The organism is Ruegeria sp. ANG-R (assembly GCF_000813985.1).
In the GTDB taxonomy this organism is placed as follows: domain Bacteria; phylum Pseudomonadota; class Alphaproteobacteria; order Rhodobacterales; family Rhodobacteraceae; genus Ruegeria.
Genome location: NZ_JWLJ01000014.1, coordinates 1 through 82221 on the forward strand (window position 1 = coordinate 1; position 82221 = coordinate 82221).

Consider the following 82221-nt stretch of genomic DNA (forward strand, 5'->3'; position numbering starts at 1 on the left):
GTTGTTGACGAGACACCTGACGAGCCGGTTGTTGATGAGACACCTGACGATCCAGTTGTTGACGAGACACCGGCAGGACCGGTCAACGTTCCTGATGCGATTTATGCGCAAGGTGGACTTACCTTCAGCACCAAGAGCGACGACGTTGTCTATGGCAGTGCAGACGCAGACATCATCGTGACCAAAGCTGGCAATGATTATGTTTCTGGCGGTGAAGGTCGCGATACGCTTAAGGGCGGCAGAGGTAACGACTGGCTTCTCAGCGGGCAGCATGGAGACAAGATCTATGGTGGGGCTGGACGCGACCAGATTGATGGTGGCACTGGTGACGATCGCCTGAAAGGTGGTGCCGACGGTGATGTTTTCACGTTCTCGGGCAACGGTTCCGATGGTGCCGATACGATCGTCGATTTCGAAATTGGCCTTGATAAACTGGTAATCAGCAATGGCGCAGATGGCTTCAAGGATATCGATGATATCGAACTGAGAAATGATGGCGGCACGGCTGTTATCTCTGATGGCGGCACAACGATCCGGCTGGAAGGCATTAGTAGTGACGATGTGATCGCCCACGCAGAATCGATCTTTGGAGATGGTGCTGATCTGATTTATCGGGATGGCGATGCTTGGAATATCGCTGATGTATCAGATGGTGCCGGTCAAACCCCCGCTGATCCGATTGTTGACGAGACACCCGACGAGCCGGTTGTTGACGAGACACCCGACGAGCCGGTTGTTGATGAAACACCTGACGAGCCAGTTGTTGATGAGACACCTGACGAACCGGTTGTTGACGAGGCACCGGCAGGACCGGTCAACGTTCCTGATGCGATTTATGCGCAAGGTGGACTTACCTTCAGCACTTTGAACGATGATATCGTCTATGGCAGTGCCAATGCCGACATCATCGTGACCAAGAATGGTCATGACTATGCTGCTGGCGGTGAAGGTCGTGACACGCTTAAAGGTGACAGTGGTAACGACTGGCTGCTCGGCGGGCAGCATGGAGACAAGATCTATGGTGGGACTGGACGCGACCAAATTGATGGTGGCACCGGTGACGATCGCCTGAAAGGTGGTGCCGATGGGGATGTTTTCACGTTCTCGGGTAACGGTTCCGATGGCGCCGATACGATCGTCGATTTCGAAATTGGCCTTGATAAACTGGTAATCAGCAGTGGTTCTGGTGATTTCAAGGATATTGATGATCTCATCCTGCAGAGTGATGGCGGCACGGCTGTTATCTTCGATGGTGACACATCCATCCGGTTGGAGGGGATCAGTCGAGATGACGTGATTGCCCAAGCGGACTCGATATTCGGGGATGAGACAGACCTGATCTATCAGGACCTTGACGCCTGGAGTATCTAACAGTTTGCATCAGCCACGCGCGGTCTTTGCAGATCACGCGTGGCTGCGTTGCCAACATTGGAGTGACCAGAGTCGGTTCTAATGAGCGCAACCTATGCATTGAATGCAAAGACTGCGGTAGTGTCGAGTACTCCTGAGCCTGTGCCAAGGTTGAGCTGATAGATCAGCGTTTTTTGAATGGGTAGAGCATAGATACGTTAAGGATTTTAAGGGCCATCCTAGCACGGCGATACTCGATTCCACGCCGGTAGCTGAAAGAACTTATCAGGGGAGTTCGGTGCGGCTTTCGATATCGTGACTCTAACAGCAAGATTGACAAATCTGGGTGTTTGGTGGCTGAGAATCCTCGTGTCTAAAAAACTTGTGGTCGGCCCTGACGGATTGGGACAAGCCGTGTTAAGGTCCGCATTTCAGGCCGCTGCGTGAATGGCTGCCGTTATAATTTTTGATCGAATCTCCTATCAATAACAACGCGGTTTTGGCGTCGGGCAGCGGGTTGACGCGGGCGCAATCGTATTTGAGTGCTTTCACGAATGCGGTTGGATAGTTTTTTGGCCGGCGTGAAGCAAGATTTCAGCCCGGGTTGTTTTGCTAAGATGCGTGTGTAATTCCTCGTGTGTTTGTGTCTCGAATCCGCTGCGTTGGTACTGCCCTTGCCGCGGCTACCGGCGTGTATCTCGAATCCCGCCTGTTGAGCCTCGTGTTTCCAGCTCGCATCACGCGTTCAGCTATGATCTGTATTAAATCGGGTTAGGGCACCATCATCTACTTAAGTTAAGGTTAAACAGCGTGCAGGACCACTTTCTACAGGAGGTGCGCTTCTTATAACGAAATCATATAGAGGCCTGCTCGTTCTTCTTCTGCGAGCTATTAAGTACTGAACAGGAAATTTCATTAACTTGAGGTCTGAGATTGCGGCACATCCCTATTCATTGCTACTGCTACCAATGATGGCCGCAACAAGTCTGCAGGCGTTGCACAGGTTCTGGGTGGCCGCCTCGAATGCGCAATGCCGCGGAAACGCACTCCGCTATGCGCGGAAATGAAAAAGGGACACCATGGCTGACACCACGGAAGGTAAGATCGGCACGTTTTCGGCTCTGTCGATCGGTATCGGGGGGATGGTTGGTGGCGGGATTTTTGCTGTCACGGGCCTGACGATTCACTTGACCAAAGGTGGTGCGCCAATGGCGTTTGTCATCGCCGGGATTGTTGCCCTTCTGACAAGCTATTCCTACCTGCGAATGACTCTGCGTTATCCCAGCGAAGGCGGTACCGTCGAATTCCTGATCCAGGGATATGGCGTCGGAGTGTTTTCCGGTGCATTGAATATTCTTCTGTCCATGAGCTACATGGTTTTGCTTGCCGTTTACGCCTATGCGTTTGGCAGCTACGCAAGTTCCATTTTCATCGAATTCGACACGGGCTTTTATACAAGGCTGCTGGCCAGTGGCCTGCTAGTTGCGCTTGTTGTCGTCAATATTTTCGGTGCTGCGTTGGTGATCCGGTCCGAGAATGCATTTAACGCCAGCAAAATGGTTCTTTTGCTTATCTTCATCGCCATCGGTCTTGCGATGCCGATGGATTGGAGCAGGATGAGCGCTTCGGAATATGTACCACCTTTCGAGCTGGTCGCCGGAGCTATGGTAATTTTCCTGAACTACGAAGGTTTCGAGTTAATCGCGAACGCCAGCAAAGATATCAAGAACCCGAAACGGGCGCTCCCAATTGCCTATATTGGCGGCGTGCTGATCGCCATCGTTCTGTATGTGTTGATCACGTTTGTGGTTCTTGGGCATCTTTCCTTTCCGCGGATTGAATCCCATTCTGACTATTCTCTTTCTTATGCCGCGCGCAGTTTCATGGGCCCTTGGGGGCATATCGTTACCGTTGCTGCCCTGTTGGCTACATCCTCTGCAATCAACGCGACTTTCTATGGCGCGGGGCGCCTGACATACACGATCGCAAAATCCGGTGAATTGCCGCGCGAGTTGGAACGGGATCTGCGCGGCCAACCGTTGGAGGGGATGTTCCTGTTCGCCGCCATTGCATTGGTGATCGTCAATTTTCTGCCCCTGAACGCCATTGCGACAATGGGCAGCGCGGGCTTTTTGCTGATCTTTCTGGCCGTGAACTACGCGAATGTGCGGCTGGCCAAGGAAACCGAAAGCCGTGCCTGGATTTCGATGGCGGGCGTAATCGCCTGCGCTATCGCATTCTTTGCCCTCTGCTGGCAGGTTGGTCAAAACGAGGCAACCCGTCCGCATCTGTGGATTCTCGCGGGTATGATTGTGTCAGCTTTTGTGATTGAAATTGCTTATAGAAACATCGCGAAAAGAGAAGTTCGCCTTCGAAACAATTAGGATGGTGCCAAACACTTCTCGCCGCGCTATCCATCTCGTTCGTGATCGCCGCGGGCAGAAGCGGAGGCCAGTCGGCGCCTCTGACGAAATCAGGGAGAATTATGAATGTGTCGTTGGGCTGCTTACATCGGAGAACCGGTTCATTTGAGTGAGGTTATCTCGCACCCGGAGCATTCACTCATAGACCAGAGTCTGCACGCGACCCAAAGTGTGACGCCCACAAATGCAGATGGTGTCGGTTTGGCGTGGTACGGTGCTCGCCCAACCCCGGGTGTGTTTCGTGACATCCTGCCCGCCTGGTCAGACCGCAATCTGAAATCGGTCGCGGAACATGTCTCTTCAGGGCTGTTTCTGGGCCATATACGCGCGTCAAGCGGCGCGCCGACCAGCCGTGAGAACTGCCATCCGTTCACCGCTGACAATTGGAGTTTCGTTCATAACGGCGAAGTTGGCGGATTTTCCGATTTTCGCCGCCACGCGAATGCGCTGATCCCCGATGACCTGTACCACCATCGCGAAGGGACAACAGATAGCGAGGCGATGTTCTTGATTGCCCTGCACGAAGGCCTTGCCGACGATCCCAAAACCGCGCTTGAACGAGCGGCCGGGCAATTAGAGGCGATGAGTCGAGCCCATGGGTCCGCGCCGCATCTGCATATGAGTGTTGCGTTCTCTTGCGGGCACCGACTGTATGTGGCCCGGTATTCCTCGGACGATGTGGTGCCCACCGTGTATCATCGCTGGTCTGAGGATACGAAGGGCAGGTCCGTTGTGTCCGAACCATTGAACCTCAAATCCGGATGGGAAGAGATCCCGGCCAACAGTTTCTGCACCTTCGATGGGCAAAACATGGAAGTTGAGGCGTTTCGCCCATCACAAGAATCCCGGCATTCTTGAGGACCGACCTGCACAGCCAGATACGTAGCGTGCGGCGGATCGCGACAGGATGCGAACTCCTATTTTGTCGCATCCATGCCGAGATGCGTAGTTTCGCCTGCTTGAGTGGAGAAGCTAAAAACAGTCCGTCGGGCCGAAACACTCAGAGGAGGGTGTTAGCTCTTCCCTTCACGAACGGAATCGACAGTAACCGGTTACCCTACATCACGGCGCCGATCTGCCAGGGGACGAACTCTACCCCGCCAAAGCCTAAGCTTTCGCTTTTGGTCGGGGTGCCCGAGGCGACATGGATCATCAGGTCCAGAAGTTCTTCGCCCTTTTCCTGAATCGAAACACCGTCGGTGATGATGTCACCGCAATTCAGGTCCATATCCTCGGACAGACGAACGTACATTTCGGAGTTGGTCGCGATTTTTATGCAAGGGGTTGGCTGGTAACCCGATACCGATCCACGTCCAGTGGTGAAAACGATAAGGTTCGCGCCCGAAGCGACCTGCCCGGTGACCGAGCATGGATCATAGCCCGGACTGTCCATAAACACGAAACCGGCCTTGGAAATCTTCTCGCCATACAAGTAAACTTCCCGCAACGGGGCGGTTCCGCTTTTTGCAACCGCGCCCAGTGATTTCTCGAGGATCGTGGTCAACCCGCCCCTTTTGTTGCCTGGGCTGGGGTTGTTGTCCATCTCGCCACCATTTCGGGCGGTGTAGTCCTCCCACCATCTGATCCGGTCGATAAGGCGCTTGCCGATCTCGGCGGTTTCTGCGCGATGGGTCAGCAAGTGCTCGGCCCCATAGATTTCCGAGGTCTCTGACAGAATGGTCGTGCCGCCCTGGCGTACCAGCAGATCCGAGGCATGCCCGAGAGCCGGATTCGCGGTGATGCCTGAATACCCGTCCGAGCCACCGCATTGCATCCCAACCGTCAGGGCGCTGACGGGCGCGATTTGGCGTGTCGCCTGATTGGCCAACGCGGCGATGCCTTCAAGCTCGGTCAGACCTTTTTCTATGGTCTTGCGCGTGCCTCCCTCGTGCTGGATGGTCATATAGCGTAGAGCACCATCCGCCCGGATCGGGCGGCCACCAACCAGATCTGCTAGCTGCATAACTTCACATCCCAGCCCGACCAGAAGAATGCCCCCGAAATTCGGGTGTTGGGCATAGCCAGACAAGGTACGGTGGAGGGCGGCGTAACCCTCGTCCTTACTGGACATGCCGCAACCGGTGCCATGTACGACAGGGACGACCCCGTCGATATTGGGGTAGGCATCGAGCAATCCCGATTTGTTTGCAGCCTCGGCAATGAAACGAGCCACTGAGCCCGAGCAATTCACCGACGTCAGTATGCCGATGTAGTTACGCGTCCCAACGCGGCCATCCATCCGGTGGTACCCCTGAAAGGTCTTGCCCTCGTCGATTGGGGGCAGAGGATGGGACTTGCTGGCGAATCCATAATCCTGCTGATGCGCGCCCATGCCCAGATTATGTGAATGCACGTGATCACCGGGCGCGATATCGCGGGTCGCCTGTCCGATAATCTGTCCATATCGCAATACGTTGTCGCCCTTGGCAATGGCGCGGCTGGCAATCTTGTGGCCGCGCGCAACTGCTGTGGTCAGAGTTACTCCGGTATCGTCCGGGCTTACACCGCTTTCCAGATCAGTTAACGCGACTACCACATTGTCGCTGTCGTTCAGTCTGATGGTCTGAGGAGTTTGGGCCATATCAGTCTCGCAGCTTGTAGGCGCGGGCCGCGTTGCCCCCGAGGACCGCCGCTCGTTGTCGGCTATTCAGCTCTGCCAGTAGTTCCTCAGTTACGTCGACCCAACGCTGATAGCTACTGGCCAAGGTACATACCGGCCAATCGCTGCCCCAAAGCAAACGGTTTGGTCCAAAGGTCTCCAGCAAATGGTCGACATAAGGGCGCAGAGTCTCTGCCGACCAGTCCGGGTTGGCTTCGGTCACCAGACCGGAGAGCTTGCAAAATGCCGTCGTGGTGCGCGCCAACGCCGCCATGTCGGTAGCCCATTCATCGATCGAACCGTCACGGATCGCCGGTTTCGAGCCGTGATCAATGACCACTCGCATCTCAGGATAACGCGACAGCAAGCTGTGCAGATTCTTCAGATGCTGTGGCAGGGTCAGGGCGTCGAATGTCAGGTCGCGTGTGATCAGCGCTTCAAACACCGGCCTCAGGTTGGCGCCCAGCATCCAATCGGGATCGGCAATGTCCTGAATCAGCGGACGCAGCCCAACAAAGGCAGGATGTTTCCTATAGCGATCAATGTCCGCCACTGCCTCTGGGTGTTCAAAGTCGACCCAACCGACCACACCTTTAATGAAACCGTGCTGATTGGCTAGCGTCAGCATGAACTCGGTCTCTGCCACGCTGGGCGCGGCCTGTACCAATACGGTGCCGTCGATATCGGTTTGATGCAATAACGGGATCAGGTCTTCGGGCAGGAAATCCCGGTATATTTCAGTTAATTCAGGCGTTAGCCAGCTATAGTCGCCTCGGGCGAGAGCCCAGAAATGCTGATGAGCGTCAATACGCATGGTTCAAACCTTCTGATACGGGTTGATGTCCGGCAACGGGGCCTGTGGATGCATCAGACCCTCAGCCTGCAGCGCCTGCCAAAATTCCTTGGGGATATCCGTCGCGGCCCATTCAAGGGTCTGTAGCAGCTCGGATCGGTTGCGCAGCCCCGGAATAACGGAAATCACCTGTGGGTGGGCCAGAGGGAACTGCAGCGCGGCGGCGGGCAGGGGGACGTCGTGTTTTGCGGCGCAGTCGGACAGGGCGCGGACGCGCGCGACGATATCTGCCGGGGCAGTGTCATAATTCCAAGTGTCGCCGCCGACCAGAATTCCCGAATTGTAGGGGCCGCCGATGATGATCGAAGTCCCGGCAGCCGCGCATTCCGGAAACAGATCGTCCAGCGGCGCCTGCTCCAACAGCGTATAGCGACCTGCCAACAGGAACAGATCCCAGTCGCCGATTTTCAGTGCCTCACGGCAGATTTCGACTTCGTTCACACCGAGGCCGATCGCCTTCACATCACCTGTCCTGCGCAGTTCTTCCAGCGCCCGATAGCCACTTGCGCTCAGAGCGTTGAAGTGAAGGCTGTTTTTAACACCATGCGTCATTTCCCCGATGTCATGAACCAGAAGAATGTCGATACGGTCGAGGCCCAGTCGATGCCGACTGTCCTCGTACGAGCGCATGATACCGTCATATGAGTAGTCGTAGACCGGATGAAACGGCAACGGATCGGGCCATCCCATTGCTGCCGGATCGTCGGGCAGGCCCGGGCGCAACAGACGCCCGACCTTGGTTGAAAGAATATAGTCCTGCCCGCGCAGCAGATTTCCGGTCATGCGTTCCGAACGGCCAAAGCCATAGAATGGGGCAGTGTCGTAGAAACGGTACCCGACCTCGAGCGTCTGCTGCAGCATGGCCTCGGTCTCTGAGGCATCGTTTGCCTGTAGCAGACCCCCCAAAGGCGCGCCGCCGAAACCAAGAATGGGCAGCGATAGGGCGCCACTCGCCAGGGGCCGTGCTGGAAAGCTACCGACGGTCATGGGCGATGTCCTCATCGTCAAGAGACCCACCGCGGAAATAGGCCGTCAGGTCGTCGGCGAGTTGGCGATAGGCCTGCTCGGTCTCTTCCAGATTTGCGGTGCGCATGGCGTCCACGCGTTCAAGAAATGGGCAGCTGAGCACAGCGACAATTTCACCGGAGGGATGGAAGATAGGAAAACTCAGGTTGGTGACGCCAAGTGTGGTTTCCGACTTCGCCTTATAATACCCAAGTTCCCGAATTTTCTGAAGTTCTGCGCGAAACACTGGCTCGTCAAATTCGGGTTCGCCGACGGCTGGCGTATGAGTGGTGATCAGCTGTTGCAGTTCTTCTTCGCTGCGAAAGGCCGCAAGTACACGGCCCGTGCCAGTGTTGCACAGCCCGATAACCGAGCCCGTGCGGATGGCCAGCCCCCAATTCCCGGGGCTTTCCACGGACGAGACAATAACAATCGAGCCCCCGGCCTCCATTCCCAAATGGCACGACTGCCAGACCTTGCGTGAGGCCCGCCGCATCTTGGGAGTTGCAACTTCCAACAGGCGGTTGATCGGTGAGTAACGTTGCGCGGTCGAAAACAGCTTGAGGCTCAGCGAGTACCGATCACCGCTGGTGCGCGATACATAGCCGCGCCGCACAAGCGTCGACAGCATCCGGTAGATTTCGCTTTGTGAGCGGTCGAGCGCTCGCGCGATTTCACTCTGTGACATCTCATCATGGCTGTCAGACAAAAGTTCAATGATATCGAGCCCCTTTTCCAACGCTGGCGCGCGATACTTGGTTTCGGGGTCAGTGGGCATGGCGGTGTCCTGTCCATTCGGCTGATCCGAGTTTTATCGGCCCCCGGCAGGGCCAGTCAAGGATTGATTTAAACTCGAATAAATGATTTACAAATAAATACGCGAGGAGCGTCGGGCGTCGAAAAAATGACCCCGTCAAGGGAGGAGAAGTTATGAAATACAGTATTTTCAGGGCGTTGGTTGCGTGTACCGCGCTTGTTTCTTCGGTCGAATCGGTGTCGGCGGCGGATTACGGCAGCTTTCCCGGGGTCACGATCGACGCCAAGTTGATTGGCGGTCAGCAATACGAGGGTCTTTATGGGCGCATCGCTGACTGGGAAGCTGCGACCGGCGGCAAGGTTAATATCATATCGAAGAAAAGCCACTTTGAGATCGATAAGGAAATCAAATCTGATATGGCGGCAGGAACCACGTCTTGGTGTGTTGGTTCAAACCACTCGTCCTTTGCGCCGCAGTATGAAGGGCTTTACGTCGATCTCAACGAACTCGTGCCAGCGGATGAGATTGCCGAGTTCGTCCCCGGCAATATCAAGGCGTCGACCGTTAACGGCGAGTTGTTGATGTTGCCTCGGGCGCAGTTTGACGTGTCGGTTCTTTATTACCTCAAGTCAAACTACGAAGACGAAGAAAAGGCGAAAGCCTTTGAAGCTGAGTATGGCTATCCGCTGGCCGTACCCGAGACATGGGATCAGGTGAAGGATCAGGCGATCTTCTTTGCGGATCCACCAAATTTCTATGGCACGCAATATGCTGGCAAGGATGAGGCGATTGTCGGTCGGTTTTATGAGTTGTTGGTCGCCGAGGGCGGGCAATATCTGGCTGATGATCTGCGCCCTGCTTTTAATTCGGACGCCGGCCAACGAGCTCTCCAATGGTTCGTTGATCTATACGAAGCGCAGGCCGTTCCGGCAGGTACGACCAGCTACGTCTGGGATGATCTTGGTCAGGGGTTCGCTTCCGGAACGGTTGCGCTGAATCTGGACTGGCCGGGTTGGGCAGGCTTTTTCAATGATCCTGAATCATCCAAGGCAGCAGGCAACGTGGGTGTTGCCGTTCAGCCGATGGGCAGTGTCACACGCACGGGTTGGTCAGGGCACCATGGCTTTTCCGTCACCTCCGATTGCGAAAACAAAGAGGCTGCTGCGTCGCTTGTGCGTTTTCTGACCAGTGAAGAAAGTCAGTTGGCCGAAAGCGCCGGCGGGTCGCTGCCAACACGCAGCGCGGTATGGGAGGCAAATCTGGCCGCAGCAAATTCAGGTGACGATGCGTTTCGTGCCGAAGCTTTGGCCGCCTTTGCTGAAGGGGCAAAATACGCGTTTGCCGTGCCGCCGATTGCGGAATGGGTGGAAAGCACAAATATCGTATTTCCCGAGCTTCAGGCTGCCATTGTCGGTGACAAAAGCGTCGAGGATGCCTTGAACGATGCCGCTGCCGAGGTCGACGAGATGATGCAGGACGCCGGGCATTATTAACACTACCACTCCCCGTCCCGGGTGGGTTTGACCGACCTGCCCGGGGCAAAATTTCAGACCAGTATCGCACGAGGAAATTCTATGCGCCGCCGTCTGCCCGAGTGGTTTCTGTTGCTGTTGCCTGCAATAATCATAATTGCGGCTGTGGTTCTGATACCGCTGATCTTTTCGCTCTATTCCAGCTTCACGCCCTATAAGCTGACCCGGCCCTCAACGTTATGGAAGTGGATCGGGTTCCGGAACTATGAGCGCATTCTCGAAGACTGGAAGTTCTGGGCGGCATTCGGACGTACCGTACTGGTTTTGACCATAGCGCTGAATCTAGAGATGCTTCTGGGTTTGGGCATTGCGTTGCTGGTCAACAAAGTCACCTGGGGTCAGCGTACATTGCGCACGATCCTGATGTTCCCGATGATGTTTTCACCCATTCTGGTCGGGTTCCAGTTCAAGTTCATCTTCAACGACAATGTCGGGCTGGTGAACAATGTTTTGCAATCAACAGGTCTTTCCGACGCGGCCTTACCATGGCTCGTTGACGGCAAACTGGCGTTGTTTTCGATCCTGTTTGCCGAAATCTGGATGAGCACTTCGGTTTTTGCCATTCTCATTCTCGCCGGGTTGTTTGCGATGCCACGCGACCCGCTCGAGGCTGCAAAGGTCGATGGCTGCACCCCTTGGCAGAGTTTTCGCCACATCACGTTGCCGTTCCTGATGCCGTTCATATTTATCGCCATGACCATCCGTTCACTGGATGTGGCCAGAGCCTATGACATCGTTCAAATCATGACCGGAGGCGGGCCAGCGCGCCGAACCGAGTTGATTTGGACCTTGATGGCGCGCACTGGATATGTGGATGCCAAGATGGGCCTCGCCAATGCGATGGGATACGTCTCGATCCTGCTGTCGATCGCATTCACCGTGTATTTTTTCAAAAAGCTAAGTGCTGCGCGAGCGCAGCTTGGCATGACAGGATAGTACGATGGACCGTAACAAGACCCACCGTAACCGTCGTCGCCTGCTGAAGGTACTGCATTTCCTGGGGCTATTTCTTGTGATGGCTGTGATCTGCATTCCGGGTTTGTGGATTGTCCTGAATTCGTTCCGGCCAACCGTGGAAATCATGGCAAAGCCACCTGTGTGGAACCCAAGTTTTACGCTGGATCACTATCGCGCAATGTTTGGCGGCGCAGGCGAAGGGGGCGTTCCGGTCTTTTCCTATCTCTGGAATTCGATCGTTGTATCGGTCGTCTCAACCTTTGTTGCTATCCTCATTGGAATGTCAGGCGGTTATGCGTTTGCGCGATATCGCTTCAAAGGGAAATCCGGTTACTTCGTCGGTTTGATGCTGTTTCGGGCCGTACCTGGGGTGGCGCTATCACTGCCGTTGTTTATCGTCTTTGCCCGGTTGGGCATCATAGACACTCATTTCGGATTGATCCTTGCCTATGTCGCGATGAATGTGCCCTTTACCATCTGGCTGACAGATGGTTTCTTCCGGCAAATTCCAAAAGAGCTGCACGAGGCGGCGGAAATTGATGGCTGTACCCGCTGGCAGGCATTCTGGCGTGTCGAATTCCCGGTGGCACGATCCGGTATCGCGTCGGCGGCGATTTTTGCATTTTTGACCTCGTGGAACGAATTTGCGCTGGCATCCCAGCTGACGCGTTCTGTCGGCTCCAAAACCATGCCTGTGGGGCTGCTCGATTTTACGGCAGAGTTCACGATCAATTGGGGCGGAATGTGCGCGTTAGCGGTTCTGATGATCCTGCCAGCGTTGATCCTGACTTTCATCGTACAGAAACACCTGATTGCCGGCCTGACCTTCGGCGGCGTCAAAGGATAGATCATGACCGAAGTTACTCTGAACAACGTGGTAAAACGCTATGGCGCGCAGCAGGCGGTGCATGGCATCAGCCTGGATATCGCCGATGGTGAATTTGTGGTGCTTGTCGGGCCCTCGGGCTGCGGCAAGTCCACGACATTGCGCATGATTGCCGGGCTCGAAGATATCACCGACGGCGAGGTGGCCATCGGCGGTCGGGTGGTGAACGACCTGCCACCGCGTGAACGCAATATCTCGATGGTGTTCCAGAACTATGCGTTATACCCGCATATGGACGTACGCGAAAATCTGGGGTTCTCCCTGAAGATCGCCAAGCGTCCGCAGGCCGAGATCGACCAGGCGGTGCGCGAGGCCGCCGTCATTCTGGGGCTTGAAGATCTGATGGATCGGAAACCGGCGGCGCTGTCAGGAGGACAGCGCCAACGCGTGGCGATGGGCCGTGCCATCGTCCGCCACCCGGATGTCTTCCTGTTTGACGAACCTTTGTCCAACCTAGATGCCAAGCTGCGTACCCAGATGCGGGTCGAGATCAAGAAGCTGCACCAGAAGGTTGGAAATACGATCATCTACGTCACCCATGATCAGGTCGAGGCTATGACACTCGCCGACCGTATCGTTCTGATGCGCGACGGACACATCGTTCAGGTCGGCACGCCGTTGGAGCTGTTTAACGCGCCGGTCAATACCTTTGTCGCGACCTTCATCGGCTCACCGCCGATGAATCTGGTAGATGGTGAAGTGACCAATGCGGGCATGATCCGCTTGACGGATGGTCAAGAAATCCCTGTCCCGTCAGCCGCCCGAGCGGGTGTCAGCGTCGGCCAGAAAGTGCAGCTGGGGTTCCGTGCCGACAATCTCAGCCCGGTTGGGCATGGGGTCTTTGAGGACGGGGAGGCGGCTGAGTTAGATCTGGCGGTCAGCCTGTCCGAGCCGCTGGGAACAGAGACGTTGCTGTTCGCCGAACTGGCCGGAATCGAGGTGCAGGGTAAGATGCTGAACCCCCGCCCGGTTTCTCCCGGTGAACGGATGACGTTTCGCCTGACGCTGGGCAAGGCGCATGTTTTTGACGCCGACTCCACCAACGCAATCCGGAGTAATTGATATGGCGACAATCACCCGCGTGGAAATAAAGATGATCGATTTGGTTCCCAAGATCACTCGCACTGATGCCATCCAGAGTTTTGTCAGTCAGGAAACGCCCATAGTCATTGTGCACGACAGCGACGGCGCGGTGGGCACCGGCTATACCTACACGATCGGCACTGGCGGTCCGGCGGTTGTGTCGCTGCTGGAAAGGACGCTGGCCCCGGCCCTGATCGGCAAAGATCCGTCACGCTATGAACAGATTTGGCGCGATCTGCTTTTTCTGACCCATGCAACAGCTGTGGGCGCAATCACCTCTCTGGCGCTGGCGGCGATTGATACCGCGCTCTGGGATTTGAATTGCCGCAAGAACAACCAGCCACTTTGGAAGGCTGCGGGCGGTGTGCGCGATAGCATTCGCCTCTACACGACCGAGGGCGGCTGGATGTATTTCTCGGAGGAGCAACTGGTTGAGAACGCGCTTGAGGCCAAAGAGCAGGGTTTCAAAGGGTCCAAGATCAAGATCGGGTCTGAACACATCGCTCTGGACCGGCGGCGGCTTGCCGCAGTGCGTGACGCCGTGGGTGATGAGTACGAGATCATGACCGACGCCAATCAGAGCTATGACCTGTCGCAGGCGATCCGTGCTGCCGGGATGTTGGACGAGTTGGATATCGCATGGTTTGAAGAGCCGATGCCGGCCGACGATATCGGGGCGCATGTGGAGCTGTCCCACCATTCCGGGGTGCCGATCGCGGTCGGTGAAAGCATGTACTCGCCTAGCCAGTTCAAAGATTACCTGCAACTGGGCGCCGCTTCGATCGTTCAGGTGGATGTGGCGCGTGTGGGTGGGATCACACCATGGCTCAAGGTCGCCCATATGGCCGAGTGTTTCAACGTTGCCGTTTGCCCGCATTTCCTGATGGAGCTTCACCTGCCGCTGATCTGCGCAGTGCCGAATGCGAAATGGCTGGAATATATCCCACAGCTGGAAAGCGTAACGCGCAGCGGTATGCAGGTTGTGGATGGCAAGGGCGTGCCGTCGAATGACCCGGGCCTCGGCATCGACTGGGACCTGGATGCGATTGCAAGAATGGTAGTTGTCCAGCATGATATTCGGGAGGCCGCATGATGCAGCGTATGGGTATGATAATCGGTATTCGCCCAGAAAAAATACAGGAATACAAATGCTTACACGCGGACGCCTGGCCGGATGTTCTGGCGCAGATCAGACGCAGCAATATCCGCAACTACTCGATTTTCCTTCGCGAACCGGAAAACATTCTGTTTGGGTACTGGGAATATCACGGCACGGATTTCAAGCGTGATATGGCTGAAATGGCGAAAGATCCGAAAACGCAGGAGTGGTGGGCACTGACCGATCCTTGTCAGGAGCCGCTGGCAACCCGGAGCACGGGTGAACAGTGGTCGATGATGGAGCAGGTCTTTCTAATGGAATAACGCAGGCGCTATGGTTGTCCTTTGCGAGCCAATTGAAGCGATAAACCCTTTTCATCGCATTCCGCCATTCGGTCTCGGCGCATGTGGTCAGCGGGCCCTGTGTTGACGAGAGGTTTTCCGCTGCCCTGAGTGATCGGGCCAGCGGCTATCAGTACCTTGGCGCACGCCAGCGCATCGGCCCCGGCTGTCGCGATCATATTACAACTCATGTCTTGTCGGCGGTCTCTACAAGAATGATCCTCAGGTCACGGACATTGGTGTAGGTCGGGCAGGTCCATATCAAATCGCTCAATGATGGCGAGGGTCTGTGCGGCGCTGGAGGGGTCGGTCAAAAATGGCGTCGGGTGTACTATCGGCTGGATCATCGCCGTCCCGTCCGAGATCACCAGTGACAGACCCTGCACAGGGGTTGCGGCGCGTGCTAGTTTTTATCCTGAAACCAGACGCATGTTTGCGCGCGGTGTTTATTTCATAGATCTCCGACTCTGCTGGCCGGAAGCGCCTGGTTGAGTGCCTGCTTGTTGGCGAGTGTCAGGTTCGGGGCGGGAACCGATAACTGCGTTGAACCCCTTCTGATGTCGAGCAGAGAAAAATCGCCTCCATCCACCGACGAGACTATTGAGGGGATATGGGGCGCCGCTTGTGCTCCAACAGAGTCCGGCCCAGGATGAATGCGTTCACAGTGCGTTGCTGGCCACGGGGAACGATCATGATACCTTCGCAAGGGCTCCATTCGGTCTCGACAGCGTGGGCCGCGCGGGCTGATGCCTTGCCCACGCCGGCGACGATGAACTGCCCGTCCGGTCACGGAGGTAAATTCTGTGAGACAGCCTGCATCGGGTCCGCAGAGGCATGGATGGCATCGAACATGTTGAGAAGCGGATTCCTATACCTCACCGTTCGCCTCCCCTGCATGATGCAATACTGGCGCAGCCGTGCGTCCGGATCGTTTGGTGATCAGCCCTGAACTACGGTTTGAACCTGCTTACCCAATCCATCAATTCCAAGTTGCATCTTGTCACCGGCCCGGAGGTATACCGGCTCGGGTTTCATACCCATACCGACGCCAGGAGGGGTTCCGGTCGAGATCACGTCGCCTGGCTGCAGCGACATGAATTTGGACAGGTAGGCCACGATATGTGCCACTCCGTAGACCATGGTATCGGTGTTTCCGTCCTGCATGCGTTGGCCGTTGACATCCAGATACATGCCCAGCGACTGCGGGTTGGGCACCTCGTCCCGTGTAACCAGCCACGGTCCGATCGGGCCGAACGTGTCGGCGGATTTGCCTTTAGTCCACTGGCCTTCATGCCGGATCTGGAAATCCCGTTCCGAAATGTCGTTGATCACGCAATATCCGGCCACGTAATCAAATGCGTCTGCTTCGTCGATATATTTGGCCTCTTTGCCGATGACGACGCCCAGTTCGACTTCCCAATCGGTGGCGGTTGATCCGCGCGGAATCTCGATATCGTCATTTGGCCCGCAAATCGCGCTGGTGGCCTTGGCGAAGATCACGGGCTCGGACGGTACAGCCAGCCCGCTCTCGGCAGCGTGGTCGGAGTAGTTCAACCCAATACAGATGAACTTGCCCACACCGCTGACGCAGGGGCCATAGCGGTCAACCGTAACTTCGGGCAGGGTCGAAAGATCCAGAGCGGCGATCTTTGCGAGACCCGCATCGCCCAGCGTTTCACCGCCGATGTCATTTACATGCGCCGAGAGGTCGCGGACCTTGCCTTCATTATCGATGATGCCCGGTTTTTCCTGACCTTTCGGGCCGTACCGCAATAGTTTCATGGTGTTCTCCTGTTCAGTTGGCCCAGCCGCCATCAATGATATGAGTTTGCCCGGTCGTGAATCCGCTGGCATCAGAGGCAAGGTAAAGCGCAAGCGCCGCGATTTCGTCAGCGTCGCCTACACGTCCCATTGGTTGCCGGGCGATGAAATCCTTCATTGCCTGTTCATAGTCTCCGGTGGCGCGCAGCCGATCATGCAGACTTGGGCTGTCGACAGTACCTGGGCAGATCGCGTTGCAACGGATGCCTTGCGCCACAAAATCGGCAGCGATGGATTTGGTCAGGCCAATGACTGCCGCCTTGGATGCGCAATAGGCAAACCGGTTGGGGACGCCTTTGATCGAAGAGGCAACCGACGACATGTTTATGATTGACCCGCCGCCGTTTGCCAGCATCGCCGGGAGCGCCGCTTTGCAGAGCCGGTATTGTGCCTTTGCATTCAGTGAAAAAGCGAAATCCCAATCTTCTTCGGGACAGTCAAGAATACTGCCCGCATGTACAAACCCGGCACAGTTGAAAAGTACGTCCAGCGGACCGGTCTCATTCAGGACTGCGGCAATGTTTGCAGCATCTGTGGCATCTAGTTTGACCGCTGTTATGCCGCTGATCTGGTCCAATTCCTTCAATGCGGCGTCATTAATATCACTGGCAAACACTCTTGCACCTGCGCGTGCGAATGCTTCGGCACTGGCGCGACCTATGCCCTGGCCAGCAGCGGTTATCAAAGCGGTCTTACCGGAGAGCGACAGTTCGTAACTCATATCGTTCCTTTCGTGATCTTCCGTCTGTTGAATGAGGCGTAGCGGTTGCGTCAGCCGGCGCATCGGTCGAGTGAGTGGCCGTTCAGGGTTGTCGAATTTTATAACTAGTATATCTTGCATACCAGATAATCAAGTTGAGAGATCATGGCCGGATCACCAGAGACCGGGTTTCAGGGCAAGAGGTCACTAAAGGCAATCATGTCACCTTCGGACGAAAACCCCAGGCGCAAGCGTGCGGCGAATACCGGGCCAAAAGGTCTGGGGCATTTCGATCCGAGCGGTAGGCAGACATTGGCTGATCAGATTTATGAACAGCTGCATCACGAAATAACACAATTGGTCCTTAAGCCCGGCACTCCGATACTGGAGCGCGAGATTGCGACACGCTTTGACGCCTCGCGCACGCCAGTCCGTGAGGCGGTGTTACGATTGGCCAGGGAAATGCTGGTTGAGGTCCTTCCGAAATCAGGAACATTTGTGGCCCGAATTCCGTTGTCGGCTCTGCCCGAGGCGTTGGTCGCACGCCGCGCGATCGAGTGCGATCTGGTCGCTCGGGCTGCTAAACTGGCGAGTCCGGCGAAAATCCTGCGTCTGAGGGCAATAATCGAAGAAGGTCGCGAGGCAGCGGCTTCAGGCTCTCAAGCAGAATTCGACAAAACCGACAGCGCCTTTCACGCCGAGATTGCGGCGATCAGCGGTTATCCGGGGCTTTGGAAGCTTGTTCTGCAGGTCAAAACCCCGACGGACCGCTTCCGTCATATGGTCTTACCTGTTGCTGACCGTATGCAGCAGGTTGTGAGCGAGCATGAAGGGATTGCAGATGCCATTGAGCGGGGCGATGCCGTTGAGGCGGCCGAATGTATGGAATCTCATCTCAATCAACTCAAGACTGATACTTTGCACACTATTGAGCGTCACCCGGAATACTTTGTCTACGATATTGATCTGGATTCTCTGAAATGCGAATGACGGCCTACCCGCAGAATTCACTTCCCTGATTCCGTAACTCAATTCACGTTAGGAACTGGGTGTGGGCGGACGTGGTCTCAACCTCGCCAACCGCGCGTCTAGTCGCCAAACAAGTTGCGCCTTGCGCAGCATGTGAAACAGCCTGGGCGGGGAATTCAGCCATGTCAACGATGCCTGAGCCTAGCAAACCTTAAGTAGCCGCATCTCAGCTGCCCGCGCATGACCTTCCATGCCTTCCATCCGGCTGATCCTTGCGGTGCGTTCAGCAAGCTCGTGCGAGGCTTGTGACGTGCAGCGCTGCCAGGTCACCGTTTTGGTGAACTTGTGCACAGATAGCCCACCGGTGTATCGCGCGGCGCCACTGGTGGGCAGAACATGGTTTGGCCCGGACGTCTTGTCGCCGAAGGGCACCGTTGTCTCGGCGCCCAGAAACAGTGATCCATAGGCCGACAGCCGGTCCAGCCACCAATCCAGATCCGCAGCCAATACCTGCAAATGTTCGGGCGCGTAGCCATCCGCAACCTTTGCGGCCTCTTCACGGCTGTCGCAGAGAATGATTTCAGCCCGGTCGCGCCATGCGGTGCGTGCTGTGCTGGCGTTCGGCTCAGGAAGGCTGTCGATCAAGGCATCGGCACGCGCGATAACCCCCTGTGCAAGCGCCTTGTCGGTGCTGACCAGCCAGACCGGGCTGTCGGTTCCGTGCTCGGCCTGACTGACCAGATCCCAGGCGACGGTCTCGATCGATGCGGTATGATCCGCGATGACAAGGGAATCCGTTGGCCCTGCAAACATGTCGATGCCGACCTTGCCAAACAGCATACGCTTCGCTTCGGCCACATAGGAATTGCCGGGTCCGACCAGAATGTCCGCCGGGGGCGCTCCGAACAGGCCATGGGCCATCGCAGCAATCCCCTGAACACCGCCCAGATTCAGGATCAGGTCCGCACCGCTGAGATCCATCGCATACACGATGGCATCGGGAATGCCGGAGCCAGGACGCGGCGGAGAGACTGCGGTTATATGGGCAACGCCAGCCACTTTGGCCGTTGTTATCGTCATCAATGCGCTGGCGATGTGGCTGTATCGTCCACCGGGAACGTAGCATCCTGCACTTGAGACCGGGATTTGCTTCTGGCCCGCGATCAGGCCCGGCATCACCTCGACCTCGCAGTCGCGCACCGTTGACATCTGCGCCTCGGCAAATCGGCGGATATTGGCATGTGCGAAACGGATGTCGTCCTTGACTTGCTCGGGGACACGATCACAAGCGGCTTTGCGCTCTTCATCGGACAACACGAAATCTCCGCTCCAGCGGTCGAGTTGCTCGGCATAGCGCCGAACAGCGTCTTCGCCCTCGCGTTCGATGTTGGAGAGCATGATCGCCACGATGTCGCGGATATCCGAGTTTTCAGCCTCGGGGCGGGGGTGGGCAGTTTTCAGATAGGTGACGGCCATGGGAAACCTCAACGCGTCAGAGAGTGGGTGTGGATGGCGTCAGCCAGAACATCAACCGTATCGATGATTGGGACGGTTTGGGGCAGATCGCGGGTGAGTAGGGAGAATTCGGAACAGGCTACAAACAAAAGCTCCGCACCCCGGTTCGAGAGTTCCTCGGCTGCGGAAGACAAGACCTCGAGCGTTTCGTCGGTTGGTCCATCCGCCTTGATCCGCCGGATAGCGCCGAGCATCTTGTCTTCATTCTTTGGCCACAGCGCGGCAAATCCGACCCGCTTCAGCGGAGCGTCGAACACGCCGACCTTGCGCAGCGCTGGCGAAGAGAGGATACCCACGCGACTGCTGGAAGGCAGGTCATTGGCTGCTTTCTCGACAGACAGATTCACCATGTTCAGGAAGGGGATAGCCACTGCCTGCTCAATCTGCACGGCGTAGTGATGGGCGGTGTTGCACGGCATCGCCAATGCGCTTGCCCCCGATTGTTCAAGCTTGCGGGCCATGTCGGCTAGGACCGGCCCCGGATCGGCCCCGGTTCCATCAATCAGATGTGCGATGCGCGAAGGCACCTGAGGGTTCATGTCGATCAACAGCGGCAGGTGATCGGCGTCATCCGTCGCTTGTACCGTAGCCAGCACGCGCTGCTGCAACAGGATTGTTGCCTCGGGGCCCATTCCGCCCAGTATGCCTGTAACACGCGGTTTCATTCAAAGACCCGATTGCTGGTAATCACCACCGACCTTTACAGGCTGACCCAGCGATCCGCGTGATCGAAGGCAAAATCATAGCCGAACAGGCCGACTGAGCCCCCGGTATGGAGGAATACCACGCGTTCATCCTTGAACGTGCCCTTGCGTGCCAGATCGATCAGACCTGCGGCACCTTTTGCGGAATAGACCGGGTCGAGCAGGATGCCTTCAAGCTCGGCAAACATACGGATTGCCTCAATCCCACTCTCGGTGGGCAGGCCATAGCCTTCGCCCACATAGTCGGTGTTGGCCATCACATTTTCACGCTGCACCACGTCCGGGCAGCCGAGTTTTTCGGCGGTTCTGCAGGCCAGATCATAAACCATCTGCTCTTGCTTGGGTTGCGGGGCGCGGGTGCCGATGCCAAGCACCGGAATGCCGGTGTTCATGGCGCATAGCCCTGTGACCAGACCAGCCTGCGTGCCCGAAGATCCGGTGGCATGAACCACACGATCGATCTTGAGGTCGGCGTTGTTGGCCTGGGTGACAAGCTCCAACGCGCAGTTTACGTACCCCAATGCACCGGTCGGGTTGGAACCGCCGCCGGGGATAACATAGACTTTGTAACCTTCTTCCCGCTTCTTTTCCGCTGCGCGCTCCATCTCGGCCGGCATGTCGTGGCCGCCGGGAAATTTTTCGGTCGTCGCGCCGTGCAGGTGGTCCAGCAGGACGTTGCCGTTAGTGTTGTAATTTGCGTTGTTGTAGCTGGTGCGGTCTTCCAGCAGGATGTGGCATTTCAAACCCAATCGAGCGGCGAAAGCAGCCGTTTGACGCGCATGGTTCGACTGGGTTGCACCTTGTGTCATCACCATGTCCGCGCCCTGTTCCAATGCCTCGCCGAACAGAAACTCCAGTTTGCGGGTCTTGTTACCGCCCGTCGACATGCCGGTGCAGTCGTCCCGCTTGATCCACAGATCGACGCCCAGTGCGTCAGACAGGCGGTCCATCCGTTCAAGCGGTGTCGGCAGATGGGCGAGAAAAACGCGGGGAAAACGAGAAAGATGCATCAAGCTGTCCTGAACTGGACCCGGCATAAGGTTCTGAACCGGCGTGCTATGCCAGCCAAGGCACGACGCGGGCTGCTGGGTGGGTTTCGGGTTTTTGTGTGCCACCTGAGATCAAGCCGCACGGTCAAGCCTAATCACCGCGTTCGGACCCTCTCGGTCAAGCGCCCTGCCATCGGTTTCGAAAAAGCCGGAAGATAACTTCGATATTGCGCGCGGCGAGGGTGGCGGCTCATTCAGGCGGTGCCGGAATGGTTCGGAAGTCGTCATTCAGCCAGGGAAAGCGCGATATCATTGGCTCGGTTACATGCTGACGGATCAGATTTTGCAACGTGTTATGGATCAGTCGTGTGGTGGTCGACGGATAGACGTTGGTCGTGAACAGGGACACCGTGCGTGCAAAGCTTTTGCCGGGAAATGGCAGGGCGCGGGTGTTTTCATGAAAGCGACGCGCGCGATAATAGCTGGCGGCCGTCGTGATCGTCCAGCCGCTGCCACCGGCGACAAGCCCGATAATGGATTGGTTGCATTCAAGTTCGAACCGGTTGGGCAGGTTGATCTTGCTGCGGGTCAACTGAATCTCGATGAGTTTGCCGATGGTGTGATCCCGCGAGTAGCGCAATAGCGGCAACGTGTTATCCGATCTGGTCAAATCCTCGACCGGCCCCTCATACGAGGGCGGCAAAATGATGATGAAGGGATCACGAAGCAGGGGAGACTCCATTAATCCCTCAAAATGGTCCGGGGGTCGGGTTGCAACGCCCGCATCCAGCTTTTGGGATTGAAGTTTATCGAGAATCTCGTGGCTGGGGCGGGTGAAGTGACGAAAGCTGCAACGTGGCAGGCTTGCCGAGAGGTGTCGAAACAACTCGGGAGCGACCCGGCTGTCGAAATCGTCGATCAGGCCCAATCGCAGATCCGTTGCGTGTTGCCAACTGCCCGAGCGTAGCTCGGCCTCGCCGCGTTTGAGGGCCATCAGGCCCTCGTGCACATGCCGGGCAAACACCGTGCCCGCAGGTGTCAACCCCATCGGTCGGCGGCTATGATCCACGAGGTCCACATCCAGCGCCTTTTCGAGGCTGCGCAGATGATTGGATACCGTGCTGATTGACAAACCGGTTTCGGCAGACACTTTCTGGATTGACCCCAGTTTGGAAATCAGTTGGAAGACCTCCAGCCACCTTAGGCTGAGCGATTTTTTTGTCACTGAATGCTCCCAATACCCTCTAGACCATAAGTCAAAAGCGAAACAAAGTTTCGCTTTTTCCGCAACAAGTATTTTGATTTACCAATTCAACGTTCAGGGACTATGGTTTTTTTTACTGTTCCAGAGTTCGCACGTTAACAAAAATCGGACAAACGGAACCAGCAGGGAGAAAATAGTCAAAATGATCAAAAAATATCTGCTCACGACGGCCTATGCCGGGATTGCAGCCATCACCGCCACACAAGCCGCAGCGCTTGATGAAATAACGGTTGCGTATTTCTTGGAGTGGCCGATGCCGTTCCAATATGCGAAGGCGAACGGAACCTACGAAGAAGAGCTTGGCGTCAAGATCAACTGGGTGTCCTTCGATACCGGGACTGCGATGTCTGCAGCGATGGCCTCGGGCGACGTTCAGATCGCGGTCAGCCAGGGTGTTCCGCCTTTCGTGGTGACCACCTCGGCCGGTCAGGATATCCAGATCGTCGATGTGGCTGTCAGCTACTCCGATAACGATAACTGCGTTGTCGCGGAAGCTCTTGAGATCGACAAGACCAATGCGGGAGAGCTGAACGGCAAGAAAGTCGGTGTCCCGATCGGCACTGCCGCGCATTACGGATTCCTGTCGCAGATGAGCCATTTCGGCGTCGACATCGGCTCGATGGAGATCGTGGACATGGCGCCAGCAGATGGCGCAGCAGCTTTCGCGCAGGGCAACCTCGATATGGTCTGTGGTTGGGGCGGCGCACTTCGCCGTATGACCGAACATGGCAACATCCTTCTGACCGGTGCAGAAAAGGAAGAAATTGGCATTCTGGTATTTGATGTCACCAGCGCCCCTGCAAGCTTCATCGAAGAAGAGCCGGAGCTTCTGTCCAAGTTCCTGAAAGTAACCGCGGATGCCAACGCGAAGTGGAACGCGGGCGACAGCAAAGACGAAATGCTGCCGGTGATCGCGAAAGATGCCGGTATGGACCCGGCTGATGCCGAAGCCACAATCGCCACCTTCACCTTCCCGTCGGTCGACGATCAGCTGTCCGAGAAATGGCTGGGCGGTGGCGCGCAAGACTTCATGAAAGGTGTCGCCAACGTGTTCGTGTCGGCAGGCAGCATCGAATCCGCACTGGATTCATATGATGGTGCCGTCAATGCCGAGCCACTGACCGCTGCGCAGAACTAAATCACGCAGGACATTTCATGCGACCGGCCCCGGTTCGGGCCGGTCGTCAGCTATGAAAGCAGGAAGGAGGCAGGATGCCTGAACTGGACATTGTAGATTTGTCCATGCGCTTTGACTTACCCAACGGCTCGTCGGTACAGGCTCTACAGGATGTTTCGCTCAGCCTTAAAGAAGGTGAGTTGATGTCCGTCCTTGGCCCATCGGGTTGCGGTAAGACGACGTTGCTGAACATCGTTGCAGGATTTCTGGCACCGACATCTGGCAAGATCGAACTGAACGGCCATCTGGTCGAAGGTCCGGACGCTGAACGCGGGATGGTGTTCCAGAAGGGCGCCTTGTTCGAATGGATGAACGTGCGCGAAAATGTCGAGTTCGGCCCGCGCATGAAAGGTATGCCAAAGGCTGAACGGGACCAGATTTCCGACCATCTGCTCGAGGTCGTGGGACTGCAGGATTTCAAGGACAAGGCGGTTTATGAGCTGTCGGGCGGGATGCAACAGCGTGTTGCGCTGGCCCGGTGTCTGGCCAACGAGCCGGACGTTATCCTGATGGATGAACCGCTGGGCGCGCTGGACGCGCTGACCCGCGAAAAGATGCAGGGTCTTGTCCTTAAGCTCTGGAAGGAAACGGGCAAGACAATCATTCTGATCACCCACTCGGTCGAAGAGGCCCTACTGCTGGGCGAGCGGCTGATCGTCATGGCACCCAGACCGGGGCGTATTCACCGCGAATACAATTTGCCTTTTGCCGAGCGTGGCGTGAATGCCGACCTGCGCGATGTCAAGAAATCCGAAGGATTTGCGGAAAAACGTGATGAGATCCTCTCGATGATCTGGGAGATGGAAGAAGAAATTATGGGTCGGACGGAGCAGGCGTCATGATTGTACTTCTCTTTTATATCGGCCTGTTCGCTGGTGCGTTCTTCATTGTCTACGCGATGCGCCGCGGTCTGCAGTCGCGTCAGGATTTCACCAGCCTGAAAACGGTGACCTTCGGTGATGAAAGCGCCGTGCGCTCCGACAGGGCGGCATCAATCATCTCGGTTCTCGTCATCTTCGTGATTTGGGCGGCATTCACAGGTTCCAAACTGTTCCCTATCCACGTTCCCGGTCCTTTCGTCGGCGACACAAAATTCACCTACACGCTTGAGAATGCGGATGGCAGTACGGATGATGCGACGGTCTTCGTGCGCGTTCCGGCCTTTGGTGAAGAGGCAGAGAAGTTCGAGGTGGAACCCGGCAGCGGGTTTGCCAAGGATGATGCCTTTGCCGCGCCAGCAGGTCGGTCTTCGACCATCCTGTTCGACAAGAATGATGAAGCCAAGCGCAAGGAAGGTGCAAAGATCGTCGCGATCAACGGCACGCCCATTGGCGAAGGGGATAAGGTTGATACAGGTGATGGCACAGTATCGCTGACCGGAAAGGGGGCCATCAGTTTCACCCCCAAGCAAGGCCTGCAGATGAACCCCATCTGGCTTCCGGCGCCGGAAACCGTTGTTTCCCGGTTCTTTGAAATCGCCAATGAAGGTTATCAGAACTTCTCGCTCTGGGAGCATCTGGGCTGGTCGCTGGCACGCGTCATTGCCGGATTTATAGCGGGTGCGCTTGTGGGTATTCCCTTGGGGTACGCGATGGGTCTGTCCGGCTGGTTCCGCGGTTGGTTCGATCCGATTGTCGAGTTCATGCGCCCGGTGCCTCCATTGGCGTTGATCCCGCTTGTGATCATCTGGTTCGGCATCTGGGAGACCGGCAAGATCGTTCTGTTGTTCCTCGCCGCGCTTTGGATCATGACCATTGCCGCAAGGGCCGGTGTGTCCGGTGTGAATATTTCGAAAATCCATGCGGCATATTCGCTGGGGGCATCGAAATGGCAGATCATGCGGTATGTGATCGTGCCCAATTCATTGCCCGAAATCTTTACCGGCGCGCGGGTGGCGATGGGTGTCTGCTGGGGTACTGTTGTTGCGGCGGAACTGGTCGCAGCCCAGAAAGGTGCCGGGATGATGATCATCGCAGCGTCCAAGTTCCAGCTGACCGATATCGTCATAATGGGGATCGTCCTGATCGGGGTGATCGGCTATGGCATCGATATCCTGATGCGCAAGGCAGAGAACTGGCTGGTGCCCTGGAAGGGCCAAAGCTGACGCCCGTCCTTCCCGTGGCGATTGCAAAATCAGGCTGCCCCCGGCCAAAGTCGGGGGCAGTTCTTTTGTACGCACATGGCGGAAGTTGGTTTTGTCCTGCATTTGACTGAAGGAAAAACTGTCCTGTTTCCATTCTTACGGCCAACTCCGGAAACAGGCCGATTCAAAAGCACTTCAGATGTTAGAGCTCGTGCGCCCAAGGCGGGTTTGCCCCTGCGCGCGAGACAGTAACGGCAGCGACCTGCGCCCCCAACTGCAGCGCGGCGCGCAGGTCGTCGGCTGACAAGCTACGCAAGGCAGATTTGCTGAGATGACCAGCCCGGTCGAGCGCGGCCAGTACACCTGCGTTGAAGGTGTCTCCGGCACCCACGGTATCTACCACCACCTCAACTTTTTGGACAGGCACTGAAACCTCTGTCCCATCAGCGAGATAGCCGGTCGCGCCATCCCCACCTTTGGTCACGATAACGACAGCCGGCCCGGCGCGAAACAACAGCGGGATTTTTTCCGCATGGCCTTCGGGGCCGGGGACGATCCAATCAAGATCTTCGTCGGACACTTTGATCACATCGGTCTGCGCAATCATTCGGTTCAGGCGCGTGCGGTATCGGGTCTGATCCTTGATGAATCCGGGGCGAATATTGGGGTCCAGCATCACAGCGCGATCCGCGCGATGGCGATCAAGCAGGGCGGCATAGGCATCGGCACAGGGTTCGCACGCGAGGCTGATTCCGCCGAGGTATAACGCCGAGATCCCGGGCAGTTGATCCGGCATATCTTCGGGCAGAAGCATTCGACCCGCCGAGTTTTCATCCACAAAACTGTATGTGGCCTGCCCGTCCTTCAGTTCCACGAAGGCAAGTGTTGTCGGGCGGTCTGCACGGATAATGTGGGTGGTCGCGACATGGCTGCTCTGCAAAGCGGCGATTAGCTGTTCTCCGAACATATCGATCGACAGGCCTGTCAGCAGTCCTGTCCCGACACCCAATCGGCCCAATGCGATCGCGGTGTTGAAGATGGCGCCGCCTGAATGTGGAACAAACCCTTTCTCGCCAGAAACCGTTGGTTCGGCGATCATGTCGATCAGAGCTTCCCCGCAGCACAGGATCATTCTGCTATCCTCTTACCCGTCAGAAAGCGCGGTCTACCTACCGTGCCAGCGCATTCTTACAGAAGTTGTTAGCGCCAACAATGCCAAATTCATCCTGTTCCGAAACATAAAGGTTCATGCCCCGCCGCAGTTCGTCGAACCGCCCACCAGCGTTAAAGGCCCGCAAGAAATCCTGCCCAAACAGCCAGCGGTTCTTTTCCGCCACGCCGCCGACCAGAAATACGCCTCCCTCAGGCACGAGCGCGACTGCAAGATCACCCATGATGGCGCCCAGATGCTCGGTAAACATGCGGGCCGCTTTGACCGCGCAGGCATCCGAACCATCTTGCGCAGCCCGAAGGATGTCTTTGGCCGAACGGGTTGCGGCATCGGTCCGGCCTTCGGTCATCTCAATGGCTTGATAGAGGATCGGCAACCCAGTCCCGCTCAGGAACATCTCGGCTTCAATGACAAGAGTATCGTCAAAAAAGCACTCGGGAGCGATCCGCCGCGCGGCATTGAAGACCTCGACCTCATCGAGGTGGCGCGGCGACAAACCCATATGGCCGCCTTCACCGGAAACGGTATGAAAGTGGCCTTCGGAATAGAGCAGGGCGCCAACGCCCAACCCGGTCCCCGGCCCCACAACCAGTCGCGTTCCAAGAGGAGGGGAGGCCTCGCCCTGCAAGACTTCAACATCATGCTCATCGATTTCGGCCACGGACCATGCGGCGGCCGTAAAATCGTTGATCACGAAGGTGTGGTGGGCGCCGGTGGCTTTGGCAAGTTCGGTCTCGGACAGGTCCAGATTGGCATTGGTCAGGCGAATGGTGCCGTTCTGAACGGGACCGGCCCCGGCAGCAACGACGGCACGTGGCTGGGTGCCGATCTCGTCGCACAAGCTGTGCAACGCCTTCTGCAAATCGGTCACGGTGCCGGTGGGGTGCTTGCGAAGATCGGTCAGTTCCCCCTCGGTCACGACGCCCAGCCTGGTGTTGGTACCGCCGATATCGGCGACAAGGTTCCAATGCGCGTGTAGGCCGCCCGTGGGGCGAACCCACGGGGCGGGCTGCTTTCCGTTGGTAACTAGAGAAAGCAGAGAATCCGATGTGCTTTCATCACCACAGGCAAAGAAAGCCCCCCGCACTGGCAGGCTCTCATTCGCGGCGCCGATCAATGCGTCCAGATGAGCGGCAAATCGTTCTTTGCTGGCTGGGCAAGTTGCTATGTAAAGGGGCACCGTACCGGTGTGGTCACGTACGATACACTTCAACAGGTTGAGCGTATCGCGTCGGGCATCATCTTCAAAAGACAGACCACACCAATCGACCTTCACAGTGATCTCTTCGAAGTCTTTTTGCCACCCTTCGGGAAGATGCGGCCCAAATGTGTTTAGCAGGTCTTCCGGGTAGTGTTTGTTGAAGATAGCGTTCAGAACAGTAACAAATCCTGGGTTAGCAATGCTGCAATCAACGCCCACGTTCTTAAGTCCGTAACTGCGCATCATCGCACAGGCTTGGCCGACTGCCAGTAAATGATGATGAACACTACGTGCCAGAGCACGAAACTCAGGCGGCCGGGTCGCTAGGCGTTGATCTGGTAAAAAACCTGCTTTGGGGGCCATGTTGAACATGTGACCGCCCAATCTGGAGACAACGACTTCAGCAAAGTTTACAAACTTGTCGGCAACAGCCCGGTTACGCCATCCTCCCAGATCGTCCAGCGCATCTGGAAGCACCTCGCTTTCAAGCGTAACACACGGACGCATTCCTAGTTCCAGTATCGTGTCGACCCGTCGCTCGTAGGTGTCGAGCATCCCGATATCCGGCGTGCGCCCGTCTGGCACGATATCAACCCAACGGATCGGAATGCGATACATGTCTAACCCGTTGGCTGTTTCAGCCGAGGCAACCCCACCGAAAAGGAAGCCATCGGGAAAATCTGAACGCGTGTATTTCATTGTCGCAACCTGCTGGAGCCATCACCTGCGTCACGCCCTCTATCAGGTTATGTTAGCGGTATCTAGTTTTACGATTGATCTGGGTTGCGCTTTCGAAACAGCACGTCACAGGCATCAATCGGCAGGCCATTCCAGACCACGGGAAATGCGTTGTAGTTGATCAGCACCTCATGTGCTTGCGTTTCGCGCCGTCGCAGCCCTGCGGGCATGGGGCAGAGGGCAAGACTGGTTTCCAGTGCAGCCATGGCAATGACGCGGTCCCAGAGAGCTTCATCCGGAAACCCCGCCAGATACCAAAGGCCCTCGTCGCCCTGCAACGCCGGGGTGCCATCGGCAAAGGACAGCAGGCTTTGAGCTGAACCAGACAAGCGTTCAACCCAGTGCTCCGCATGGCCGCCCCCATCGACGGCGCGGGCAACGCCGGGCGGCAGGGTTTCGATCAGGTCGACATGGGCGCTGAGACCGTCGAGACCCGGGCGCCCGGCTTCAGGGATCAGAAAATCTTCGGTGATCGCACCGCTACGCGGGCCCAGTATGGCCAGATTACAGCCGCGCGACAGTCGCTGCTCAAGATCGTCCAGCACGGCCAAACCCGGTGCGAGGATCAGGTTATAGTGCGTTTCGCCAACTTTGGTCCGGGAAACGAAATCCACAGACAACCCGGCACGTCGCAGCGCGCGATAGGCCGAAAACACAAGCCGGAAATAATCGAACCCGGCACCTTGAGGCTGGGTTGCCCACGCCCAGTCCGATGCATAGTCGAACACTATCGCAACTTGGGCGCGTGCGGGTTGAACCTCGCCCAACGCGGCCAGATCATCGGCGGTCTGGCGCGCCTCGGCCAATCCGGGCGCGTCGTCGCCATGTGGTGTCAGCAGACCGGCATGCATCTGTTCCTGCCCGAACGGAGCTTGCCGCCAGCGGAAATAGCTGACCATTTCGGCGCCGTGCGCCACCGCCTCAAGCGACCACAGGCGGACCATGCCGGGCAGGGGGGCCGGATTGTAGGGCGCCCAGTTCACGGGGCCGGGTTGTTGCTCCATCACCCACCAACGACCACGACCGACAGCGCGATAGAGGTCGTGATGAAACGCCTGCATGTCCGGATCGCCCTGCTGCAGAAACGCGGTTTTGTGCGCCTCATCCGCTTCCAGACGATCCGACAGGAAGCCAATCGGGTAGCTGTCCCATGTGGCGATGTCCAGATCGTCTCCAACTTCGAAATGATCGAAATCCAGAACGCGCCCCATATAGTTGTGCAACAACGGGGCGTCCGTCAGAGGACGCAACTCATCGACCTGAGCTTTGTTGAATGCGACCACTTGATCCGAGCTGAATCGACGGAACGCAAGGACCTGAGCCGGGTTGGGCTCGGTCACGGTCAGGTTCGGCAGCCCGATCTGGTCGAAGCTGTTGTATTCCATCGACCAGAACACATTGCTCCACGCGGTGTTCATTGCGTCAATCGAGCCGTAGCGCTCGATGAGCCAGCCGCGAAACGCTGTCAGCGCCGCGTCGCTGTAGCTGAGGGTCGTATCATGGCAGCCATATTCGTTATCGATTTGCCATGCCGAGATATGCGGGTTGCGGCCATAGCGGGTGCCCATGATCTGCGCGATCCGTGTGCATTCGGCGACGTATCCGGGATGGCTAAAACAATAGTGCCGACGCGAGCCGAACTTGCGCGGATGGCCTTCGGCATCCACGGCCAGCATGTCTGGAAACCTGTCCAGCATCCAACGCGGAGGCGTTGCCGTAGGGGTGCCCAGCACGACTTTCAGCCCCGCAGAGCCCAGGGTTTCAATCGCGCGATCCAGCCAGTCAAATTGCAGATCGCCCGGAGTGGGCTCCATTCGGCTCCAGGCAAATTCACCGATCCGCACCCATGCCAGGCCGGTTTCGACCATATGCTCTGCGTCTTTGGCCCAGTTCGCCTCGGGCCAGTGTTCGGGGTAATAGCAGACGCCAAGTTCCGGCTTCATAGGATAACTCTGTGCTCCGCTTGACCTTGTCCGACATCGAAGGCGGCAAGGGTCATGCCATTGATCGGGTTTTTCCCGAGCGTGTCGACATCCAGCCCCTGTCGGGCTGTGGTACAGAACAGGGTGGTCAGCCCGTCCCCCCCAAAGCTCGGACACGAGGTGTGTTTGGCGTCGAAATCGACCGCCTTCAGAAACTGCCCATGCTGGTCGTAGGCCGCAACCCGACCCGCACCCCATTGGGCAATCCAGATATTGCCGCTGCTGTCGACAACGGCCCCGTCTGGATTCAGACCGTCGTCCTGCAGGTCAAGGAACAGGGCAGCCTTGCCGACGGGCCAGCCGGTCTGCGCATCCAGTTTCCAGCGCATGACTTGCCTAGTCGCGGTATCGCTGTAGTAGGCGCAGGATCGGTCCGGAGCAAAACATATCGCGTTCGAGATGGTCACGTTCCGCACCAAAGCCCGGAACTCTCCTTTCCAATAGCGGTAGATCGATCCGGCGTTGGCTTCGGCGTTTTTGCCCATGGTGCCAATCCAGAAGCCACCCCACGGATCGGCACGACCGTCATTGGAGCGGGTCACCGGATTGTCGGCTTCCAGCGGGACAACAAGGTCTTTGGTCTGGCGCTCAAGCTCAAATCGCCAAAGGCCGGTTTCCGATGCGACAAGCAATGTATCGCGGGCAACCCAGCCTGCGGAGGAGACGTGCTCGTCAAATTCCCAAACACGCGCCTTGTTGTTCTCGATGGACATCAGGCGTTTACCAATGATGTCGAACCAGAAAATCTGCTGCCGTTCGGGGTGCCATAGCGGGCCCTCACCCAACTCGCAGGGGCGGTCGTCATAGATGTGGCTCATCCAACGGCCCCATCGTATGCGGCGACGATCTGTCGAGCGCGGTCAGAAATTTCAGCAACCGGCATACCCGGTTTATAAAGCGCAGACCCAATTCCGAAGCCATCGGCGCTGGCCTTGATCCACTGGCCAAAATTCTCTGGGCCTGCGCCGCCCACGGCATAGACCTGCGTACCTGGCGGCAGTATCGCACGTATTGCGGCCAACCCTGCAGTTCCGGCCATCGATCCGGGGAAAAGCTTCAACCCGGTCGCTCCGGCCTGCAATGCGGTGAAGGCTTCGGTGGGGGTGAAGACACCCGGCCAGCTTTGCAGCCCAAGCGTAACAGCGCGTTGGATCACCGACACATCGCAATTCGGCGAAACGATCAGCTTGCCGCCGACACCTGCAACAGCCTCAACCTGTTCGGGGGTCAGTACGGTGCCTGCGCCGACAAGCGCCCGATCGCCGAATTCCGAGGCGAGGATGCGGGTGCTCTCCAGCGGGTCGGGAGAGTTCAGGGGCACTTCGATCCGGTCAATACCCGCCTGCAGCAAGGCGTGCCCAACCGGCTTTGCCTCATTGGGCGTCAGTCCGCGCAGGATGGCGATGATGGGACGGCTCATGCGGTTTGCCTCGTTAATGTTCTGGCCTGTGCCAGCCCTGCAAGAGTTGTGGTGGTGGCATCGGCGGTCTCGACGAAAGCGCCTTGCTGCTGCAGAGCGGCCGCGTAGGCTTTGGTCAAGCCTTCCGAGCCGATGACTGCCAGTTGTTGACCCAGCCAATAGGGTCGAGCGGCTGCAAGCTCCGCGCCGATCAAGAACCCTGAAAGACGGGCTCGGGCGACGCTCTTGTTCTGACCATGCAGCAAATCAGCGGCACGTAGCGCAAAGAGCCGCGCTGCAAGCTGTTCGGGTTTCGACAACGTATCGGCTACGGCGTCGGTAAAGCTTGCTTCGTCCCACCCATCATCAATCGAATGCCGCAGAACGGATTGCCCGCGCAGCAGATCGAACAGCTCGCCGGTCATGAAGGTCCGAAAGCTGACGGCCTCGCCAGCGCTGATCTGCGCCCATTTCGTATGGGTGCCGGGCAGACAGATGACGCCGTCCCAATTTTGATGCGTGCTGAGGAACCCTGCGATCTGGGTCTCTTCCCCGCGCATCACGTCGGGAGGGCTGTCTTGTTTCAGCCCCGGAACAACGAAGGCCCGAATGCGCGGATCGGTGTTTGGAACACGAAAGGGGACGACCGGGATTGGCTCGGACGGCACGGCGGAATAGGGCGCCTCGACCCAGCCCTGCCGTGCACCAACCATACCGCAGGCGATCACATCCACCGGGTTCGCAGGTAGCCAGCCTTCGATCAAAGCCATGAGTGCAACCTGGAAATCACCGCCAGCCGTGCGGGACATGCCATCCTGAGACGCGGCCTGGTCCAGAACCCTTTCACCCTGCATGGCCCAGGCACGCAGATGAGATGTTCCCCAATCGACAGCGATCCACTCGATATTCATAGCGTCACCCGGTACCCACAACGCCGCCGTCGACGACCATGCACTGTCCGGTCATCGCGCGACTCGCGCTCGAAGCCAGAAACAGGGTCGGCGCGATCATGTCTTCGGGCGTCAGATGCTCTTTCAGGCATTGGCGATCCATATGCGCGGCCAGATCTTCGGGCGTCGCCCACATGTCCAGCTGTTTCTGCGTCAGTACCCATCCGGGGGCCAGCGCGTTGACGCGGATGTTCTGAGGTCCAAGCTCGCGTGCCAACGAGCGTGTCATACCGGTGATTGCCGCGTTTGAGCTGGTGTAGATCGGATAGCCTGCGTTTCCCATCATGTAGCTGATCGAACTGAAATTGATGATCGACCCGCCATTGTCCTTCATCTGGCGCGCGGCTTCCTGACAGGCGAAGTAATAGGCTTTGAGGTTCACCTCGATCATCCAGTCCCAAAAGTCAGAGGTCGTTTCTTCCAGCGAGTGACGCTTGTCATTGGCCGCGTTGTTGACAAGAACGTTCAACGGGCCGTGGGCTTCGGCGGCTTTGGCCATGGTGGCGTGCAACAATTCGGTGTCTGTCATGTCGCCCTGCAAGAACAAGGGTGCGCGGCCATGCTTGTCACGCATTTCGTCGACAAAAGCACTCGCATCCGACCGTCCGATGAAGGCCACGTGCGCACCTTGGGCCATGAAGCCGTCGGTTAGCGCGGCGCCAACGCCCGATCCGCCGCCGGTAATATAGACGGACGCGCCGCGCAGATCCTGAAATATAGCAGGTTGGGTCATCAGTGGCTCTCTCTCGTCACAAGGCGCGTGTCTTTGCCCACAAGGAAATCGAGGTCCGCGCCGCGATCGGCTTGCAGCACGTGGTCGATATAGAGTTTTGCATACCCACGCGTATAATGCGGATCGTCCGGTTGCCACAGGGCACGGCGGGCGTCCAGTTCCTTTTCGTCAACCAACAGCTCCAATTCACCTTTGCTGGCGGACACTCGGATGCGGTCGCCGGTTTTCACCAAAGCCAGAGTGCCGCCTGCCTGAGCTTCGGGGCTGACATGAAGGATAACTGTCCCGAAGGCGGTGCCAGACATGCGCGCGTCCGAGATGCGGATCATGTCGCGCACGCCCTGTTTCACCAGCTTTGCTGGAATTGGCATGTTCCCGACCTCGGGCATCCCCGGATAGCCCTTGGGGCCGCAGCCCTTTAGGACCAGAATGGTCTCGGGTGTGACAGGCAGGTCGTCGCGGTCGATATTGGCTTTCAGGTCCTCGATGCTGTCGAAAACATATGCTTCTGCCTCAGTTTCCAGCAATGCGTCTGTTGCTGCCGAAGGCTTCACGATGGCCCCGTTCGGGGCAAGGTTGCCGCGCAGAACCCGTAGACCCGCAGCAGGTTTCACCGGATCGTCGAAGGAGTGAATGACATCTGTGTTGAAACACTCAGCCCCTTCATAATGCGCCGAGATATCCTTGTTCAGAACGGTTGTGGCCGGACGCAGGAAGGACTTGAGTTCGTTCAGAACCACCGGCACACCGCCTGCGTAACAGAAATCCTCCATCAGGTATTTGCCAGAGGGCATACAATTGACCAGCAGGGGGATTTCTGACCCGATTTCAAAGTCTTTCAGCGTCAGATCGACGCCTACGCGCCCTGCAAGCGCAAGCAGATGAACCACCGCATTTGTTGATCCTCCGACGGCCGCATTGGCGAGGATGGCGTTTTCAAAAGCTTCCTTGGTCAGAATGTCCGAGGGTTTGAGGTCTTCGTCTACCATCTCAACAATCCGCTTGCCGGTCAGATGCGCCAGCGCCATGCGGCGGGCATCAACGGCGGGCAGGGCGGCGTTGGTGGGCAGAGACATGCCCATCGCTTCGACCAGCGAGGCCATGGTGCTGGCGGTTCCCATGGTCATGCAGACGCCCGCGCTGCGGGACATGCCGGATTCCGCGTTCATGAAATCCTGGAGCGTCATCTCTCCGGCACGAACGGCTTCGGAAAACTTCCAGACATCGGTCCCCGAGCCGATATCCTGACCCCGGTATTTACCGTTCAGCATCGGCCCGGAACTGACCACGATCGACGGCAGATCGACCGAGGCTGCACCCATCAACTGCCCCGGCGTGGTTTTGTCACATCCGCCCAGCAGAACAACGCCGTCAATGCCGTAGGCGCGGATGGATTCTTCGACATCCATGGCCAGAAGGTTGCGGAACAACATGGCGGTGGGTTTCATCTGGGTCTCGCCCAGTGACATGACCGGGAACTCGACTGGAAAGCCCCCGGCCTCCCAAACCCCGCGTTTGACGCCCTCGGCCAGATCACGCAGGCCTGAGTTACAGGGCGTCAGTTCTGACCATGTATTGCAGATGCCGATGATGGGGCGCCCATCGAAAGCATGATCGGGAAAACCCTGGTTTTTCATCCACGACCGGTGGATGAACCCGTCCTTGTCGAGTTTTCCATACCAATGTTCTGAACGGCGTTTCTTGGTCATTTTGGCGGTGCTTTTCTTGGCTGGAGCGTATTTGAGTATTTTTAAAAAGATGAAGATCAGGCGGCGCGCGCCGGTCGGCACCATTCGGGCAGCCAGTCACGGTGGGCGGAAAGCAGATCGGTGACAAGACTGCGGATTTGGCGCAGGTCCAGCTCGGCTGCGGTATGCGGGTCCATCATGGCGGCGTGATAGATATATTCGGGATTTTGTTCTGTCAGGGCTCGGACAGTCAGCTCCTGCACATTGATCTGTGTGCGCATCAGCGCGATCAGTTGGGGCGGGATATCGGTGACAACCGAAGGTTGGATGCCGTTGCTGTCCACAAGGCAAGGGGTTTCCACCGCAGCGCCCAAAGGCAATTGCGGAATCTGGCCTGCATTGGGCAGATTGCCATAGGCTGTGTAGGGTGTGTCGGTGACGATGGCGTTCATCAGATCGGCGGCAAATTCATGGCTGCGGATCACGTCGATGTCACGGCCATCGGTCAGGGTTTTGGCCTGTTCTTTCCAGTTCGCGACCTGCTCGACGCAGCGGGTGGGGTATTCGTCCAGCGGAATTGAGAACTGCTCAATCAGGTCCTGCCGCCCGTCTTTGATGAACCAGGGAACGTATTCTGCCAGATGCTCGGAACTTTCGGTGCAGAAGTAACCGAGATGATCCATCACTTCGTACCGGACTTTATTCGGACAACGAGGCATGAGAAGCGGAGGCTTGGGCAGGTGCCCGGCGTGATAGCCCTGTCGCAGAGCGGGATAGATATCGCGGCCTTCATGTTCGAGCTTAAGGAAGAATGCGACGTGATTGATACCGGCAACTTTGTAGCGAATATCTGCCTTGGGCAGATTCAGATCATGCGCCAGTTCCTCGACCGTGTTCTGGACAGAATGACACAGACCAACGTGCTTTAGTGCGGGGAAACGCTCGGCCAAGGCCCAGGTGTTGATTGCCATCGGGTTCACATATTGCAGCAGCGTCGCATTGGGACAGAGCTGCATCATGTCCTGCGCGACACCCCATAGAACGGGCACAGTACGTAGGCCGCGCATGATACCGCCTACACCCAGCGTATCCGCGATGGTTTGGCGCAGGCCATATTGCTTTGGGATTTCGAAATCCGTCACGGTGCAGGGCTCGTATCCGCCGACCTGAAAGGCGGTGATCACGAAATCTGCGCCGTCCAGCGCCGCGCGACGATCAGTGTGGGTTGAGACGGTCGCACCCGTGCCGACTGATCGGATCATGGCCTTGGCCACAGCTTCGCTTTCGGCCAAGCGCACTGGATCAATATCCATCAATGCAAAATGACTGTCCGCAAGCGCTGGGGTGAGCAGGGCGTCGCCCACGATATTCTGCATGAAGATCGTGGAACCCGCACCTACAAAGGTGATCTTGGTCATGAGGTAACCCTCTGGTTTGACGTTATTTTACAGCACCGAGGGTCAAGCCCGCGATGAAGTGTTTCTGCATCAGGAAGAACATGGCAACCGGTGGCAGGGCCGCGACAATGGAACCAGCACTCATCAACTGATAGGCGGCGCGGAATTGCGCGTTAAAGCTGGTAATCCCGGCGGTCACTGGCTGGCTTTCGGCCCCTTGGGTCAGCACGACCGCCCAGAAATAGTCGTTCCAGATGAAGGTAAAGATCAACACGCTGAGCGCGGCGATGGCGGGTTTCATGAGTGGCAGGACCACATACCAAAATATCCGCCATTCGCTGATACCTTCAACCCGTGCGGCCTCGATCAACTCAAAGGGCAGGGCGCGGATGAAGTTGCGCATGAACAGCGTGCAGAACCCGGTCTGGAAGGCGATGTGGAACAGCACGAGCCCGGTTTTGGTGTTGTAGAGACCCAATTGAAGCGTCAGGTCGCGGACGGGGACCATCAGGATCTGGAACGGCACGAAGTTGCCCGCGACGAACATGAAGAAGATCCAGAGGTTTGATTTGAACTTGTAGATCCCAAGCGCGAACCCGGTCATGCAGCTGAGCGCCACGGCTCCGATCACGGTTGGAACAGTGATCAGGAATGAGTTCAGTAAATAGCGTGGCATGTCCGAATTGAAAAAGACCTGTCCGTAGTTGAAAGCGCCCTCAAAACTGGAGGGCATTCCCCAGTAGTTCGCATTGGTAAAATCGGCCTCGGGCTTGACCGAAAACAGAGCGACGGCCAGCAACGGGCCGAGCCAGAGCAGCAATGCTAGGGGCAACATGGCCTGATAGGTAATCTGCGCCGCGCGAGGTTGCTTTTCGATGGGTTTGGGAAACATCTCAGTGCCCCTTCTCTTCGCGGTACATCGACCACAGGAAATAGGCGATGAAACAGAGCATGATGAGGAACAGGATCACCGCGATCGCGGCGCCGTATCCCATGCGGAAGCCGTATTCGGAGAGCGCAACCTCGAACATATAATAGGCCAGCACGCGGGACGAACCAAAAGGCCCTCCCTGGGTCATGATTGAGATCAGGTCAAAGCTGCGCAGCGCCCCGATGATAGTCACAACAAAGGCGATGAAGGTGGCGGGTCGCAGTTGCGGCAGGATGATGTGCCACAGCATCCGCCAGCCTTTTGCGCCGTCCAGACGTCCAGCCTCGATCTGTTCGGGGTCTACGGCGTTCAGGCCGGTGAGGTACAGGATCATGCAATATGCGGTTTGCGGCCAGAGACCCGCGAAGATGATGCCATAGGTCACAAAGCGCTCGTCGCCCAGCACATTCAAAGGGCCCAAGCCAAAGAAGCCGAGGAATTCATTCAACAAGCCAAAGGTCGGGTCATAGAACCATGTGAAGACAAGACCCACGACCACTTGCGAGATCACGAAAGGGAAGAAGAACAGGGATTTGTACAGGCGGATGCCCCGGACGGTCTGGTTCAGGAACAAAGCTATAAACAGGCCCGCAGGGATAGAGAGGAGATACAACAACAACCAGATCAGGTTGTTTTTGAGGGAAATATAGAACGCATCCCGGTCGACCCATTCCCAATAGAGGTCCTCGTAGTTGCGAAAGCCCACATATTCCGCAGCGCCAAGACCGTCCCATTCGTAGAGGGACAGGTTGAAGGACTGAAAGACCGGGATGATCACGTAGACCATAAAGAACAACAAGCCCGGGGCCAGAAACAACCACGGCGCGATACGCTGTTGGTTTCTGTGGAACCAGCTTTCTTGTTCCTGGATGTCGGCAACTGCGGTCATATCGGCTTCCCGGGTGAAGGTGTGGCGGGCCGAAGCCCGCCCTACATTTTACGGCGAAACAGGCCGGGCCTTAGCCCGGCCCGTGCCTCGTCAATTGTCGTAGATGCGCTGGCGCGCACGTTCCAGCTTGGCCAGAATACGGTCGACATTATCCGGCTTGACCATGAATTCCTGGAAACCTTCCATCGAAACCTTGGCCATCTCCGCAGGCGCATCGCGGTCCCAGAACTGGGCCACGCCACCGGGGCTGTTGGACGACAGCATTGTGAAACCCTGCTGAAGGAACTTGTCGTCATCTACCGAGGACTGCGCGTTCACCGGCAATTGACCGAGATTTGCGCCGTTGTTGATCTCGGTCTGCTCGTTCGCCGAAGCCACGAAGCGCAGGAATTCGCGCGCCGCCTCTTTGTTCGAGGCGTTGGCCGGGATGTGGAACGTGTCCGTCGGTGCATCTTCAGCCAGTTCGACATCGGGGTTGATGGCGACGAACTGATAGAAGTCCAACTGGTCATCGGTCAGACCCGCCTCGCGCAGAGGTGCGACAGCAAAGTTCCCCATCAAATAGGCAGTTGCATCGCCCTTCACCATGAACGGAAGCGCTTCCTGCCAGCTATAGGTCTGGTGGTTATCGATGAATGCGCCCATGTCGATCAGCTGCTTCCAGTTCGCGAAGGTTTGTTTAACTCGATCGTCTTCCCAGCTCACCTCGCCATTGGCCAGTTGCTGATGGAAATCGAACCCGTTGGTGCGCATGTTCAGGTAGTCGAACCAGCCACCGGCGGTCCACAGAAACTTGGTGCCGATGGTATAGCAGGCACGGCCTGAATCGACGATCTTCTGGCAGTTGGCCAGTTCCTCTTCCCAGGTGGTCGGCTCGGTCAGGCCCAGCTCGTCAAAGATGTCTTTGCGATAATAGACGCCCCACTGATAGTAGGTATACGGTACGCCCCACTGCTTTCCATCAATGGTCATGGCGCCCTTGGTCGAGGCCAGGTTTTCCGCAATTTCCGGCTCGGCCCACAGGTCCGACACGTCTTCGAACAGGCCGGCCTCGACGTAAGGTTTCATGCGGTTGGCCGCGTACCATGTCGCTACGTCCGGCGTGTCCGCCGTCAGGAAGTTGCGGATCTGGGTCTTGTATGCCTCACGGTCGATCACGGTGGTTTCGATCTCCAAGCCGGGATGCTCGGCCGCGAACCGCTCGATCATCGCTTCCATCGTCGCGCGCGGTGCCGGGTTGGATGTATCGAGGAAGATTCGCAACTCGCCGGTCAGCTCAGCCGCAACGGGCGCGGCAAGTGCTACACTGGCGGCCAGCGCGGCCGCTGTGCGCTTGAACATGGAATGCATGGTTTCCTCCCTTAAGCTTCCATTTGAGTTCCACATATTGAAACTTTGTTTTATATATTGAAAACTACACATCGACTCGGCTAGTCTTGTCAAGACCCTCGTGCCGGAGGTCGGGGGGAAATGGAGGAGAAATTGCGCCCGTGGCAGGTGATGGAACAATAGGAAAAGCATGTGATGTGCTGGAGCAGGTCGCAGCCTTCGGGCGCCCGGTGCGGTTTGGAGAGTTGCTGGAAAGCAGTGAATACCCCAAGGCGACACTGTACCGATTTCTGCAATCACTGACCAATCAGGGTATGCTGTATTACGAACCGGACCGACAAACCTATTCGCCCGGAATGCGATTGGTGCGGTTGGCGCATTCGGCATGGACCCAAAGCTCGCTGGCACCGATTGCGCGGCCATTTCTGGATGCGCTCAGTGCTGAGACCGGGGAAACTGTGCATCTGGCACAGCTTGATTCCGGGCAGGTACTTTACGTCGACAAACGCAATGCTCAAAGACCGATTGAGATGTATTCTGAGGCTGGCAAGGTCGGCCCGGCCTACTGTACCGGCGTCGGAAAGGCGATGATGGCCTATCTGGATGAAGCGCAACTGCAAAAAACGATCTCACAACAAAGCTTTCACCGGTTTACCGATAAGACGTTGACTTCGGAAAAGGCGCTGCGGGCCGATATCGAACTGATCCGCAGCCGGGGTTACGCGGTCGATGATGAAGAGCATGAGCCCGGCATCATCTGTATCGCATGTCCGATTCTGACCACCGGGGGCCGCATGTTGGGCGCGCTGTCGGTAACTGGATCGACCGGACGGATGGATTTCGAGCAGTTGCAATCCTGGGTGCCTCGCGTTCGGCGCGTCGCTGACCAGATCGGCACAGAAGCACAGGCATGGCGGTTTCCTGAGGGCCAACAGAATAGGATGCAAGCAACATGACAGGTGTAACCCTGAAAGGCGCGATCAAGAGGTATGGCCAGACTCAGGTCATTCACGGGATCGATCTGCAAATCGAAGATGGTGAGTTTTGTGTGTTCGTTGGGCCATCAGGCTGCGGCAAGTCCACACTGCTGCGGATGATTGCGGGACTGGAAGAGACTTCGGACGGAGAAATCCACATCGGCGCGCGAGATGTCACTCATGTTGACCCGGCAAAGCGAGGGGTGGCGATGGTGTTCCAGACCTACGCACTCTACCCGCACATGACTGTGGCGGAGAATATGGGCTTTGGCTTGCGGATGAACGGTGTCGCCAGGGCTGAGATTGATCAGAAGGTTCAGGAAGCATCGAACATTCTGAAACTCGATCAATATCTGAAACGCAAACCTAAAGCGTTGTCCGGCGGCCAGCGTCAGCGCGTCGCGATCGGGCGCGCCATCGTGCGTGGCCCCGAAGTGTTCCTGTTCGACGAGCCGCTCTCGAACCTTGATGCCGAGCTTCGGGTGGAGATGCGGGTCGAGATTGCGCGGCTCCATCAGGAAATCGGTGCCACGATGATCTACGTCACGCATGATCAGGTCGAAGCGATGACCATGGCCGATAAGATCGTGGTGTTGCGCGATGGCCGGATCGAACAGGTGGGCGCGCCAATGGACCTGTATCGTGATCCCGACAACAAATTCGTGGCCGGCTTTATTGGCTCTCCTGCCATGAACTTTCTGGATTGCGAGGTCGTGGACGGTGTGGTGCGCCACCCGGCGCTGACCGACTCCATCCCGGTGACCGAAAGCGTCCCCAAAGGTACGTCGAAAATCACGCTTGGCATTCGCCCCGAGCATATTCAGGTAGATCGCAGCGGAGATGCCTGTACGGTCGATCTGACCGAAGCGCTTGGCGGTGTATCGTATTCGTATCTTCTGACGCCGAATGGCGACAAGCTGATAGTCGAAGAGAGAGAGGATCAGCGCAGCACCACTGGTGAACGCATCGGAATCTCGGTGCGACCCGAGCGGGCGATGCTGTTCGACACGGAAACCGGACTGCGCCTGCGCTGAGACCCCGGGGCGGGGCACCGCGATCGCGTTGTCGGGGTGCCCGCCGGATTTAACCTTCCAGATCGAACATCAGACGCGCGGTGACAGGAACGGTGCGGGTGATGCCCGGCAGTTCGGCCAATTCCATCAGTTTATCCACACCGACCGTTACGCCCGCCTCTTCGGCGCTGATGAAAACCATATCGTTGGTTGAGACCATGACCGACGTGTCCGACAGGCGCAGGACGAACATATCGGTATAAAAATCTACTTCCGTTCCGGCCAATGACAGCTTGGCGTCCACTTCAACCGTAGTATTCGCACCAACATGCAGTTTGGACACCTGCGCCATATCTATGCTTGCGGTCAGGGTTGCGGTTGCTGCCTTGCGAAACACATGCTCGATCATCCGTTCGTTGCGAATGTCGATATTGGTTTCGACCGAGGACAGATCGATATCGATCTCGACGGTGCCGTCATCGCCGACATGCCCCGAGAGATTGGTGAAGGAATTGACCTCGCCCACATCGTCGATCTTGACCGTGCCGTAGGCCAGATGCGAGGTCTCCGGGTTCAATGTCCAACCTGCGGCCAGAACAGGACCTGCAACAAAAGCCGACGCAATCGTGATTGCTTTGAACAGAAGTTTCATTTCTTTCCTCCAGAGTCTATGTCAGTTCAGACCAAGCGGGCATGGTCTTATGTCAAAGCAAACACACACAGGTCGCGTTTTATTCGATGAGTGTTGAGATGAGTTCCGAACAAGCCGTGCGCGGCGCGATCCAGACCCATTCGAAACGGGTCTGGCGGTTTGGGCTGGCCCTGTCGGGGGCGTCGGATATTGCGGATGACCTGTTGCAGGCGACCGCCTTGCGTGCGTTGGAGAAGCACCATCAGGTCACTTCGTACGAGCGGCTGGACAGCTGGCTGATGACAATCTGCCGCTCGATCTGGCTGAACGAGATACGGGCGCGGTCGGTCCGCAAGGCGCAGGCGCTTTCGGTCACGCCCGAAGCGCAATTGGTTGCACCCGGGCCCGATTCGGAAACGAATATTTTCGCTGCTCAGGTGTTTACCCAAGTGATGCAACTGCCGGAGGCGCAGCGTGAAACGGTGATGCTTGTGTTTGTGGAAGGATACAGCTACCGCGAAGCTGCGGTCTTGCTGGATGTTCCCATCGGCACGATCATGAGCCGGCTGTCCAATGCCCGGCAGAAACTGAAAACCGTAATGCAGCACGATGCGGCTGACACCGTTCGACGGAGTGGCAAATGAAGTTTTCCGACGAAACACTTCTGGCCTATCTGGAAGGAAGCCTGGACGAGGCGGAGGCGCGGGCCGTCGAAAACGCGGTCGCAGATGACTCCGCGCTCGAATCCCGCCTGATGGCGCTGGACCCATTTGCCCCGGTAGTGCAGCAGGTTTTTGAAGCCGTCCCGGCTGAGGCCCCTTCGATCGATCTGCCTGCGCCTAACCCGCCGCAATCCGGTGCCGGACTTCTCCGTTTGCTGGCGGTTGCGGCTTCGGTGGCCGTCATCGCCGCTTCTGCAACCTTCTGGGCGACACGGCCCAAGGCTTTGGGGTGGGCTGAACAGGCAGCGATCTATCAGTCGCTTTATTCATCGGACACGATTGCCGAGTTGGACAATCCACCGCAAAGGCTTGATGCGCAGTTTGCACTGGCCGAGGCGCAGCTGGGCCGGTCTCTGAACCGAGAGGTATTGGAAAATCTACCCGGTCTTGATCTGAAGCGGGCACAGGTTCTGTCGTTCAAAGGCAAACCGCTGGTTCAGATCGTCTTTGCTGACGCGCAGGGCGAACCCTTTGCCTTTTGCGTGATCCGACAGGGCCCGGATGCCCCTGCCAAGGATGTTAATCTTGCGGTTCTCAGTGGTCTTGCAACAGCGACATGGGCGCGCGATGGGTACGGCTATATGCTGCTGGGAAGCGATGGCCAGACCGATCTGAGCGGCGAACTGAGTGTTCTGACCGACGCCTTTACCGGCTGATACGCAGGAAATCGGAAAACCTCTTGTGAACTGAGGCAAATGTCCGAAGTATACCCGACATGAAGCCGAAACCTGTCATACCGGACCCGGATGAAGAGGCCGCCGAAGAGGGGCCTCGCAGCATCTATGACGTTGACCCGCCGGAAGAAGAAGATCTGTGGTTTCTCCCACCTGTTGACGATGAAGACCCCGAGGGATTTCTGCCTTCTGTATCACGACCCGACCGGCGCCTGCTGTTCGATCCGAAGGACTGGCGCGCGGCCCAGTCCGAGCTTTCGGCCGAGCTCGCCGATCTTGCCGTGACCTTCGGTGCCCTGGACGAACGCTTGCGCGCGGGTCCTCGGGGGTGGGGGCATCGTCTGGCATTGATGGAGGTATCGGATCTGGGTTGGTGGACAGGTGATCGGATCAGTGTCGACCGCCTCGCACTCTGGACCGGGTTGCGGATCGGGGCGACCAGTGATGACGTGCAAGCGTTGTACCGGGCAGGTTGGGCAGTGCGGCGGCTATCGTCGGGTGCGGGGCCATCAGAGGGCGGCTGGGATGCCGGACTGACAGTGTTTCTCGACCGTCAGGCCCAGGGCATCGAGGATGCCCCCGAGGCCGTGATCGATCTGGCTGAGGTGATGCGCAATGTGGCCGGTTTGCATCCGGTGACTCAGGCCGCAATCGGGTTTCACGCTTGGCGTGCATTGTCTCAGGGCATCGGTCAGGACACCGAGGCAGCCATCATAGCCGCCCGCCATGCCGCTACGATGGGACGGGGCGGGGCATTGTTCATGCCGCTTTCATTGTCGGGCCCTGGTGCGTTGCGGGGGGCGGGTGCCTTGGATGAAAAGCTATCGGCCTGGATCATGGGGGCAGGTCAGGCTTCGCTTGCGGCCCTGTTGCATCTGGATCGGGTCAGCGCGTGGGACCGACGCGCCCGCGAGGCCGTCTCGGACCTGAGCGGTCGAACACCGCCGGTACTGATTGATGCGCTCACCGCGTGGCCAATGGTGTCGGCCCCGCTGGCCGAAGAGTTGACCCAAGCCTCGCGTGCGGCGGTGCAGCGAAATTTGGACAAGTTCAGCGACCGAGGGCTGATCCGAGAGGTGACAGGGCAGGGTCGGTATCGCGTTTGGACGGCGGCCCTGTAACGGCCCGCTACGGGCCACGTCGGCTTGCATTCGGTCGGGTCTTGCTGTTTCTGGAAGAGTAAGCAGGCAAAATAGAACATCGGGGCGCAAACATGAGCAAAACGGCACTGATAACCGGCATAACGGGTCAGGATGGCTCTTACCTCGCCGAGCTGTTGCTTGCCAAAGGCTATGAGGTTCACGGCATCAAACGCCGTGCATCATCTTTCAATACACAGCGGATCGACCATATTTATCAGGACCCGCACGAACCGGACCCTAAACTGCATCTGCACTATGGCGATCTGAGCGATACCTCGAACCTGACCCGTATCGTTCAGGAAGTGCAGCCGGACGAGGTGTATAACCTTGGGGCGCAATCTCATGTCGCGGTGAGTTTCGAAGCCCCCGAATATACCGCGGATGTGGATGGTCTGGGCACGCTGCGCCTGCTCGAAGCGATCCGGTTTCTGGGACTTGAAGACAAGACGCGATTCTATCAGGCCTCCACATCAGAGCTTTACGGTTTGGTGCAGGAAACCCCGCAGCGTGAGACGACGCCGTTTCATCCGCGTTCGCCCTACGGGGTGGCCAAGCTGTATTCCTATTGGATTACAGTGAACTATCGCGAGGCGTATGGGATGTACGCCTGCAATGGTATCCTGTTCAATCACGAAAGTCCCCGGCGCGGCGAGACATTTGTAACCCGTAAGATCACCCGTGGTCTCGCCAATATCGCGCAAGGATTGGATGATTGTTTGCACATGGGCAATATCGACAGCCTGCGTGACTGGGGGCACGCCCGGGACTACGTGAAGATGCAATGGCTGATGTTGCAGCAGGACATGCCGGAAGATTTCGTGATCGCCACCGGCAAACAGTACTCCGTACGCCAGTTCATCGAATGGTCTGCCTCTGAATTGGGCCTCGTGCTGGAGTTTTCAGGCGAGGGCGTCGATGAGGTTGCAATTGTACGAGAGGTGATTGGTGACAAGGCGCCGGCGTTGCAAGCCGGTGACGTCGTGATGCGTATCAATCCCCGTTACTTCCGTCCGGCTGAGGTGGACTCGCTGTTGGGCGACCCGTCAAAGGCCAAGCAAAAGCTTGGATGGGAACCTGAAATATCCGTGCAGGATCTATGTGCTGAAATGATTGCCGAAGATCTGGAAATAGCACGGCGCAACGCGCTGCTCAAAGAGCATGGTCTCGGTGCACCAGTCACCCGGGAAAATGGCTGAAATGACTAAGAAGCGCAAAGTCTATGTGGCGGGTCATGGCGGCATGGTCGGCGGTGCGATCCTGAGGAAATTGCAGCAACGCCAACAGGCGGGCGAGGACATTGAGCTGGTCACTCGTACAAGGGCCGAATTGGACTTGACCGATCAGGCACAGGTTCATGCGTTCATGCGTTCGGAGCGGCCCGATGTCGTGATCCTGGCAGCGGCCCGCGTTGGCGGTATTCATGCGAACAACACCTACCCGGCGGATTTTATCTATGAAAACCTGATGATCGAATGCAACGTGATCCATCAGGCATTCTCAACCGGGGTAAAACGACTGCTGCAACTTGGCAGCTCCTGCATATACCCTCGTGAGACCGATCAACCCATGCGCGAAGACGCGCTACTGACCGGTCCGCTGGAGCCGACGAATGAGCCTTATGCCATCGCCAAGATCGCCGGGATCAAGCTGTGTGAGAGTTATAATCGGCAACACGGAGTCGATTATCGATCCGTGATGCCAACCAACCTTTATGGTCCGGGTGATAACTTCCACCCGGAAAACAGCCACGTGCTGCCGGCCCTGATCCGCCGCTTTCATATTGCGCAGCGCGACGGAATTGATGAGGTCGTGATCTGGGGTACGGGAAAGCCCCGCCGCGAGTTCCTGCATGTTGACGATATGGCCGATGCGTCTCTATTCGTGCTGGACCTGCCGCGCGACGTTTATCAGGCGAATACACTTCCGATGCTAAGCCACATCAACGTGGGAACGGGTGCGGATGTCTCAATCGCTGAGCTCGCAGCGACCGTTGCGCGTATTACCGGGTTTAAAGGCAGGATCACCTGTGATCCCGACAAACCCGATGGCACGATGCAAAAGCTGATGGATGTATCTCGCCTGGCAGAAATGGGCTGGGCTGCCCGGATTGGTCTCGAGGACGGAATTCGCCAGACTTATGAGTGGTTTCTGAACCAGCCGGATGCTGGTCTGCGCCGAAAGTAACCGCCCGGGCGGTGGCCCGGGCGGTCTGATTTGTCAGAACCAACGGCCGATTGCGATAGCTTTTGGCGCAAGTGTTGCTGCGTCAGAAGAGGCAGCCATCACTTGAAAGCTCACCTGAGTTTCCGAGGGGGCGTCAAACCCCATAAACCGGCCAATCCCGCCGCCGTTCCCGCTAAGCACCGGCGTGCTGCCCGACGCAAAAGCGATGGGGAAAGCCCATGCCGCAGTGTCGCTGGCGAACAACGTGCCGGTTGCCGTCGTGCACCCCACTGCCGCCAGAGTTGCCGTGCAAATCTGGGTGCCGTCAGCAAACCGCGTGTAATCGCCATTTGCAGTGCTGCCCCGTTCGATCACTGCTCCGGAAGGTACGCCGCTGTTCTCAGACACCGTGCCCAGCAAATTACCCGGCCCGTATCCATAATCCGCCCGCATCAGGCGACCAGAGGTGGTGTCATCCGCGCTGTTTTGCACAGCTGCGCCGTGGGCGGTGCCGGTGGTGGCATTGAATCGCAGAGCCTCGACCCAGTTTCCGCCATCCGGCGAGACCTTGATTGAGAAATCGGTATTGCCAGACAGGCCCATCTCGGCATGTCCGGTCCAGTTCGACTGGAACAACAGCGATGCGGTGTCTCCGGCACCAGCTTTGTTGATCTTCAACTGGTGGCCGCTGCCTTCGTGGGTCAGCAACGTGGCCGGGCTGCGCACTGAAAGACGGTTGGTGTTGTCTGATCCGGTCGCTATGCCCACCCCCGACAGGTTTTGCATGTTGACCGGAGGATTAATCCAGTTCGACCCATCCCAGACCTTCAACTGGCCTGCGCTTTGATCCCAGGCCCGCCATCCCAGGCCGGGCATCAGGAAATACCAACCATTATCCAGCCATGCCGCCAGTTTACCGGCCTGACCGGCCCAGGCCCCGGTTGGGGTTCCGCCAAGCGCATACGTTTCACCCTGATCAGGCGCGGCAGGCGGGAGTGTCGCGTCGACCGAGGCAACGCGCAGCTGCACTACAAGATCCAGCGCGCGCAACGCGTCGTTGTGGGTTACGTGTTTCTGGGCCTGCGCGGGTTGCAGATAGGGTAGATTCAAACGGGGAGAGTTCTGTGGCACGGGCATCCTCCTGTGGTGTCGGTCCGACGATGATTGGGCGCCACCCTGCCGTGATGCGTATGAATCTCGCCTGACCGGAACGAACGCCCCGGTTTCGAGTTGTTAAGATTTGAACACGACAAAAGAAAGACACCTGCCTTGCAGGTGCCTGTATCCTTGGTCAGTTCGCGAACTCAGATTAAGGTCTGAACGCCGGGTTCAATCACGCGCGTAGATGTCTTCGTAGCGAATGATGTCATCCTCGCCCAAATAGGTCCCGGTCTGTACCTCGATCAGAACCATCGGAACTTTACCGGGGTTTACCATCCGGTGCACTGCGCCCAATGGGACATAAACGGACTGGTTCTCGGATACGAGCTGGACTTTGTCATCAATTGTCACCTCAGCGGTGCCTTCCACAACAATCCAATGCTCGGACCGGTGATGATGCGATTGCAGGCTAAGCGAAGCGCCGGGGTGGACGTGAATACGCTTAACCTGAAACCGATCTCCGATGACGAGACTTTCGAACCAACCCCAGGGACGGTGGTCGACAGGCAGGGCTTCCGCCTGTTTCGCTCCTTTTGCTTTCAAGGCTAAGACCGCCTGCTTGACGTCCTGCGCGCGATCCATGCTGGCTACCAAAACCGCGTCAGGCATTGCCACCGTGATCACGTTCTCCAGCCCCATCGCCACAACTTCTTGCGCGGGCGATTCCGAGCGCACCAGCACATTGCGGCAATCAATGGCGGTCACTTCGCCGGCGGTTGCAACGCCGTCGGCATCGGGGTTGCTCAGTTCCTGCACTGCAGACCAACTGCCCACGTCCGACCATCCCGCAGCATATGGGACCACGCTGAGGTTATTGGCCTTTTCCATAACCGCATAGTCGATCGAGATGTCCTCGACCGATGTCCACGCTTCATGATCAAGCCGCAGAAAACCCAGATCGGACTTTGCCTGCTCAACCGCTGTCTGAACGGGTGCCATCAAATCCGATGCGTATTGCTTAAAGGCCGCGAGGATATCGTTTACCGCAAACAGGAAAATGCCGGAGTTCCAAAGGTAACTGCCTTCGGACACCATTGCCTTGGCGCTGTCCAGATCTGGCTTCTCAACGAACCGGTCGAGCGGCACAGAGGCCCCCGACGCATCCGGAACCTGACGGAGTTTGAGGTAGCCATAACCCGTCTCGGGCCGGTCGGGGGTAATCCCGAACGTTACCAGATCGCTTCGCTCGGTAATGGTGCGCACGCCTTCGGCCACCGCAGCATGAAAGGCTGGAGTATCAGGAATGACGTGATCCGATGCGGCCACCAGCATCATCGCGTCGGGATCGGTGGACGAAAGATGCAGAGCGGCGGCCAGAACGGCGGGAGCGGTATTGCGCCCTTCTGGTTCGATCAGGATTGGGCCGGGATCGACACCGATGGCCATCAATTGCTCCGGGACCACAAAACGAAAAGCTTCGTTGGTCAGAACCAGGGGCTTGGCATAGGGCGCATCAGTCGGCCCTCGCAGCCGGTCGGCGCATTGTTGCAACAGGCTGGTCTCACCAATCAGAGGCACGAACTGCTTGGGGTAGCTTTTGCGCGAAAGGGGCCAAAGCCGCGTGCCCGACCCGCCGCACAGGATTACCGGATGGACCTTGCTCATGATGCCTGCCCCTTCTTAGCCTTTGAACCCGAACTGTCGCAATGAATGCCGAATAGGTGAAGCAATTTTATCTATTGCGCGGCCCGGTCTGACGAAACGATGTCATGCAGGTACTGATTGAGGTCTTCGCGCAGGTCTTCGCGGGCCAGTGCAAAGGATACCGTGGCCTGCAGGAAACCGGCTTTCGAACCGCAATCGAACCGCTGACCGTCGAACTTGTAGCCAAAAACAGGTACGCCGTTTCCGATATCCTCGGCGATTGCATCGGTCAGCTGGATTTCCCCGCCGCTGCCTTTCTTCTTCTGGTTCAGATTGTACAACACCGAAGGACCCAGAATATAGCGACCGATTACGGCGAGATTTGACGGTGCATCCTCGGGCTTGGGTTTTTCCACCATACCCTTGGCCCGGACAACGGTGCCGACGTTCTGACCCGTGTCCAAAATTCCGTAGGAACTTGTCTTTTCGTTGGGGACTTCCATCGCGGCAACCATATTGCCGCCAGTTTCCTCATAGGCTTCGACCATCTGTTGCAGGCAGGGCTTGTCGGCAGAAATCACATCATCGGGCAACATCACTGCAAAGGGTTCATCTCCGATCAGCCGACGCGCGCACCAGACAGCGTGTCCCAGCCCCAAAGCCTTGTGCTGGCGGATATAGGCAATTGCGCCACTTTCCATGTTGGTGGCGTTTAGCACCTCAAGCAGTTCGTCTTTGCCTTTGGATTTGAGGTCTTGTTCCAGCACGAGATTGTGATCGAAATAATCCTCAAGTGCCGATTTTCCGCGCGATGTCACAAAGATGAATTCCGTGATCCCGGCTGCGCGTGCCTCGTCGATCGCATACTGAACCAGCGGGCGGTCGACCAGAGTCATGATCTCTTTTGGCACCGATTTTGTTGCCGGAAGAAACCGCGTACCCATTCCCGCAACGGGGAAAATCGCCTTGGTGACCTTGCGTACCATGTTACCTCATAAATTCCATTTATTGCCGGTGTTTCGGATGATACCGGCGTCCTCACATAAGACTTAAATTCGTATCAATCAATCTCACCCGGCAGGTCTGCTGAGGGCTCTCTGGAATCTGCCATTAACTAACGGGCAGAGTCAAAACGAAACATCGCAGAGCATGTTCCGTATCATGTTATCCCAGCGGTCAGTCGTTTTATGTCGTCTTGTTCGCGCCCCTGAAACCAGTGGGTTCCGGGGCGCGATGATTCAGGTATTGGCCATAATCGCCTCAAGCGGATCGTGTTCGGCGACGAAGTGATCGGGCGCGACCTCATTGAGTTGCGGGATATAGTTGGTTTCTCCCATCGACAACCTGCTGGGCAGGAAGCGCAATGCAGCCTTCGGGTCCATGGGCGAGGGCAATTCTCCCGGTAGTTTAAGCCTTTGGCGGCTACGCTCGACATCGGGATCAGGGATCGGAACTGCCGAGATCAGTGACTTGGTGTATGGGTGTATCGGTTCGGAACAGATCACTTCACCATCTCCCAGTTCGACGATGCGGCCCAGGTACAATACCATGATCCTGTTTGACACCGCACGCACCACCGACAAATCGTGGCTGATGAAGATCATCGACAGGCCGAACTCTTGTTGCAATTCGCGCAACAATCCAACGATCTGAGCTTGAATGGACACGTCGAGCGCTGAAACGGCTTCATCGCAGATGATCAATTTTGGCTTGTTGATCATGGCACGTGCGATTCCCACACGCTGGTTCTGCCCTCCGGACAGTTCGTGCGGATACCGGTTGATCATATTGGCCTTGAGGCCAACCCGCTCCATCATCTCGGCGACCAGCTTCTTGCGCTCCCGGTCGGTCAGGTCCGGACGATAGGTTTTCAGCGGTTCCGCGATTGAGGCCGAGATCGTCATCCGTGGATCAAGGCTAGCCAGCGGGTCCTGAAACACGATCTGCAGATCCTTGCGGTATTTGTTCAACTCGGCTCGCTTTAACCCGACGATCGGATGACCCAGCCAGCTGACATTTCCGTAGCTGGGCTCGATCAATTGCAGAACCGCTCTGGCCAGGGTGGACTTGCCACAGCCGGATTCGCCGACAACACCCAGGGTTTCACCCTTTCGGATGTCGAAACTGACGCCATCAACTGCCTTCAACGGAACCTTGTGACCGAACAGCCCGCCCGAGACATGGATCGGGAAATGAACCTTGACGTCGTCGACCTTCAGCAAGGGCTCTTCTGTCGGCGGCAATGCTTTGGGCGCATCGCCTGCATCAATGCGCGGCATCGCCTCCAGCAATGTACGGGTATAGTCATGCTCCGGCGCGCGGAAGATTTCGCGTGTGTCCCCCGCTTCGACGAACTTGCCCATACGCATGACCTGAATTCTGTCGCACATGCGGGCGACAACCCCCATATCGTGGGTGATCAGAGCAATTGCGGTGCCTTCGTCCTTTTGCAATCTCACCATCAGGTCCAGTATGTCGGCCTGTACCGTGACATCCAGCGCTGTCGTGGGCTCATCCGCGATCAGCAATTTGGGGTTACACAACATCGACATGGCGATCATGACACGCTGGCGCATACCGCCGGACAGCTCGTGCGGATACTGATCCAGACGTCGGGCCGCTTCGGGGATGCGCACACGGTTAAGCCAGTCCAGGCATCGCTGGCGTGCGGCGGACCCTTGCAGACCCTCATGAACCTGCAGCACCTCGCGCATTTGCTGGCCGACCCGCAGATGGGGGGTTAGCGCGGTCAATGGGTCCTGAAAGATCATACCGACATCTGAACCGCGTATTCTGTTCAGTTGTCCTACCGGCAGATTCAGGATTTCCTGACCGTTCAGCATTGCAGATCCGGTCGCGCGGCCTGCCGGGGGCAGCAACCCCATCGCCGCCATGAACGTTTGGCTCTTGCCCGATCCACTTTCGCCAACGATACCAAGGCATTCGCCGGGACTGATGTCGAAGCTGATGCCTTTTACGGCCTCGACCACGCCATCGGGGGTGTCAAACCGGACGCTCAGGTCCTTTACGGAAAACAGGCTCATATCAGCGATCCTTCGGGTCCAGAGCGTCACGCAGCCCGTCACCGATGAAGAACATGGTGATGATGATGGCGACGTAGATTGTAAGTGGGAACATCAGTTGCCAGAGCGTGCCATACGCCATGGTCCCCGCCCCCTCGGCGATCAGGCGGCCCAAAGATGTATAAGGCTCCGATATCCCGAGACCCAGGAATGAAATGAAGCTTTCGGTCAGGATCATTTCAGGCACCAGCAGCGAGGCATATACGATCACAACGCCCAGCAGGTTGGGCAGGATGTGGCGGTACATGATGGTGAACTCGCTGACACCTGCGGCGCGGGCCGCCTCGATGAACTCGCGGTTTTTCAGGGTCAGGGTCTGACCCCGCACAATCCGCGCCATCGTCAGCCACCCGACTGCGCCCAGAGCGATGAACAGCATGAAAAACGACCGCCCGGCCACGACGAGCAGAAGGATGATGATCAGCGTTGCAGGGATTGCCAGCAGGATATCAACAAAGCGCATCATTGCACTGTCGGTCCGCCCGCCGATATAACCCGCCGTGATGCCGTAGCAGGTGCCGACGATCAGCGCAGTCGCGGCCCCGATCAGACCGACCAGCAGCGATGTGGTGGTGGCCTGAATGACCCGGCTGTAGAGATCGCGCCCCAGATCGTCGACGCCGAAATAGTGCCCGGTCTCGATCGAGGGCATCCCCATTCCACGCACGTCGCCCATGACGTTCCAGTCAATCTCTTCATTGTTCCAGACTGCGAAGTATGGACCAATAATCGTGAACAGCACGATCAGGCCCAATATGAAGATACTGGCCATCGCGGCCTTGTTACGAACAAAACGCATCCGCGCGTCCTGCCAGAGTGAGCGCCCCTGAATAACCGTGTAATCTGTGATTTCCTCGGCCAGATGGGCGGCTTTTTGTGATTTTCCAAGCATTGCCTGCCCCTCAATAACGGATTTTCGGATCGAACCAGGCATAAGCCAGGTCGGTCAGAAGGTTCACGACGACGGTCAGCGCGCCATAAAGGATCGTGACGCCCAGCAGCACCGCGTAGTCTCGTGACAGGGCAGACCCCACATAGGCCTGACCCAGACCACCGGTTGAGAAATAGATGTCGACAAAGACCGAACCGGTCAGCACGTAGACGAAGACCGGCCCCAGGTAAGACACCACCGGCAGCAGCGTGGGCTTCAGCGCATGGCGCCAGATCACGGTTCTGGTGGGCAGGCCCTTGGCCCTTGCGGTGCGAATGAAGTTCGAGTTCAGAACTTCCAGCATGGACGAACGTGTGATCCGGGCGATCGAACCCATATAAGAGGTCGCGAGCGCAATCACCGGCATGATCAGGTACTGCCATTGGCCTCCGTTCCAGCCACCGCCCGGCAGCCAACCCAGCCAGAGAGTGAAGGTCAGGATCAGGATCGGGCCCATGATGAAGTTCGGCAATGCTTGCGCTGCGATCCCCAGACCAACGGCGAAATAGTCAATCCAGCTATTGTGTTTGATCGCAGCCGCGATACCGAGGCTTACACCCACAGCGGTCGCAACCAGAAACGACAGCGAACCGTAGGTCAGCGAGATCGGGAAGCCCTGTGCGATGATGTCATTGACGTCCCGGTCCTTGAACTTGAAGGATGGACCGAAATCGAAATGCACGACGATATTGTACAGATAGTCCCAAAGCTGCTTCCACAGCGGTTGGTCCAGCCCGTACCGTGCCTCGATATTGGCCAGAACCTGCGGCGGCAAAGGCCGCTCTGAGGTGAATGGCCCACCGGGCGCAAAGTGCATCAGGAAGAAACAGGCAACGATCAGCAGCAGGATCGTCGGAATGGCGACCAGCAGTCGCCTCAGGCTATAGGCAAGCATTTCATGCCCCCGTGTTTATTGGCCCTGCCCCGGACGGTCCGGGGCAGGGCGTGGTTCAAAGACGATTATTCGGCGAGCTTGTAGAGGTTCTTCGAGTACCAGTTCTGCTCGACGTTATTCACCGGCCAGTTCCCCAGGTCGCTGTCGATCATGAAGACACCGGCATAGTGATAGACCGGGATCACAGGGGCTTCCTGCGCGATGATCCGCTCGACCTCAGTATAGAGAGGGGCTGCATCGTCCGAGGTTTTGGCCTCGGCCAACAGCTCGTCAACACGGGCGTTGTTGTATTTGCCGTCGTTGTAGCCGGAATCCGATTGCAGCAGGTCCAGGAAGGTGGACGCCTCGTTATAGTCGCCACACCATGCGCCGCGCGCCAGATCGAAGTTCTGGTTGCCGCGTTCTTCCAGGAACACTTTCCATTCCATATTGGCCAGCTCGACCTGAACGCCCAGCTTCTGCTTCCACATCTGGCTGACCGCAACGGCAACTTTCTTGTGTGCCTCAGAGGTGTTGTACACCAGCTCAAAGCTCAGCGGGTTGTCCGGGCCATAGCCGGCTTCGGCCAGCAATTCCTTGGCCAGTTCGTCACGCTCCGGCTGGCTCATCGAAGTCATTTCAACCTCGGGCGTGGTGAAACCTGCGGTAGCTTCGGGTGCGAAAGTATAGGCTTCCGGTTGCCCACCGGCCATGACCTTTTCGGTGATGATCGCACGGTCAACAGCCAGCGACAGGGCCTGACGCACGTTGGGGTTCTTGAACGCCTCGGGGCCGCTGTCGGACAGATTGAACGTGTAGTAGTAGTTGCAAAGGCGCGGATAGCTGATGGCTTCGTCCGGGTGCTCTTGCTTCATGCGCGGGTACTGGCCGGCGGGGATGTCGGTGCGGTCCAGTTCGCCCGCCAGATAGCGGGTCAGGGCCACGTTTTCATCATTGATGACCAGCGCCACGACCTTGTCGAGAATGGTGTTGTCATTGTCCCAGTACATCTCGTTGCGTTCACGCACCGAGCGTTCCTGCGGCAAATGTTCGGTCAGAACATATGCGCCGTTCGAGACGATGTTTTCCGGTTTGGTCCACGCATCGCCAAACTCTTCGATCACTTTTTGCGGGGCGGGGAACGTGGTCGAATGAGTGGTCATCTGCGGGAAATAGGGCAGCGGGGCACTCAGGCGGACTTCCAGCGTTTTGTCGTCGATGGCCTTTACACCCAGTTCATCCACCGGTTTTTCACCGGCAATGATGGCAGCTGCATTTTCGATCGACATCAACTCCATGAACCAGGCATAGGGTGACGACAGTTCGGGATTGACGGCTCGTTTCCAGGCGTAAACGAAATCACCTGCGGTTACCGGATCACCGTTCGACCACTTCGCATCATCGCGGAGCGTAAAGGTGTAAACGTCTTTGGCATCGTTGACGGTAAAGCCCGTGGCGACACCGGGAACCAGATTGCCGTTTTCGTCCTGATTCATCAGGCCCTCGAACAGGTCGCGCACAATGTCGGCCCCATCGGTGTCTTCAACAACCTGCGGGTCGACCGAGCTGTGCTCGTCCAGCACGCGATAGGTAAAGGTCTGATCATCTGCCAGAGCTTCTCCGGTTTGCGGATGTGTGCCAGCAGCAATTGCAGCGCCGGTGATAAGGGTCGAGGACAGCAACCCTGCCAGTGAGGTTCGGATTATTTTGTTCATGTGTTTACTCCCATTTGATACGGCTCAGGGCGTCCGGGCCGCATATGCGGCGGGCGCTCTTCTGCCATTGTGTCTCCGGTATTTGCTGTGACTTCACTTTGATCTAGATCGCATGAGGGTCGAAATTTTCGGCCCTCATGAGTCAGGCAATTTCGGAGCTTCAGGTGCGAAAGCCGTCTTTCACTGCCGCAGAACCTGTCAGTTTTCGGGCAAAGGTAAAGCGTTTTGAGGTCTATTGTGCAGACAAAGGTCGAATGAAACCGTAACGGGCAGGCGCGCGGAAATAATATTCTGAAACGCTTCGCGGCGGTGACATTTTTGTGAAGTCACACATATCATAAAGGGTGAATGCGTTTTCACGCGCACCCGTAATCGGCGAATCAGTTTGCGATTTATGGCCTCAGCGCGGTCTTTAGATTTGCATCGGGGAAGCAGGTCGGCTTGCGGCCTGATGCCTCCTGCCAGCGCCCGATCGAGCGCCGGGTTTTATAGCCGGGCAGGCCATCAACACCGCCGACGTCATGGCCCTGCTGGACGAGTGACTGCTGCATCATGGCGATGTCCGAACGATAAAGGTTGCCAATGTCGCCCCAGCGGCCATGAAAATCGCCAACGCCGTATTGAATGCGATCCCCGACATGACCCACGAACAGCGCGTATAGGTCGCTGGTGTTATAGTCTTTGAGGACATAGAAATTGGGCGTGACGATAAACGCGGGGCCGCTGCGTCCGGCAGGCATCATCAGATACCCCTCAGCGGCAAGCTCGTGTGCAGGAAAGGGTCTACCCGAAACACGGTCGATACCCATCGCTACCCAGTCACGGATAGGGCGTCCCTGATCGGGGCCCTCAAGCGCGCAAGAGACCGTTTCGGGCAGGTTCACCTCGAACCCCCAATCGCGGCCTGCGACCCATCCGTACTGTGCCAGATATGTCCCAATCGACGCAATGGTATCCGCAGGCGATCCCCAGATGTCGGCGCGTCCATCGCCATCACCATCGCGTGCGTAGGTCAGGAAGTTTGTGGGCATGAATTGCGGCTGTCCCAAGGCACCGGCCCAACTGCTTTTCAAGCCGCGACCCGGCGCGTGATCGGCCTCGGCGATCTGCAATGCCGCAATCAGTTCGGCAGTGAAATAATCAGCCCGCGTGCTCATGAACCCCTTGGTGCCCAGAACCTGGAACGCATCATGGCGTATCGGAACCTGCCCGTATCCGCTCTCACGCCCCCAGATGGCCAAAACGATCCGCGCCGGCACACCCGTTTCCGCCTCGACACGGGCCAGCGTATCGGCGTGACGTCTAGCCATCTTGCGTCCAACCGACGTGGCGCCCTGCACAGTTCCTGCATTGAAATACCGTCCGGGCGAACCAAACTCAGCCTGGTGTTGTGCTTCCGGCGTTGTCTTGAGGCTTCCGGGCGGAACCAGATCGGGCAGATCCCAGTTCAGTCTAACGCCATCGAAGGCCCGCTGGAACGTGCGCCGTGAGACGCCGTTGGCCCTTGCTTGTGGCCAGATGGTATGTTGCAGCCAGTTTTGGAATTGACGTTCAACCGCCGCGCGATCCTGCGCAAACGAAGGTGCTGTAAGAAAAATCAGACAGAGGGCAGCAAGAACCAGTCGCATATTACCCGTCTCGCTTGCACGAGCCAGTGTGTCAACCGGGGCATGAAGGCACAAGACTACAAATGCGCCCGAGACAATCTCTGACTCTAATAGTCGCCGATCACCCAAGTTTTGTTTGCAGCCAGGGTGTAGGCGGGCGAGCCCATGCCCACTCTTGCCTTGAGTTTCGGGGGCAGGCTTTGTTGAATAAATCCCGCCCGACCAGGCCGTCGGATCAGCGACTGCGGATGGCGCCTGCGACACCCGAAAATGCCACGATGCGATTGCCGCCCACGGCGCTCATGCCGTCATCCCCGACGGAAGAATGCAAAATGATAGAAACCAACGAGTGCCAGGGCCATCTTCCCGAAACGAGGCTGGTATGGCGGTTCGCTGTTACTGACGCTGGTGGTATTTGTCATCGCTTATCAGTTCGGGATTGAAGTCAAAAGGGGTCTATCTGAGCATCTGCTTGCTCGGTTTGGCGCAACTGGTCTATCTCCTGTATACCGGCCGGCGTCGCAGTAGCCGAGAGGATCTGAACCTCGTCCTCTTCTCAATGCGTGTTCTACTGATTATCATCGGCGGACCGTTCTGGATTCCGGGGAAACCCGCCCTGCGGATGCATATGCACATGATGCAAGATCGTTCGTATAGACGTCGAAAGGGAGCTGTTCATGAAGTCATTCAAGGCGATTTCCGTTGCCGGAATGCTCGCCGCCATAGCAGTGGGATTATTCCTGTTCTGGCGACACGAAGAGCGGTACCCCTCAACCAAAGACGCGTATATCGGTGCCAATATCATTTACGTCGCGGCGCAGGTGACAGGGCAGGTGTCTAAGGTTTCGGTAGTGGAAAACCAGGCGGTCAAGGCCGGGGATCTGCTTTTTACCATCGATGCCACCCAATTCAGCGCGTCGGTGGATCAGGCGAAGGCCGATCTGGACAGCGCGATTCAGCAGGCGCAATCCTATTCTACTCAGATCACGGCGGCACAGGCTTCGGTCGAAAGTGCGCAATCTGCCTATGAGACAGCACAGAAAAGCTTTGAGAGGGCCAAGGCGCTGGCGTCGACGGGTGATCTTGCGCAGGCATCACTGGATCAGACGACCTCGGAGTTTGCGCAGGCCTCCGCGCGATTGACGACCAGCCAATCCAGCCTTCTGGCGCTGCAAAGCGGTTTGGCGGCGAAGCAGGATGATATTCTATCCTCGCAGGCGGCACTTGAAATTGCGCAGGCCGATCTGGCCTGGACCGAGGTTTATGCCGCCGCTGACGGTTGGATCGCAAACCTGACCCTGCGACCGGGATCGTCCGTATCAGCCAACGCCCCGCAGTTCTCCATCGTCGAGTCATCCGACTGGTGGGTGGACGCCAATTTCAAGGAAACATCACTGCCGCGCATCCGTCCGGGCCAGCCGGTCAAAGTACAGGTGGACATGCTTCCAGGGGTTGCGATCACTGGCAAAGTCGCGTCGATCGGTCGGGGGTCAGGCGACACGTTTTCATTGCTGCCGTCCGAGAATTCCAGCGGCAACTGGGTAAAGGTCACCCGACGGTTCCCGGTACGGGTTGAGCTTGATCCGACCGATGCCCCGCTTCGCGTGGGAGGCAGCAGCAAAGTCATAGTGGACACGACCGGAATGAACAAATGACACAGCCCGGTCACATCAATCGCGTGATTGTCGTGGCTGTTGTACTGAGTGCCATTCTTGAAGTTCTGGACAGCACCATCGTTAATGTAGCGTTGCCCCATATTCAGGCGGCCTTTGGGGCAACCACCGATCAGGCAACGTGGATTCTGACCAGCTATATCGTTTCGGCGGTGGTGGTGATGCCATTGACGGGGTTCGTTGCACGCCGTGTCGGGCGACGTCGGCTGATACTGACCGCGGTCACCGGTTTCGCCACCATGTCTGTCATGTGTGGTCTGTCCTGGAGCCTTCAGACGATTGTCGCCTTCCGGCTGGCGCAGGGGATGTTCGGGGCGTTTCTGATCCCGTTATCTCAGTCCATCCTGTTTGATGCCTTCCCGCGTGAGAAGCGGGGGCAGGCGATGGCGGTGTTTGGGCTCGGTGTGGTGGTTGCACCGGTTCTGGGTCCGACAGTAGGCGCGATCCTGACCGAGTATTTCTCGTGGAGGATGGTGTTTTTCGTCAACCTGCCCGTCGCGGCGATGGCCCTGCTGTTATTGGCCGGAGAGATGCCGGATGACAAAACCGAAGATGTTCGCATTGACTGGAAAGGGCTGGCTCTGCTCGCCATTGGTATTGGCTGCCTGCAATTTGTACTTGATCAGGGTGAGACCAAAGACTGGCTTTCTTCACGGGTCATCCAGGTGGCGCTGATTGCGTCGGTTCTGGGTGCGCTGGGGTTCATCATCCACGCACTGACCTCCCGGCATTCAGTCGTTGACCTGCGACTGTTTGCGGATCGCAACTTTGCCCTGTGCAATCTGATCATAGCGGGCTTTGCGATTTCTTTGTTTGGCGGGATCGCCATACTGCCGACCTTTGTGCAAAATCTGCTCGACTATCCGGTGATCGAGTCCGGCCATCTATTCATACCGCGTGGGATCGCGGCCGGCGCGTCGATGGTCCTGACCGGGGCTGTGCTTGTTACCCGATTTGATCCGCGCGTTCTGGCGGGATTGGGGATGTTGTTGACAGCGGCGGGGAATTTCATGCTGGGCGTACTCAATCTGAATGCGGGGTTCTGGCAACTGGCCTGGCCGGGCTTTGTCAGCGGTCTGGGGATGGGGCTGGTTTTTGTGCCCATGTCGATCCTGGCCTTCGAGAGTATCAGCAAGACCCGACAGGATGAGGCATCAGGCCTGTTCAACGTCACCAGACAGCTTGGGTCATCAATCGGGATTTCGTTGGTGGGCACTTGGGTTGTGCGGGGCCTGCAAACCAATACGGCAGTGCTGAGCCAGAATGTGACTCCATATAATCCCGCCGCGCAGGCTTATCTCGCCCCGTTGGGTCTGACACCGGACAGTGCGCAGGGTGCTGCCATCCTGGGGCAGGAGATTTCACGGCAAGCCGAAATGATCTCATACCTCACCGTTTTCAACAATCTTGGTCTGCTGGCGTTGGCGACGATTCCGCTGCTGTTTTTCTGCCGTGCACCCAAACCGGCTCAACGGGCTGAAGCACACGTTCATTAGCGCGTCAACACGAGACCCAGCCAAAGCGCGAACCAGCACAGGGCGAGACTGACGAGGATGTTCCCGGCAGCAAACACGATTGTCTTCTCGCGGTGCAGTTGCAGAGACTGATAAGCGAAACTGGAAAACGTTGTGAAGCCGCCGCAAAATCCGAATACTAGGCGCTTTTCGTCTTCGCCCATCTCGACAGAGCCACCTAAGTAACCGATCCACAGACCAAGTATGAGGCTGCCCAGCACATTCACGATAAGCGTGGAGTAGGGCAGATCATGCGTCACCCGGCGTGTCAGCCAGTGCCTCAGAGCTGCACCAAGCCCTCCGCCCAGTGCGAACATAGTATGCAGATACAGATCGGTCATTCAGAGTCGCCTCCAGAATGACGCCGCCGCCCCAGTGCTTCACCCAGAATGGCCGCCGCAAGACCAACCGCGATCTCGGCGCTCGCAGCGACAAGCACCAACCAGTTACCGGTTTCGGCCAGCCGTTCCAACTCGGCTACAAATGAAGAAAATGTGGACAATCCCCCACAAAACCCAACCGCACCCAGGTGGAGGATGTGGGCATGGACCCTGTTTCGAATGGCATATAGCCAGCCCAGTATGAAACAGGCCACGACATTGATCCCGAATGTGGCGGTCAGGAACGGCGCGCCGGGGATTTCCAATGAGAATATCTCACGCAGCAATGATCCTGCAGCTCCACCAACAAAGACGGCTGAATACATCAGGGCACGATGCCCGAATGCAGGCGCTGTTTCTGACACTGCGGTTGATCCTGCTCTGATCGGTGTTTCATTTGGCATACAGATTGATCTGGTGCGAATCAACTGGGCCACTAACCCAACCGCTACCATAGTTCAGGTGTTAAGGGTTTGCGTTTGCAGGTGAATATGTTCCACGCTCTGAAATGGCTGTAGGGTCTTGGGCCTTTCCTCCGATCCAGACCACACTGTTTCAGCGAAACTCATGAAGATAGGAAGCGACGGCGCGCAGTCTGGTTTGCTCCCAAGCCACGGGCTGGTCGATACTCGGGCGTTTGACACCCAATACGACATCAAGACCGTGGGTTATCGCCGCGCCGACCACCCGCACTCATCCGCCGCCCCACCGCGGATGAACGAGAACGATCCTATGCCGAACTCTACGGCTTTCTGGAGGAAGGCGCCCAGTTGGGCAAGACAATCCCGGGAGAGTTTGCTGATGACGGCAGGCCGCCTCGGCTGGACCAGCTCTAGCGCCCTCTAACTTGGGCTTGAGCGCGGGTTGTTCTGCGCGTGCGTGTAGATTTTGCGGATGCTCCATTCGACCGCGTCCCGCATGGTTTTGCCCAAAGCGACATCAAAGGCTTCCACCAGATCGGGAGTCTTGTCGCTGGTCGCTAACACGGCCTCCTGGAAAGAACTGGATGCGATGATCTTGTCCTCGTACTCATCGATGATCTTGATATTGATGCGTACTTCCACACGTACAGTTTTCGAGTTTTCGGTTTCACTGACGACGATGCCCTGAAACTCACGCAGATCGGGCGCGATGACATAGTCGGCACGCAGCCCGACCGTCGAGCGCCCGACGGCAGCGACCTTGCCCGAATTTTCATAGCTTTCGACCATCAATGCCTGAACGATCAACGGTGCGCGATCAACCCAACGTGCCCGGGGCAGATACTGAACCTGCAATAAGGTGGGCTGCACCGCGATCTGATCGGTGTTTACCGCAGCCGTTGCTGTGGGTTCTTCAACCACGATCTGCTTCTGGATACGCGGCAGCGATGATGAGAACGTGCTTTTGGGCGTCAGCAGATACAAATCGTTGGGTTTGGAAGCTTGGCTCAATGTCCCCAAGCCAGCGCATCCTGCTAACGCGCCAAGAACCAGAGCCAGAATTAGAGGGCGGATCATTGACGAAACTCCGATGCTTGGGTGCCTAACAAGAAGCGGGCCGGGTCGCGTTCGACCTTGTCGACCAACCTGTCCAGACTGATAATCAGGCGCTGTGATTCCTCGATAAAGCGGATGAATTGCGGCAAGCCGACACGCAAGAAATCCGAAAGCTGACGGCGGTTGTCCTGAACGATACCGTCGATAGTGCCCAGAAGATCAGAGGCCGATTGTGACGCGCTCAGAACATCATCGGAAATCTTGTCAATCTTTTCTGTGATGTTCGAGACGGTTTCAGCGACCTGATTGGCTGCCTTGCTTACTTCAGCTGCGACCGGTGAGATGTCTTTGTCCATCACGCGGTTCGCCGAGTCAAATGCGCGCTCAGCCGACGCAAGCGCCCCTTTGGCCGTATCCATGGTCGAGGTGACGGATTCAAGGGTGGTGTTTGCATTCACAACGGTTTCTGTGATGACGCCAAGCGTCACGCTGCCTTCATCCGATAGCCTGGTCAGCCTTTCGGCCAGAACCGAGCCACGTTCTATAAAGGGCTGAATATCCTGCTGAATCACGCGGTCAGCATTCGCAATTGTTGTATTTGCGGTCTCTAGTGTGGTTTTGGCGGTTTCTGATGCATCTTTGATACTTTTCAGCGTATCCGTGCCCGTACTCAGTGTTGTTTCTGCAGTGTTTGCCAAAGAGTCGAGCCTCTTGGTGAACGCTCCGATATCTTTTGCCGCACCGCCGAGATCTGAGGAGAGCGACTCGAAATCTGTCAGTGCCTTGTCCAGTTTGCCCGAGGCATTGGCAAGGTTGCTCAGAATATCCGACACCGCTTTGCGGTTTTCGTTGTCGACGACTGAATTGAGGTTCTCCAGCAGTGTGACGGCCTCTTCCAGCACTTTCGGGGCGCCTTCAAGCAAGGATTGGATCGAACTGCGCTTGCTGGTTATTACACTGTTCTGCGCCAGCCTGTCTGCGCTCGGGGACCCGCCCGACAACTCAACATAAGCTACTCCGGTCACACCCAAGGACTGCAATTGCGCGATGGTGTCCTTGGTCACGGGGATGTCTGCGTCAATCTCTAGCCGGACCCGAACCTTTGACGGATCGTCTTTGTCCAGATCCAAAGATATGACCTGGCCGACAGGCAAACCATTGTAGTTCACGCCCCCCGCGGCCGACAGCCCCGCGACATTGTCGAACAGTACATCATAATATGCGTATTGCCGGGTCACTTCGAACTTGGCGAGCCAAAGGAAGAAGCCAAATGCGCCCAGAATGCCTGCCAGGGTGAACGCACCGATCAGGATATAATTCGCTCGGGTCTCCATTGCCTCTACCTGTCCTGCCCTTTCTGTTGCGCCGCGCGGGCGCGAGGGCCTGTGAAATATTCCTGAACCCAAGGATGATCGACCTTGGTCATTTCTTCTATCGGACCTTCAACCAACACACGCTTTTCCGCAAGAACCGCGATGCGGTCACAGATGGCATAGAGGCTGTCCAGATCATGCGTAACCATGAACACAGTCAGTCCCAGCGCGTGCTGAAGCTCTCCGATCAGGTCATCATAGGCGGCTGCTCCGATCGGGTCCAACCCGGCAGTTGGTTCGTCCAGAAACACGATCTCGGGGTCCAGCGACAGGGCGCGGGCCAGCGCTGCTCGCTTGCGCATCCCCCCCGACAGTTCCGAGGGGAACTTGCTGCAACTCAGTTGAGGTAACCCCACTAAGCTGATCTTGAGCCCGCCAAGCGCCGCCATAAGGCTCTCGCTGATGCCAGTATGTTCGCGTAGTGGCGCCATCACGTTTTGCAGAACGGTCAGCGAAGAAAACAATGCGCCGTCCTGAAACGCCACCCCCCAGCTTCTTTCGATCCGCTGGCGGTCTTCTTCCGGGCCATTCAGGACATCTACGCCCAGAACTTCGATGCTGCCGGCTTTTGGTTTGTTCAGGCCCACGATGGTACGCAACAGTACCGACTTACCGGTGCCCGACCCACCGACGACCCCCAGAACCTCGCCCCGCCACACATCAAGGTTGAGATTGTCATGCACCACCTGCTCGCCAAATTGATTGGTCAGGTTGCGCACACGGATAACGGCCTCGCGCTGGGTGCCGCTTTTGGGTTTGTCCTGCAGGGCGGTGCCGTCCATGTCAGATCCCCAGCTCTGAGAAGAAGATCGAAAACAGGGCGTCGATGGCGATCACCATAAATATCGACTGCACGACCGAGGCCGTGGTGCGCTGACCAACACTTTCGGATGAGCCCTTGACCTGCATGGCTTGCCAGCAGGCGATGACCCCGATCACGAGCGCAAAAAACGGTGCTTTAATCATCCCGACGGCCAGCTGGGCGACGCCGGTATTCTCTTTCAGCCGGGTAAGAAACATCCCGGGGCTGACGCCGAGATCGATCCAGCTCATCAATGCGCCGCCAATCAGGCCAGCCATATCTGCGACAAAGCCCAGGATGGGCAACATGATCAGCAAGGCCACAACCCGCGGGATGACCAGCACTTCGATCGGGTCCAGGCCCAGCGTGCGCATCGCGTCGATTTCTTCCTGTACCTTCATCGAACCGATCGAGGCGGTGAAGGCCGAGCCAGAGCGGCCTGCGACGATGATAGCGGTCAGTAAGATACCCAACTCGCGCAAGATCGAGATCGAAATCAACTCGACAACGAAAATTTCGGCGCCGAATTGTTTCAGCTGGGTCGCGCCCTGAAAGGCCAGAACGACGCCGATCAGAAAACCCATCAAGGAAACGATGGGCAGCGCTTTGAAGCCGACCTGCTCCATCTGGGATACCAATGCAGCACGGCGCAGCCGCCAGGGCATGATCAGGGTCCGACCCAACCGATGAAGTGTCAGGCCGAGAAAGCCGATGATCGACAACGTGTCCTGCCACGCACCGAAGGTCTTTTTGCCAACCTGAGCAACCCAGTTAACGAAGCCTCGCGGCGGAAGCGCCTCTCCGGTCACTTCGGGAATGTTGTGCGAAACCGTCTCGATCAGCGAAGAATGGGCAGGGGTCAACCCCTTAAACCGCACCTGTGCGCCCGCGGACCCTAGTCGTTGTACAAGTCCGGCGACCAGCCAGGCCCCCCCGGTATCCAACGACTGCAACTGCGACATGTCCAGCACGACGTCCTGTCCGTTGGGTCGGAGCGCGGCGAAATCCCCTTCGACACAATCCAAAGACTGGGTACGCAAATCCCCCGCAACCCGTATGCAAACGCCGGTTGCGTCGGTCTCGGAAGTGATCGTCGGCCTTGTCATAGCGGTATGTGATGTCAAACGTCGCGTCGCTGCAATGGATTTGTTCAAATAAGCCAAGATTTTGCGCTCGTGCATTGCGGTGGTGCGACAGTGTAGTTCACATGAGTTGCAGACGACCGAAACAGCGTGAAAGCAGGATGCTCACGCTACGCTTGAATGTACACGGTTCCAACAGCCAGCCGTGGCGCACGGGGTCGCGCGGGCATTGATAATCAAAGTTGTTAATATTCAGATAATAATAGACAAATGTTCGTCTTGAGGTATCGTGGGGCCGAAGTTTTCCTGTTGCGGTTGAAATACTCGGACAGGCGGCTTGGTCGGCCAACAAAGGCACCCTTGTTCAGGTGCAGCTTCGCCTTATCGCCGGCTATTGCCCCGGATGCCTGTCGGGTGCGGATTGTGAGGTGGATCATGGTCGATTGGCTGGTAAGTATTCTTCAAAACTACCCCGAGCTGGCGGTGTTTCTGGCCATCGGAGTTGGGTTTCTCGTGGGCCCTTGGAAGGTGATGGGTTTCAGTCTGGGCACGGTTACCGCAACGCTGCTGGCGGCTGTGGTGATCGGGCAGGCCCACATAGATGTAGACTCGGCGGTCAAATCGACCTTCTTCATTATGTTCATTTTTGCCGTAGGCTACGGTGTCGGGCCGCAATTCATCCGTGGTCTTAAAGCCGACGGCGCGCGTGAGGTCTTCTTTGCGCTCAGCGTATTGGCATTGTGCCTGGTGATTCCGATCATCGCAGCCAAAGTGGCGGGGCTGGAGCTTGGTTACGCTGCCGGTCTTTACGCCGGATCGCAGACGATTTCGGCGGCGATCGGTGTCGCAACTGATCAAATCGGACAGCTGGGTTTGCCGGCGGAACAGGCCAAGACCTATGCCAATCAAATCCCCGTCGCCTACGCTGTGACCTATATTTACGGCACCATCGGCTCGGCAATCATTCTCGCCAAGATCGGTCCGCGCCTGATCGGAGTTGATCTGGTTGCAGCGTGCAAGGAATATGAGGCCCAGTTGGGTGGTACCATGGCTGTGGAAACCGGCGACGGCATCGTATCAGCCTATCGTGCGATCGAGGCGCGGGCGTTTGAGATTCCCGAAGGCAGCGATCTGCTGGGGCAGCCTGTCAAAGATCTGTTGCCGGGTGTGCGGATTTACGCGGAACGTCTGAAACGTGATGGGAAGATCATCGAGGTAGACGATAATACCATGTTGCAGGCCGGGGATGTCGTGATGTTCTCGGGTCGCCGTTCGGATCTGGTGGGGTTGCTTGAAACCAATCTGACCGAAGCTGATGCGCCTGAGCTGCTGAGCATCCCCTCGGAAAAATTGGATGTGCTGATCACCAGCAAAGAGGTGCACAACAAAACGCTTGAAGAGCTGAGCAAACTGTCGATGGCGAGGGGCATCTATGTCTCGAAACTGATGCGCAATATGCAGGATTTACCGCTGCTGCCAGGCACTGTCGTGCACCGGGGCGACATCATCACCATTCAGGGTAGCAAGCGCCATGTCGAGGCGGCAATAGCCAAGATCGGTTATGCGGATCGCCCGGTGGATACCACGGATCTGGCCTTTGTCGGCTGGGGGATTTTCATCGGGGGGATCATCGGAACGCTGTCGGTCATGATGGGCGGATTTCCGATCAGTCTTTCAACAACCGGCGGCGCGTTGCTGGCAGGTCTCGTGCTGGGCTGGCTACGTACGGTGCATCCGACCTTTGGCCGGATACCCGGTCCGGCGCTTTGGCTCATGAATACGCTTGGTCTGAATGTCTTCATCGCGGTGATCGGGATTACGGCGGGGCCGGGTTTTGTAGCGGGGCTGCAACAGGCCGGTATTGCGCTGTTGCTGTGGGGGATCGTCGCCACTTCGCTGCCGATGATTTTTGCGGTTTATGTCGGGCATTACGTGTTCAAATTCCCCCCCGCCATTCTGTTCGGGGCCTGCGCAGGCGCTCGGACCACCACCGCCGCATTGGGTATGATTCAGGAAGCCGCGCAGAGCCGCATCCCGGCGCTTGGTTACGGGATGCCGTATGCAATCGGGAACACATTGCTGACCATCTTCGGGATGGTCGTTGTTTTGATCCTAAGCTGATTTGGAGAGGTACGCATTATGGACAGAGTAACGTTGCACGACTACGAAGCGCTCAGCCCGTTTCAGATCAAGGATGAACTGATCAAACTGGCCTCGGCTGAGGCACTCAAGGCCAACAGCGCCTTTCTGAACGCAGGGCGGGGCAATCCCAACTGGGTCGCCACCCGCCCGCGAGAGGCGTTCTTTGCCCTCGGTCAATTCGCCATAACCGAGTCCAAACGCGTGATGAACAACCCCGCCGGGCTGGGTGGAATGCCTGCGCGGAAAGGCTGTCACGACCGATTGCAGAACTGGGCGTCCGATCATTCAGAGACGCCGGGCGTCGATACTCTGCTTGAGGTGGTGGCACATGCCATCTCCGCATTCGAGTTCGATGCGGACGAGTTTGTGCATGAACTGACGGATTCGATCATCGGCGATAACTACCCGGTGCCCGACCGCATCCTGAAGCATAACGCCGCCATCGCCCATGAATATCTGATGTGGTCCATGTGCCGGGGCCACCGGCCTGACGCTCAGTTCGATCTGTTCGCGGTCGAAGGTGGTACGGCTGCGATGTGTTACATCTTCAAATCGCTCAAAGCCAATCGGTTGCTGAACCCCGGCGACACGATTGCGCTGTGCACTCCGATCTTCACACCCTATCTGGAAATGCCCGAGTTGGAGGACTACAGCCTTGAATCCGTCCATGTGGAAACTGACGAGGAAGACGGATTCCAACTAACCGACGCCGCAGTTGAGAAGCTGAAAGACCCCAAAGTAAAGGCATTTTTCCTGGTCAATCCAGGAAACCCGTCCTCGGTTGCGCTCAGCACTGCGTCACTGCGCAAACTGGCGGATCTGGTGGAAAACCATCGTCCCGATCTGATCGTGCTGACGGATGATGTCTACGGCACATTTGTGCATGACTTTACTTCGGTGATGGGGCATCTGCCGCGCAATACGATAGGTGTGTATTCATACTCGAAGTATTTTGGTTGCACCGGCTGGCGACTTGGGGTGATCGCGGTGGCGCAGGACAACATCTTTGATCTCAAGCTTGCCGAGCACTCCGAAGAGATCAAGCAGATACTGGACAAACGCTATGGAACACTCAGCCTGACGCCGCGCGACATCCGTTTCATCGACCGGCTTGTGGCCGATAGCCGCGACGTGGCGCTGAACCACACGGCTGGCTTGTCTCTGCCACAGCAGGTTATGATGACGTTGTTTTCACTTTGCGAACTGGTTGACAGCAAGAAAATCTATCAGACCGCATGTATGGAACTGGTGCAACGTCGCTTCAAACTATTGACCGAAGCGATGGGGATCGAGGTGAAAGCAGGCGAACACTACGACGCTTACTACGGCATCATCGATTTCGAATACTGGCTACGCAAATATGTTGGCGAAGACGTCGTGACCTGGATCAAACAGAACGTTCACCCCTTGGATATAGCGTTCAAACTGGCCGAGGATTACGGTATTGTCCTGCTGAATGGCAGCGGGTTTGATGCGCCGGGATGGTCGGCGCGCGTGTCCTTCGCCAACCTGCCGGACGAAGCTTATTCGCAGATCGGAACAGCCGTTCGATCGGTTGCGCGGGGCTATGTGCAAGCCTACCGCGCTGCGAACAATTTGCCGCTGCACGGCTAGCTAAAACTCCCTACACCTGCGCCCGAACTGGTGCTACCCATAGGCGCAGGGGAGGATGATTTTGGACATATCCGAACAGCGCATCAAGGCGATGACATCCGCTGGCCTGAACCTGATCGGGCAGGCACTTTCGATCTATGACAGTCGGCTGCGACTTGCGGTCAGCAACCTGAGGTTTCAGGAAATGTTCGATTTGCCCGACGCGCTTGTCGAACCGGGTGCATTGTTTCGCGATACCATTCATTTTCTCGCAAGCCGAGGGGAATACGGTGCCGCTGGTGATGTGGACGAAATGGTCGAGATCCGCGTTGCGCAGGCGCTGGCTTTCGAGCCGCACTATATGGAGCGTACCCGGCCCAACGGACAGGTGATCTCGGTCGAAGGCGCCCCATTGCCAAATGGTGGCTGGGTCGCCGTCTATACTGACATCACCCGTACCCGTCAGATCGAGGACCTGCTGCGTGCCCGCTCGGAAGAGCTCTCGGATCAACTTCTGAGCCACGCCGAAGAGCTGTCTGCAACCAATCGCAAACTGGCAGCCACCATCACGGCACTGGAAGAGGCGAAACGCCAGCTGACTGAAATCGAGGCCCGCACACGGATGACAACCGAAATGATGCCGGCCCATATCGCCCATCTGGATGTCGATGGGCGATATGATTATTCCAATCGCCGCCTCAGTTCGGTCATGCCCGGACGCCCTTCCGATATCCTGGGCCTTCATATTTCACAGGCCCTGGGACCATCGGCCCATGATCGAGTGAAACCGCATCTGGAACAGGCCTATCGCGGCCAACCATCGGTTTTCGAGTTTACCGAGGATCAAGATTCGCGCCGCATTCGTGTATCCTTCACGCCGGACAAAGCGGGCGGTGTTTACGTCATGTCGGTGGATATCACCGAAGAAACCCAAGCCCGCGTCGCCCTGCAGCAAACGCGTCGAAGGGCCATGGCCGCACAGATGACCAGCGGGCTGGCGCACGATTTCTCCAATTTGCTCACCATCATTCTGGGAATGCAGGCCCGGCTTGAAAAGATGGAATTGCCCGATGAGGCCGTCCAACTTGTTGCCGCTACGCAGCAGACCGCACGCCGGGGCGGGCAACTGCTGAATCGCATCGCTGACATGACCGGCAACCGCACACCTCAACCCCAGGCCACGGATATGCGCGGACTACTCGAGGATTTGCGGGTGCTTGCGACGCCCTCTTTGCCGCGCGGCATGGGGCTGTCGGTGGTGAATACGTTGCCCGACAAGGCGTTGATGCTTGACCCTGGCATGGTACAGGATGCCCTGTTGAACCTCGTTTTGAACGCGCGCGATGCTTGTGGCGTATCTGGCCAGATTACGATTAGCGCACATGCCATCGGGACAATTTGGGTTGAGATAACAGTTTCAGACACGGGTCCGGGATTTACACCGGAAGCCTTGGAGAAGGCGTTGAACCCCTTCTTTACCACCAAGGGCAGCGATGGGTCGGGTCTCGGGCTGCCAATGGTCTATGACACGGTCAAGCTGGCCGGGGGCGACCTGAACCTGCGGAACACGCCCTCTGGTGCCTCCGTTGTATTGCGATTGCCTTACCGGCCTGCGCCACCTGCTCAAGCGGGTCTTGTATTGCTGGTCGAGGATAACGACGAACTGCGCAGCCAGTTCCGCGATATGCTGGTCGGATTGGGATGTTCAGTGATTGAGGCAAGCTCGGTCGAGGAAGCACTGGCTTTGACGTCAGACATTGATGATATAGCGCTGGTACTATCGGACATTCGGCTGGAAGGGGGGGGAACAGGCATCGATATCGTCGACCGTCTGAACGGTGCCCTGCCATGTATACTGATGACATCGCTGCCACTTTCCGATCCGCTGCATCATCGCGCGCTGACCCGTGCACCTGTTCTGAGCAAACCGTTCACGTCGACCGAGCTGTCGGCGCTGATCCGAACCAAGGCCGCATAGATGACCCAACCGTTGGTGACCATCCTTGATGATGAACCTGAAATCCGCCGCATACTGACTGACGCGCTTGAGGATGCAGGTTTCCGAACCCAGAGTTTCGCCCGTGCGCGCGAATTCGAGGCCTCGCTCAAGCGGGTCACTCCGGATCTCTGTCTGGTGGATCTGTCACTGCCCGATACCGACGGGCTGGCGCTTGTTCACCGGCTTGCATTAGAGCAGGGGGCGGCCGTCATCATCATTTCAGGTCGCGCTCAGGTACAGGATCGTGTGACCGGGTTGGAGCTTGGGGCGGATGATTACATCACAAAGCCCTTTGATCCTGCCGAGGTTATTGCGCGGGTCCGCGCCCGCCTGCGGTCATCCGGCCCTGCGACACAGAGTTCGTACATTGCCGAGTTCAATGGCTGGACGGCGCAGTTTGACAGATACGTCCTGATTGATGCCGATGGTATCGAGACACCATTTAGCCATGCCGAGGGCGAGGTCCTGAGGCTGTTTCTCGAAAGCCCCAAACGCCTGATCAGCCGTGCGCGAATGCAGGAGATGCTGGGTGGTGGAGCGAGCGAAAGCTTTGACCGGGCGATGGATGTGCGGATTTCGCGCCTGCGTACAAAGCTAGGCGAAGATCCAAAAAATCCGCGCCTTATCAAAACGATATATGGCGCAGGGTATATCTTTCTTGGTGATGTCAGCTGGTCTTGAACAGTAGACTGAAGGCCAGGGAACATCGGAATAATCATTCGGCCCGTGCTTCCCGACCGGTCCCGGCATTGTTCCATATTTCAATCCCGCAGAGCCTGTTCTTTGATCTTCAAAACTGGTTGGATCAGGTAATCCAGCACTGATTTTCGGCCGGACAGAATATCGACTTCGGCGATCATCCCGGGGATGATCTCAACCGCCACACCGCCCGCATCCAGCATGGTATCCGAGGTCTGAATCTCAACCACAAAAACCTCCTCTTCGCTCCGCTCTGATCGCGTGATCGTGTCGGCGCCGATGCGAACAATTTCCCCATCCAGACTGCCGTATCGCGAAAAATCGTAGGCCGTGATCTTGATTTTGACCTTTTGTCCTGCGTGCAGGAACGCGATGTCCTTGGGCCGAACATAGGCTTCCACCAGCAAGCGGTCGTCCAAGGGTACTATTTCGATCAATTCTTCTCCGCTGCGTGCCATCCCACCAATCGTCGTTCGGTGGAGGCGGTTTACGATGCCCCGAACCGGCGCCCGGATCTGTGCGCGGGATGCGCGGTCGCGCAGGGATGGCAGGGCAGGTTGCAACGCTGCTAGCTCCGCCGAAACCAAAGCCAGATCAGTTAACGCCGCGCTGCGAAACCGACTGCGCGTTGCGCGGACCTTGTCATCCACTTCATCAAGACCGGCCTTCAACCGGCTCACCACCGCTTCGGCCCGGATCTTGCGGCCCTTCCATTCCGCCTCGCTGCGGCGCAGGGTCAGAAGTGTAGTGGCAGGTTCCATCCTCTGTTCTACCAGCGGAACCATCAGGGCGCGTTCTTCAGCCAATACATTCAGAGTTTCCGTTGTCGTAACCTGGTCAACCAGCCCTTCTTCGTATTCGCGTTGTCGCTGCTCACGCTGTCTGGTCAGAATTGCGATCTCGGCTTCCAGTTCTGCCTGCCGTCCGTGATATAAAGCGGCCTCTGAGCGTACGACACTTGGGGCTCCATTCAGAAGGGCGTCGTCAAACTCCAAACCAGTTCCATCGATTTCCGCCTTCAGACGCTGGGCCCGGGCCATCAGGCCATAGGCGCGCTGTTGTTCCTGGCTCAACTCTCTTTCGATCTGGTTGGTGTCGAGTTCCATCAGCAATGTACCGGCCTCTACCACGAGGCCCTCGCGAACATGCACAGACTGCAAAACACCCGGCTCGGTAGCTTCGATTACCTGAATGTCACCTGATGGCACGATACGGCCGTCCGCCCTTACGACATCATCCAGTTCGGTGAAATGGGCCCAGAAAACTGCGCTGATCAGACATCCAAGGATAAGCAGCAGCAGCAGTGAACCCCTAATTGGTGCCTGCCCGCGCATTTCGCTTGCAAGACGCTTCAGATCAGGATGCTGCGACATTCAGGTGCCTCCCGGTGTTTCGAACATGCCGCGTCAGGATGCTTTTGTCGCCGTCCATGGCAACTTTGCCGTCCTCGATCACGATGACTCGGTCAACCAGCTCCAAGAGGCTGGTACGGTGCGTGACGACGACCATCGTCGTGTCCGGCGTGGCCTCTTTTAATCGACCGATGATCTCGGCTTCCGATTTGACGTCCATCGCGCTCGTCGGCTCATCCAAAAGCAGCACCGGAGGGCGCCCAATGAGCGCCCGCGCCAGCGCAATCGCTTGTCGCTGGCCGCCAGACAGGCCCTCTCCGCGTTCAGCCACTTTCTGGTCATAGCCGTGGGGGTGCCGAGCGATAAAGTCTTCGACCCCGGCGATGCGTCCGGCACGGACCAGTTCGTCGTCATGTGGGCGCACGGTTCCACTGGTAATATTGTCCCGCACGGTGCCGGAAAACAGCCAGACGTCCTGTAGGAGCGACCCGATGTTATGGCGCAGATCGCCCGGATCGATCTGTCGTATGTCCAGCCCGTCCAGCATCACTGAACCCACGCGCGGGTGATAGAGGCCCAGCAGCAATCGCGCGACGGTACTCTTTCCCGACCCGATCTGGCCGAGGACGGCAACTTTTTCACCGGGTTCAATGGTGAATGAAATACCTTTCAAAGTGTCGTCATGTTGATCGGGGTAGGCGAAATGAACGTTGTTGAAGATGATACGCCCAGAGAACTCGGACCGGCTGATCCACGACCGGCCATCGGGCCGTTCATTGTCAGCCTTCATCAGCGCGTCGAGATTGCGAAATGCGCTGCGGGCCTGATTGACGCGAGTCAGCGTCTGCGCCAACTGCCCCAGTGGCGCCAGAGCACGCCCTGTCAGCATCACCGACGCCACAAGCGCACCCATGCTGGTTTGCCCGTCCGTGATCAGGAACACCCCATAGAACACGATGAGCACTTGTGCGGCCTGCTGCGTGAACCCCGTCAGGTTCAAGGCAAATTGGGTGACGGCCCGACTGCGTGCCCCATGGTTCGATTGACGCTTTATAGCGCTTTCCCAACGGGTGCGCATCTGACGTCCCGCCGAGGTCGTTTTGATGGTCTCCAACCCCGTTACGGCCTCAACCAGAACTGATTGTTTGGACTGGCCGTCGGCAAAACTCTTTTCCGCCAGACGCGACAGGATCGGTTGCACTGCAAGCCCGCTGAACAAGACCACGGGCACGGCGAGCGCAGGAACAAGCGCCAGCGGACCTCCGACCATGTAGATCGTGAGGATAAATACCGCGATGAAGGGCAGATCGACAACGGCGACGAGCGTGGCGGAGGTGAAGAACTCGCGCAGGGTCTCGAATTCGCGCACTGTGCTTGCCATAGCTCCGGTAGAGCCCGTGCGAGATGTCATGCGGATGTTCAAAACCTGATCAAACACGCGGCGGCCCATGGACAAATCCGCGTTCTGGCCGGCGCGATCAATGAACCCTGCACGCAGGAGCTTTAGCGCGAAGTCGAACGCCAATGCCAGGCACACCCCAAGCGTCAATGCGATCAGGGATTCGGTCGCCTCGTTGGGTAAGACCCGGTCATAGACGATCATGATGAAGACCGAGGTTGAAAGCCCAAGAACATTTGCCATCGCGGCAGCCAGTGCCACTTGCGCATAAGACCAGCGGTTCGCAGAGAGAGCTGACCAGAACCAATGGCCCCCCTGGACTTCTTCGGCTGAACCAGCCTCGTCCCGGTACACGCGCCGAAACAATAAAGCATAGCCGGTATAAGCCTTGCTTACAGCGTTCTCGGGAACCGCACCAATACCGTCATCCAAAGCCGGGTCGTAGACCAGCAGATCGCCATTGCGTGCACGTCCGTGATAAACGACGGCGCGATCTCCTTCCAGCAACAAGATCGCAGGGGCCAGCGCAGCATCAAACGCTTTGAGCCGCCGTGCGCCAAATCCAGTCTGCAGGCCAGCTTTCTGTGCCGCGTTCATGGCGTCGCGCACAGTCAGTTCACCTTTTTCACCAGATTGTGCTGCGTTTAGCGCGGCCACAGTCAAAGGGCGGTCCAGCGTTGCCGCGACATTCAACATGCAGGCTTCCAGTTCGGTCAGCAAATCACGGCTGCGCCTCATAGCGATCCATCCCATTTGTCCAGTGTGATCCAGCGCAGATCCAGAACGCCCCCGGTGAGGATCAGGGTTGCGTAAGTGCTCAGCAAGAAGCCTGCTTCTGCCATTGTCTGGCGCTCCTGAGCATCTGCATAATCCCGTTGAACATCCGCCGTTTGGGGCTGTGCGGTCATTACATCCGCATTCGATCCAAACTTGTCAGATACCTGACCTGTGATCAGCCGTTTGATTTCCTCGTGGATCACAAGATTTTGGCGAATGACATCCAGAAGCTTTCGCCGGTCCAAACCCAAGATACGGGTTTCGACGACCGCCAAAGCTGTCGCCGCGGCAGGCTGCAGTTGATTGCCGCGACTTTCCAATTCATGAGCACGGGCTGCGGCAAGATCGCTTGCAGCTCTGCCACTATCGTAGACCAGCTGCGAAACCCGCAGATAAGGGGTTGCATCTCCGTCATCTACACATGACCGGTTGGGTTGAGCATTGAAATCCAACGAAACCTGAGGCAAAACGGCAACGCTTGGGATACTCCGATTTGACTCTGCGGCATCCGGTTCCGAGCCACGTCGCGCCGCCATCGGACTGCTCTGAGCAGCCAAACGTAGGCGTTGACCGAATGAGCTTTCTCTCAGACGACCTGATGTTTCAATCAGACCTGCGCCGGCGCTTTCGCTCGAAAAAGATGTTTCGATGCTGGAAAGAGCAGGCGTTGGCGCGTAGGCAGAAATCGGCAGGAGCACGACCAGCAGCCTTGAGGCTCTGAGAGTACGCTCAACCCATCGCATGGATCACCTCCGAGCGCTTCTGGCCTTGTAACACATCTTCAGCCATCGCGGTGATGAACCCGCCTAAGGCATCGTTTGGTCCTGAAGCACTGACGGAACGGTCGATTTGCGCACGAAACAGCCAGGCGCAATGGGACAGTGAAACCTGATGAGCGTGGATCAGTTTTAGGGCGCGGCTGGCCAGCAGCATCAGCGTATACGCATCGGGCAATCGGTCCAGACGCCGCGCATCAATGCCCCAACATCTTTGCGGCAATGTGATTCCGTCATACTCGTTCAGCGGAACAAACAGGTCCAGTTCAGCGATCAATGAACACAGGCGGTTTGTTTCTGTTGCAGAGATTTGACGGCTCTGCAGAAAAAGCTGAACCTGGCAGAGCTTCTGCGCAAGTTGTCCATCCATGGTAAAAAACGGATTGTCCTGAGGGTCGCGTGTCACCAGGCCCGAGCTCTCGTCAACGGTCAGGCGCCATCGGTGCCCGTTTCCGCTCAAGGCGTCAGATTGAAATGGAAAGCAGCGCAACTCCGACGGTACATATGGCGCAAGCCAGCGCCCATTTTGGCCGACAAAAGGCGACATACATTCAGAGACAACTGAGAGTAGCGCTGCAGGTAAAAAACCCTCTTCGTTTTGTTGGAACACTATTGGAAAAGATGTCGCGATCTTTGACACTTCGGAGACAACGATAGGGCAGGCACTCATTTCCTCCGCAAACTGATAGGATGTGAAGCTACGCCAGTAGCGGTTGCTGTGCCGCTTATGGCTGACTGGAAAAAGGCCGTTCTCTGCCATTTGATCCTCTTGGTCTGGGACGGCGAGGTCGCTTTTGCGGCCCCGCCTCAGGCTCCGTCCTCCGTTCAGGCAGAGGCGCCGGTTGGGTCAGTAATAAGGATGTTGTCAGTGCTCAGACCGCTCAGATCGGACAGCCCGTCAAACTGGGCTACGGTCTCTACCGAAGCCGTGTTGGGACTTGAGTAATCAACCTTGACCAGGACACTGTCGGTACCATCCGTTGCAAGAAGAAATATCTCGTCACCGGCCTGCGCGCCGTTCAGGTTCTCGGCTGCATTGGCAATCGTATCCGCGTCAAGGTCGGTCAGAGCGGTCTCCAACCCGACAAATCCGGTATTGGCATCAATCGCGTCGCCCACGACCAGTTTTTCCACACCGGTACCATCACCGCGTAACGAAGTTGTATCCAGTCCCTGGAACATCAACGCATCTGAAACGCTGGCCGCAGGGCCCAGAGTGAAACCGCTGACATTGTCGACGCCATTTGCGGCAGGATCAGCCTCGAACACAACAACATCCCGACCGGCTCCTGATAAGTCGATTGTGTCGTCGCCGTCACCGCCGCGGATTACGTCGTCGACGTTTGATCCCGTCAGGATGTCAGCGCCGCTCGTGCCTAGATGGAGTTGCGAGGGCCCTCCGTCGGGTGTCGCCAGGGTCAGCACGATTGGCTGGCTCGCATCCTGAACAGTCATCGTAAATGTCAGGACAGGCTGAGATATATCCCCGTAGCTGGTCGCCGCACCTGCGAAACTGATCGCGGAACCACCATTCGGATTGGCCAGAAAGAGATTGAAATCGGAGTTCTCAGTCTCAGATCCGCTATCATAGGTAGCCACTGACGGGTCGAACCCCAGCTCGGCGGTAAATGCCAGTCCGCTCGAGATATCACGGTCCGGGTCCGTGTAAATCTCGAATGTCGCAGTCGTTCCGCTGCGCGCGACTTCTGTGATGATGTAGGCCGCCGGTATATGGGCGACAGTCTGCTCGGACACGGGAACCGGATCTGGGCCGCCGGAGACTGTGGCCTGAGCCACGAAATCGAGGGTATCGCCGGCTTCGACAGCGGCAAAGCTGGATGCTGGCACGGCCAGGTTCCAACTGCCATCCGCTGCCACTGTCGCGCTACCAAGCGAGACCGTGTTAAGCGTTACATCCACCGCCTGACCAATCGCCAATCCCGCAGAACTGCCTGATATCGTCACCCCAGTGCTTTGTGCATCGTTGAGCGACACGGTATCATTACTTCCGAGCGTGTCGATGTTCAGGATGGGCCGGAAATCTGTTGCCAATGTGGTCGTGGCATCGGGCGCGGGATTGCCCGCTGTATCCTGTACCGAAGCTGTCACAGCGAAATTGCTTCCATCTGCCAACCCTGCCAAATCAGCTGAAGGAATGTTCGTGCTCCAGGTGCCGCCCGAAACGACTGCAGAATATGTCTGACCATTCAGGCTGACAGTGACGGTCTGGCCGTTCTCGGCGGTCGTTGTGCCCGATACGCTGAGATCGGTGCCCCGCTCCAGGATATCCAATACCGAACCGACCGACAGCGGGTCTAACGTAACCGTAGGTGCGCTGAGATCTGTGCTGAAACTGGTTGTCGTGCTGTTGTCGTTGCCAGCCGCATCCGCAATCGCGGCGTTCACATTATAGGTTTCCCCGTCCTGAAGTCCGTCTAGGCTGGCAGCTGCAGCTGTATACGTCCAGATGCCGCTGCTGACGGTCGCTGTTCCGCTGACAAGGACCGCTCCTCCGGATTGGACAATCTGGACTGAGACCTGCGTCCCATCAGCCGCATCAGACGTCCCCGATACCGTCAAATCCGTCGCTTGTTCGGCTAGGTTCACCACGGCTCCGTCTGATAGCGATGAAATCGTCAGAGAGGGGGCAGTGAAGTCGGTGGCGAAACTGCCAGACGCCTGTATCGCCGGGTTGCCCGCCACATCAGAGACATCCGCAGTCGCAGTGATGGTTGATCCATCGGGCAACGCGGCCAGATCTGCCGATGAGACGTTGACTGTCCACGTCCCACCTGAGACCACATCGGTGTAGGATTGGCCATTCAGGGATACGGTGACGGTTTGACCGTCTTCGGCTGTCGTGGAACCGGCTACGGTCAGGTCGGTGTCCCGCTCAGCCGCATTCAAAACTGCGCCATCGGAAAAACTGTCAATACTCAGGGTTGGGGCAGAGACATCTTTAGAGAGGCCCGTACTGGCTTGCGGGGCAACAAGACCATCAGCGTCGGTTACATCTGCGGTAACGTTGAAGTCACCCCCGTCGGCAAGTGCTGCGAGATCAGCGCTTGGAATGGTCACACTCCAGTTGCCACCTGATACCGGGCCGGTATAGGTCTGCCCATCAAGGGTCACCGTGACTTGCTGCCCATCTGTCACGTTGCCCGTTGTGCCACTTACCGTCAGGTTCGATCCGGCTTCGACGGCGTTCAGAATTGGCCCTACAGATAAAGGTGTAATCGCGATCGAGGGACCGGTCAGATCGACCGGAACCGTTACAGAGACCGGTGTCGCCGGGTTGCCCGCGGCATCGCCGACAGAAACAGAAACAGATGCGGGTACGCCGGTTGTCAAACCGCCCAGATCGGCGTTTGGGATGGTCACGGACCAATTGCCGCCCGATGCGACGCCCATATAATCCCGACCTTCGAAGGACACAGTGACCATCTGACCGTCCTCGGCCGTAGTCGTGCCATTCAGGATGAGGTCTCCGACTACGTCTGCCAGATCGATGGACCCGCCGCCCACAGGGTTCAGCGTGAGATTGGGTGCCGTCAGATCGGTATCAAAGCTGCCATTGGCTTGCGTGGCAGGATTGCCTGCACGATCCGCCACATCAGCCGTCACCGCTATACTGGTACCATCCAGCAGCACGGCGAGGTCTTCTGCTGGGACGGTAACGCTCCAACTGCCGCCTGAGACTGTGCCACTGTAGGTCTGTCCATCGATCGTTAGCGTGACGGTTTGACCATTCTCCGCATCCGTGGTGCCAGTGATTTCGAGATCCACATCCTGTTCGGCGTCATTCATGACGCCCCCGGCCGAGAAGGCAGTGATTGCCAAAGTTGGCGGCACGGTATCTACGTCGAATTGGACGGTTTCGACCGATAATTCCATCCCGGTGCCATCCAGATGGCGAACCGAAATATCCGAGACGCCCTGAGGCAGCCCCGCCGCCTCAGCCTGAGTCAGCGAAATACTCCAGCTTCCGTCACCAGCGGGAGTGATGGTCTTGGTTACCGATCCGATGGTAACCTCTACCGTACTTGTCCCCTCCGGTGTCGCTGTCTGGCTGCTGACGTTGTTGAGTGCATTTGATTGCAACTCGGCCAGATTCAGACTGGGCGGTCGGGGCGGCGACGGTGCAACGGTGGGTGCGTCGTCATGATCATCATCGTCGCCACCTCCTCCTCCGCCGCCACCGCCAGCGGCCGCTGCGCCGGCAACGCCAAGCCCACCCAATGCAAGCCCCGCCCCGCTTACACCACCTGCGGCCGCGGTGGCACCTGCCGCTTCCGCTGCCAGGCCGAACTGAGCAATCCCCCCTACCGCTCCATCCGCAACCACGACCGTGCCGTTTTCCAAGACCTGCACGTCCCCGGCGCCGCGAATG

At 57.4% G+C, this 82221-nt stretch carries 68 protein-coding genes and 1 pseudogene; 27 read left to right on the plus strand and 42 right to left on the minus strand.

The genetic code is table 11. The features are described 5' to 3' along the window. The 3 genes from RA27_RS21480 to RA27_RS21490 all read left to right on the plus strand — a co-directional run. The coding region (locus RA27_RS21480) for a calcium-binding protein (RefSeq protein ID WP_039543827.1) at positions 1-1371 on the plus strand (1371 nt) is incomplete at its 5' end. Positions 1372-2429: 1058 nt separating this feature from the next. Then, positions 2430-3734 carry an APC family permease gene (locus RA27_RS21485; protein ID WP_039543831.1) on the plus strand — a complete coding sequence of 435 codons (1305 nt, stop codon included), beginning with the start codon at positions 2430-2432 and terminating at the stop codon, positions 3732-3734. 105 nt (positions 3735-3839) lie between these two features. Then, a complete protein-coding gene (locus tag RA27_RS21490) occupies positions 3840-4631 on the plus strand; it encodes a class II glutamine amidotransferase (RefSeq protein WP_039543834.1) in 792 nt (263 codons plus the stop codon). A 199-nt stretch (positions 4632-4830) separates the two neighbouring features. Here the strand turns inward: RA27_RS21490 and RA27_RS21495 are convergent, their stop codons facing one another. Genes RA27_RS21495 through RA27_RS21510 form a run of 4 tightly spaced genes read right to left on the minus strand, consistent with a single transcriptional unit; the run spans position 4831 to position 9008 of the window. Continuing rightward, positions 4831-6354 carry an altronate dehydratase family protein gene (locus tag RA27_RS21495; protein ID WP_039543836.1) on the minus strand — a complete coding sequence of 508 codons (1524 nt, stop codon included), beginning with the start codon at positions 6352-6354 and terminating at the stop codon, positions 4831-4833. Position 6355: 1 nt separating this feature from the next. Beyond that, positions 6356-7186, minus strand: a complete 831-nt coding sequence (locus RA27_RS21500; RefSeq protein ID WP_039543841.1) for an amidohydrolase family protein — start codon at positions 7184-7186, stop codon at positions 6356-6358. 3 nt (positions 7187-7189) lie between these two features. After that, positions 7190-8212: an aldo/keto reductase gene (locus RA27_RS21505; RefSeq protein WP_039543843.1), complete on the minus strand. Its 1023-nt coding sequence runs from the start codon at positions 8210-8212 to the stop codon at positions 7190-7192. Continuing rightward, complete coding sequence (locus RA27_RS21510; RefSeq protein WP_039543845.1) at positions 8199-9008, minus strand: IclR family transcriptional regulator; 810 nt, start codon at positions 9006-9008, stop codon at positions 8199-8201. Before RA27_RS21510 ends, RA27_RS21505 begins: the two co-directional genes overlap by 14 nt. Positions 9009-9160: 152 nt before the next feature. On the opposite strand from RA27_RS21510, the gene RA27_RS21515 reads away from it, so the two are divergent. The 6 genes from RA27_RS21515 (at position 9161) to RA27_RS21540 (ending at position 14867) form a co-directional block, all read left to right on the plus strand. Then, positions 9161-10480: a sugar ABC transporter substrate-binding protein gene (locus RA27_RS21515; RefSeq protein ID WP_052265433.1), complete on the plus strand. Its 1320-nt coding sequence runs from the start codon at positions 9161-9163 to the stop codon at positions 10478-10480. Between the two features lie 81 nt (positions 10481-10561). Next, positions 10562-11455: a sugar ABC transporter permease gene (locus RA27_RS21520; protein ID WP_039543847.1), complete on the plus strand. Its 894-nt coding sequence runs from the start codon at positions 10562-10564 to the stop codon at positions 11453-11455. A 4-nt stretch (positions 11456-11459) separates the two neighbouring features. Continuing rightward, positions 11460-12323 carry a carbohydrate ABC transporter permease gene (locus RA27_RS21525; protein ID WP_039543849.1) on the plus strand — a complete coding sequence of 288 codons (864 nt, stop codon included), beginning with the start codon at positions 11460-11462 and terminating at the stop codon, positions 12321-12323. A gap of 3 nt (positions 12324-12326) precedes the next feature. Beyond that, complete coding sequence (gene ugpC, locus RA27_RS21530) at positions 12327-13424, plus strand: sn-glycerol-3-phosphate ABC transporter ATP-binding protein UgpC (protein WP_039543851.1); 1098 nt, start codon at positions 12327-12329, stop codon at positions 13422-13424. A gap of 1 nt (position 13425) precedes the next feature. Then, positions 13426-14538: a mandelate racemase/muconate lactonizing enzyme family protein gene (locus RA27_RS21535; protein ID WP_039543853.1), complete on the plus strand. Its 1113-nt coding sequence runs from the start codon at positions 13426-13428 to the stop codon at positions 14536-14538. Beyond that, complete coding sequence (locus RA27_RS21540; protein WP_241484128.1) at positions 14535-14867, plus strand: L-rhamnose mutarotase; 333 nt, start codon at positions 14535-14537, stop codon at positions 14865-14867. Before RA27_RS21535 ends, RA27_RS21540 begins: the two co-directional genes overlap by 4 nt. Before the next feature lie 957 nt (positions 14868-15824). Here RA27_RS21540 and RA27_RS21550 read toward each other — a convergent pair. Together RA27_RS21550 and RA27_RS21555 are read right to left on the minus strand one after the other, a co-directional pair. Further along, positions 15825-16667: a fumarylacetoacetate hydrolase family protein gene (locus tag RA27_RS21550; RefSeq protein ID WP_039543987.1), complete on the minus strand. Its 843-nt coding sequence runs from the start codon at positions 16665-16667 to the stop codon at positions 15825-15827. A gap of 13 nt (positions 16668-16680) precedes the next feature. Next, the gene (locus tag RA27_RS21555; protein WP_039543989.1) at positions 16681-17427 is read right to left on the minus strand and encodes an SDR family oxidoreductase; all 747 of its coding nucleotides are present in this window, start codon (positions 17425-17427) and stop codon (positions 16681-16683) included. A gap of 144 nt (positions 17428-17571) precedes the next feature. Here RA27_RS21555 and RA27_RS21560 point away from each other — a divergent pair, with 144 nt between their 5' ends. After that, positions 17572-18396: a GntR family transcriptional regulator gene (locus tag RA27_RS21560; RefSeq protein WP_052265434.1), complete on the plus strand. Its 825-nt coding sequence runs from the start codon at positions 17572-17574 to the stop codon at positions 18394-18396. Between the two features lie 180 nt (positions 18397-18576). Here the strand turns inward: RA27_RS21560 and hisD are convergent, their stop codons facing one another. The 4 genes from hisD to RA27_RS21580 all read right to left on the minus strand — a co-directional run bounded on the left by hisD (position 18577) and on the right by RA27_RS21580 (position 22808). Beyond that, entirely contained in the window at positions 18577-19851 is a 1275-nt protein-coding gene (hisD, locus tag RA27_RS21565; RefSeq protein WP_039543858.1) for a histidinol dehydrogenase, read from the minus strand. A gap of 8 nt (positions 19852-19859) precedes the next feature. Continuing rightward, positions 19860-20555 carry an amino acid racemase gene (locus tag RA27_RS21570; RefSeq protein WP_039543861.1) on the minus strand — a complete coding sequence of 232 codons (696 nt, stop codon included), beginning with the start codon at positions 20553-20555 and terminating at the stop codon, positions 19860-19862. A 35-nt stretch (positions 20556-20590) separates the two neighbouring features. Further along, the gene (locus RA27_RS21575) at positions 20591-21604 is read right to left on the minus strand and encodes a D-cysteine desulfhydrase (protein ID WP_039543994.1); all 1014 of its coding nucleotides are present in this window, start codon (positions 21602-21604) and stop codon (positions 20591-20593) included. Positions 21605-21833: 229 nt separating this feature from the next. Next, positions 21834-22808 (minus strand): LysR family transcriptional regulator, encoded by a 975-nt coding sequence (locus RA27_RS21580; RefSeq protein WP_039543863.1) that lies wholly within the window; start codon positions 22806-22808, stop codon positions 21834-21836. A 181-nt stretch (positions 22809-22989) separates the two neighbouring features. Between RA27_RS21580 and RA27_RS21585 the strand changes: the two genes are divergently transcribed. From RA27_RS21585 to RA27_RS21595, 3 genes are all read left to right on the plus strand, one after another. Beyond that, a complete protein-coding gene (locus tag RA27_RS21585; protein ID WP_039543864.1) occupies positions 22990-23985 on the plus strand; it encodes an ABC transporter substrate-binding protein in 996 nt (331 codons plus the stop codon). A 74-nt stretch (positions 23986-24059) separates the two neighbouring features. Further along, a complete protein-coding gene (locus RA27_RS21590; protein ID WP_039543867.1) occupies positions 24060-24866 on the plus strand; it encodes an ABC transporter ATP-binding protein in 807 nt (268 codons plus the stop codon). Then, on the plus strand, positions 24863-26128 hold the full coding sequence (locus tag RA27_RS21595) for an ABC transporter permease subunit (RefSeq protein ID WP_039543869.1): 1266 nt from the start codon (positions 24863-24865) through the stop codon (positions 26126-26128). The genes RA27_RS21590 and RA27_RS21595 overlap by 4 nt, the downstream gene beginning before the upstream one ends. 181 nt (positions 26129-26309) lie before the next feature. Here RA27_RS21595 and RA27_RS21600 read toward each other — a convergent pair whose 3' ends face one another. The 12 genes from RA27_RS21600 to RA27_RS21655 form a co-directional block, all read right to left on the minus strand. Further along, entirely contained in the window at positions 26310-27239 is a 930-nt protein-coding gene (locus tag RA27_RS21600) for a carbohydrate kinase (protein ID WP_039543873.1), read from the minus strand. Between the two features lie 37 nt (positions 27240-27276). Next, the gene (locus RA27_RS23350; RefSeq protein ID WP_052265435.1) at positions 27277-29178 is read right to left on the minus strand and encodes a family 1 glycosylhydrolase; all 1902 of its coding nucleotides are present in this window, start codon (positions 29176-29178) and stop codon (positions 27277-27279) included. Positions 29179-29246: 68 nt separating this feature from the next. After that, positions 29247-31160 (minus strand): beta-galactosidase, encoded by a 1914-nt coding sequence (locus tag RA27_RS21610; RefSeq protein WP_039543876.1) that lies wholly within the window; start codon positions 31158-31160, stop codon positions 29247-29249. After that, positions 31157-32017, minus strand: coding sequence for an SMP-30/gluconolactonase/LRE family protein (locus tag RA27_RS21615; RefSeq protein WP_039543879.1), 861 nt, complete (start codon positions 32015-32017; stop codon positions 31157-31159). Before RA27_RS21615 ends, RA27_RS21610 begins: the two co-directional genes overlap by 4 nt. Continuing rightward, complete coding sequence (locus RA27_RS21620; protein WP_039543881.1) at positions 32014-32619, minus strand: 2-dehydro-3-deoxy-6-phosphogalactonate aldolase; 606 nt, start codon at positions 32617-32619, stop codon at positions 32014-32016. Before RA27_RS21620 ends, RA27_RS21615 begins: the two co-directional genes overlap by 4 nt. After that, complete coding sequence (locus tag RA27_RS21625; RefSeq protein ID WP_039543884.1) at positions 32616-33509, minus strand: 2-dehydro-3-deoxygalactonokinase; 894 nt, start codon at positions 33507-33509, stop codon at positions 32616-32618. Before RA27_RS21625 ends, RA27_RS21620 begins: the two co-directional genes overlap by 4 nt. 4 nt (positions 33510-33513) lie before the next feature. Then, positions 33514-34281 carry an SDR family oxidoreductase gene (locus RA27_RS21630; RefSeq protein WP_039543886.1) on the minus strand — a complete coding sequence of 256 codons (768 nt, stop codon included), beginning with the start codon at positions 34279-34281 and terminating at the stop codon, positions 33514-33516. Next, positions 34281-35990 carry an IlvD/Edd family dehydratase gene (locus tag RA27_RS21635; protein ID WP_039544000.1) on the minus strand — a complete coding sequence of 570 codons (1710 nt, stop codon included), beginning with the start codon at positions 35988-35990 and terminating at the stop codon, positions 34281-34283. Before RA27_RS21635 ends, RA27_RS21630 begins: the two co-directional genes overlap by 1 nt. Positions 35991-36046: 56 nt before the next feature. Then, complete coding sequence (locus tag RA27_RS21640) at positions 36047-37387, minus strand: alpha-glucosidase/alpha-galactosidase (protein WP_039543890.1); 1341 nt, start codon at positions 37385-37387, stop codon at positions 36047-36049. Between the two features lie 22 nt (positions 37388-37409). Further along, positions 37410-38258, minus strand: coding sequence for a carbohydrate ABC transporter permease (locus RA27_RS21645; RefSeq protein WP_039543893.1), 849 nt, complete (start codon positions 38256-38258; stop codon positions 37410-37412). Between the two features lies 1 nt (position 38259). Then, positions 38260-39186 carry a sugar ABC transporter permease gene (locus tag RA27_RS21650; protein WP_039543896.1) on the minus strand — a complete coding sequence of 309 codons (927 nt, stop codon included), beginning with the start codon at positions 39184-39186 and terminating at the stop codon, positions 38260-38262. A 90-nt stretch (positions 39187-39276) separates the two neighbouring features. Then, on the minus strand, positions 39277-40536 hold the full coding sequence (locus RA27_RS21655) for an ABC transporter substrate-binding protein (protein WP_039543899.1): 1260 nt from the start codon (positions 40534-40536) through the stop codon (positions 39277-39279). Positions 40537-40676: 140 nt separating this feature from the next. On the opposite strand from RA27_RS21655, the gene RA27_RS21660 reads away from it, so the two are divergent. Continuing rightward, positions 40677-41471, plus strand: coding sequence for an IclR family transcriptional regulator (locus RA27_RS21660; RefSeq protein ID WP_039543901.1), 795 nt, complete (start codon positions 40677-40679; stop codon positions 41469-41471). Further along, on the plus strand, positions 41468-42526 hold the full coding sequence (ugpC, locus tag RA27_RS21665; protein WP_039543904.1) for a sn-glycerol-3-phosphate ABC transporter ATP-binding protein UgpC: 1059 nt from the start codon (positions 41468-41470) through the stop codon (positions 42524-42526). Before RA27_RS21660 ends, ugpC (RA27_RS21665) begins: the two co-directional genes overlap by 4 nt. A gap of 49 nt (positions 42527-42575) precedes the next feature. Here ugpC (RA27_RS21665) and RA27_RS21670 read toward each other — a convergent pair whose 3' ends face one another. Next, positions 42576-43157, minus strand: a complete 582-nt coding sequence (locus RA27_RS21670) for a YceI family protein (protein ID WP_052265436.1) — start codon at positions 43155-43157, stop codon at positions 42576-42578. Positions 43158-43255: 98 nt separating this feature from the next. Here RA27_RS21670 and RA27_RS21675 point away from each other — a divergent pair, with 98 nt between their 5' ends. The 5 genes from RA27_RS21675 (at position 43256) to RA27_RS21695 (ending at position 47858) form a co-directional block, all read left to right on the plus strand. After that, positions 43256-43780 carry an RNA polymerase sigma factor gene (locus tag RA27_RS21675; protein ID WP_082025228.1) on the plus strand — a complete coding sequence of 175 codons (525 nt, stop codon included), beginning with the start codon at positions 43256-43258 and terminating at the stop codon, positions 43778-43780. Next, positions 43777-44514: a hypothetical protein gene (locus RA27_RS21680; RefSeq protein ID WP_039543906.1), complete on the plus strand. Its 738-nt coding sequence runs from the start codon at positions 43777-43779 to the stop codon at positions 44512-44514. Before RA27_RS21675 ends, RA27_RS21680 begins: the two co-directional genes overlap by 4 nt. A gap of 59 nt (positions 44515-44573) precedes the next feature. Continuing rightward, the gene (locus RA27_RS21685) at positions 44574-45653 is read left to right on the plus strand and encodes a helix-turn-helix domain-containing protein (protein ID WP_039543909.1); all 1080 of its coding nucleotides are present in this window, start codon (positions 44574-44576) and stop codon (positions 45651-45653) included. A 92-nt stretch (positions 45654-45745) separates the two neighbouring features. Next, on the plus strand, positions 45746-46870 hold the full coding sequence (gene gmd, locus RA27_RS21690) for a GDP-mannose 4,6-dehydratase (protein WP_039543911.1): 1125 nt from the start codon (positions 45746-45748) through the stop codon (positions 46868-46870). Position 46871: 1 nt separating this feature from the next. Further along, positions 46872-47858, plus strand: a complete 987-nt coding sequence (locus tag RA27_RS21695; protein WP_039543913.1) for a GDP-L-fucose synthase — start codon at positions 46872-46874, stop codon at positions 47856-47858. Positions 47859-47891: 33 nt separating this feature from the next. Here RA27_RS21695 and RA27_RS21700 read toward each other — a convergent pair whose 3' ends face one another. The 8 genes from RA27_RS21700 to RA27_RS21735 form a co-directional block, all read right to left on the minus strand. After that, positions 47892-48974 carry a DUF2793 domain-containing protein gene (locus RA27_RS21700; protein ID WP_241484129.1) on the minus strand — a complete coding sequence of 361 codons (1083 nt, stop codon included), beginning with the start codon at positions 48972-48974 and terminating at the stop codon, positions 47892-47894. 192 nt (positions 48975-49166) lie between these two features. Continuing rightward, on the minus strand, positions 49167-50603 hold the full coding sequence (locus tag RA27_RS21705) for a mannose-1-phosphate guanylyltransferase/mannose-6-phosphate isomerase (RefSeq protein ID WP_039543917.1): 1437 nt from the start codon (positions 50601-50603) through the stop codon (positions 49167-49169). 71 nt (positions 50604-50674) lie between these two features. Further along, positions 50675-51568, minus strand: a complete 894-nt coding sequence (gene galU, locus RA27_RS21710; RefSeq protein WP_039543920.1) for a UTP--glucose-1-phosphate uridylyltransferase GalU — start codon at positions 51566-51568, stop codon at positions 50675-50677. A 252-nt stretch (positions 51569-51820) separates the two neighbouring features. Then, positions 51821-53626 carry an ABC transporter ATP-binding protein gene (locus tag RA27_RS21715; protein WP_039543923.1) on the minus strand — a complete coding sequence of 602 codons (1806 nt, stop codon included), beginning with the start codon at positions 53624-53626 and terminating at the stop codon, positions 51821-51823. Between the two features lies 1 nt (position 53627). Continuing rightward, positions 53628-54557: an ABC transporter permease subunit gene (locus tag RA27_RS21720; protein ID WP_039543925.1), complete on the minus strand. Its 930-nt coding sequence runs from the start codon at positions 54555-54557 to the stop codon at positions 53628-53630. 10 nt (positions 54558-54567) lie between these two features. After that, the gene (gene oppB / locus RA27_RS21725; RefSeq protein WP_039543927.1) at positions 54568-55491 is read right to left on the minus strand and encodes an oligopeptide ABC transporter permease OppB; all 924 of its coding nucleotides are present in this window, start codon (positions 55489-55491) and stop codon (positions 54568-54570) included. Positions 55492-55556: 65 nt separating this feature from the next. Further along, the gene (locus RA27_RS21730; RefSeq protein WP_039543929.1) at positions 55557-57185 is read right to left on the minus strand and encodes a peptide ABC transporter substrate-binding protein; all 1629 of its coding nucleotides are present in this window, start codon (positions 57183-57185) and stop codon (positions 55557-55559) included. Positions 57186-57577: 392 nt separating this feature from the next. After that, positions 57578-58813 carry a lytic murein transglycosylase gene (locus RA27_RS21735; RefSeq protein ID WP_039543932.1) on the minus strand — a complete coding sequence of 412 codons (1236 nt, stop codon included), beginning with the start codon at positions 58811-58813 and terminating at the stop codon, positions 57578-57580. 190 nt (positions 58814-59003) lie between these two features. Here RA27_RS21735 and RA27_RS24150 point away from each other — a divergent pair. From RA27_RS24150 to RA27_RS21745, 3 genes and pseudogenes are all read left to right on the plus strand, one after another. Then, a pseudogene (locus tag RA27_RS24150) lies at positions 59004-59108 on the plus strand (IS5/IS1182 family transposase); the annotation flags it as partial. Between the two features lie 361 nt (positions 59109-59469). Continuing rightward, complete coding sequence (locus tag RA27_RS21740; protein ID WP_039543935.1) at positions 59470-60447, plus strand: HlyD family secretion protein; 978 nt, start codon at positions 59470-59472, stop codon at positions 60445-60447. Beyond that, positions 60444-61961 (plus strand): DHA2 family efflux MFS transporter permease subunit, encoded by a 1518-nt coding sequence (locus RA27_RS21745; RefSeq protein WP_039543937.1) that lies wholly within the window; start codon positions 60444-60446, stop codon positions 61959-61961. The genes RA27_RS21740 and RA27_RS21745 overlap by 4 nt, the downstream gene beginning before the upstream one ends. Here the strand turns inward: RA27_RS21745 and crcB are convergent. The 6 genes from crcB to RA27_RS21780 all read right to left on the minus strand — a co-directional run bounded on the left by crcB (position 61958) and on the right by RA27_RS21780 (position 67118). Then, entirely contained in the window at positions 61958-62320 is a 363-nt protein-coding gene (gene crcB / locus RA27_RS21750) for a fluoride efflux transporter CrcB (RefSeq protein ID WP_039543941.1), read from the minus strand. The two genes, RA27_RS21745 and crcB, sit on opposite strands and share 4 nt — an antisense overlap. Further along, entirely contained in the window at positions 62317-62724 is a 408-nt protein-coding gene (locus tag RA27_RS21755; protein WP_241484130.1) for a CrcB family protein, read from the minus strand. The genes crcB and RA27_RS21755 overlap by 4 nt, the downstream gene beginning before the upstream one ends. Before the next feature lie 477 nt (positions 62725-63201). After that, positions 63202-63858, minus strand: coding sequence for an ABC-type transport auxiliary lipoprotein family protein (locus tag RA27_RS21765; protein WP_039543951.1), 657 nt, complete (start codon positions 63856-63858; stop codon positions 63202-63204). Continuing rightward, positions 63855-65171, minus strand: coding sequence for an MlaD family protein (locus tag RA27_RS21770; protein ID WP_039543954.1), 1317 nt, complete (start codon positions 65169-65171; stop codon positions 63855-63857). Before RA27_RS21770 ends, RA27_RS21765 begins: the two co-directional genes overlap by 4 nt. A 5-nt stretch (positions 65172-65176) precedes the next feature. Continuing rightward, a complete protein-coding gene (locus tag RA27_RS21775) occupies positions 65177-65992 on the minus strand; it encodes an ABC transporter ATP-binding protein (protein WP_052265437.1) in 816 nt (271 codons plus the stop codon). A gap of 1 nt (position 65993) precedes the next feature. Then, positions 65994-67118: an MlaE family lipid ABC transporter permease subunit gene (locus RA27_RS21780; RefSeq protein WP_039544010.1), complete on the minus strand. Its 1125-nt coding sequence runs from the start codon at positions 67116-67118 to the stop codon at positions 65994-65996. A 411-nt stretch (positions 67119-67529) separates the two neighbouring features. Here RA27_RS21780 and aspT point away from each other — a divergent pair, with 411 nt between their 5' ends. Genes aspT through RA27_RS21805 form a run of 4 tightly spaced genes read left to right on the plus strand, consistent with a single transcriptional unit; the run spans position 67530 to position 73509 of the window. Then, positions 67530-69215, plus strand: a complete 1686-nt coding sequence (aspT, locus tag RA27_RS21790; RefSeq protein ID WP_039543962.1) for an aspartate-alanine antiporter — start codon at positions 67530-67532, stop codon at positions 69213-69215. Positions 69216-69233: 18 nt separating this feature from the next. Continuing rightward, positions 69234-70850, plus strand: a complete 1617-nt coding sequence (locus RA27_RS21795; RefSeq protein WP_039543964.1) for a bifunctional aspartate transaminase/aspartate 4-decarboxylase — start codon at positions 69234-69236, stop codon at positions 70848-70850. Positions 70851-70905: 55 nt separating this feature from the next. Beyond that, a complete protein-coding gene (locus tag RA27_RS21800; protein WP_039543967.1) occupies positions 70906-72807 on the plus strand; it encodes a PAS-domain containing protein in 1902 nt (633 codons plus the stop codon). Further along, positions 72808-73509 carry a response regulator transcription factor gene (locus tag RA27_RS21805; protein ID WP_039543969.1) on the plus strand — a complete coding sequence of 234 codons (702 nt, stop codon included), beginning with the start codon at positions 72808-72810 and terminating at the stop codon, positions 73507-73509. It abuts the gene before it with no gap. 80 nt (positions 73510-73589) lie between these two features. Here RA27_RS21805 and RA27_RS21810 read toward each other — a convergent pair whose 3' ends face one another. From RA27_RS21810 to RA27_RS21830, 5 genes are all read right to left on the minus strand, one after another. After that, positions 73590-74900: an HlyD family type I secretion periplasmic adaptor subunit gene (locus RA27_RS21810; RefSeq protein WP_039543971.1), complete on the minus strand. Its 1311-nt coding sequence runs from the start codon at positions 74898-74900 to the stop codon at positions 73590-73592. Continuing rightward, positions 74884-77016 (minus strand): type I secretion system permease/ATPase, encoded by a 2133-nt coding sequence (locus RA27_RS21815; RefSeq protein ID WP_039543974.1) that lies wholly within the window; start codon positions 77014-77016, stop codon positions 74884-74886. The genes RA27_RS21810 and RA27_RS21815 overlap by 17 nt, the downstream gene beginning before the upstream one ends. Then, positions 77013-77591 (minus strand): TolC family protein, encoded by a 579-nt coding sequence (locus RA27_RS21820; protein ID WP_193746561.1) that lies wholly within the window; start codon positions 77589-77591, stop codon positions 77013-77015. The genes RA27_RS21815 and RA27_RS21820 overlap by 4 nt, the downstream gene beginning before the upstream one ends. A gap of 193 nt (positions 77592-77784) precedes the next feature. Further along, entirely contained in the window at positions 77785-78591 is an 807-nt protein-coding gene (locus RA27_RS21825) for a SapC family protein (protein ID WP_039543979.1), read from the minus strand. 65 nt (positions 78592-78656) lie between these two features. Next, on the minus strand, positions 78657-82221 hold a 3565-nt coding region (locus tag RA27_RS21830), incomplete at its 5' end, for an Ig-like domain-containing protein (protein WP_039544012.1).

Bases quoted from the DNA above. Each gene is read 5' to 3' on its own strand.
- RA27_RS21555 (WP_039543989.1), bottom strand. From the start codon at position 17,427: ATGAGTTACGAACTGTCGCTCTCCGGTAAGACCGCTTTGATAACCGCT.
- RA27_RS21610 (WP_039543876.1), bottom strand. From the start codon at position 31,160: ATGAAGCCGGAACTTGGCGTCTGCTATTACCCCGAACACTGGCCCGAG.
- RA27_RS21685 (WP_039543909.1), top strand. From the start codon at position 44,574: ATGAAGCCGAAACCTGTCATACCGGACCCGGATGAAGAGGCCGCCGAA.
- ugpC (WP_039543904.1), top strand. From the start codon at position 41,468: ATGACAGGTGTAACCCTGAAAGGCGCGATCAAGAGGTATGGCCAGACT.
- RA27_RS21770 (WP_039543954.1), bottom strand. From the start codon at position 65,171: ATGGAGACCCGAGCGAATTATATCCTGATCGGTGCGTTCACCCTGGCA.
- RA27_RS21490 (WP_039543834.1), top strand. From the start codon at position 3,840: ATGTGTCGTTGGGCTGCTTACATCGGAGAACCGGTTCATTTGAGTGAG.
- RA27_RS21550 (WP_039543987.1), bottom strand. From the start codon at position 16,667: ATGAAACTATTGCGGTACGGCCCGAAAGGTCAGGAAAAACCGGGCATC.
- RA27_RS21620 (WP_039543881.1), bottom strand. From the start codon at position 32,619: ATGAGCCGTCCCATCATCGCCATCCTGCGCGGACTGACGCCCAATGAG.
- RA27_RS21655 (WP_039543899.1), bottom strand. From the start codon at position 40,536: ATGCATTCCATGTTCAAGCGCACAGCGGCCGCGCTGGCCGCCAGTGTA.
- RA27_RS21525 (WP_039543849.1), top strand. From the start codon at position 11,460: ATGGACCGTAACAAGACCCACCGTAACCGTCGTCGCCTGCTGAAGGTA.
- RA27_RS21800 (WP_039543967.1), top strand. From the start codon at position 70,906: ATGATTTTGGACATATCCGAACAGCGCATCAAGGCGATGACATCCGCT.
- RA27_RS21575 (WP_039543994.1), bottom strand. From the start codon at position 21,604: ATGCATCTTTCTCGTTTTCCCCGCGTTTTTCTCGCCCATCTGCCGACA.
- RA27_RS21715 (WP_039543923.1), bottom strand. From the start codon at position 53,626: ATGAGCCTGTTTTCCGTAAAGGACCTGAGCGTCCGGTTTGACACCCCC.
- RA27_RS21535 (WP_039543853.1), top strand. From the start codon at position 13,426: ATGGCGACAATCACCCGCGTGGAAATAAAGATGATCGATTTGGTTCCC.
- RA27_RS21590 (WP_039543867.1), top strand. From the start codon at position 24,060: ATGCCTGAACTGGACATTGTAGATTTGTCCATGCGCTTTGACTTACCC.
- RA27_RS21650 (WP_039543896.1), bottom strand. From the start codon at position 39,186: ATGACCGCAGTTGCCGACATCCAGGAACAAGAAAGCTGGTTCCACAGA.
- gmd (WP_039543911.1), top strand. From the start codon at position 45,746: ATGAGCAAAACGGCACTGATAACCGGCATAACGGGTCAGGATGGCTCT.
- RA27_RS21500 (WP_039543841.1), bottom strand. From the start codon at position 7,186: ATGCGTATTGACGCTCATCAGCATTTCTGGGCTCTCGCCCGAGGCGAC.
- RA27_RS21825 (WP_039543979.1), bottom strand. From the start codon at position 78,591: ATGGCAGAGAACGGCCTTTTTCCAGTCAGCCATAAGCGGCACAGCAAC.
- RA27_RS21630 (WP_039543886.1), bottom strand. From the start codon at position 34,281: ATGACCCAACCTGCTATATTTCAGGATCTGCGCGGCGCGTCCGTCTAT.
- RA27_RS21510 (WP_039543845.1), bottom strand. From the start codon at position 9,008: ATGCCCACTGACCCCGAAACCAAGTATCGCGCGCCAGCGTTGGAAAAG.
- RA27_RS21740 (WP_039543935.1), top strand. From the start codon at position 59,470: ATGAAGTCATTCAAGGCGATTTCCGTTGCCGGAATGCTCGCCGCCATA.
- RA27_RS21505 (WP_039543843.1), bottom strand. From the start codon at position 8,212: ATGACCGTCGGTAGCTTTCCAGCACGGCCCCTGGCGAGTGGCGCCCTA.
- RA27_RS21695 (WP_039543913.1), top strand. From the start codon at position 46,872: ATGACTAAGAAGCGCAAAGTCTATGTGGCGGGTCATGGCGGCATGGTC.
- RA27_RS21635 (WP_039544000.1), bottom strand. From the start codon at position 35,990: ATGACCAAGAAACGCCGTTCAGAACATTGGTATGGAAAACTCGACAAG.
- RA27_RS21515 (WP_052265433.1), top strand. From the start codon at position 9,161: ATGAAATACAGTATTTTCAGGGCGTTGGTTGCGTGTACCGCGCTTGTT.
- RA27_RS21670 (WP_052265436.1), bottom strand. From the start codon at position 43,157: ATGAAACTTCTGTTCAAAGCAATCACGATTGCGTCGGCTTTTGTTGCA.
- RA27_RS21680 (WP_039543906.1), top strand. From the start codon at position 43,777: ATGAAGTTTTCCGACGAAACACTTCTGGCCTATCTGGAAGGAAGCCTG.
- aspT (WP_039543962.1), top strand. From the start codon at position 67,530: ATGGTCGATTGGCTGGTAAGTATTCTTCAAAACTACCCCGAGCTGGCG.
- RA27_RS21700 (WP_241484129.1), bottom strand. From the start codon at position 48,974: ATGCCCGTGCCACAGAACTCTCCCCGTTTGAATCTACCCTATCTGCAA.
- RA27_RS21485 (WP_039543831.1), top strand. From the start codon at position 2,430: ATGGCTGACACCACGGAAGGTAAGATCGGCACGTTTTCGGCTCTGTCG.
- RA27_RS21810 (WP_039543971.1), bottom strand. From the start codon at position 74,900: ATGTCGCAGCATCCTGATCTGAAGCGTCTTGCAAGCGAAATGCGCGGG.
- RA27_RS21585 (WP_039543864.1), top strand. From the start codon at position 22,990: ATGATCAAAAAATATCTGCTCACGACGGCCTATGCCGGGATTGCAGCC.
- RA27_RS21805 (WP_039543969.1), top strand. From the start codon at position 72,808: ATGACCCAACCGTTGGTGACCATCCTTGATGATGAACCTGAAATCCGC.
- RA27_RS21675 (WP_082025228.1), top strand. From the start codon at position 43,256: ATGAGTTCCGAACAAGCCGTGCGCGGCGCGATCCAGACCCATTCGAAA.
- oppB (WP_039543927.1), bottom strand. From the start codon at position 55,491: ATGCTTGCCTATAGCCTGAGGCGACTGCTGGTCGCCATTCCGACGATC.
- RA27_RS21795 (WP_039543964.1), top strand. From the start codon at position 69,234: ATGGACAGAGTAACGTTGCACGACTACGAAGCGCTCAGCCCGTTTCAG.
- RA27_RS21705 (WP_039543917.1), bottom strand. From the start codon at position 50,603: ATGAGCAAGGTCCATCCGGTAATCCTGTGCGGCGGGTCGGGCACGCGG.
- RA27_RS23350 (WP_052265435.1), bottom strand. From the start codon at position 29,178: ATGAAATACACGCGTTCAGATTTTCCCGATGGCTTCCTTTTCGGTGGG.
- RA27_RS21735 (WP_039543932.1), bottom strand. From the start codon at position 58,813: ATGCGACTGGTTCTTGCTGCCCTCTGTCTGATTTTTCTTACAGCACCT.
- RA27_RS21820 (WP_193746561.1), bottom strand. From the start codon at position 77,591: ATGGCGGCGCGACGTGGCTCGGAACCGGATGCCGCAGAGTCAAATCGG.
- RA27_RS21600 (WP_039543873.1), bottom strand. From the start codon at position 27,239: ATGATCCTGTGCTGCGGGGAAGCTCTGATCGACATGATCGCCGAACCA.
- RA27_RS21730 (WP_039543929.1), bottom strand. From the start codon at position 57,185: ATGAACAAAATAATCCGAACCTCACTGGCAGGGTTGCTGTCCTCGACC.
- RA27_RS21720 (WP_039543925.1), bottom strand. From the start codon at position 54,557: ATGCTTGGAAAATCACAAAAAGCCGCCCATCTGGCCGAGGAAATCACA.
- RA27_RS21615 (WP_039543879.1), bottom strand. From the start codon at position 32,017: ATGAGCCACATCTATGACGACCGCCCCTGCGAGTTGGGTGAGGGCCCG.
- RA27_RS21640 (WP_039543890.1), bottom strand. From the start codon at position 37,387: ATGACCAAGATCACCTTTGTAGGTGCGGGTTCCACGATCTTCATGCAG.
- RA27_RS21570 (WP_039543861.1), bottom strand. From the start codon at position 20,555: ATGAAACCGCGTGTTACAGGCATACTGGGCGGAATGGGCCCCGAGGCA.
- hisD (WP_039543858.1), bottom strand. From the start codon at position 19,851: ATGGCCGTCACCTATCTGAAAACTGCCCACCCCCGCCCCGAGGCTGAA.
- RA27_RS21775 (WP_052265437.1), bottom strand. From the start codon at position 65,992: ATGGACGGCACCGCCCTGCAGGACAAACCCAAAAGCGGCACCCAGCGC.
- RA27_RS21765 (WP_039543951.1), bottom strand. From the start codon at position 63,858: ATGATCCGCCCTCTAATTCTGGCTCTGGTTCTTGGCGCGTTAGCAGGA.
- crcB (WP_039543941.1), bottom strand. From the start codon at position 62,320: ATGACCGATCTGTATCTGCATACTATGTTCGCACTGGGCGGAGGGCTT.
- RA27_RS21625 (WP_039543884.1), bottom strand. From the start codon at position 33,509: ATGAATATCGAGTGGATCGCTGTCGATTGGGGAACATCTCATCTGCGT.
- RA27_RS21495 (WP_039543836.1), bottom strand. From the start codon at position 6,354: ATGGCCCAAACTCCTCAGACCATCAGACTGAACGACAGCGACAATGTG.
- RA27_RS21595 (WP_039543869.1), top strand. From the start codon at position 24,863: ATGATTGTACTTCTCTTTTATATCGGCCTGTTCGCTGGTGCGTTCTTC.
- RA27_RS21520 (WP_039543847.1), top strand. From the start codon at position 10,562: ATGCGCCGCCGTCTGCCCGAGTGGTTTCTGTTGCTGTTGCCTGCAATA.
- RA27_RS21540 (WP_241484128.1), top strand. From the start codon at position 14,535: ATGATGCAGCGTATGGGTATGATAATCGGTATTCGCCCAGAAAAAATA.
- RA27_RS21645 (WP_039543893.1), bottom strand. From the start codon at position 38,258: ATGTTTCCCAAACCCATCGAAAAGCAACCTCGCGCGGCGCAGATTACC.
- ugpC (WP_039543851.1), top strand. From the start codon at position 12,327: ATGACCGAAGTTACTCTGAACAACGTGGTAAAACGCTATGGCGCGCAG.
- RA27_RS21745 (WP_039543937.1), top strand. From the start codon at position 60,444: ATGACACAGCCCGGTCACATCAATCGCGTGATTGTCGTGGCTGTTGTA.
- RA27_RS21560 (WP_052265434.1), top strand. From the start codon at position 17,572: ATGGCCGGATCACCAGAGACCGGGTTTCAGGGCAAGAGGTCACTAAAG.
- RA27_RS21780 (WP_039544010.1), bottom strand. From the start codon at position 67,118: ATGACAAGGCCGACGATCACTTCCGAGACCGACGCAACCGGCGTTTGC.
- galU (WP_039543920.1), bottom strand. From the start codon at position 51,568: ATGGTACGCAAGGTCACCAAGGCGATTTTCCCCGTTGCGGGAATGGGT.
- RA27_RS21815 (WP_039543974.1), bottom strand. From the start codon at position 77,016: ATGAGGCGCAGCCGTGATTTGCTGACCGAACTGGAAGCCTGCATGTTG.